Genomic DNA, 111,146 nt, shown 5'->3' on the forward strand with positions numbered 1-111,146 from the left:
CCTCGCTGGAGCAGATCCTCGCGACGCTGCGCACGCTGAAGCCGGATGAATCGCTGCTGATCCAGAGCGGCAAGCCGGTCGGCGTGTTCCGCACCCATGAAGACGCGCCGCGCGTGCTGATCGCCAACTCCAACCTGGTGCCCAAGTGGGCCACCTGGGAACACTTCCACGAGCTGGACCGCAAGGGCCTGATGATGTATGGCCAGATGACGGCCGGCAGCTGGATCTACATCGGCAGCCAGGGCATCGTTCAGGGCACTTATGAGACCTTTGTCGAGGCCGCGCGCCAGCATTTCGAAGGCAAAGCGCAAGGCAGGTGGATCTTGACGGCGGGCCTGGGCGGCATGGGTGGCGCACAGCCGCTGGCCGCAAGCTTCGCCGGCTTCTCGTCGCTGACCATCGAATGCCAGCAAAGCCGAATCGACTTCCGGCTGCGCTCGCGTTACCTCGATGAGCAGGCCACGGACATCGACGACGCGCTGGCCCGCATGCAGAAGTACGCCGCCGAGGGCGAGGCCATCTCGGTCGGCCTGCTGGGCAATGCGGCGGACGTGCTGCCCGAGTTGGTCAGGCGCGCCAAGGCCGGTGGCGTGAAGCCGGACCTGGTGACCGACCAGACCTCGGCGCACGACCTGGTCAACGGCTACCTGCCGGTGGGCTGGAGCGTTGAGCAGTGGCGCGCTGCGCAGGCCGATGCGGTCCAGCACACCAGGCTGCGCGACACCGCGGCCCAGGGCTGCGCGGTGCACGTGCAGGCCATGCTGGACTTCCAGGCCATGGGCATCCCGACCGTGGACTACGGCAACAACATCCGCCAGGTCGCCTTCGACCAGGGCGTGAAAAATGCCTTCGACTTCCCCGGCTTCGTGCCGGCCTACATCCGCCCGCTGTTCTGCCGCGGCAAGGGCCCGTTCCGCTGGGTGGCGCTCTCGGGTGACCCGGAAGACATCCGCAAGACCGACGCGAAGATGAAGGAACTGTTCCCCGAGGACCAGGGCCTGCACCGCTGGCTGGACATGGCTGGCGAGCGCATTGCCTTCCAGGGCCTGCCGGCGCGCATCTGCTGGATAGGCCTGGGCGACCGCGATCGCGCCGGCCTGGCCTTCAACGAGATGGTGCGCAATGGCGAGTTGAAGGCGCCCATCGTGATCGGCCGCGACCACCTGGACAGCGGCTCGGTCGCCTCGCCCAACCGCGAAACCGAAAGCATGCTGGACGGCTCCGATGCCGTGTCCGACTGGCCGCTGCTGAACGCGCTGCTGAGCACCGCAGGCGGCGCGACCTGGGTCAGCCTGCACCACGGCGGTGGCGTCGGCATGGGCTACTCGCAGCATGCCGGCGTGGTCATCGTTTGCGACGGCACCGAAGCGGCCGACAAGCGCATTGCCCGCGTGCTGTGGAACGACCCGGCCACCGGCGTGATGCGCCACGCCGACGCTGGCTACGAGATCGCCCGCCAATGCGCCCGCGAGCACCACCTGAACCTGCCGATGCTGGGCTGAACTGACATGACGAGCGAACTGACCCTGACCCCCGGCGCACTGACGCTGGAACAACTGCAAGCCCTGCATGCCGGTGGCGTGACGCTGAAGCTGGACGACGCTGCGCGCCCGGCCATTCGCGCCAGCGCTGCGGTGGTGCAAGCCGCTGCCGCGGGTGACGCGCCGGTCTACGGCGTGAACACCGGCTTTGGCAAGCTGGCCAACAAGCGCATCAGCAACGAAGACCTGGCGTTGCTGCAACTGAACCTGATCCGCTCGCATTCGGTGGGCGTGGGCGAGCCGTTGCAGCCTTCGGTGCTGCGACTGATGCTGGCGACCAAGGCGGCCAGCCTGGCGCGTGCGCACTCGGGCGTGCGCGAGGTGGTGATCGACACGCTGCTGGCCGTGCTCAACGCCGGCCTCGTGCCCTACGTGCCCAGCCAAGGCTCGGTGGGTGCTTCTGGCGACCTGGCCCCGCTGTCGCACATGACGCTGGCGCTGCTGGGCGAAGGCGAGTTCCTGGTGGACGGCAAGCGTGTGCATGCCGCGGGTGTGCTGACCGATGCGGGCATCGAACCGCTGGTGCTGCAAGCCAAGGAAGGCCTGGCGCTGATCAACGGCACGCAGACCTCGACCGCGCTGGCGCTGCACGGCTTGTTCGCCTTCGAGCCGGTGCTGGAAGCGGCGCTGGTCATCGGCGCATTGACGGTGGACGCCGCGCGCGGCTCCGACGGCCCGTTCGACCCGCGCATCCATGCGCTGCGCGGCCAGCCCGGCCAGATCGACGTGGCGCAGTACTACCGGGCCTTGCTGGCCGGCAGCGCGATCCGCGCGTCGCACGAAGAAGGCGACGACCGGGTGCAGGACCCGTACTGCCTGCGCTGCCAGCCGCAAGTCGTTGGCGCCTGCCTGGACCAGCTGCGCCATGCCTCGCTGGTGCTGGTGCGCGAAGCCAATGCGGTCACCGACAACCCGCTGGTGTTCCCGGAAGACGGCGCCATGATTTCCGGGGGCAACTTCCACGCGGAACCGGTGGCCCTCGCGGCCGACGCGATGGCCGTGGCCATCGCCGAAGTGGGCGCCATCGCCGAGCGCCGCATCGCGATGCTGATCGACGCCAGCGTCTCGCGCCTGCCGGCCTTCCTCAGCGCCGACGCCGGCCTGAACAGCGGCTTCATGATCGCCCATGTCACCGCCGCGGCGCTGGCCAGCGAAAACAAGTCGCTGGCCCACCCGGCCAGCGTCGACAGCCTGCCCACCAGCGCGAACCAGGAGGACCACGTTTCGATGGCCACCTTCGCCGCGCGCCGCCTGCAGCCTATGGTGGCCAACGTCTCGCACATCCTGGGCATCGAGTTGCTGGCCTCGGCCCAGGCGATCGAATTCCTGCGTCCGCTGCAAAGCTCGGTGGTGCTGGAATGGGTGCACGCGCTGCTGCGCCAGCACAGCGCTGCGATGCCCACCGACCGCTACCTCGCCCCCGAGATCGAACGTGCAACCACGCTGGTCCGCAGCGGCGAAGTGGGCAGCGTGCTGCGCACCTTGCCGGGCCTGCCGGCGTTGTGGGTGCCGGCGTAAGCGCCCGCCGCTGTCATCAAGCTGCCGCAACTCGCGGCAAGCATGGCGGGTTGTCCTTCCAGGAATGCCCGCCATGTCCAGCCTCATCCTGCCTCGTCGCCGCCTGCTGATCGCTTCTGCCGCACTGAGCGGTGGCGGCCTGAGCGGCATCCTCGCGCACGCCCAGGCGCCGGCCGCGATCACGCGGGACGCGGCGCGGCCGAACTTTCCCTCCGGCGTTCAGAGCGGTGATGTGCTGGCGGACCGCGGCATCGTCTGGGCGCGTGCCGACCGGGCGGCGCGTTTGTGGGTCGAATGGGACACCACGCCGACCTTTGCCAACGCGCGCCTGCTGCGTGGCCCGTACGCGCTGGAAGCGACCGACTTCACTGCCCGCATTGACCTGACGGGGCTGCCGGCCGGGCAGGGGATCTTCTACCGCGTGCAATGGGAAGACCTGGCTGGCGGCACGCGCTCCGAGCCCATGGTGGGCCGCTTCCGCACCGCGCCCGCCTCTCGCAGGGACATCCGTTTCCTGTGGTCCGGCGACGCCGTGGGCCAGGGCTTTGGCATCAACGGCGACCTGGGCGGCATGACGATTTACGAGGCCATGCGCAAGCGCGAGCCGGACTTCTTCATCCACAGCGGCGACACCATCTACGCCGACGGCCCGCTGCAGGCCGAGCTGAAAGCGTCTGACGGCAGCACCTGGCGCAATACCGTGCTGACCGAAGAGAAGAGCAAGGTCGCCGAGACGCTGAAGGAGTATCGCGGCGCGCACCGCTACAACCAGCTCGATGACAACCAGCGCCGCTTCGCCGCCGAGGTCATGCAGCTCTGGCAGTGGGACGACCACGAGGTGACCAACAACTGGTCGGACTCGAAGGACGTTTCGGGTGACCCGCGCTACACCGAGAAGAACGTCGCGCTGCTGACCGCGCGCGGCGCGCGCGCCTTCCTCGAAAACGCGCCGATGCGCTGGTTCGCCCAGGAGGAAGAGCAGCGCGTGTACCGCCGCATTCCCTACGGCCCGCTGCTGGACGTGTTCGTGATCGACATGCGCAGCTACCGCGGCGCCAACAGCTTCAACCTTCAGCCCACGCTGGACGCGTCCTCCGCCTTCCTCGGCCCGCAGCAAATGGCCTGGCTGCGTGACGGCTTGAAGGCCAGCCGCGCGACCTGGAAGGTGATCGCGGCCGACATGCCCATCGGCCTGCTGGTGCCGGACGGCAAGGACGCCCAGGGCCGCGACAAGTTCGAGGCCGTGGCCAATGGCGACGGCCCGGCGCTGGGCCGCGAGCTGGAGATCGCGCAGCTGCTGTCCTTCATCAAGCACCAGCGCATTCGCAACACCGTGTGGCTGACGGCCGATGTGCACTACACGGCCGCCCATCACTACGACCCGAACCGCGCGCAGTTCCGGGACTTCGACCCGTTCTGGGAATTCGTCAGCGGCCCGCTGAATGCAGGTACCTTTGGGCCGAACCCGCTGGACAACACCTTCGGTCCCGAGCTGCGCTACGTCAAGGCCCCGGCGCCCGGCCAGAGCAACCTGCCGCCCAGCGCCGGCCTGCAGTTTTTCGGCGAGGTGCAGATCGACGGCAGGAGCGCGGCGATGACGGTGCACCTGCGCGACATGCGTGGCGAGTCGCTGTGGCAGACGACGCTGGCGCCGCAGCGCATCTGAGGCTCAGTTCGGCAAGCTGGCGCTCAGGCGGCCGACCTCGATGCCGTTCCAGTTGCGCAGCGTGACGCTGCGCAGCGGCGCCAGCAGCGCGTGGTCCGCATCGTCGCGCGCGACCAGACTGGCCAGCAGCTCGGCCATCACGACTTCGGCGGCGCGCGCGGTGTTGCCGTCGTCCATCTTCAGCGCCACGCCCAGGCCCAGCTCGGGCAGCGCGGCGCAGTAGACGCCTTCGGCGCCGACCTTGCAGCACACGCGTTCGCCGAAGTGCTGCATCACGGTGGTGTCGAACCGGCCGGTGCCGGCGACCATGAAGGGCTCGCGGGCGATGGCCTGGCGCAGCCGCAGCGCGGCCGCCGCGTGGTCCGCCGACAGGCCCTGGCCGCTGGCCACGCGTGCAAAGCCCAGCGCGAGCTGGCGCAGCGGAATGCCGTGGGTGGGAATCGAGCAGCCGTCGGTGCCGACCGGCGCATCGGCCAGGTCGTAGCCGGTGGCGGCCTGCAGTGCGGCCTCGACCTCGCGCATGACCGGGTGGCTGCGCTGCACGTAGCCGCGCAGGAAGGCGCGCGGGTCGGCGCCCTGGTCCTGCGCCAGCAGGCAACCCAGGCAGACAAAACCGGCGTGTTTGCCGGAGCAGTTGTTGTGCAGCGCGCTGGGCACCTGGCCAAGCGCTGCGAGGGCGCGCGTGGCCTGGTCGAAGCCGGGCCAGTGGGCGCCGCATTCGAGGGCCGCGGCGTCCAGCCCGGCCTGGGCCAGCGTGGCGGCGGCCGTGGCCACATGGGCCGGCTGGCCGCCGTGGGAGGCGCAGGCCATCGCGAGTTGTGCGTCGCTGAGGCCGAAGCGTTCGGCGGCGCCACTGGCCACCAGTGGCAGCGCCTGCAGGATCTTCACCGCGGAGCGCGGAAAGACCGGGTGGTCGATCTCACCGAACTGCAGCCGCAGTGCGCCGGTGGCGTCCATCACCGCGACCGAGCCGCGGTGTTCGGATTCAACCGTCTCGCCGCGCCAGGCCTGCGCCAGCACCGGGTGGGCAGCGCCCTGGCTCATCGTGCCAGAAGGGTCAGGCGAAAGTGCCGACAGCGGCCAGCGACGCGGTGTGCGCGCTCTTGTGGGTCTTCTTGGCGTGCTGCGAGCTCTTGGCGGCGCTGGCCGTCTTGGTCTTCTTGCTGCCGCTCTTCTTGGCCTTGTGCGAGCTCTTGTGCGCCTTGTGCGCGGTCTTGGACTTCTTGGCCTTGGCCGGGGCGGCCTGCTCGGTCGGGGCCGCTGCCTGTGCCTGGGCGGCGCCAACGGCGCCAAACGCCATGGCGAAAGACAGCAGCAAAGGGGTCAGGTGGCGCAGGCGGGAAGGGGTGGACATGGGGTTCTCCTGAGGATTCAGAGGCCGGCGGGCGAGCCGCCAGCTGCGTTGCCATCCTATCTCGGCCCATGGGCGCCGGCCAGCGCAAAAGCGAGTGTGCACTGCGGGCAGAGGCCTGTGGGCGCCTGCTGACTCAGCGCGGTTTGCGGCCGCCGGGCTTGGTCGCCGAGGCGGGGCGCCCCGCCGGCTTCGCGGCCACAGGCCGGCTGGCCGGCTTGGCAACGCCGGGGCGGGCCGGGCGGCTGCCGTTGTCCCGCGGCGGCAGGCCGGTGTGCTGGGTCAGGATGCGGCCCGCTGTGGGCTTGGTGGCGGGCTTGGCGCCGGTCTTGGCCACCGGCGTCGAATTGCTGCGGCGCGCACTCTGGTAGCTGCCGTCGGTCGTCGGCTGCCAGGTGGGAATGAGATGGTGCTTGCCGTTGCCGATCAGGTCGGCGCGGCCCATGTCCTTCAATGCATCACGCAGCAGCGGCCAGTTGTTCGGGTCGTGGTAGCGCAGGAAGGCCTTGTGCAGGCGGCGGCGCTTGTCGCCCTTGACGATGTCCACGCGCTCGCCCTTGCGCGCGTCGCGGCTGATGCCCTTGAGCGGATTGTGGCCCGAGTGGTACATGGCCGTGGCGGTGGCCATGGGGGACGGGTAGAAGGTCTGCACCTGGTCCGCGCGGAAGCCGTTGTGCTTGAGCCAGATCGCCAGGTTCATCATGTCTTCGTCGCTGGTGCCCGGGTGGGCGGCGATGAAGTACGGGATGAGGAACTGCTTCTTGCCGGCCTCGGCGCTGAACTTCTCGAACATCGCCTTGAAGCGGTCGTAGGTGCCGATGCCCGGCTTCATCATCTTCGACAGCGGGCCGCCTTCGGTGTGCTCCGGGGCGATCTTCAGGTAGCCGCCGACGTGGTGCGTCACCAGCTCCTTCACGTACTCGGGCGACTGCACCGCCAGGTCATAGCGCAGCCCGGAGCCGATCAGGATCTTCTTGACGCCACGCAGCGCACGGGCGCGCCGGTACATCTTCACCAGCGGGCCGTGGTCGGTGTTCAGGTTGGAGCAGATGCCGGGGTAGACGCAGCTCGGCTTGCGGCAGGCGGCCTCGATCTCGGGGCTCTTGCAGCCGATGCGGTACATGTTGGCGGTGGGCCCGCCGAGGTCGGAAATGATGCCGGTGAAGCCCTTGACCTTGTCGCGGATCTCCTCGATCTCGCGGATCACCGAGTCTTCCGAGCGGCTCTGGATGATGCGGCCTTCGTGCTCGGTGATGGAGCAGAAGGTGCAGCCGCCAAAGCAGCCGCGCATGATGTTCACGCTGAAGCGGATCATCTCCCACGCGGGGATCTTGGTCTCGCCGTCATGGCTGCCGTTGGCGTCGGCGTAGCTCGGGTGTGGGCTGCGGGCGTAGGGCAGGTCGAAGACGTGGTCCATCTCCTCGGTGGACAGCGGCAGCGGCGGCGGATTGATCCACACGTCGCGTGCGGTGTGGCCCTCGCCGTGGCGCTGCACGATGGCGCGCGCGTTGCCGGGGTTGGTCTCCAGGTGCAGCACGCGGTTGGCGTGGGCGTAGAGCACGTTGTCGCTCTTGACCTGCTCGTAGGCCGGCAGGCGGATCACGGTGCGGTCGCGCGGCGTGGTGATGGCGCGGCTGCCCAGCTTTTCGACCGGGCGGCGGATCAGCAGCATGGGCTTGGCACCGTCGGCCGCGGGCGGTGTGTCGCCAGCCTTCGCCGCTTCGGCCTTGGCGCAACTGGCACCGTTGTCGTCGGCCTGTTCCTCGATCGTGAGGTAGGGGTTCAGCAGCTTGTCGACCTTGCCGGGGGTGTCGACCTCGCTGGAGTCGACTTCGTACCAGCCGTCCAGCGCCAGGTCGTCCGGCTTGCGCATGAAGGCGGTGCCGCGCACGTCGGTGATGCTCTCGATCGGCTTCTTGGCCGCCAGCCGATGGGCGATCTCGACGATGGCGCGTTCGGCATTGCCGTAGACCAGCAGGTCGGCCTTGGCGTCCACCAGGATGGAGCGGCGCACCTTGTCGCTCCAGTAGTCGTAGTGGGCAATCCGGCGCAGGCTGGCCTCGATGCCGCCGATCACCACCGGCACGTCCTTGAAGGCTTCGTTGCAGCGCTGGGTGTAGACCAGCGTGGCGCGGTCCGGCCGCTTGCCGCCGACGTTGCCGGGGGTGTAGGCGTCGTCGCTGCGGATCTTGCGGTCCGCGGTGTAGCGGTTGATCATCGAATCCATGTTCCCGGCGGCCACGCCGAAGAACAGGTTGGGCTTGCCCAGGGCGCGGAAGGCGTCGGCAGACTGCCAGTCCGGCTGCGCGATGATGCCCACGCGGAAGCCCTGCGCCTCCAGCGTGCGGCCGATCACGGCCATGCCGAAGCTCGGGTGGTCCACATAGGCGTCCCCGCTGACGATGATGATGTCGCAGCTGTCCCAGCCCAGCTTGTCCATTTCCCTGCGGCTCATCGGCAGGAAAGGCGCGGTACCGAAACGCTTGGCCCAGTACGGACGGTAAGCCGTCAACGCCTTGGGCTTGGCATTGGCCTTGGCATCGGAACGGACGGGGGCTTCGAGGGTGGCGGACACGGCAGCGGCGGGGAAGGGGACCGGAAAGACCAAAGCCGGGCGGGCCACAGGCACGTCCGGCATCAAGAGCCTGCATTGTCCCAGGTGTCGGCCTTGCTGGCGATAACCCCACGCGGCGACCGGCTCGGGCCTGCGCAGGCCCGCACACCGCCGCCGCAGCCCGGTCCGCTCAGCGCCCCAGCAGCCCCTTGAACATCTGGCCCACGCCTTCGACCACGCCGCCGACGCTGACGCCCACGCCCTCGGCCAGGCCGGCAGCAAAGCGCCTGGCCAGGCTGTCGTTGACCGAGAAGTTCGGGTCGTCCAGCCGGCCTTCCAGCGTGAAGTTGACCTCGATCCGGCCCTTGTGCGCCATGGTGTCCAGCACGGCCTGGCGGCTGGCGGTGCCCAGCCCGTCCCACCAGCTGCCGCTGTGGTTCAGCGCCAGGCCGGTCAGGGTCACGCGGCCGGGCGCATGCAGGTGGTCGGCCTTGACCTGGGCCTTCAGCTGCAGGTCCAGCTGGCCGCGCTGGATGCCGCCTTCGGCCACCTTCAGCAGGTAAGGCTGCAGCGCGCGCAGGTCCACGCCTTGCAGTTCGGCGCTGAGGTCGGCGTCATGGGTGGCGGGTGTCAGTTCGCCGTCCAGCTTGAGCTGGCCGTCATGGTTGCCGGCGCCACCCGGGCCACGAAGCAGGCCGCGCACCTTCAGCGACATGGGCCGGTCGAGCGCCGGCAGCTGCAGGTTGCCCAGCGTGGCGTTCAGCTCGCCGAGCTGCAGGTGATGCGGCCGCGCACGCAGCGGCTTCAGCGAGTCGTCGTAGAAGTCGACCTGCACATCCTTCAGCTGCACTTCGTTGATCACCAGCGTGGGCGCGCTGGCCTCGGCCTGGCTGGCAGCGCTGGCCGGTGCGGTTTTCGGCGCCGCGGGGCGGGTTGGGGCGCGGGCGGGCGTCGTGGCGCTTTCCGGCTGCAGCAACCCGGGCAGGAGCTGCAGCTTGCCATCACGGCCACGCAGCAGGCTCAGGGAGGCGCCTTCGACCTCGATGCGGTGCAGCTGCCACGGCCCCGAGAAAAGGCTGCGCAGCGCCGGTTGAACGAAAACGCGACGGGCGCTGAGTTCATCCTCGGCGGGCCAGCCCGGCGCCGCGGCCAGGCGCAGGTCCTGCACCGTCAGCCCGTTCCAGTCCACCGAGATGGCGCCGACGCTGGCGCGCGGCCCCAGGTGCTCGCGCAGCGTGCTGTCCAGCCGGTGCAGCAGCAACTGGTACAGGCCTGCGAGGCCCACCAGCATGATCAATCCAATCCCCAGCCACCATCCGGCGCGACGCGAAACACTCACCATGGGCTGGATTGTCGCCAAGCCGGCAAGGCCGGCCATGGATCATGGTCGGCGGTAGGCGGTGGGCTGCCGCGCCCAGTAACCGCTGTCCAGCCGGTCCAGGCGCACCTCGCCGCCGGTGGATGGTGCATGCACGAAGCGGCTGTCGCCCACGTAGATGCCGGCATGCGTGGGCCGGCCGCGGCCGAAGATCACCAGGTCGCCGGTGCGCAGCTCGCCGGCCTCGACTGGTTGACCAAACTGGTTCAGGTCGGCCACCGTGCGCGGCGGCGCCATGCCGGCCTGGTTGCGGTAGACGTAGCCGATCAGGCCGCTGCAGTCGAAGCCGCCCGCGGGTGTGTTGCCGCCATAGCGGTAAGGCGTGCCGACCAGGCCCATCGCGTGGATGGCGATGTCGGATGACTGTTCGGGCGTAAGGCGCGTGAAGCGCGGCGTTGTGCCGCACGCCGCCAGCAGCAGCGGCAACAACAGACAGAGTCGCCAGGCCAGGCGATGGAATGCGTGCATGGAGGCAATTCTGTTGCAACTTGGGCGGCCGGGGACAATCCGCGCATGTCTTCTGCTGCGCCGCCCGTCACATCATCGCCGCCCGCCTGGGCCCAGCTGCCGCTGCTGGGCGTGGACTTTTCGAGCGCGCCCAGCCGGCGCAAGCCGGTCATCGTGGCGCGGGGCACACGCGCCGGTGCGGCCGTGCGCCTGGACGGGCTGGACGCACACGAAACCCTGGCCGGCTTTGGCGACTGGCTGGCCGCCACGCCCGCCTGGCTGGGCGGCTTCGACCTGCCGTTTGGCCTGCCGCGCGAACTGGTGCTGCAACTGGGCTGGCCGGCGGAATGGGCCGCGCTGATGGACCACTACGCCGGCCTGACACGCGAGCAGATCCGAGCTCACTTCTCGGCCTTCTGCGACGCCCGCCCGGTCGGCGGCAAGTTCGCCCACCGCGCTTGCGACGGGCCGGCCGGCTCATCGCCCAGCATGAAGTGGGTCAACCCGCCTGTCGCCTTCATGCTGCATGCCGGCGTGCCGCTGCTGCGCGCGGCCGGCGCCTGGTTACCCGGGCTGATGCCGCAGCCACAGGCTGCGCAACGCATCGCGCTGGAGGCCTATCCCGGCCTGCTGGCGCGTGAACTGCTGGGCAACCGCTCGTACAAGGCTGACGACAAGGCTCGCCAGACGCCGGAGCGCCTGATCGCCCGCAAGGACCTGGTGGATGCCTTGGAGCAGGGCCGCACTCGGCTGGCACTGCGGCTGCGGCTCAGCCACGCCCAGCGCGACGCACTGGTGGCTGACGCCAGCGGCGACAGGCTGGACGCGGTGCTGTGCCTGCTGCAGGCCGCATGGGCGCAGCAGCAAGCGGGGCTGGGCCTGCCAGCGGGCGTGGACCCGCTGGAAGGCTGGATCACCAGCGCCGTGCTGGCGGGTTGAGGGCCGCCGGCGAAGGCGCTGCGTCGGTCAGAGCGTCGACATCGAGACGGTGGTGTTCACGCCGTTTTGCGTGTACACCGCCGAGACCTTGGCCGCGGAGCCAATGGTGCCGGACGTGTTGATCTCGAAGCAGTCCTTCTCGGTCGAGCTGAAGCTGTTGCCGGCTGCCGTCGAGGTGTAGGTGTTGGTGACGCAGAAGTACGGCGTGCTGTCTGCCTTCTCGACCGACCAGGTGGCGGCACCGGTGCCGATCTGCGGCGAGCCCGCCGAGCAGCTGCTGTATTCGGTCCACGAGGCCAGCGGGCCGCTGTTGCCCATGGCCGCCGAGGTCGGCGGCAGGCCGACGTTGCTGGGCAGCGCGCAGCTGCCGTCCGAACTCACGGTGCCGACAAACGCGTTGCTGGCGTTCAGGTAGTGGGTGACGTAGTCGCTGGACGAGCCGCCATTGGCGGTCGCGGTGGTCGTCAGCCGGCGGATCTTCGCGGCCTCACCGGTGCCGGGGAAGGTCCCGTCGGCCAGCAGGCTCAGGTCCAGCGTGGACGACACCGAGGTGTTCTGCCCGGAGCCGCTGACCGTGCCCGACAGCGACCAGCTGTGGGCGCTGGCATACAGGTTGGCCCAGGCCGCATTGGTGGCGTAGACCGTGCTGGAGCCGGATTCGTCGGCATTGCCACCGCCGCAGCCGCCCAGGATGGCGGCGGCAAGCGCCACCACCGAAATACCGCAGAAACGTTTCATGGGCCCTCCCTGGCCAAAACGAAATTCGAAGGAGGGCGATGCTAGCCGAAGCGCATGAACATCCGTGGGCGTCAGGGCAAGCTGGGTGGCGTGCCGTGGCATCTCCAAGCGGCCGGCGCCGGGCCGTCCCAAGGCGGCCGCGCAACCCGCCCGGCGGGTGGTCTCGTGTACCCGCGGGACCGGGTGCCTCATTTCCGCATCAGGGTGCTCTTGCCGAACAGGCTTTCGATCAGGTCGACGGCGATCTCTGCGGTCTTGTTGCGCACGTCCAGCGCCGGGTTCAGCTCCATCACGTCCAGGCTGCCCATGCGGCCGGTGTCGGCGATCATTTCCATGCAGAGCTGGGCTTCGCGGTAGGTCGGGCCGCCGGGGATGGTGGTGCCGACGCCGGGGGCGAGGTCCGGGTCCAGGAAGTCCACGTCGAAGCTGACGTGCAGGTGGGTGTTGGCATCCATCGTCGCCAGCGCCAGCTCCATCGTGTGGCGCATGCCCATTTCGTCGATGTAGCGCATGTCGTAGACCTCCAGGCCCACCTCGTGCACGAACTTCTTCTCGCCCGCGTCCACGCTGCGGATGCCGATCTGGCGCAGCCACTTCGGGCTGATCGCCGGCACCTGGCCGCCGATGGAGGTCAGCTCGGTCGGGCCATAGCCGCACAGGCAGGCCACCGGCATGCCGTGGATGTTGCCGCTGGGGGTCAGGTCGCTGGTGTTGAAGTCGGCATGGGCGTCCAGCCACAGCACGCGCAGCTTCTTGCCGGCGTCGCGGCAATGGCGGGCCACCGCGCTGATGGAGCCGAGTCCCAGGCAATGGTCACCGCCCAGCAGGATGGGCATGCGGCCGCCGCTCAACTCGGTGTAGACGGCATCGTGCACCAGCTGGTTCCAGGTCACCACCTCGGCCAGGTGACGGTAGCCCTGGTCCGGTGGCAGCCAGGGGTTGGGCGGGCCGTTGAGGTTGCCGCGGTCCTGCACTTCAATGCCGTGGCCTTGCAGGATCGGGCCGATGTTGGCCACGCGCAAGGCCTCCGGGCCCATGCTGGCGCCGCGAGCGCCGGCGCCGATGTCGGTCGGCGCGCCGATGAGGGTGACTTTGTTCAGCATGCCCGCGATTGTGCGACGACACGGGCCGAGAACAATGCGTCATTGACCCGCCCGCGCCGAAGGATGCTCGGCAGGGCGGGGAGGCGTCCAGGTTGCCGCCGGGCCGCCCCAAGGCAACTTGACTCCGGTTCTAGATGTCCTCTTCGAACTCGCGTGCCTGTGCGTCGCCGGCGTGCAGGCCGTAATCCTGCGCCAGGATCTGCCAGGCCTCCTCGGCGGTCTCGACGAAGCGGAACAGGTCCACGTCGCCGGCGCTGATCATGCCGGTCTCGACCAGCCAGTCGAAGTTGATCAGCCGGGTCCAGAACTCGCGGCCGAACAGCAGGATGGGCCGGCGCCGGCACTTGCCGGTCTGCATCAAGGTCATGGCCTCGAACAGCTCGTCCAGCGTGCCGAAGCCGCCGGGGAAGCACACCAATGCGACCGAGCGCATCAGGAAGTGCATCTTGCGCAGTGCGAAGTAGTGGAACTGGAAGCACAGTTCCGGCGTGATGTACGGATTCGGTGCCTGCTCGTGCGGCAGCACGATGTTCAGCCCGATGCTCCTGCCGCCGCATTCGAACGCACCGCGGTTGCCGGCTTCCATGATGCCGGGCCCGCCGCCGGTAACGACATAGATCGGCGTGGCCAGCGTCTGCGAGCGGGAGGTGACCAGGTGGGCGAAGCGGCGCGCTTCCTCGTAGAAGCGGCTCATGCGCAGCTGCATCTCGGCGCGCGCAATCTGCGCGGCGTCGCCGCTCGCCTGGGCGTTGGACAGGTGTTCGCTGGCCAGTGCTTCGGCGGGAATGCGGGCGCTGCCGAAGATCACGATCGTGCTTTCGATGCCTTGCTCCTGCTGCACCAGCTCGGGCTTCAGCAGCTCCAGTTGCATGCGCACCGGGCGCAGCTCCGGGCGCAGCAGGAAGTCGGTGTCGGTGAAAGCCAGCCGGTAGCTGCTTTCGGGGCCGTCATAGCGCGGCGCGGCCGGCAGGAGCTGGGTGGCCTCCTGGGAGGCTTCCTGCTCCGCACTGGGAAAGTTGCGGGCCGTGAGCTTGGGTTTGGCGGTATCGGCTTGGGTGGTGGCGTCCATCGAGACAAGGCTAGATCGGAAGACGTGACCGGAACCCCGGAAAAAGCGGGGTTTCGATCGCCTGGGGAAGGGAGCTTAACCCGGCGCGGTGCCCGGGCTGCAGACCGGGCAACCGGCCTGGCGCGCGAGCCGGATCTCGCTCCAGGCCATGCGCCGCGCGTCCAGCATCTGCAGCCGGCCGGCGAGGCTGGTGCCAATGCCGGCCAGCAGCTTCAAGGCTTCCGCGGCCTGCACGCTGCCGATGATGCCGACCAGCGGCGCAAACACGCCCATGGTGGCGCAGCGGGCTTCGTCGGGCGCGCTCTCGGGCGGGAACAGGCAGGCGTAGCAGGGCGAGGCGGGCAGGCGCGGGTCGTAGACCGAGACCTGGCCGTCGAAACCGATGGCGGCGCCGGACACCAGCGGCTTGGCGTGGCGCACGCAGGCGAGGTTGATCGCGTGGCGGGTCGCGAAGTTGTCGCTGCAGTCCAGCACCACGTCGGCCTCGGCGACCGCCGTGTCCAGCCAGGCGGCGTCGGCGCGCAGCGCCACCGCGGTGACCCGGGCTTCGGGGTTCAGCGCCAGCACGGCCTCGCGGGCCGATTCGACCTTCCGCTGGCCGACGCGGGCCTGGCTGTGGGCGATCTGACGCTGCAGGTTGGTGGTGTCCACCGTGTCGGCGTCGACCAGGGTCAGCCGGCCCACGCCTGCCGAGCCCAGGTAAAGCGCCACCGGCGAGCCCAGCCCGCCAGCGCCTATCACCAGCGCATGCGAAGCCAGCAGCTTGCGCTGGCCTTCTATGCCGATCTCATCCAGCAGCAGGTGGCGCGAATAGCGCAGCAGCGCGTCGTCGCTCAGACCATCATCAAGGCCGTCGTCTTGGGTCATGCGGAGAGGTCCGGCCGGGCCGGAAACAACAAAGGCGAAGCGGTGGCACAGAGCCGCCGGCTTCGCCTGGTGTGGCTTGCAGCGAGCGAGCTTATTCGGTCGCGGCTTCGGCCTTGCGCTCGGTCATGGACTTGCTGACCATGACTTGCTTGCCCTTGAGCTGGTTCAGGGCCTGCACCAGCTGGAAGTCCTCGGCGCTGCCGAATTCAGGCAGCGGCTTGGGCGGTTCCTTGGACTTGGCGACCTGCTCTTCGAGCTTCTTGCGCGCTTCCTCGCGGGCCTTTTCGCGGGCTTCGTCCTTCTCGTCGCCATTGCCCAGGTGCTTTTCCAGGTCGGCTTCGCGGGTGCGCAGCGCAGCGAACACATTGCCTTCGGCGGTTTCGTCAAGCCAGATGTCCGGCACGATGCCCTTGGCCTGGATGGAGCGGCCGCTGGGCGTGTAGTAGCGCGCGGTGGTGATCTTCAGCGCGGTGTCGGCCGTCAGCGGGCGCACGGTCTGCACCGAGCCCTTGCCGAAGGTCTGCGCACCCATCAGCGTGGCGCGCTTGTGGTCCTGCAGCGCACCGGCGACGATTTCGCTGGCCGAGGCCGAGCCTTCGTTGACCAGCACCACCATCGGTACCGTCTTGAGCGAGGCCGGCAGCTTCTTCAGCGGGTCGGCGCCGCCGCGGCGCAGGTAGTTGTCGGGCGTGGCGCGGAAGGTCGCCTTCGATTCGGCGATCTGGCCATTGGTGCTGACGACGACCGAGTCAGACGGCAGGAAGGCCGAGGCAATGGCCACCGCGCCTTCGAGCAGGCCGCCCGGGTCGTTGCGCAGGTCCAGGATCACGCCCTTGATGTTCGGGTCCTGCTTGTAGATGTCTTCCAGCTTGCGCGAGAAGTCTTCCACCGTGCGGTCCTGGAACTGCGTCACGCGGATCCAGGCGTAGCCGGGTTCGACTTCCTTCGCGCGCACGCTCTGCACGCGGATTTCCTCGCGGGTGATCGTGACCGGGAAGCTGCGGTTTTCGTTTTTGCGGAAGATGGTCAGCACGACCTTGGTGGACGGCTCGCCGCGCATGCGCTTGACCGCCTGGTCCATCGACAGGCCCTTGACGGCCGAGTCGTCGATCTTGGTGATCAGGTCACCGGACTTCAGGCCGGCGCGGAAGGCGGGGGAGCCTTCGATCGGGGAGACCACCTTGACCAGGCCGTCTTCCATGCCGATCTCGATGCCCACGCCGACGAATTTGCCGGTCGTGCCTTCACGGAATTCCTTGAAGGACTTCTTGTCGAAGTACTGGGAATGCGGGTCCAGCCCGGCCACCATGCCGGAGATGGCATCGGTGATCAGCTTCTTCTCGTCCACCGGTTCGACGTAGTCATTCTTGACCATGCCAAATACCGCGGCGAGTTGCTGCATTTCCTCCAGCGGCAGCGGGCCGTAGGTGTTGCGCGCCTCGGCCTGGAATTGAATGGTCGTCAATGCGCCGGCCAGCGCCCCCATCGTGAGGAGACCTGCCACCTTCAATTTGGCACCCATGTGATGTCCCGCTTTCAAACTAGAAGTCATTCGACCAGATGGTCAGTATAGGACTCGCCGCTCACAGCAAGACTTTGAACTGGCCGTAAAGTTGCTTGTTTTTGAAGGCTATTGGCGTGAGCCAACACTCACTGCGCTCACTTTTCAGGCCAGCCTTCGCTGCGTCACCCCGGCTCCGCGTCAATCGACGCGCGCAGCTGAGGCACAATGCGCGCCGGTCGGCTCCATGGTTCAATGGATAGAACAGCCCCCTCCTAAGGGGCAGATCCAGGTTCGATTCCTGGTGGGGCCACCATTTCGGCCGCCGACCACACAGCGCATCTGCGCTCAAACTGGCCGAAATCAAGGGCATGCCGCCCGCCAAGCGCGTCTTCTCGCGTTCAACATGTTTTCTCATTGGATCGCCCGCCGCGCAGCAGGCAGCGTTGCGCTGCGCATCTGGAGGCGGAGGCAGGCCATGTTTCGTCTGGGTTAGGATTATCGATAATCCAATTCCTGTGCTTCGGAGACCTGTCCCATGCAATACCGTGAACTCGGCCGTACCGGCTGGAAGGTGTCGACCATCAGCTTTGGCGCCTGGGCCATCGGCGGCACCTGGGGTCAGGTGAACGACGAAGAATCGATGGCCGCGCTGCACCGAGCGCTGGACCTGGGCATCAATTTCTTCGACACCGCCGATGTGTACGGCGACGGCCACAGCGAGCGGCTGATCGCCCGGCTGCGCAAGGAGCGCAGCGAACCCTTCTACGTGGCCACCAAGGCCGGCCGCCGGCTCAGCCCTCACGTGGCCGAGGGCTACAACCGGGAGAACCTGACGGCGTTTGTCGAGCGCAGCCTGCGCAACCTGAACACCGAGGTCCTCGACCTGCTGCAGCTGCACTGCCCGCCAACGCCGGTCTACTACCTGCCCGAGGTCTTTGGCGTGCTGGACGACCTGGTGCGCGCTGGCAAGCTGCGCCACTACGGCGTCAGCGTCGAGAAGGTCGAGGAGGCGCTGAAGGCAATCGAATTCCCTGGCGTGCAGACGGTGCAGATCATCTACAACATCTTCCGCCAGCGGCCGGCCGAACTGCTGTTCCGCGAGACGCTGGCGCGCCGCGTCGGCATCCTGGCGCGGGTGCCGCTGGCCTCGGGGCTGCTGTCGGGCGGCATCTCGCGCCAGACCCGGTTCGAGGCCGACGACCACCGCAGCTTCAACCGCGAAGGCGCGGCCTTCGACAAGGGCGAGACCTTCTCCGGGCTGGATTTCGAGAGCGGCCTGGCCGCGGTCGAGGCCTTGCGGCCACTGGTGCCGGCCGGGCAGACGCTGGCGCAATTTGCACTGCGCTGGATCCTGATGCAGCAGGCCGTGACCTGCGCGATTCCCGGCGGCCGCCGGCCGTCCCAGGTCGAGGACAACGTGCGCTCGGCCGATCTGCCGCCGCTGCCTGACGCGACGATGCAGGCTGTGGGCGCAATCTACGCACAATACGCCAAGCCGCTGGTGCATCACCTCTGGTGATCGGCGCCCTGCAGGTAGTCGAGCTTCGCCAGCTGCAAGTGGGCGACACACAGCTCGGCGAGTGCCACGCTGTCGCTGCCCTTGAGCAACTGGATCATCGCCAGGTGCTCCTCTGCCGCGGCTTCCGAATGGCCCGCCATCGCAGTGCGCTGGGCGCGCACCGGCAGGCTCAACCCCATGTAGTGGCGGATCGAGGCCACCAGGTACGGGTTGCCGCAGCCGCTGAACAAGGTCAGGTGGAACGCGTCGTTGACGCGATGCAGCGCGCTGAAGTCACGCTCCCGCAGATGCTGCAGGAACTGCGTGTGCAAGGCCTCCAGCGCTTCGACCAGTGCAGGCTCGGCCGGCAACGGAATGTGCAGCGCGGCCTGCCGCTGCAGCAGCTCGCGCACCTCGTAGATCTGCCGCACCTCGGTCGGCGCCAGCGCCCGCACGCTGGCGCCCTTGTTCTTCTCGCGCACCACGATGCCCAGGCGCTCCAGCTCCACCAGCGCCTGACGCACGCCATGCCGCGTGGCGCCGAAGCGCGCCATCAGCGGGTCTTCGATCAGGCGGCTGCCGGGCGGCAGGCGGCCGAAGATGATGTCCTCGCCCAGTGCCTTGGCCACGCCTTGTGCGTCACTGAACAGTGTCGACTCGGGCTTGGACACAATGTCCCCGCTAATCCCAGCGCCAGGTCCAGATGGCATCAAGGGCGCTGTCCTCTCCGGACTGCGCCCGCAGCGTGAACTTCTGGGCAACGCGGTAGATGAGCTGCCAGGTGCCGGTGGCGGCATTGACGCCGCGTTCGTAGCCCACGTACCAGCGGCGCGTGAGCTGCTTGCCGACGGTGACGACGGTGGTTTGCACGTTGTTTTCGCCGGCCGCCTGGCGCAGCGAGAAGTCGCTGAGGCCGATGTTTTCCAGCAGGTTGTCGGTGGGGCTGCCGCTGTTGCCCATCAAGAGGGCCAGCGCGGCGCGCTGCAGCAGCGCGGTGTCGGCCTGGCCCAGGCCTTCGGGGGCGCGGCCCATGACCAGCCAGCTGAGCTTGTCGGTGTCGCTCATCTCGGTGTCGCTGGCCAGGCGCACGCGTGGGTTCAGTGCGGTGCCGGTGATCAGCACGCCGACCTGCACGTCCAGGTTGGGCCGGATCGCGTAGATGTCCAGCCGCGGGTCGTCCACCGGGCCGGTGAACAGGATGCTGCCGCGCTCGATCTGCAGCTTCTGGCCATAGGCCGCGTAGTTGCCGCCGACCGTGTGCACCGTGCCGGCGACCGCCAGCTTGCCGCGCGGGTTGGTGATCTTCAGTGCGCCTTGCAGCCCGGTGTCGATGCCCTTGCCGCGCAGCCGCAGCTTCTGGCCCAGGTCCAGCTGCAGCGCCAGCTGGGTCACGCGCTGGCTCTGGCCGTTGGCCTTGTCGTCCTGCGCGGCTTCCTCGGCCTCGGTCCTGGCCATGACCACGTCTTCGGGCAGCGTGGGGCCGTCGCCGCGGCTGATGTCGATCAGCCCTTCGTCCAGCGTGACGTTGCCGTTCAGGCTCAGCGTGTCCTTGTCCAGCCCGAGCTGGGCCTGGCCGCTGGCAACAATGGTGCGGTCAATGCGGCCCAGCGCCTTGAACTTCTGGGCCTCGATGCTGACCTTGGCCGAGGGCTTGGCCCCCAACTCTGCCGTGCCGGTGGCGCTGATGCTGCCGTCGCCGCCCTTGAATGCCAGCTGCTCCAGCCGTGCGCGCTGGCCTTCCAGCAGCAGCCTGGCCTGGCCATTGGTGAGCGACACGCCCAGCAGCGGGTTCTGCACGCTCAGGCGCTGGCCGGTCAGCTCGCCGGAGATTTCCGGTGCGCCCAGCGTGCCGGCGATCTTCGCCGAGCTGGCCAGCTCGCCGCCCAGGCGCCAGCCGGCCGGCATCCACGGCGCCCAGGCGCTGAGCTTGGTGACCTGCAAGGTGAGCGTGCCCTGCATCGGCGAGCTGCTGGCAGGCAACAGCTGGTCCGGCCCGGCCTGGATGGACAGCGCGGCACCCAGTGCGCCCAGGTACTGGCCGGCCAGCGCCTGGGTGAACTGCCAGCTGCCATCGTGCGCCTTCAGGCTCAGCCGCAGGTCGGTGAGGCCCAGCGGCAACTGGCGCGTGGTGGACAGCAGGCCGTCCTCGTCCAGCGCCAGGTCGCCGCTCAGGCGCTCGATCACGGCTTCTGCTTCCAGCCTGCCGTCATAGCGCAGCTGCAGCTGGCCGCCCAGCTTCAGGTCGCCGGCCCACACGGCATCCGGCTGCAGCCGCTGCAGCAGCGGGGCGACGCTGGTTTCCTTCAGCTTGGCCTGCAGCGCCAGCAGCGGGGGCCGGTCCGCCGCGGGCTGGCTGAAGCGGGCTTCGCTCCATTGCAGCGCGGTGCCCAGCAGCGAGAGCTCGCCGGGCGACAGCTGGGCCTGGCTGAGCCGGCCGTCGGGCTCCCAGTGCAGCTGCGCGCTGAGCTCGCGTGCGGCCAGCCAGTCCTGGCCATTCGCTTGGCCATTCGCTTGGCCATTCGCCTGGCTGTTGGCCTGCACCCCGCGCAGCTGCAGCTGGCTCAGCTGGCCGGTCCAGTCGGCGCTGCCTTGCGCATTGCGGGCATAGTGGCCGGCGAGTTGCAGCTGCAGCTTCGCACCGGGTTTTTGGCCGTTGGCGGCCAGTTGCTGCAGCCAGTGAGGCGGCTGCACCGGGCTGTCCAGTGTCAGTTGCAGCTGGTGCTGCGCCAGGCCGCCGTTCAGCGAGGCCTTGAGCTGGTTCAGCTTGACCTGGCCGACGATGAGCTGGCTGCCGTCGAGCTGCAGGTCCAGTGGCCAGTCGCCGCCCACGTCGCCCTTGCCGTGCAGCTGCGCCTTGTCCAGCTTCAGCGTGCCGGCCTGCAGGGCGGAGACCGTGCCATCGGCACGCCATTGCCAGTGGCCGGCCTGGCCGGCGGTTTCCTGCAGGCCCAGCTGCAAATCCAGCCCGCCGGCGCTGGGTGCCCAGGCGCTGGTGGCCGCCTGCAGCCTGGCCAGTGGCGCCAGCGCGGCCAGGTGCGGTGCCTTCAATGACAGGCTGCCGCGGCCGTCGCTGCCGGGGTTGTCGCGCCAACTGGCCTGCAGCTGGGTGTCGTCGGCCAGCAGTTCGGCGTCGGCCTGCTGCTGCTGGTCGTCGTTCTTCAACTGCAGGCTGCCTTGCAGCGGCAGGCCGGCGAAGGTGCTGGGGGTGAGCTTGAGCGCCAACTGGCCGCGCAGCGCGCGCCACAAAACGCTGGGGTCCTGGGCGGCGGCCTCCAGCGCGCTTTCGGGCAGGCTGGCCTGGCTGTCCAGGCTGGCGTTGAGTTGCTGCGGTGCCTGTTGCCAGGCGCTGTTGGCAGCGCCCGGCCACCAGACGCGCAGGTCCAGCGCCTGCAGCTGGCCGGCGAGCTGCCAGCGCAGCCGCGCGTCCGGGCTGCGCTCGATGCGGCCTTTCAGCGATGCGGAGGCCGCGTCGGCCTTCAGCTCCAGCGTGTTGATCAAGGCCTCGTGGGTGGAGAGCTGGGTGTCGAGCTGCAGCGAGACCGGCGGCGTCGGGTCGCCACGGCCTTGTCCGGCCGGACCCTGGCGGCCTTGCAGCTGGCCGGTCAGCTTGGCGAGCACGGACAGCACCGGATCGGCGGCCGGCGGCGGCGTGGGGGCCGAGGCGGCTGAGGCTGACGCGGCGGTTGCGCCGGGTGCGGGCACCGGCGCCAGCGCAAGGTCAATCGGGCCGCTGAGCAGCAGCGCCGGCAGCCGCTTGTCCAGCGCGGCGGGTTGCCATTGCTGCAGCTTCAACGCCAGCTCTGCGCGGGCGCTGCCGGCCTTGGCATCGACCAGGTAGCGGCCGTCGCCGGACCAGCGGCCAGCAGCGGCCTGGCCGTTGGCCCACTCGATGGACAGGTTCTCCAGCCGCAGTTCGCTCAGCGGCTGCGGCGTGCCGGCGGCACGCAGGCTCAGCTCGCGCACCGGCAGGCGTTGTTCGTCCCAGCGGCCTGGCTGGTCGTTGTGCAGGCTGAGCTCGGCCTGGGCGGGCTGGTTCAGCCCGCTGCTGTGCAGCGTGGCGGTGCCGCGCAGGGCGGTGTGCGGCGCGTTGCTGACCAGCGCCGCCAGGTCCAGCGCTTCGGTCTTCAGGTTCAGCTCGCCCAGCGGCCACGGGGCAAACGGCTGCAGCCGGGTTTGCAGCCGCACGCTGGGCGCAGTCTTGCCGGCCACCGCCTGGCCTTGCAGCTCGGCTTCGGCAGCCAGGTCGGCCAGCGGGCCGTGGGCGTTCAGCTTGGCCTGCCAGGCCGGGCTGCTGCCGGGCTGGCTGTGCAGCGCCAGCTGGGACTGCAGCGTCATCGCGCCTTCGGTCAGCAGGCTGGCAGCGCCACTGAGCTGGAAGCGGTCGCTGTCGAGCTGGGCGATGGCGATCTGGTGCTGGCTGCCACCCTTGGCGCCCAGATGCAGCTTGGCCTGCAGGTTGCGCAGCAGCGGCAGGGTGTCGACCTGCAGGCTGGCCACGCGCAGCTCGTCCACCAGCAACTGCACCGGCAGCCGCAGGTTCTTGGGCGCACCGCTGGGCGGGGTGGCCGGGGTCGCGGCGGTTTTCGAGTGCCACTGGGCGCTGCGGGCGCTCAGGTGCTTCATTGCAATGCCGGCCCAGGCCTGCGCATCGGGCCGCCAGGTCCAGCGCAGGCCGTCCAGCGAAACCTGCTCCATCACCAGTTCGCCGGCGCCCAGCGTCAGCGTGAGGCGATCGGCGGTCAGCGCATCGCCGCCCAGCGCGCCGCGCCAGTTGTCCAGCTTCAGGCCGGGCACCTGGGTCAGCAGCCAGTAGGTGCCAGGTTCGCTGCGCCACAGCCAGCCCAGGCCGCTGCCCACGAGCACGACCAGTGCCACCAGCAGCCCACCCAGCGACCAGGCCAGGCGACGCAGCCAGCGGCGCTGCGCGCGCGTTGGCGCGGGGGGCGCGGTGTCGGTTTCGGTGCTGGGGGAATCGGACATGGAATGCAGGTGCTCAGAAGGCCACGCCGACGTTCAGGTGGATGCGGCCGCGGTGCAGTTCCTGGCCCCAGGCCCAGTCCAGGCTCAGCGGGCCGACGGGGCTGCGCCAGCGCACGCCCAGGCCGTAGCCCAGCGCGGGCTTGAGCTCGGGCAACTGGTCAGCGGCGCGGCCAGCGTCAATGAAGACCGCACCCCAGACCGAGGGCAGCGAGGCGAGGATGGGGTGGGCGGCTTCCACGCTGCTGGTGAACAGCAGCCGGCCGCCGGTCACGCCGCCGTCTGCGGTGGCCGGAGCCAGCGTGCGCCAGGGGTAGCCGCGCACCGAGTTGTCGCCGCCGGCGCGAAAGCGCTGCGAATCCGGCACCTGCACGCCGGCCGGCGTGAAGACCTTGCCCAGCTCCAGCCGTGCCTGGGTGTACCAGCTGCCCACCGGCCAGTAGCCGGTGGCGCGGCCGTAGGCGCGGGCGAATACGCCGCGCTTGCTGGCATTGCCATCGGCCAGGCCACCGCCGAACTCGGTGGCCAGCGTATAGCCCTCGGTGGGCAGCAGCACGTTGTCGACCTCGCGCCAGGTGTTGTGGGTGTTGGCCGACAGGGCGGCCAGTTTCTCGCAGTCGACCAGCGCGCCGTTGTCGCGCACACATTCGACCGCGCGCTCGGCTTCCAGGTAGTTCAGCCGGTCGAACTTCGGCTTTTCCAGCGAGCGGCCCACGCGCAGCCGCTGCGACAGCACCATGTCGTCGTCGGTCCACAGGCGCTCGACCGAAGCGCCGACCAGGTCGCGGCTGAAGCGCTCGTCCGGATGGGTCGAGACTTCGCCGTCGTAGGCCTGGCGGTTGCGGCCCCATTCGAGCTTGTTGCGCGAGGTCAGCGCGTAGCCGAAGACCCGGCGGTGGGTGTATTCCAGCGTGGTACGCGGCCCGCTGGTGGCGCTGATGCCGATGGCGGTCACGGCCGACTGCAGCGGCGTTTCCTTCAGGTGCACCTGCACGGTGGCATGGTCGGCCTGCGCAGGGTCCGGGTCCATGGTCACGGTGACCTGGTCGAACAGCCCGGCCTTGCTCAGCCGCTCCTGGAATTCCTGCAGCCGGTTTTCGGTCAGCGTGGCGCCGCGCGGGAAGCCGGCCATGCCGCGCACCTGCTCGGCCTGGTGGTGGACCAGGCCGGTGATCTCGAAGTCCCCGGCGCGGTAGAGCGGGCCGCTGTCGGCCACGATGAACAGGCGCACGCGGTGCTGCGTGTCGTCCACTTCGGCCGCGGTGCCGCTCCAGCTCGCCGCGGCGTAGCCGGCGGCGCGCAGCTGGGCCAGCGTGCTGTTCTTGGCGTCGCTCCAGGCGTCGGCGCTGAATTCGGCGTCGGTCGCCAGCGCCCAGTCGCGCTTGAGCGCGTCGCGCACCTGCTGTGCCTCGGCCACCCCGGCTTCGGCCTGCTCGGCCAGCGGGCCTTGCACCTCCAGCGTGACCCGGCCGACCCTGGCGCGCGGCCCGGTCTCCACCGTCAAGGTGACCTTGGGCGGCTGGCCCGCGGCTTCGGGCTCGCGTGTGACGATGGCATTGGCCGAAAAATAGCCCTCGGTCTTGGCCAGGTCCTCGGCTTGCGGCGGCAGCGCGGCGATCAGCCGCGACCATTCGATGTTGCTGATCTGCTGCGCAGTGGGCAGCGCGGCGGCGCGTTGCAGGTCCAGGTAGTTTTCCAGCAGCTGCTTCAAGGGCTGGGGTGCCTTCACGGTCAGCTTGGGCACCAGGCCGGTGACCTGGCTGGCGTCATCTTCGGCATCGCTGGCGGCGGAGGCCGGGGCGTTCGCGGCCACTGCGTCGTGCGCGGATTCGTCGGCATTGGCGGCGGCCCGCGCCGCGACCTGGCCTGACGCCGCGGCCGCCACAGGCTTGGCCACCGCCGCGGCGGCAGGCTTGGCCGGCGTGACTGGCAGCGCGCCGGGCGGCGCAGCCGAAGCTGCGGCTGCCGAGGCTTGCGCGGCCGAATCCATCGAACGCAGGTCGGCGCAGCCGGTCGCCAGCCACACACCCGTGGCCAGCACCGACAGCAGGACCGCGTGACGCAGCCGCTTCATTTGCTGAGCAGCCGCATCGCTCCTTCCAGCCCCGCCAGCGTGAGCGGGAACATGCGCTGCTGCATCAGCTGCTGCACGATGCCGATGCTTTGCCGGTACTGCCACACCCCTTGGGGTTCCGGGTTGATCCAGGCGTATTTGGGGAAGGCATGGGTGAGCCTTTGCAGCCATTCGGCACCGGGCTCCTCGTTGTTGTATTCGACGCTGCCGCCGGGCTGCAGGATTTCGTACGGGCTCATCGTCGCGTCGCCGACGAAGATCAGCCGCCAGTCCTTGTTGTACTTGCGGATCAGCTCCCAGGTCGGGCTCTTCTCGGCATAGCGGCGGCGGTTGTTCTTCCACATGAAGTCGTAGACGCAATTGTGGAAGTAGTAGAACTCCAGGTGCTTGAACTCGCTCTTGGCGGCCGAGAACAGCTCCTCGACCCGGTGGATGTGCTCGTCCATCGTGCCGCCAACGTCCATCATCAGCAGCACCTTCACCTTGTTGTGCCGCTCGGGCACCATCTTGATGTCCAGGAAGCCGGCGTTGGCCGCGGTGGCGTGGATGGTGTCGTCCAGCGCCAGTTCCAGCTCCGAGCCCTCGCGGGCGAAGCGGCGCAGCCGGCGCAGCGCGACCTTGATGTTGCGCGTGCCCAGCTCGCGGCTGTCGTCATAGTCCTGGAAGGCGCGCTGGTCCCACACCTTCACGGCGCTCTTGTTGCGCCCAGGGCCGCCAATGCGCACGCCCTGCGGGTTGTAGCCGCCGTGGCCGAACGGGCTGGTGCCGCCGGTGCCTATCCACTTGTTGCCGCCCTCGTGGCGCTCCTTCTGCTCTTCGAGGCGCTTCTTCAGCGTCTCCATCAGCTCGTCCCAGTCCATCTTCGCGATGGCGGCCTTCTGCTCGGGCGTCAGCTCCTTTTCCAGCAGCTTCTGCAGCCACTCTGCCGGAATCTCCTTGCCGAAGTCGGTCAGCATCTGCACGCCGTTGAAGTAGGCGCCGAAGGCCCTGTCGAACTTGTCGAAATGGGTTTCGTCCTTGACCAGCGTGGTGCGGGCGAGGAAGTAGAAGTCGTCCACCGACGGGCCGATCACACCCAGTTGCAAAGCTTCCAGCAGCGTCAGGTACTCCTTGACCGAGACCGGCAGTTTGGCGGCGCGCAGCGTGTAGAAGAAGTTGATCAGCATGGCGGCAAAGAAGGTCTGGGACAGCGGGGCGCAGCACTTGGCGCCATGAATCCTCGGCCGGGGCAGGCGGATGGCCGGACCATTGTGCCGAAGGCCGAGAATACCGCGCCCTTCGACCGAGAAACACCGCTGCCGGCCCGGGCGCTGGGCCGACCGGCTGGCAGGCGCTCAAGCGGGTTCGGAAAAAGGCCGATATGGCATCGAGGAACCGCCCGCATTCATGACCGCCACCATTGCCTTGCTGCTGCTGCAGGCCAGCATGCACCTCTTCTACGCTGCCAGCTGGGCGATGGCAGGCACCTTGCTGGGCCTGCAGCGCAGCGCCGCGCTGCACTGGGCCGGCTACTGCCTGCTGCTGTCGCTGGGTTCCTTCGTGTTCCTGGCGATGCCCGCAGGGCTGCCGCCGACGCTGGGCGTGCCCATGGCCAACATGAGCTTGCTGGCCGCTGCGCTGCTGGCGCGGCGCGGCGTGGCCCGCTTCGCGCAGTACCCGCCGCGTGACGGCGAGGGCCTGCTGATCCTGTCGACCGGCGCGCTGGCGCTGGTCGTCACCGGGCTGGACGCACCCAATGCGGCCATGCGCATGGTGATGCAGTCGACGCTGGTGTCCATGGTGCTGCTGCGCATGGGCGGCGAGATGCTGGGTGCGATCCAACGCGAATTCGGCCGTGTCGGCGCCTGGCTGCTGGCCGGGCCGGTGGTCGTGCTCGGCATTGGCCTGGGCGCGAGGGCGGTCGCGGTGGCACTGCGGGCCAGCCATCCGGAGCAGTCGGTGATGACGGCCGACAACCCGATCAACGTTGCGGTGCTGCTGTTGCTGGCCGCTTTCTCGACGCTGTTCCAGCTGTCGCTGGTCTACCTCGTGGTGCTGCGGCTGGTGCGCAAGCTGCACGAGCTTTCGCACCACGACGCGCTGACGGCGCTGCTGAACCGCCGCGCCTGGCACCATGCCTTGCTGCAGGAGCGCCAGCGCCTGCGCCGCACCCCACGCGACACGGCGCTGCTGGTGGTCGACATCGATCACTTCAAGCACTTGAACGACCGGCACGGCCACGCCGTGGGCGACCGCGCGCTGGCCGCAATTGCCCGCACACTGCAGGCCACCGCTCGCGCGACCGATGCAGTGGCCCGGCTGGGCGGCGAGGAATTCGGCCTGCTGCTGGGCGACACCGACCTCGAAGGCGCACGGCTGGCGGCCGAACGCCTGCGCGAGGCAGTGGCGCAAATGCAGCTGGTGCACGACGACCTGCCGCTGACGCTCACCGTCAGCATTGGCGCCGCAGTGCTGCCCGCCGCCGCCTGCCGGCTCTACAAGCTGGAGCAGCTGCAGCTCAAGGCCGACGCCGCGCTCTACCAGGCCAAGGCGGGCGGCCGCAACCGTGTCGTGCTGGGCGTGCTCGATTCAGGCGGCCTGACGCTGGTGGCCGCCAGCGCCTGAGCGCGCCCGATTTCAGCCTTTGCCGCGCTTGGCCTTGGCCTTGCCCTTTTGCTGCGTCACGTCGTGGCGGTGCAGCCAGGCGAAGAACTCCTGGTACCAGAGCTGGCTGTTGCGCGGTTTGAGCACCCAGTGGTTCTCATCCGGGAACCACAGCAGCCGGCTGTCGATGCCACGCGCCTTCAGCGTGTTGTAGTAGGCCAGGCCTTGCTGGTCCGGCACGCGGTAGTCCAGTGCGCCATGGATGACCAGCGTCGGCGTGCTGAAGTTGGCCGCAAACACGTGCGGGCTTTGCGCGCCGACCTTGGCCGGGTCTTCCCAGTACCAGGCGCCCAACTCCTTGGCATGCCAGCTCCAGGCGTCGTCGGCGAACATGGCCGTCCAGTCGAAGCAGCCGGCGTGGCAGACATAGGCGGCGTAGCGGCCGGGTTTCACATGGCCGTTCATCCAGGCCACCATGTAGCCGCCGTAGCTGCCGCCTGACGCGAACACGCGCGCCGGGTCGCACCAGCGCTGGCTCAGCAGCCAGTCGGTGCCGGCCTCGACGTCCTGCAGCTCCAGCTCGCCCCAGCGATGGGTGATGCTGTCCAGGAACGCATGGCCGAAGCCTGACGAGCCGTGATAGTTGACGCTGGCCACCACATAACCTTGCGCGGCAAACAGCTTGCTGCTCCAGCGGTAGTGCCAGTTGTCGCCCGGCCCGGTGTGCGGCCCACCGTGGATGCTGTGCAGCACCGGGTACTTCTTCTTCGCATCGAAGCCCGGTGGGAAGTGCAGCCACATCTGCACCTTGTCGCCCTCGGCGCCGGTGAACCACACCTCTTCGTGGTGGCCCAGCGTGTAGCGGGCCAGCAGCTCGTCGTTGAAGCTTTCGATGCGGCGCGGCTTTTCGCCGGGCGCATGGGCGCACAGCTGCGCCGGGTGCTGGGCGGTGTCGGCCAGGCTGACCAGCGTGCCTGAAGCCTTGTCGAAACCGGTCACGGTGCCGCCCTGCACGACGATCTCGGCGCGCCGGTCCGGCAGGTCGAAGCGCCAGACGTGGCTGCGGCCCTGCTGCTCGGCGGTGAACAGCACCGCCTGGCCATCGTCCTCCCACAGCAGAGGGGCGTTCACCGCGTGGTCCCACTGGGCACTGATCACTTCCCAGCTGCCGAATTCGTCCTCGAAGACCGCCAGTTGCGCTGGCATCGTGTGCTTGCGGCCTTGGTGGGAGGCGAGGAAGGCGATGCGATCACCGGTCGGGCTGTAGCGGGGCGCGGCGGTGTCCCAGTCCGCGTCCCGCACCAGCTCCCGGAAGCGGCGCTGGCGCAGGTCCAGCTCGACCATCGCGAAGCGGCCGTCGACCTTCTTCTCCGGCGCCGGGTCGTAGGCGAAGACGATGCGCTTGCCGTCGGGCGAGATGTCGAAGCAGGTCGCATCCGGGTCGAAGCGCGGCAGCTCATAAGGCGTGCCTTCGAACAGGTCGGTCACCTTGCCGCTGGCCAGGTCCAGCGTCAGCAAATGCGGCACGCGGCCTTGCGGCAGGTTCTGGTCCCAGAAGCGGTAGGCCGATTCGCTGGTCACGTAGCCGGTGGCCTTGCGGTCCTTGAAGGCCTTGTGCTGCTTGGCCTGGGCTTTCATGCCCTTCAGCTCGGGCCAGAGCCAGGAGATGAAGGCGATGCGCTTGCCGTCCGGGAACCACTTGAAGGCCTCGATGCCGGTGGCCACTTCGCCGACGCGCCGGGCCTCGCCGCCATCGGTGGCTATGACATAGAACTGCGGCGTTTCGTCCTTCTTGCCCTGCTGCTCGCGGCGGGCAATGAAGCCGACGGCGTGCTCATGCGGCGAGAAGCGCGGCTGGCCGTCCTTGTCGCCGCAGTGGGTCAGCGCCCGCGGCCGGCCGCCCAGCGTGGACAGCAGCCACAGCGTGGTGCTGGCCTTGTTCTCTTCCATGTCGTAGCGGCTTACCGTCGCCACGGCTTGCGCGCCGTCGGGCGACAGGCTGGGGTTGCCCAGCCTTTCCAGCTGCCACAGCGCGTCGATGGTGAAGGTCTTGTCGGAACGGGCCAAACGCATCTCCTGTAGGGTCGGCGGGATCGCCGCCGGAAGCCTTCAACGATAACGCGGCTGCGGCCCGTGACAACGGTCAGCGGTTCTGTCTTTGCATGAAGACGAGTTTCTCGAACAGGCTCACGTCCTGCTCGTTCTTCAGCAGCGCGCCGACCAGCGGCGGCAGCGAGACCTTGTCGTCCTTGCTCTGCAGCACTTCGGCCGGGATGTCCTCGGCCACCAGCAGCTTGAGCCAGTCGATCAGCTCGGAAGTCGAGGGCTTCTTCTTCAGGCCGGGCAGGTTGCGCACGTCATAGAAGCTCTTCAGCGCCGCGGCCAGCAGCTCCTGCTTCAGGCCGGGGAAGTGCACGTCGACGATCTTCTGCATCGTCGCGGCCTCCGGGAACTTGATGTAGTGGAAAAAGCAGCGGCGCAGGAAGGCGTCCGGCAGCTCTTTTTCGTTGTTCGAGGTGATGAAGACCAGCGGCCGGTGCTTGGCGCGGATGGTCTGGCGCGTTTCGTAGCAATGGAACTCCATGCGGTCGATCTCGCGCAGCAGGTCGTTCGGGAATTCGATGTCGGCCTTGTCGATCTCGTCGATCAGCAGTGCCACCGGCGTCTCCGATTCAAACGCCTGCCACAGCACGCCCTTGACGATGTAGTTCTGGATGTCCTTGACCTTGGCCGAAGTTTCGACATCGCCGAGCTGGCTGTCGCGCAGGCGGCTCACCGCGTCGTACTCGTACAGGCCCTGGTGTGCCTTGGTGGTGCTCTTGATGTGCCACTCCAGCAGCGGCAGGCCCAGCGCCTTCGAGGCTTCCTCGGCCAGCATGGTCTTGCCCGTGCCTGGCTCGCCCTTGACCAGCAGCGGGCGCTTGAGCGTCATCGACGCATTGACCGCCAGCATCAGGTCGGCGGTGGCCACGTAGTTGTCGGAACCTTGGAATTTCATGGCGTGTGGCCGGGGCGAGCCCGAGTTTTGACGACTTGGAAATGCGGTGTTGCCAGGGGTTTGGCAGGGGTCGGATCAGTATAAGGTCGTGCCTATAATCGTTGACAAATCGCAAGCCGGTGCAGCCAGGCAGGCATTTTTTGCCATGCCGTACACCGTACCGGCCCTCCTCGAAACCGTTCGCCAAGACGAATCATTCCGCGATGAAAACCAAGGCAAGCCTTTTGCTGCTGGCGCTGGCCAGCTTCTTCTTTTCAGCAGCCCAGGCCCAGGAGGTCAAGGGCGATGCGAAGGCCGGTGAAAAGAAGAATGCGATGTGCATCGGGTGCCACGGCATCGTCGGCTACCAGGCCAGCTTCCCGCAGGTCTACCACGTGCCGATGATCTCCGGCCAGAACGCCAAGTACATCGCCTCGGCGCTGGACAGCTACCGCAAGGGTGATCGCAAGCACCCGACCATGCGCGCCATTGCCGGCTCGCTGAGCGACCAGGACATTGCCGACCTCGCGGCCTACTACGCTGACCACGGCCATGCAGGTGCCACCGCGCCGCCGCCGGCCGAACTGCCGGCCGCGCTGAAGGACAAGCTGGCCGTCTGCGTGGCCTGCCATGGTGCCAACTTCAGCACCACCCCCGACCCGGCCAACCCGCGCCTGGCCGGCCAGCATGCCGACTACCTCACGCTGACCCTGAAGTCCTACCAGGCCGACGCCGGCCACCTGGTCGGTCGCAGCAACCCGACCATGAACGCCATGGCCAAGACGCTGAGCGAAACCGAGCTCCGCCAGGTGGCGGAGTTCCTGTCCACGCTGCCGGGTGAGCTGAAGACGCTGCCGCAATCGCACTTCCGCTGAGCCCCGGCGCCGCAGCGCCCGCGTTTGCGAAATCTCAGGCGGGGCCCGCCTGAAAAAGCCGCCGCCCGGCAGGGTTGGCGGCTTTTTCATGTCCGGCCAGGGAAGAGGCCCAGGCCAGCGGCCATGTCACCCGCTCAAGCGACATGGGCTTGTGGCCGATAACAGGCTGTTGCCCAGGGTCTTGGGTACGGACACATTGGCCGGACATGCTTAAAAAAATACTGGTTTCGCAGGTCAGACTGGGCATGCACATCCACGCGCTGGAGGGCGCGTGGATCGACCATCCTTTCTGGAAGACCAAGTTCGTCATCAAGGACCACAACGACCTGGCCAAGCTGCATGCGAGCGGCTTGCCCGGTGTGTGGATAGACTCGGAAAAAGGCCTGGACCTGGCCGATGCGACCGAGCGCCTGCCGGGCCTGCGGGCGCCGGCCCGTGCCGCCGAGGCGCCGGCTGCCGCGCCGGTGACGCCGCCCGCTGCGCCCGCCTCGAGAATGCCGCCCGAGCCGGACCGCGACCTGAAAACCGAGCTCTCGCAGGCTGCGGCGCTCTACAAGGAGGGCCGGGCGCGTGTCGTGTCGATGTTCACTGAAGCCCGGCTGGGCAAGGCCGTGGACGCCGAGCAGTGCCTGCCGTTGGTCAACGACATTGCCGATTCGGTGTTCCGCAACCCTGGCGCGCTGGTCAGCCTGGCCCGGCTCAAGACCCAGGACGACTACACCTACATGCATTCGGTGGCCGTCTGCGCACTGATGGTGTCGCTGGGCCGAGAACTGGGCTTGGACGAGGCTGGCTGCCGGGATGCAGGCCTGGCCGGTCTGCTGCACGACCTGGGCAAGGCGGCAATGCCGCTGGACGTGTTGAACAAGCCCGGCAAGCTGACCGACGAAGAATTCACCGTGATGAAGTCGCACCCCGACCGCGGCCATGAAATGCTGCTGGAGGCCAAGGGCGCGAGTGCCGGCGCGCTGGACGTCTGCCTGCACCACCACGAGCGCATGGACGGCACCGGCTACCCGCACAAGCTGCCAGGCGAGCAGATCAGCCTGCTGGCGCGCATGGGCTCGGTCTGCGACGTCTACGACGCCATCACCTCGAACCGCCCTTACAAGGCCGGCTGGGACCCGGCCGAGTCGATTGCCAAGATGGCTTCGTGGCAGGGCCATTTCGACCCCAAGATCTTCCAGGCCTTCGTCAAGAGCCTGGGCATCTATCCGGTGGGCTCGCTGGTCAAGCTGCAGAGCGGCAAGCTGGCGGTGGTGGTGGACCAGAACCCCAAAGCCCTGGTGACCCCGATGGTCAAGGTCTTCTTCTCGACCAAGTCCCAGATGCCACTGAACCCGCAACTGCTGGACCTGGCCCGCTCGACCGACAAGATCGTCGGCCGCGAGAACCCGGTCACCTGGGGTTTCAAGCAATTGGATGAGCTGTGGGCCGGGGACAAGTTGCCGAAACGATAGGGCTTCGGTTTGGGTTCGCCTGCGTGAACTGAACCGTTCGCCCTGAGCTCGTCGAAGGCGGCGCAAGCCACCATGCCCTATGCAGGCTTCGACAAGCTCAGCCCGAACGGAAGGTGGGATCAGCCCGAACGGGGGCCGATCAGCGCGTCGCGCGGCGCCGCACCGCATCCAGGTACGCATGCCCGTCCGGCGGCAGGCCGCTGCGTTGTGAGGCCCACAGCATCTCGCCCAGGCAGTCCATGACCTCGTGCTGCGCATCGTGCAGCGAGTTGCGCTTGGCGGCCAGCAGTTCGACCGCCTGGCGGATGCCGCGCGGCTGGTCGATCGAAACCTGTTCGCTGATGCTCAGGTGCATGGACAGGTGCAGGAAAGGGTTGGTGCGCCCCTCGTCCACGTCGTAGACGGCGGCCAGCGCCGCTTCCACGTCGGCCAGCTCGGCGTGGTACTCCGGGTGCTCGGCGATCCAGCCGGCGGCCAGGGTCTCGATGGGCGAGAGCAATTCCCCGTTGCGCTGCTTGGCCAGGGTCTGGCAGAAGAAGTTGCGTACGTCGTGCTGGGAGGGCTGGAACATCCGAGAATTGTCGCTTCTTCGCCTTCCCACCGCCGAGCACCGCATGAATGTCACCACGGAACAGCTGTTCACCGAAGCCCGCACCGCCAGCGCCTACCTGCCCACGCCGGTGCCCGAAGCCACGCTGCGCGAGCTCTATGAGCTGACCAAGTGGGGTCCGACGGCGTCCAACAGCTCGCCGATGCGGCTGATCTTCGTCACGTCTGACGAAGCAAGGGCGAAGCTGGTGCCCTGCATGGCACCGGGCGGCAACCAGGCCAAGGTCGGCCAGGCGCCGGTGACGGCCATCGTCGGCATGGACATGGCGTTCTACGAGCACTTGCCCAGGCTCTACCCGCAGGTCGACTTCCGCAAGATGTTCATCGACAACCCGGCGCGGGTGCCGGACGCCGCGCTGCGCAACAGCAGTCTGCAAGGCGGCTACCTGATGCTGGCAGCCCGCGCACTGGGCCTGGACTGTGGCCCGATGGGTGGCTTCAACGCGGCCGCGGTGGATGCCGCCTTCTGGTCCGGCACCACGGTGCGCACCAACTTCATCTGCACGCTGGGCAAGGCCGACCCGGCTGGTGTGCGCCCACGCAACCCGCGCCTGAGCTTCGAGGAAGCCTGCCAGGTGCTGTGAACGAGCTGTTCGCGCACGGTTGGTCGTTCTATGCCATCGCCATCCCTGCGGTGGTGCTGATGGGCCTGTCCAAGAGCGGCTTTGGCGCAGGCTTCGGCGCGCTCGCGGTGCCGCTGCTGGCGCTGGTGGTGCCGGTGCCGCAGGCCGCGGCCATCATGCTGCCGCTGCTGGCGGTGATGGACGTGATGGGCCTGGCCGCGCTGGTGCGCGAGTGTGACCGTGGGCTGATCAAGCTGCTGCTGCCGGCCGGCCTGCTGGGCACGGCGATCGGCACGGTGCTGTTCGGCGTGCTGTCGGCCCACACGGTGGCCGGCGTCGTCGGCGCGATCACGCTGCTGTTCCTGGCCATCCGCCTGGTCTTCCCGCCAAAGGCAGACGCACCGCCACCGCCGCGCTGGCTGGGCTTTCTGCTCGGCACAGTCAGCGGCTTCACCAGCTTCGTGGCCCACGCGGGCGGCCCGCCGGTCAGCTTCTACGTGCTGCCGCTGCGGCTCTCGCCGATCAAGTTCACGGCGACCATGGCGGTCTTCTTCGCCGCGGTGAACCTGTCGAAGTGGATTCCCTATGCCTTCCTCGGCCTGATCGACACGCGCAACCTGTGGACCTCGCTGACGCTGGCGCCGTTTGCGCCGCTGGGCGTGTGGCTGGGCCTGCACGTCGTGCGGCGCATCAACCAGGTCTGGTTCTACCGCCTGTTCAACATCGGCATGGCGCTGACCGGCGGCAAGCTACTGTGGGACGCCATCCGCTGAAGGCCCCGTCGGCGGTGGCATCACCTCAGGCGCCATGTCCGCGGGCACCGCCACGGCAACGATCCGCACCTGCAAGGTCACCGCCATGCGCAGGCCCAGGTCCTTCCCGATGTCGATGCCGAACTCGTCGCGCTGCAGCGTGCCCACTGCGCTGGCGCTGCAGGCCTCGCGTTGCAGCGTGTCGTCCGGCCCGCAGCGAAAGGACTGGATGGCAAGCCGCAGCGGGCGCGTCACGCCATGCATCTGCAGCTCGCCTTCGACTGCGCCGGGCACACCGCCGATGAAATCCACCAGCCGACCCTGATAGCGAATCTCGGGAAAGCGGGCCGCGTCGAAGGCCATCGGCCCGCGGGCCAGGTCGTTCAGCATCGACAGGCCGAAGTCAAGGCTGTCTGCCGGCAGGCACACCGCCACCTGGCCTTGCCCGGCCTCGCGGTCCAGCAGCACTTCGCCTGTGCTGCGCGCAAGCTGGCCTTCGACCATCGACAGGCCCGCATCGGCCTCGACACTGGCCTGCGTGCGGGCCGGGTCCAGCGCGTAGCGCTGCGTTGCGGCCAGGCTGCCCTGGGACAGGCTGGCCACGGCCAGTCCCCATGCCACGCCCTTCAGTGTCACGGTGCCTGGATCGCTTCGATCTGGATGCGCAGCGTCACGTCCATCTTGAAGCCGTAGTCCTTGCCCGCGGCCATGCCGAACTCGTCGCGCTGGATCACCGCCAGCGCGTCGGCACCGCACACCTCGCGCTTGAACATCGGGTGCGGCATGCACTTGAAGCTGTTGATCACCAGTGCCACCGGTCGGGCCACGCCATGCAGGCGCAGCTCGCCTTCGACCGCGGTGGGCGCGCCATTGACGAACTTCACCAGTTTGCCCACGTAGGTGATGCTGGGGTATTTGGCGGTGTCGAACAGCATGTCGCCGCGCGCTGCCTTGTTCATCGCGTCCAGCCCGAAGTCCAGGCTTTCGGCGTCCATGCGCACCGTCACAGTGCCGGTGCCGGCTTCCTTGTCCAGCGTGATCTCGCCGGCGCTGCTGTTGAGCTTGCCGCGCCAGACCGACAGGCCGTTCAGGTGATCGGCCTCGAAGCTGGGGTAGGTGTGCGAAGGGTCGATCTCATAGCGCACCGGCGCTGCGTGGGCGCCAGCGGCGAGGGACGCGGCGGCGAACGCCGCGAGCAGGGGGTGTGGGCGGATGTGCATGGCCAGCATGCTGCCACAGCCCTGCCGCTCACATCAAAGCCGCACCTGGCCCTCGATGCAGCCAGCCACGTCGCCGCCCACCCACACCGTCTCGCCCTCGCGTTGCAGGTAGACCCGCCCCATGCGGCCCATGGCCGTGCCTTGTGAAACCACGTAGCTCGCAGGCGCCGCGCCGCTGTCCATCAACCATTGCGCCAGGCTGGCGTTCAGGCTACCGGTGACCGGGTCTTCGTTCACGCCGATAGCGGCGGCGAAGGCGCGCACTTCGAAGGTGGTGTCGGTGCCGGCGGGCTGCGGGGCGATCAGGCCCGCCTTCGCCAGAGGCTTCAGGCGGGCATGGTCGGGCGTCAGCGCCAGCAGGCGTGCGGCGCTGCGGGTTTGCAGGCCCAGCCAACGCGGGCCGTTGTCCAGCCACTGCGCGGCTACCAGTTCATCGGCCGGCAGCGCCAGGGCCTGCAGCACTTCGCTGAGCAGCCCGGCGTCCACCTCGCTGCGCTTGGAAGGCGGCGCGGCAAAGGCCAGGCGCGTGCCGTCTCGGCGAATGCTCACCAGGCCCAGCGCACACTGCTGCACCACCTCGGTTGCCTGCCGGGGCTGGCCGCCGGCACGCAGCCAGGCATGGCAGCTGCCCAGCGTCGGATGGCCGGCGAAAGGCAGCTCGCCACCCGGCGTGAAGATGCGCACGCGATAGTCGGCGCCCGGCTGCGTGGGCGGCAGCAGAAAGGTGGTTTCGCTGAGATTGGTCCAGCGCGCGAAGGCTGCCATCTGTGCGTCGCTCAGTCCGTCGGCGTCGTGCACCACGGCCAGGGGGTTGCCCCGCAGCGGTGTGTCGGTGAAGACGTCGAGCTGGCTGAACTGCCTGGACTGACCCGCTTCGCTCATGGCGTTTCCTGTGCCAGGTCCTCGAACAGGTGCTTCTTCAGCACGCCGCCCAGCGTCGCCACCGCGTAGCGGATCTCGTCGGGCGTCAGCGTCACGAAGGACAGGCGCATCGTGCGCGTGTCCGGCGCATGTGCGTAGAACGGCTCGCCCGGCACGAAGGCCACGCCGGCGGCGACGGCCTTGGGCAGCAGCGCCATCGCGTTGCAGCCTGCCGGCAGGCGCAGCCAGAAGAACATGCCGCCTTGCGGCGCGGCCCATTCGGTTCCGGCCGGCATGTGTTCGGTCAGGGCCTGGGCCATGGTGTCGCGCTGGGTCTTGTAGCGGGCGCGGATGGTCGGGATGTGCTGGTCCAGGAAGCCGTTGCGGATCACCTCGAACACCATGCGCTGGTTGAAGCTCGGCGTGTGCAGGTCGGCCGCCTGCTTGGCCTGCAGCAGCTTGGGTGTGAGCGCGGCGGGCGACACCACGTAGCCCAGGCGCAGGCCGGGCGCCAGCACCTTGGAGAACGAGCCCATGTAGACCGTGCCTTCGGGCCAGCGCGCGGCCAGCGGCGCGGCAGGGGCCTGGTCGAACCACAGGTCGCCATACGGGTTGTCTTCGACCAGCGGCACGCGGGCGGCCTGCGCCGCGGCAACGACGGCCTGCCGGCGCGCCTCGCCCATCACCCGGCCGGTGGGGTTCTGGAAGTTCGGCAGCACGTACAGGAAGCGGGTGCCGGGCGCGTCGTGCGGCAGCGCGCGGATCGCATCGGGAATCGGGCCCTGGTCGTCGCTGGCCACGCTGGTGAACAGCGGCTCGAAGGGCGCAAAGGCCTGCAGCGCGCCGAGGTAGGTGGGGGTTTCGACGGCCACCGGCGCGCCAGCGTCCACCAGCACCTTGGCAATCAGGTCCAGCGCCTGCTGCGAGCCGGTGGTGATCAGCACCCGGTCCGGGGTGACCTGCTGGCCCTGCGCGTTCAGCGTGGCGGCCACCCATTCGCGCAGCGGGCCGTAGCCTTCGCTGGCGGCGTATTGCAGCGCTTCGCGCGGGCTGTCGGTCAGCACCTTGGCGCTGGCTTCGCGCATCGCTTCGATGGGGAAGGTGTCCGGCGACGGCAGGCCGCCGGCCATGGACAGAACGCCCGGTTGTTCGGTGACCTTCAGGATCTCGCGGATGATGGACGGGTTCATGCGCGCGGCGCGGTGCGCGAGCGTCCAGGGGCTTCCGGTGGTCTTGTCGGTCATGGCAGTTCCTTCGTTGTCTCAGGCGAATGGTCAGCAAGCATCCACTGCACGGCCGCCTGGGCGTGCAGGGTGGTGGTGTCGAACAAGGGCAGCGGCCAGCCGCCGGGTTCGGGGGGATTCTGCGGGTCGGTCAGCAGCGCGATCTCGGTGCAGCCGAGCACGATGGCTTCGCAGCCCTGCGCTGCCAGTTCGGCCATCATCTCGACGACCCGCTCGCGCGAGCCGCCCAGCACCTGGCCGCGGCACAGTTCTTCGTAGATCACGCGGTGCATCTCGGCGCGGCCAGCCGCATCGGGCACCACGGTTTCGATGCCATGCTGCTGCGCCAGGTGCTCGCGCAGGAAGCCGTCTTCCATCGTGAAGCGTGTGCCCAGCATGCCCACGCGGCGGTGGCCGGCGGCGCGCAGTGCGTTGCCGGTGGCGTCGCCAATGTGCAGCAGCGGCAGGCCGCCGAGTCCGGTGATGGCCGGCGCCACCTTGTGCATGGTGTTGGTGGCAATGATCAGGCCTTCGGCGCCGGCCATGCGCAGCTGCGCGGCCATGCGGCCCAGCAGTTCGCCGGCCTCGGCCCATGCGCCTGCGCGCTGCTGCGCCGCCAATTCGGCAAAGTCCACGCTGGCCAGCCGCAGGCTCGCGCTGTGCAGCCCGCCCAGGCGCGCGGCCACGCCCTGGTTCAGCAGCCGGTAATAGACCAGCGTCGACTCCCAGCTCATGCCGCCCAGCACGCCCAAGGTCTTCATGCGGCGCCTGCTTTCTTCGCCGCCACCGGCATGCGCTTGCCCAGCATCACCACGGCCAGCACCGCCAGCGCAAAGCCCAGCGTGTGCGGGCTCAAGGCCTCACCCAGCACCGGCACCGCGAGCAGCAGCGCAAGAAAGGGCTGCAGCAGCTGCACCTGGCTCACGCGCAGCGTGCCGCCCATGGCCAGCGCGCGGTACCAGGCGAAAAAGCCGACCCACATCGAGAACACTGTGACATAGGCGAAGCCACCCCAGGCTGCGGCCGACACTGCGTGCGTGGGCCAGCTCAATGCGGCCACCGGCAGCGTCACCGGCAGGCTCAGCACCAGCACCCAGCTGATGACCTGCTCGGCCTGCCAGCCGGCGCTCAGCCGTGCGCCCGAAACGTAGGCCACCGAGGCGCTGAGCACGGCCAGCAGCAGCCAGCCATCGGCCAGCACCAGTTGCCCATGGCCTTCCCAGGCGGCAAACACCAGCACCAGCGCGCAGCCGGCGCTGGCACACAGCCAGAAGCCCAGCGGCGCGCGCTGGCGCAGCATCAGCGCTGCCATCGCGGCAGTCGCCAGCGGCAGGATGCCGGTGACGACCGCGGCGTGCATCGAAGGCACCTGGCGCAGCGCCAGGCCGAGGAACAGCGGGAAGCCGACCACGCTGCCCAGCGCGGTGACCAGCAGGTCGCGCAGGTGGCGCTGCTGCGGCCGGGCTGCGCGCGTGAGCAGCAGGTAGACGGCGGCCAGCAGCCCGGCGCCGGCGGCGCGGCCGGCGGTGACGAACAGCGGCGGCAGCTGCGGCGCGTCCGCCGGGCCAACGGCCAGGCGCGTCATCGGCAGCGTCATCGCGAACATCAGCACACCCAGCGCGCCCAGCCACAGGCTGCGGTGCAGCGTGGCGGCGCTGGGTGCGGAGGAGGAGGAAAGGCTGGCGGAAGCAGAACTGCCCATGCAGCCAGTGTAGGGTGGCGCACCGGTACAGTTCCAGTACAGTTCAAGGGTGCACAGCCGGAATCTGTACCGGTTGGCCGGCAGACACAGATGAGCTTTTCATGAGCCCTGCAGACTCGTCCTTGACCTTGAACGACCGCCAGCTCGCCGGCGATGCCCCGCTGGCCGCAGGCGGCAGCGGTGGCGCCTCCGGCGCTTCGGTCGGCACACTCGCCCGCAGCGCCGGCCAGACGCTGACCGAACAGCTCGCTGCGCAGTTCGCCGAGCGCATCCGCCAGCGCCTGCTGGCGCCCGGTGCGCGACTGCCTTCGGTGCGCGACTGCGCGAGCCGGCACGGCGTGAGCGCGCACACGGTCGTCGCCGCTTATGACCAGCTGCTGGCGCAAGGACTGGTGGAGGCCCGGCGCCAGCGCGGCTTTTTCGTGCGCGAGCAGCGGGCCGCGCAAGCGGTGCGTGCGACGCTGCCGCCGGACGCGCCGCGGGTGGCGCCAGTGGACGCCACCGCGCTGATCCGCGGCATGTTCCATGGCCTGTCCGACAAGCCCGCGCCCGGGCTGGGCACGCTGCCGGCCGACTGGCTGGACCTGCCGCTGCTGTCCAGCGCGCTGCGCCGGGTGCTGGCCCAGGGCGATCCGATGATTGCGCTGCAATACGGCCACCCGGCCGGCGACCGGCGCCTGCGCGATGCGCTGTCCATCAAGCTGGCCAGCTTCGGCGTGCGCGCGGTGCCCGAGCAGATCATCACTTCCACCGGCGCTACGCACGCGCTGGACCTGATCTCGCGTACGCTGCTGTCGCCGGGCGATGCGGTGCTGGTCGACGAGCCGGCCTGGGCCGTGGAATACGCGCGGCTCAGCCAGCTCGGCATGCGGCTGCTGCCGGTGCCGCGCGGCGTGGACGGGCCGGACCTGGGCGTGATGGCCACGCTGATCCGGGAGCACCGGCCGCGCATGTACGTGACGGTGCCGGTGCTGCACAACCCGACCGGCAACTCCATCAGCCTGGCACACGCCCACCAGGTGCTGAAGCTGGCCGAGGCGCATGACTTCTGGGTGGTCGAGGACGACACCTATTCCCACCTCGCCCCCGCCCACCTGCCGCGCATGAGCGCGCTGGACGGGCTGCAGCGCACGCTCTACGTGTCCGGCTTCTCGAAGATCCTCACGCCGAGTTGGCGCGTGGGCTACATGGCCGTGCCGCCGCAGGTCGTGGAGCGGCTGGTCGACACCAAGCTGCTGTCCACGCTGACCACGCCTGCCGTGCTGGAGCAGGCGGTGGCGCTGTGCCTGGAGCAGGGCAGCCTGCGCCGCCACGCCGAGCGGGTCACGCAGCGGCTGGACGCGGCGCGTCACCGCACGGTGCAATTGGCACAGGCGCACGGCTGCCGTTTCGTCACGCCGCCCAACGGCCTGTTTGGCTGGCTGGACACGGGCGTGGACACCGAGGCGCTGGCGCAGGTGATGCTGGACCAGGGCTGGCTGCTGGCGCCCGGCCACCTGTTCCAGGCCACGCGCAAGCCCGGCACGCTGATGCGCATCAACTTCGCGACCAGCCAGGACCCGGTGTTCTGGCAAGCCTTGAGCGCGGCAAGGCGCTGAAGCTGGCGTGCGGACGCGCGGGTGCCACATGGTTTATCCCGTGTTGCAGCGGCCCCCGCCTGTCGCCCTGGGGACAAGGCAAGACCCTTGCGCTGCCTAGACTTTGGCGCTCACGAAACCCGGAGCTGCCATGTCACGCCGTCGCCAATTCCTTGTTCGAAGTTCAGCGCTCGCGCTGGCCGCAACCGGGCTGCCGGTGGCGCGGGCTGCGGACGAAGCGCTTGGCCCGCAGCAGGTGACCCTGGGCTGTTCGCTGGCCATGACGGGCCCGCTGGGCGGTGCCGGCACCGCGCATGTGGCGGGCATCAAGGCGGCCTTTCGTGCGGTCAACGAGAACGGCGGCATCAATGGCCGGAACCTGCGTCTTGCCGTGCGGGACGATGCTTACGTTGCCACCCGGACCTTGGAGAACGTCAAAGGCCTGCTGGACGGCAATGCCGCGTTCGCGCTGATGTCCTGCATGGGCACGGCCAACACCGCGGCCATCCTGCCGCTGATCGAGCAGGCCGGCGTGCCTTGCGTGGGGCCGGTGACTGGCGCAGCCTCGCTGCGGCGGCCTGACCTGAGGCAGGTCTTCCATGTGCGTGCCAGCTACAGCGACGAAGCCATCCGCGTGGTGCAGCAGCTGGTCTCGATGGGGCTGAAGGACATTGCACTGGTCTACCTGGACAACCCGTTTGGCAAGGAAGTGCTGCGTGATGCAGAGGCCGCGCTGAGTGACAAGGGGCTGAAGTCGATCGGCCAGTTTGCGCTCGCGGTGAATGGCGCGAATGCCGGTGAGCTGAGCCAGCAGGTGCTGGCCGCCAGGCCGGGCGCGGTGCTGCTGGTCACGACAGGCAGCGCCAACACCGCGCTGGTGCTGGCGCTGCGCAGCAAGGCCGGCGGGCTGCCGATGGTGGGGCTGTCGGTCTCGGTCATTGCGTCCGAGCTGCCACGGCTGGGTGCCGCCGCCAAGGGCATGGCCATGACGCAGGTCTTCCCGGATGCAGAGAAGACCAAGCTGGCCGCTGTGCGCCAGTACCAGGCCGAGATGAAGGCGCTGGGCGACGAGCACTATGACGCCAGCAGCTTCGAAGGCTGGGTCAATGCGCAGATGATGATGGAAGGCCTGCGACGCGCTGGCCGCGACCTGAGCCGCGACAAGCTGCGCCAGGCCCTGGCCAGCATCAAGCGCCTGGACCTGGGCGACTACAGCCTGGGGTACGCAGGCGCCGGGCCGTTTGTCGCGTCACGCTTCATCGAGCTGGCGGTGATGGGCGCCGACGGCCACCGCGTCGGCTAGAGAGGGTGCTTCAGCAGACGCCGGGCAGCGCGGCCTGCTCGGCCTGGCTGAGCACGCGCAGGTGCAGCTCGCCCTCGAGCGTGGCCAGGCCGTGCAGGTCGATGGACTTCTGCGTCTGCAGCAGCCGGGCCAGGTAGGCAATGATGGCCGGCTCGATCACCTGGCCCGGCACCAGCACCGGGATGCCGGGCGGGTAGGGCACGATCTGGTCGCAGCAGATGCGGCCGTTCAGCGCCGGGTTGGCGCGGCCGTTGTCGTCCAGCACCGGCAGCTTCTCGCCGGCCTCGTAGAAGGCGTCCCGCGGCAGGCAGGCCAGGCGCGTGAAGCGTGGCGCCTCGGGCATGCGTGCGTAGGTCAGCGGCGTGCGGCGGTCCTTGGCCAGGCGCAGCATCGCGTCGAACAGGCGCGAGACCTTGCTGCGCGTGGTGCCGATGGTCAGCAGCAGCGTGAGCGTGTTGTGAGTGTTCTTCTCGACCTGGATGTTGTAGCGGCCGATCAGCTCGCCGCGCAATTCGTCCGCGCTCCAGCCGCTGGCCGAGATGTCGATGGTCAGCTTGGTCGGGTCCAGGCGGATGCCGTCTGCCTTTACTTCGTCTGACAGCAGCTCGTCCAGCTCCAGGACCCGGAACGCGCCGGTGGCGTTGATCTTCTGGCGCAGCTCGTGGGCGAACTTCAGCGAGCGGTCCAGCAGCCGGTAGCCCTCCATCACAGCCTGCTTGCGCGCCACGTCCAGGCTGGCGATCAGGTTGTACTGCGGGCTGGTGCTCGCGTGCATGTTGAAGTTCTCGCGGAACAGGTGCTCGTCGAACGCCGGGTCGTTGACGTGGATCATGCTGGCTTGCGAAAAGGCCGAGAGGATCTTGTGCGTGCTCTGCGTCGCATAGTCGGCGCCGCACTCCAGCGCGGTCGGCCGCAGCTCGGGGTGGAAGCGGGCATGGCCGTACCAGGCCTCGTCGACGATGACCTTGATGCCGGCCTCGTGGGCCGTCTGGATGATGGGGCGCAGGTCGTAGCGCAGGCCGTCGTAGGTGCAACTGGTGAGGATCAGCACCTTGGCGTCCGGGTTGGCTGCGATGGCCGCGGCAATCGTCGCCTTGGGCACCGGGCCGAACAGGCCGAAATGGCGGTTGACCGACGAGTCCAGGTAGACCGGCATCGCGCCCGACAGGATCACGCCGTGGTGGACCGACTTGTGGCAGTTGCGGTCCAGCAGCAGCTTGTCGCCCGGTGCCAGCAGGGTCTGGAAGATGACCTTGTTCGAGGTGCTGGTGCCGTTGGTGGCGAAGTAGGTCTTGCGCGCGCCGAAGGCCTTGGCGGCCAGCTTCTGCGACTGGGCGATCACGCCGGTCGGATGCAGCAGCGAGTCCAACTCGGGCACGCTCACCGAAAGGTCGGCGCGCAGCATTTCCTCGCCGACGAAGTCGTAGAAGTCGCCCACCCAGGGGCTGTTCTTGAACGAGTCGCCGCCGCCGTGGCCGGGCGTGTGCCAGCTGTCCTTGGCCTGGGCCACGTAGTCGCGCAGCGCGTCGTAGAAAGGCGTGTCGGCCTTCTCGGCCAGCTCGGCCGCGAGGATGCGGAACCAGCCGTTGAAGTCCATTTCCTCGCGGAAGAAGTAGCCATCCACCGCGTCGCTGGCGAGCTGCTCGACCAGCAGCTTGTCGCTGTCGTCCTCCAGCAGCATGTAGAGCGACAGCTCGGGCCTGGCTTCGATGATGCGCTGGGCGGTGAGCACGGCCGGCGCGCCATGGTCTTCGCTGCCGCGCGCGCCGTGGTCCATCAGCACCACCTGCACGTCTGCGCCGGCGGTGGTGGCCAATGCGGCTTCCAGTGCGCCGCCGTCGCAGGCGCAGGCGATGGCCTGCAGGCCGAAGGGGTTGTCCAGCCTTGCGGCCGCGGCATTCAGGCCATGGACCACGGCGGCCCGCCAGGTCTCGTCTGCGCTGACCACCAGCACATGGGTTGCGGGCTTTGTCACTTGTCTCTCCTCATTGCACTGCCTGTCGCTGGCGGCCGGCTCGTGGCCTGCTGCCGAATCCTGTCCTGCCGCACGCGGGTGCGCGGGCAGCCTGCCAGTGTAGGAGCGCCCAAGGCGCAGAAAACTCGGTTCGAGGCCGCAGGCGGCCAGCCGGGCGCCGCTGCCTGGCCTCAGCCTAGGGGTTGCCTCGGCGGCTTGCGCGCCATGCCGGATTCATTGATTGTCAGCCGGCTGCCAAGTGGTTAGAGTCAATCGGCGACCCGTTGTTCTGTCTCATGGCCGCGAACAGGGATCAGGGGATCAAGGGATCAAGATGAACAACGAGTTCGCCTTGCAGGGCGCGCTGACGGACATTCGCAGCTACCCTGACTGGGTTCAGGATCTGGTCAGCGAATGTGAGCCCACCCGGCTGGGCGTGACGCAGCACGAACTGTTCCGCCTGATGCGGGACGCGCGCTTGGCGCCCGGGCAGACCCGCAATTTCCTCGCCGGCATCTGGCCGGTGATCGAGCAGTTCCCGCAGTACATGGCACTGAACCTGCTGAAGGTGGCGCTGGGCCGGGTGCGGGGCCACGACCAGGCGCGCAGGTACCTGATTCGCAACATCCGCGTCGAGCAGAACCATGCGGACCATTGGCAGGCCTGGGCGCTGGCGGCCGGGCTCTCGCTGGACGACCTGGTGCACGGTGCGGTGCCGCCGGCCACCGAGGCCTTGTCGCACTGGTGCTGGCACAGCTGCGAGCGGGACTCGCTGGCCGCCGGCATGGCGGCGACCAACTACGCGATCGAGGGGGCCACGGGTGAGTGGGCCGACCTGGTCTGCGCCAGCGATGCCTACGAGAACAGCCTGCCCGAACTGCATCGCACCAAGGCGATGAAGTGGCTCAAGCTGCACGCCAAATACGACGACACCCATCCCTGGGAGGCGCTGGAAATCATCAGCACGCTGGTGGGCATGACGCCCAACCGGGGCTACGTGGACCTGATCCGCTCCCGGGTGCTGACCAGCTACAACTACATGAAGATGGCGCTGGACAAGTGCCTGGACGCCCCCTTCCCCGTGCAGGTGCCGAGGTGGGATCCTTCTCGCTACGAGGCGGTCCGCGAGCGGGTTTGACGCAATGCAGGGAGTCGGCGCCGACCTCCAGCCCATCATGCAACGCCGCCCCGCCCGCCGAATCTCCTGGGTCGTCGTGGCCCTTGGCACCATCGGCCTGTTCCAGGTGCTGCTGGCCATTTTCAGCATTCAGTTGCTGGCAGCGGTGCAGTCGTACGTGATTGGCGAGAGCCTGTATTCCAAGGCCCAGAAGGACGCGCACATCCACCTGCTGGAGTACCTTCAGTCCGGCACGGAGGAGGACCACAGGCAGTTCCTGGATGCCGTCGCCATTCCGGTGGGCGACCGCATGGCCCGCGAAGAACTGGACAAGGCGGCGCCCGACTTCGAGGTGGTGAGGCGAGCCTTTCTCGCCGGCGGCAATCACCCCGATGACATCGACGGGCTGATCTGGCTCTATCGCTGGTTTCATGATTCTTCGCTGATGGCCGAGGCGATTGCGAGCTGGCGTGAGGGCGACCTTGCCGTTGCCGAGTTGCAGGCGGTGGACAAGCAGTTGCGGCTGATTCCGCCGTCCAGGCGTTTCGACGAGGCCCTGACCGCGGAGATGCGGGCCAAGGTGGCCAGCATCAATCTGCGCCTGACACGCCTGGAGCGCACGTTTTCCGATCGCCTTGCCTTCAACGCGCGCCTGCTTCGGCGAGCTGCCATTGCCATCAACGCGCTGGCGGCTGCGTTGCTCGGGTTTCTGGGCCTGGGCATCGTGCGCCGCGGGCTGCGGGACAGGGAGTTGGCGGCACACGAGATCCGGCGTCGGCAGCAACTGCTGCAGCAGTTGCTGGACTCCACGACCGAAGGCTTGCTGGGGGTCGATACCCGGGGCTTTTGCACCTTCGTGAACCGTGCCGCGCTGGATCGCCTGGGGTACCGGCAGGAATCGGAACTGGTCGGCCACGAGGTTCATTCGGTGATTCATTCCCGCTGCGAGTTGGTGGCGGGTGAACAGACCTGCCCGGTGCAGCAGACCTTCCTGAAGATGGAGCCGGCGCACCGCCAGGCCAGCCAGTTCTGGGATCGGCAGGGCAGGGCGTTTCCGGTCGAGTACTGGGCCCACCCGATGTACCAGGATGGCCGGCCCGATGGTGCGGTGGTGACCTTCTTCGACGTGAGCGAGCAACGGCGCACCAAGGCTGCGCTGGAGAAGAGCGAAGCCAAGCTCGCCAAGCTCATCGAGGCGGTGGCCGATGCCGTGATCTCGGCCGATGAGCATGGGCGGATCGTGCTGTTCAATCGTGCGGCGGAACAGGTGTTCCGGCTGCGCGCCGAGCAGGTCCTGGGTCGGCCCGTGGCCGAGCTGTTCAAGGATCTGGCCCTGCTGGACGGTGGTGCACCTGCAGCGGCGCCTGGCGGCAAACCACTGGAACTGGTAGGCCTGCGGGGCGACGTGCCATTCCCCGCCGAGGCCACGTTCTCGAGAGTGGACACCGGCCCTGGGCCGCAGACCACCATCGTGCTGCGCGATGTGAGCGAGCAACTGGCCATGCGGCGCGAGCGCGAGCAGCGCCAGACGCTGGAGGCCCACAGCCGCGCCAAGACGGAGTTCCTGTCGCGCATGAGCCATGAGTTGCGCACGCCGCTGAATGCCGTGCTCGGGTTCGCGCAGCTGATGAACATCGACCTGGCGCACCCGCTGGATCCGCTGAACCAGGGGCGGGCACGTCAGATCGAGCGCGCAGGCGCCCACCTGCTGGCGCTGGTGAACGATGTGCTGGACCTGTCGATGGTGGAATCCGGCCGGCTCTCGCTGAGCCTGCAGGCGGTGGAGGCCCGTGCCGTGGCGGAAGAGGCCAGTTCGGTGGCCGGCACGCTTTCGGAGGAAGGGCGGATCGAGCTCGACGTGAGCTTCCCCGGCCCGCTGTGGGTGCATGCAGACGAGGTGCGCCTGCGGCAGTCGCTGATCAACCTGCTGAGCAACGCCGTCAAGTACGGCGGCCGCGAGGGACCTGTCACGCTGTCCCTGGTGCCGCAGCACGATCACTGCCAGTTCAGCGTGAAGGACCAGGGACCCGGCATGACGGACAGCCAGTTGACCCACCTGTTCGAACCCTTCAATCGCCTGGGCGCCGAACACTCCGGTGTCGAAGGCACAGGCATCGGACTGGTGCTGACACGCCAGCTCGTCCAGGCGATGGGCGGCGAGCTGGCGGTGGAGAGCGCGCCTGGCCAGGGCACCCGGGCCACCATCACCTTGCCCTGGGCGGCGGCGCCGCAGGCACTGGCTGCGCCCCGCTGGCCGGTTGCCGCGTCAAGCAGCGCCGCCCGGCTGGACGTGCTCTATGCCGAGGACAACGACGTCAACATCGAGCTGATGTCGCAGCTGGTCAAGCTGCGCTCGTGGGTCACCTTCCGGGCCGCCAACAGCGGTGCGCTTGCACTGGCGATGTTCATGCAGCGGCGGCCCGACCTGGTGCTGATCGACATGAACCTTGGCGATGTCTCGGGCCTGGAGTTGGCGGCGCAATTGCGTGCCCTGCCGGGCGCGGCCACGGCTCGGCTGGTCGCCCTGTCGGCCGACGCGCTGCCGCACCAGGTCCGCATGGCACTCGACAGCGGCTTCGAGGGCTACCTGACCAAGCCGATCAACTTCGCCGAGGTCCTGGGGCTGTTTGATCGGCTGGGCGGCGCGCCGGCCCCGCAGTCCGCCAGCACGGTGGGGCACTAGCGGCCGGGTCTCAGCGGCTGGTGATGGGCGGCGGCGGGGGCGGCACGGCCGGCGGGTCGCGCGGCGAGGTGACCGGCACCGGCGCGGGATGAGGCGGCGGCGCCGGAGGGGGCGTGGGCGGGCTGGGCGCGCGGGTCGCGGCCTGGGCCGCGCGTTCCTGCAGGATCTCGTCGTTCATGTCGTCTCCTGGTGATGCCTCTTCGGGCGGTTCGTCGTCATGTGCGAAAAAGCCATGGCCGTGGCCGCGCTCGGCCTGGGTCTCGCGTTCGCGGGCAAACGCTTCTTCGAGTTGCTGGCGGCCAGCCTTGGCCATGCTCATCAGCCTGGCCTGGTCGCCATAGTGGGGTGCCATTTCCTTGAGCAGCTGCACGCTGTGGCGGCGAAAGCGCTGGGCCAGCGTGCGCGCCTGGTAAGGCCGCAGGCCCAGGCCTTCGAGCACGCTGCGGCCGCTCATCAGCGCCGAATCGAAGGTTTCGCGCTCGATGTGCGCCACGCCACGCTTGTTCAGTTCGTACCAGTGCTGCGCATTGCGCGCCCGGGCGACGAGCTGCAAGGCCGGAAAGTGCGCCTGCGCGAGGTCGACGATGGCCAAGCTTTGCACCATGTCGTCCACCGCCACCACCAGCACCTTGGCGCTGCCGGCGCCAGCGGTGCGCAGCAGGTCCAGCCGCGTGGCGTCGCCGTAGAACACGCGCCAGCCGAACTTGCGCAGGCTCTCGACCTGGTCCGGGTCGTGTTCCAGCACGGTGGCCTTCAGGCCGCTGGCGAACATCAGCCGGCCGACGATCTGGCCGTAGCGGCCGAAGCCGGCAATGATCACCGGCGCCTCCTGCGGCTCGTCGATCTCCTTCAGCTCGGTGCCGGTGGCCCGGCCGCCGCTGCGCGCGGCGCGGCGCTTGTCCAGCCTGTCGTTGAGCACCAGCAGCAAGGGTGTGAGCAGCATGGACAGCGCCACCACCGCGACCAGCAGCGACGAGGTCGCCGGCTCGATCACCTCGCCCTGCTCGGCCGCCTGGAAGACCACGAAGCCGAACTCGCCGCCCTGCGCCAGCAGCACGCCGAACACGCCGCGCTGCGCCAGCGGCAGCTTCATGGCCCGGCCCATGCCCCACAGCACCAGGGCTTTGATGGACAGGAAACCCAGCACCAGGCCGGCCACCAGCAGCGGCTGCGCGCGCAGCACCGACAGGTCCAGGCTCATGCCCACGGCGATGAAGAACAGGCCGAGGAACAGGCCCTTGAACGGTTCCAGGTCGGTTTCCAGCTCGCGCCGGTATTCGCTTTCAGCCAGCAGCACGCCGGCCAGGAAAGCGCCCAGGGCCATCGACAGGCCTACCGTCTGCATCAGCGAAGCGGTGGCCACCACCAGCAGCAGGGCCGCGGCGGTGAAGATCTCGGGTGTCTTGCTGCGGGCGATCCAGCGCAGCGCGGGCCGCAGCACCAGCCGGCCGCCCAGCACGATGATGGCGATCACCGCGACCGCCTTGGCAGCGCCCAGCCAGCCGCCGCCGTGGCGCGCTTCGCCGGCCAGCATCGGCACCAGCGCGAGGATGGGGATGGCCGCAATGTCCTGCAGCAGCGCCACGCTGAGCACGCTTTGCCCGCCGGCCGTGGCCATCAGGTTGCGCTCGGCCAGCACGCCCAGGCCGATGGCGGTGGACGACAGCGCCAGGCCCAGCGAGGCCACCAGCGCCAGCTGCCAGTCCACGCCCAAGGCCACGGCCACGCTGCACATCACCGCGGCCGAGCCCAGCAGCTGCAGGCTGCCCCAGCCGAAGATGGGCCGGCGCAGCGCCCAGAGCCGTTTGGGCTCCAGTTCCAGGCCGACCAGGAACAGCATCAGCACCACGCCGAACTCGGCGAAGTGCAGCATTTCCTGCGCATCGGTCACCAGCCGCAGGCCCCAGGGCCCGATGGCGATACCGGCTGCCAGGTAACCGATGATCGCGCCCAGCCCGGCCAGGCGCGCCAGCGGGACTGCGAAAACGGCTGCACCCAGGTAGACCAACCCCAGGTGCAGCCAACCGCTGCCGGAAGGTTCAACCGGCGTCATGGGGACTGCAAAGGTTTGAAGGGATCACGTTCAGGAAGTGCGTTTTCTCTGCATCACGCATGCTGTGTAGGCCTCGCCATCGTCATCGTCCAGGTAGACGGCGCACGGATCTTCGCCCGGATCGAGCACCAGGCTGTGGGCGCTGATGTTCATCAGCGCAAATGTCAGGGCCAGGACTGCTTTGATCGTGGTTTTCATGACAACCTCCTTTTGCGGTTTCCGACAGGGAGGAAACCTTTCCCGGACAGCTGCTGCGACTGCACCCGGCCTCGGCACGGCAGGCGGGCGCGGTGGCTTGCAGCATGTTCCAGGCCATTCTTGCCGGGGGTCATGACGACTTTGATCGTGGGCATCCTCGCGTTTTGGGATCTTTCGGCCAGTTTGGTGCATAGCACCGGTTCGGTCGTAACGGGACTAACGCTGCGGCCGGTCGCCGGGGCCGACGTCGCAGGGTTCGGTGTCGGGCAACTCGGCCAGTTCGGGCCAGTTCGGGTAGCTGGCCAGCCGGTCGGCGAACAGCGCGGTTCGCGCCGCGATCTCGCGCTGGGCCACGCGGTGTGCATCGTGCACCACCATGGGCGGCAGGAACCGCATGCCGGTCAGCATGGCGGTCTGTTCGTGCGGCGGCCAGAAGGCGTCGATGAAGTGGCGGTTGTGGCCGCTGGGGTGGTACGCCTGGGCACTGCCGCCGGTCGACACGACCATCCACAGATCCTTGCCGCGCAGCGCGTGCGCACCCGGCCCGTAGGCCCAGCCGAAGCCGAAGACTTCGTCGACCCAGAGCTTGAGCAGCGGCGGCAGCGCGTACCAGTGCAGCGGGTGCTGCCAGACCAGCAATTTGGCCTTGGCCAGCACCGCGCGCTCGGCGGCGATGTCGATCAGGTAGTCGGGGTAGAGCGCGTACAGGTCGCGCACCATCACATGCTCGGCCGGCAGCTGTTGCGCCGCCTGCATCAGCGCCAGGTTGACGCGGGAATGTTCGAGCCGGGGATGGGCGGTGAGGACAACGATGTCGGCCATGCGGACGGCGGCAGGTGATGCAGGAAATGCCGCGGCGCGTGGCACTGCGGGGGAAAGCGGGGAGCCGGTGGCTCGCGGCGCGCCGCTACCATACCGCGGTTTGCATTGTGGAGGCGCCGATGCCGGTGTTTGCAATCGCCAATCCCAAAGGCGGCGTGGGCAAGAGTACCTTGGCCACCAACCTGGCCGGTGCGCTGGCGCATCAAGGTCACGCGGTGATGCTGGGGGACCTGGACCGCCAGCAGTCCTCGCGCCAGTGGCTGGCGCTGCGGCCGGCCAGCCTGCCGGCGATCCGCGGCTGGGAGGTGCGCGAGGGCGGCAGCGTGGTGCGCCCGCCCAAGGGCACGACGCATGCGGTGATCGACACCCCCGCCGGGCTGCACGGCAAGCGGCTGGACGCGCTGATGCAGCTGGCCGATCACGTGCTGATCCCGCTGCAGCCCAGCCTGTTCGACATCCAGGCCACGCACGCCTTCCTGGCCGAGCTGCAGGCCCATCCCCGGCATGCCAAGGTGCGGCTGGGGCTGGTCGGCATGCGGGTCAAGGACCACACCCTCGCCCAGGAGCGGCTCAACGAATACCTGGCCGCCTTGCCCGCGCCCAAGCTGACGGTGCTGCGCGACACGCAGAACTACGTGCACCTGGCTGCGCACGGGCTGACGCTGTGGGACGTGGCGCCCGGCCGCGTGGCGCAGGACCTGGCGCAGTGGGCGCCGCTGCTGGCCTGGGCGGCAAAGGGCTGAGATGCTGGCTCAGGTCGCCGCGAGGCCGCGCACGGCCTGCAAGGCCAGCTCGCAGCCCTGCGCCAGCACGGCCGCCTGCCAAGCCGGTGTCTCGGTGTAGAACGCCTCGCGCATGCGCTGGTGGATGGCCGCACGCTGCTTCTCGCCGGCTTGCGGATGCAGGCGCAGCCACTGGTCGCCGCGCAAGGCGTCCAGCACTTTCAGCTTGGACTGGGTGCCCACCTCCATCACCATGGCCGTCAGCTCGGCCTGCGGGCAGGTTGCCGCTGCCGCCTGCCACATCTCGCCCATCAGCACCGCTGAACTGGAAGAGCCTTCCTGCGTGCAGGTGAGTCCAGGGCCCCACCAGGCCCGCGCGCGTTTGAGCAGCACCGGTTCAGGCCGCCCAGCCAGGATGCGCTCGGCCACGCCGTTCGGGCCCAGTCCGGTGTGAACGTCGATCCAGCCGATGCGGCGGGCGTGGCTGCCAAAGCGCGCCAGCAGCCGTTCCAGCGCCAGTCGGCTCCAGCTCGGGCCGTTGCCACCGAAAAACAGCCCTTCCGGATCCTGGTACTGGCCTTGCGAAATGGTGGTCTGCGTGGCGCGAATGCCGTGGCGCAAGGCAAAGCCGTACAGCGCCAGCCGGTTGCCCGGCGTGGGCGGCCAGCGCTCGGGCAGCAGCACAGGGGCCAGCCGCGGCAGCAGCGGGTTGTGCGGCCGCGGCTGGCTGAAGTCGACGAAATTCCGGTTCAGGTCCACGTTTTCGTGCGTCACCCGGTGGCCGAATGAAAAGCCATGCGGGTTCAGGGCATGCAGGTGCAGCAAAGCCACGCCGGCCCCGTGGGCCGCTTTGCGGAACACGGCGTCGCGCAGCAGCGCGATCTGCACGGCCGAGCCGGCATGGCCTTCAATGCCGTGGCAGCCGCTGGAGACGATCAGCAGCCGTTGCGTGTCGGGCGCGCCATCCAGCACCGCGTCCACCGCCAGCGCCTCGCCGTCCCGGCCGGGCAGCGGGTGCGGCTCGCTGTGCACGGTCAATGTCGCGGCTTGGGCGGCTTGCAGAAAGCGCCGCCTCGCCTGCGCGTAGTCGGGCGCAAAGCAGTCACCTGGGATGGAAGGCTGCGCGGGGCTCATTCGGGCCGATTGTGGCGCTGTCAGGAAGACGAAGACGACGGGCCGTTCCACAACATGTCTGACATCCGACATCACCTGCAAGGGTTTGCCATCGGTGCGAACATTGCGGCCACGCCCGCCGCTGCATCCTGCCGGCCTTCACCGGTCGCGCCGGCCGCAGCGGCCCCCATGCCTTGACCCGTGACTGTGGAGCACATCATGTCCAATCCCTCGCACCCCGCCTACAAAGACACCCAGCTGCTGATCAATGGCGAGTGGGTGGATGCCACCGGCGGCCGCACGCTGAACGTCGTCAACCCCGCCACCGGCGAAGTCATCGGCCGCGTGGCCCATGCCAGCATTGCCGACCTGGACCGTGCGCTGGCCGCCGCGCAGCGCGGCTTCGAGACCTGGCGCCGCGTGCCGGCCAACGAGCGCGCCGCCATCATGCGCAAGGCCGCCGGCCTGATGCGCGAACGCGCGCCGCAGATCGCCGCGCTGATGACCCAGGAACAAGGCAAGCCGCTGGCAGAAGCCAAGGTGGAAGCCCTGTCCTCGGCCGACATCATCGAATGGTTCGCCGACGAAGGCCGCCGGGTCTACGGCCGCGTCGTGCCATCGCGCAACATTGCCGCGCAGCAGCTGGTGCTCAAGGAGCCGGTCGGCCCCGTCGCCGCGTTCACGCCATGGAATTTCCCGATCAACCAGGTGGTGCGCAAGCTCTCGGCCGCGCTGACCACCGGCTGCTCCATCATCGTCAAGGCACCGGAGGAAACCCCCGCCTCGCCGGCCGCGCTGCTGCAGGCCTTCGTGGACGCAGGCGTGCCGGCCGGCGTGATCGGCCTGGTCTATGGCGACCCGGCCGAGATTTCCAGCTACCTGATCCCGCACCCGGTGATCCGCAAGATCACCTTCACCGGCTCCACCCCGGTCGGCAAGCAGCTGGCCTCGCTGGCCGGCCTGCACATGAAGCGCGCGACGATGGAGCTGGGCGGCCACGCGCCTGTCATCGTGGCCGAAGACGCGGACGTGATGCTGGCCGTCAAGTCGGCCGGTGCCGCCAAGTTCCGCAACGCCGGCCAGGTCTGCATCTCGCCCACGCGTTTCCTGGTGCACAACAGCATCCGCGCCGAGTTCGCGCAAGCGCTGGCCGCCCACGCGTCCAGCCTGAAGGTGGGCGACGGCCTGGCCGATGGCACGACCATGGGCCCGCTGGCCAACCCGCGTCGCCTGGCCGCGATGGCCAAGATCACCGAAGACGCGCTGAGCAAGGGCGCGAAGGTCGCCGCCGGTGGCGAGCGTGTCGGCAGCAAGGGCAACTTCTACGCCGCCACGGTGCTGGACGAGGTGCCGCTGGAAGCCGACATCTTCAACGAAGAGCCGTTTGGCCCGATCGCCGGCATCCGCGGCTTCAACACGCTGGACGAGGCCATCGCCGAATCCAACCGCCTGCCGTTCGGCCTGGCCAGCTATGCCTTCACCAGGTCGCTGAAGACGCTGCATGAGCTGTCGCAGCGGCTGGAAGTCGGCATGCTGTGGGTCAACCAGCCGGCTGCCCCGGTGCCCGAGCTGCCGTTCGGTGGCGTGAAGGACTCGGGCTACGGGTCCGAAGGTGGCCCGGAAGCGCTGGACGCCTACCTGGTGACCAAGACGGTCAGCGTGATGAACGTCTGAGGTTCACGAGAGAAGTTTCGTCAGCGTGTCCGGGTGCACGGCCCAGCCGAGCAGCCCAGACAGGCCCATCAGCACGCCCGCGCCGATGGGCAGCCACGAGACCCAGTACATCCACCACAGCCGGGTCAGCGCGGTGACCGCGAGCAGCGAGATGGCGATGGCCAGCGCGGCGTCGGACAGATCGAACTGGTCGTCGCGGTAGTTCAGGCTGTCGTAGGTCTTCTGGTCCTCCGCGGCGGCGGCGCTCAGCGTCTGCTTCTTCTGCGCTTCCTGCGCCGCCTTGGCCTCATAGCGCTGGATCGCCTCGTCATAGCCGGCCGCCTTGTCGGCTGGCGCGGAGGCCTTGGCCAGTTTCAGCTGCGTGACGCTGGCCTCGGCCACGTCCTGGCGGATGTTGCGCGCCTGGTAGAAGTTCCAGTGGTCCAGCTTGTCGGCCTGGGCCTGCTGCATGGCCTGCACGATGTTGTCGTCCTTGACCTTGCAGATGCCCATGAACGTGGCCAGCAGCGCAACGGTGATGGCGACAAAGGTGTTGAGCCTTGCGCTCTTGCGGTCCGAGCGGCGCTCGGCCGCATCGTCCTCGTCGTCGGTCTTGATCAGGTCTTGTGGGTCGATGTCCATGGGGCGGTGCTGGGCTGGGAAACTCTGGCCGGTGAGCCGGTCTTGCAGGTGAGTGAACGCGCCCGGCCGTGGTGCGGAAGACCAGCAACCTGTCAGCTCGCTGTCGGCCCGCGCCGCGTCAGCACCACGTGCGTCGCATGCGGGCTGCAGACCCGCTCGGTGCATTCGAAGCCCAGCGCCGGCAGGTCGATGCCGGCCAGCAGGGCTTCGCCTGAACCGAGCAGCGCATTGCCCAGTGCCAGGTGCATCTCGTCGACCAGGCCGGCCTGCAGGTACTGGCGGATGGTGGCGACGCCGCCGCCAACGCGCACGTTCTTGCCGCCTGCTGCAGCCTTCGCGCGTTCGAGGGCGGCGTGGATGCCGTCGGTGACGAAGTGGAAGCTGGTGCCGCCTTCCATCTCGATGGACTCGCGCGGGTAGTGCGTCAGCACGAAGACCGGCACGTGGTAGGGCGGGTTGGTGCCCCACCAGCCCTTCCATTCGTCGTCGGGCCACTCGCCGCGCACCGGGCCGAACATGTTGCGGCCGAGGATCCAGGCACCGATGTTGGCGAAGCCGCGGGCGGCGAAGTCTTCGTCTGGGCCGGTGTCGCCGCCGTTGCCGCCGTGCATGGCCTGGAAGGTGCGCGTGGTGAAGGCCCATGTCATCAAGGCCAGGCCGCCAACGCCCAAGGGGTTGTCGAGGCTTTGGTTCGGGCCGGCGCTGTAGCTGTCAATCGAGACGCCGATGCTGCTGACGATGAGCTTGGACATGGGTGAAGTTCTCCTGGTGGTGTTTTCGCCAATGCCGTCTTGTCGCGCTTGAGACAGGTTCGGCCTGGGTTCCCGCCTAGGCTTGGCGGCGAGGCCGCATGGTAAGTTTTTGCAGGCCCGAACGGCCTCCCAGATCCTCCCGATTGCATTGCCCCATGAGCCCTGAACCCGCAGTTTCCGCGACGCCGCCGACCCGCATCGCCCACCTCGCCGACCTGGCAAGCCGCGTCGGCGAAACGCTGGGCAACAGCGGCTGGATCACCATCGACCAGGCGCGCATCGACCGCTTCGCCGAAGCGACCGGCGACCACCAGTGGATTCATGTCGACCGTGAGCGGGCGGCGCAAGGGCCGTTCAAGACGACGATTGCCCATGGCTTCCTGACGCTGTCGCTGCTGCCGTGGATGTTCGAGCACGGCTTCGAGGTCGACGACGTGCGCATGGGCGTCAACTACGGGCTGAACCGGGTGCGGTTTCCGGCCCCGGTACCGGTCGACAGCCGGTTGCGCGGGCATTTCAAGTTGCTGGGCTACGAGCCGCTGGAAGGTGGGGCGCAACTCCTGGTCGAGGTCACCATCGAGGCCGAAGGCGGTGCCAAGCCGGTCTGCGTGGCAGAGTCCATCACCCGGCGTTACATCTGACCTGGTATCGACTGATGATGTAAGGGGACAAACGGCGGGCAAACACGGGATGAGACAGCCGAAAAAACGTGCTGTCACGGTACGATGTGCTTGTGCTCACCCTGCCGTACCGTGCCTTCCGATGAAAGTCCTGCTGGTCGATGATCATCCGCTGATCCTGTCCGCCCTGAAGGCGATGATGGAAAGCATCAAACCGGGCGTGCAGGTCACCGCGCTGTCCAGTGGCAGCGCCACCCGCCGTTCGCTGGCGGTGGACCATGACTACGACCTGGTGCTGCTGGACCTGCAGCTTGGCGATGCGCTGGGTTTCGAACTGCTGGGCGAACTGCGCCGCAGCTACCCTGACATGCCGGTGGTCGTGATCTCGGCCTCCGACCGTTCCAGCGACGTGATCCAGGCCATCGACCTCGGTGCGATGGGCTTCCTGCCCAAGCGCATGAGCACCGAGGGCCTGTCCGACGCGCTGCGCCTGGTGATGGACGGCGGCATCTTCGTGCCCACGATGTCGCTCGGCAGCACGCCGGCGGCCGAGACGCCGGCGGCCGAGCCGTCTGACGACGATTCTGCCTACCAGACGTTGCCTTCCTTCGAACGCCTGGGCCTCACGCCGCGCCAGGCCGATGTGCTGAGCATGCTGCTGCAGGGCAAGCCGAACAAGGACATTGCACGCCGCCTGGGCCTGTCGGTCGAGACGGTGAAGGACCATGTGCAGGCGGTGCTGCGCGCGCTGGGCGTCAGCTCCCGCACCCAGGCCGTGTTGGCCGTCGGCCAGATGACCCGCCAGCGCCGCGCTCCGGCGGCCGAGTGAGAGCCGAAGGAAACGCCGGGCCGCCCCAAGTTTCCGTGACCCCCGCGGGGGGCGGGTCGGGCATGGCCCGGCCCTGGGGGCATGCTGAATCGGACGCCCTGCTCGCGGAGCAGGTGGACTCGCTGTTTTCGTTTGCGCCTGCGGCCGCCTTTGGCAGTGCGCTGGGCATCATCGTGATGCTGATGCTGTTCCACAGCGTGGCCCCGCCCGAATGGCTGTGGCCCTGGGGTGCGTTGACGCTGCTGCTGTGGAGCGCGCGCGCGGGCCAGGCGTTGCTGTGGCACCGCTTGCCGATCTCGCCGCAGACCAATGTCGAGCTGCTGCGCTGGCGCCTGGGTTGCTACCTGATGACGCTGGGCTCGGGCGCGCTGTGGGGCGTTTCCACCTGGCTGTTCTTCGACCATGCGGACCCACTGTCGCAGGCGGTGCTGGTCATCATCATCTTCAGCTTCTGCATTGCCGCGGTGCCCATCCTGGCGCACAAGCCGCCGGTCTTCTACGGCTATCTGGCGCTGGCCTTCGGGCCGCTGGTGCTGCGGGTGGCCATGTCGGGCCAGGATAGGGCGGCCGTGCTGACGGGCGTGCTGCTGCTGATCCTCGGCTCGATGATGGTGCTGGGCCGCAGCACGCGGCGCGAGTTCGAGCGTGGCGTGGCGCTGAAGCAGGAAACCCAGGCCTTGCTGGCCCAGCTGCGCGAGGAAAAGCAGGCAGCAGATGCCGCACGCCAGGCCGCCGAGCTGGCCAACAAGGCCAAGACCCGCTTCTTCGCCGCCGCCAGCCATGACCTGCGCCAGCCGCTGCACGCGATGGGCCTGTTCGCCGAAGCGCTGCGCGGCCGCGTCGGGCCCGACCCGGAAGTGCAGCGCCTGGCCGCCAGCATCAACAGCGCGGTCGATGCGCTGGAGGGCCTGTTCTCCGAGCTGATGGACATCACCCGCATCGACAGTGGCGGCGTGCAGGTGCGGCCCGAGCACGTCAACGTCGGCGAACTGTTCCAGCGCCTGAAGCTGCACTTCGAGCCGGTGGCTTTCGACAAGGGCCTGTCGCTGCATTTCCGCGGCGGCCAGCACCATGTGCATGCCGACCCGGTGCTGCTGGAGCGCGTGGTGCGCAACCTGCTGTCCAACGCGATCCGCTACACCGAGGACGGCGGCGTGCTGGTGGCTGCGCGGCGCCGCGGCAGGCAGCTGCGGCTGGAGGTCTGGGACAGCGGGCGCGGCATCGCGCCAGCCGAGCAGCAGCGCATCTTCGAGGAGTTCTACCAGGTGGGCGAGGCCCCAGGGGCGGTGCACGGCCAGGGCCTGGGCTTGGGCCTGGCCATCGTGCGCCGGCTGGCCGGGCTGATGGACGCGCCGCTGGTGCTGCGCTCCGCACCTGGTCGCGGCAGCCTGTTCATGCTCAGCCTGCCGCCCGGTGAGGCCAGCCGCAGCCTGCCGCCGGTGCTGCCGCAGGCGCAAGGCATGCTGTCGCTGGCGCAGCGGCTGATCGTGGTGGTGGAAGACGACACGGCAGTGCGCGAAGGCCTGTTGCTGCTGCTGGGCGGCTGGGGTGCCAGCGTGGTCGCGTTCGACAGCTTCCGCGCCTGCCAGGACTGGACCCGTGCGGTCGAACCTTCCATGCTCACGCCGGACCTGCTGCTGGCGGACCATCGCCTCGAAGATGGCCACACCGGGCTGGAGGCGGTGCAACTGATGCGCAACGTCTTCGGTGCCAAGGTGCCCGCGGTGCTGGTCACAGGCACGCTGGGTGCCGAACTCGAAGCCACCGCCCGCCAGCAGGACTGCCACCTGCTGCTCAAGCCCGTGCTGCCGCACAAGCTGCGGGCGATGCTGGCGGCCAAGCTGCGACGCCTGGCATGACGACGGTGATTCAGCGAGTGGTTCGCGGCACCCTGCGAACCGGGTGCACCATCCACGGGGCCAGCGCCGGGCCGCCCCAAGCGGCCCCGCCAACCCGCTCGGCGGGTGGTTCGCGGTACCCCCCGCGAACCGGGTGCCCCATCCAGCGGGGCCAGCGCCGGGCCGCCCCAAGCGGCCCCGCCAACCCGCTCGGCGAGTGGTTCGCGGTACCCCGCGAACCGGGTGCACCATCCAGCGGGGCCAGCGCCGGGCCGCCCCAAGCGGCCCCGCCAACCCGCTCGGCGGGTGGTTCGCGGTACCCCGCGAACCGGGTGCTCCATCTAAGCAGGCTGGTAGGCCAGGCGCACGTAGATCGGCGCGAAGGCTTCTGCCTGCGTGAGTTCCAGCAGGCGTTCGCGGGCCAGCTCCAGCATCGCGATGAAGGTCACCACCATCACCTGCTGGCCGCGAGTGATGTCGAACAAGTCCTGGAACTCGACGAAACGTTCGCCCTGCAGGCGGCGCAGCATCTGGCTCATGAATTCGCGCACCGACAGCTGCTCGCGCGAGATCTTGTGGTGCTGGGTCAGCTTGGCGCGGCGCAGGATGTCGGCCCAGGCGCTGCGGATGTCGTCCACCGCCACGTCCGGGAAACGCGGCTGCGTGGCCTGTTCGACGAAGACCTGGGCGCGCAGGAAGTCGCGGCCCAGCACCGGCAGCGCGTCCAGCCGCGCGGCGGCCAGCTTCATCTGCTCGTATTCCAGCAGCCGGCGCACCAGCTCGGCACGCGGGTCCTCGGCTTCCTGGCCGTTTTCGCTGGGCTTGGGCGGCAGCAGCATGCGCGACTTGATCTCGATCAGCATCGCGGCCATCAGCAGATAGTCCGCCGCCAACTCCAGGTTGTGCTGGCGGATCTGGTCGACGTAGCGCAGGTACTGGCGCGTGACATCCGCCATCGGGATGTCGAGGATGTTGAAGTTCTGCTTGCGGATCAGGTAGAGCAGCAGGTCCAACGGGCCCTGGAAAGCTTCCAGGAAGACCTCCAGCGCATCCGGCGGGATGTAGAGGTCGGTCGGCATCGCGAACAAGGGCTCACCGTAGAGCCGCGCCACGGCAATGCCGTCGACTTCGCGGGGGCCTTCGGTCTCGGGGGCCACGGCGGCAGGCAACTCGGCGGGCGCGGTGCCGCGGCTCGGCAGGGAGGTGCTCACGGCGCGGCCGGCGGGCGCGTCAGGCCGGGCGCTTACAGGCTGCTGCCGGTCTGGTAGACGTAGGGTTGCTGCGCCACGTGGGCGGCATCGAACTCGGCCGCGTCGTCACGGCTTTGCGGGCGGTCCCACAGCAGGGCGCGGCCGGCGCGTTGTTCTGCCTCCAGCGTCGGCTTCTTGGCCTTCAGCTCTTCGATGAACTGGGTGACTTCGGACTTGTAGGGCTTCCAGAACAGCGGCATGAGGGATCCACGTGAGAGTGCACAACCATGCATTTTAGCCGGCAGGCGGCGCCAGCCAAGCCGTCCCGATCAATGCCCGCCGCGGCAGGCCGCGCGCCGGGCTCGGCGTTTGAGCTGAGACAACTGCCGGCGCGAATTTAGGGGGATAGCGATGGGGTGCCGTGCATGGATTGGTGAAAACCCTGATAATCGAACTAATGGTTTTCCCTTGGTGCTGCACAGCAAGCGCATCAGGCGCATCGGATTTTTTGAAGGAGCTTTCCATGATTCGCACCCCCATCCTCGCTGTCACCCTGACCTTGCTCGGTAGCGTGGCCGCTCATGCCGCCGAAGAAGGCAAGCAAGTCGCAGCCCACAGCAACTACGACCATCCGGCCGTTGCCGTGGCCCGCATGGCCAAGGTCCGCAGCATCGACCCGAACACCGCGCTGGTCCAGCCGCCCGCATCGGTCACCTGGACCGTGCAGCCGGAAGCCAAGGTGATCGCCAGCGCCGGGCAGCCGGAACTGAAGTAAAGCCAGTCGCTTTGGCGGCACACCCCGCCGCCAGCCCGGGAGGGCGCAGGGGCGGGGCGCTTCAGCGCACGCGCATGCCAGGCTGGGCGCCAGGGAAGGGCTCGAGCACGAAGATGCCCGGGTTGGCCTTCTCGTCCGCATGGCTGGCGGCCAGCACCATGCCTTCGCTGAGGCCGAATTTCATCTTGCGCGGCGCCAGGTTGGCCACCATCACGGTCAGCTTGCCTTCCAGGTCTTCCGGCTTGTAGGCGCTCTTGATGCCGGAGAACACGTTGCGCGTCTTTCCTTCGCCCACGTCCAGCGTCAGCCGCAGCAGCTTGTCCGAGCCTTCCACGGCTTCGGCCTTGACGATCCTGGCGATGCGCAGGTCGACCTTGCTGAAGTCGTCGATCTTGATCTCGGGCGCCAGGTCTTCGCCGCCCGGTACGACCGCCGTTGGGGCCGGAGGCGTCAGCAGTTCGTCGACCAGCTTCGGGTCCACGCGCTGCATCAGGTGCTTGTATTCGCCGATCTTGTGCGCGCCCAAGGCGGTGGCCGCGTCCGCGAACTGCAGCGGCGCCACGCCCAGGAATGCCTCGACCTGCGCGGTCAGCGCCGGCAGCACGGGTTTGAGGTAGATCGTCAGCAGCCGGAAGGCTTCGATGCAGGTGCTGCAGACGTCTTGCAAAGCCTGCTCGGCGCCTTCCTTCCTGGCCAGTTCCCAGGGCTTGTGCGCGTCCACGTATTCGTTGACCTTGTCGGCCAGCGCCATGATCTCGCGCAGCGCCTTGCCGAACTCGCGTTCCTCGTAAAGCTCCTCGATGACGGCGCGGTGCGCGCGCAGCGTTTCCAGCAGCGCATTGCCTTCCACGCCCAGATCGCCGGAGAGCTGGCCGCCAAAGCGCTTGCTGAGGAAGCCGGCGGCACGTGACGCGATGTTGATGTACTTGCCGACCAGGTCCGAGTTGACGCGGGCGCTGAAGTCCTCTGGGTTGAAGTCGATGTCCTCGACCTTGCTGTTGAGCTTGGCGGCGATGTAGTAGCGCAGCCATTCCGGGTGCAGGCCCAGGTCCAGGTACTTCAGTGGGCTGATGCCGGTGCCGCGGCTCTTGCTCATCTTCTCGCCGCCGTTCACCGTGATGAAGCCGTGCACGAAGATGTGGTCCGGTGTCTTGCGGCCGCTGAATTGCAGCATCGCGGGCCAGAACAGGGTGTGGAAGTAGGTGATGTCCTTGCCGATGAAGTGCACCTGTTCGACCTCGGGGTCGGCAAAGAAGGCGTCGAAGTCGCGGCCGGTCTTGTCGAAGTAGTTCTTCAGCGAAGCCAGGTAGCCCACCGGCGCGTCCAGCCAGACGTAGAAGTACTTGCCCGGCGCGTCCGGGATCTCGATGCCGAAGTAGGGCGCGTCGCGGCTGATGTCCCAGTCGCCGAGGCCGCCGTTGCCTTCCTCGTCCTTGTTGAACCACTCCTTGATCTTGTTCAGCACCTCGGGCTGCAGCCGGCCCGGCGTGTGGGTCCATTCCTGCAGGAATTCCACGCAGCGCGGGTCCGAGAGCTTGAAGAAGTAGTGGTCCGAGGTCTTCAGCACCGGCACCGCGCCCGAGAGGGCCGAGTACGGGTTCTTCAGCTCGGTGGGCGCGTAGACCGCGCCACAGACCTCGCAGGAGTCGCCGTACTGGTCCTTGGCGCCGCACTTCGGACATTCGCCCTTGATGAAGCGGTCCGGCAAGAACATCGCCTTTTGCGGATCGAAGAACTGTTCGATGGTCTTGACCTCGATCAGCTCGTTCTTGCGCAGCGCCAGGTACAGCGCCTGGGCCAGCGCGTGGTTCTCGGGGCCGTCGGTCGAGTGCCAGTTGTCGAAGGCAATGTGGAACCCGTCCAGGTACTTGGCCCGGCCGGCGGCCACCGCGCCCACGAAGGCCTGCGGCGTCTGACCGGCCTTCTCGGCAGCGATCATGATGGGTGCGCCGTGGGCATCGTCTGCGCAGACGAAGTGCACTTCGGCGCCCTTCATGCGCTGGGCCCGCACCCAGATGTCGGCCTGGATGTACTCCATCATGTGCCCGATGTGGAAAGGCGCGTTGGCGTAGGGCAGGGCGGTGGTGACGAAGAGTTTGCGGGTCATGGTGGTCGATCGCGAAATGCAGGTGGCGGGCGCGATGAATCAAGCGCGGAACCCATCATTTTAGGCGGGCTGCCTCACCGCTGCCGCGGCGGGTTTCCGGCCTGCCGGCGCAATGGTTTAATGGCCGCCCAACGGGGCATTGCGACCCCGCACCAGAGGAGCCCCATGCACGCCGCCCGACTGTTCGCCCGCTTCTTCCTTCTGTTGGCGCTGCTGGCGGGTCTGGCGCCTGTCTTCGCCGCAGAAGCCGGCCAGGACGCGCTGGTGCAGCAGCTGACCGCGCAGTCCGCGGCCTGGGACCTGGCCATCGTGCGCAAGGACAAGGCCGCGATCGAAGCCAACATGGCCGAAGACTTCCGCCAGATCGACGGCGACGGCGACCTGGAAACCAAGGCCTCGTTTGTCGCCGGCCTGCTGTCGCCCAAGCTGGTGCTGGACCCGTACACGGTGCAGGAATTCGAGCTGCGCCTCTATGGCAGCACCGCGCTGCTCAGCGGTCGTATCCACATGACCGGCAGCTACGACGGCAAGCGCATCGGCAGCCACTACCGCTACATCGACGTCTACGTGCGCCAGCCCGACGGCCAGTGGCGCATCGTCAGCGTGCAGCTCACGCGCCTGCCACCCGCGCCCGTCTGAGCTGCGCACGGGAGTCCTGATGGCAATCGAGATTGAACGCAAGTTCCTGGTGGTGGGCGAGGGCTGGCGCCAGCCGGACGCGATGCACCTGAGCCAGGGTTACCTGAATCGGGACCCTGCGCGCACGGTGCGGGTGCGCATCGCGGGCGAAGAGGCTTTTCTGACCATCAAGGGCCGCAGCGAAGGCTTGAGCCGGGCCGAGTTCGAATACCCGCTGCCGCTGGCGGACGCGCAGGCGCTGCTGGCGCTGTGCGACGGGCCGTTGGTCGAGAAGCACCGCCACCGGGTGATGGTGGACGGGCTGCTGTGGGAGGTCGACGAATTCCACGGCGCGAATGCGGGCCTGGTCGTCGCGGAGCTGGAGCTGCAGTCGGAGGACCAGCCGTTTACGCGGCCGGCATGGTTGGGCGAGGAGGTGAGCGACGATGCGCGCTACTTCAACAGCCAGCTGGCGAGCCGGCCGTTCAATACTTGGCCGTGACCAAGTCGCGGCGGGTGGGCTTGCGTACCCGCAGACCGGGTGCCCCATCGCCTAGCCGAGGGTGGGCGCAGCGAGGTCGCGCAGGCGCGTCGGGCCGGCCTTTTCCTCGATGGTCTGCTTGAGCCGGCCCAGCAGGCCGGTTGAAAAAAGCGCCTCGGCAACGACAAATTCCGGGCCGACCAGCAGGCCGACCAGATCGTCTGCAAACGCCGGCTTGCGGCCTTCGTAGTAGTGGCCGATGAACTGGAACACCCAGCCGACGACGAAGGTGCCCACGCCCCAGCCCAGCCAGTGGCCGACGCTGCCAGCCGCCAGCGGCGCTGCCAGCGCGATCAGCAAACCATTGACCAGGCTGGTGGCCAACCCCAGCGCGAACTGGCCGCGGGTCAGGTACCACAGCGTGGACGCGAGCCACAGCAGCAGGGCAGGGCTCAGCGCCAAGGTACCCAGTGGCGTGTCCAGTTCGGCCCAGACCGGCCGCGCTGCCAGCACGCCAATGGCAAACACGATCATCGGGATGCCGATGAAGTGCGTGGTGATGTTGCGCGGGTCGCGGTGATAGCGGGCGTACTGCACCAGCAACTCGGTGGCGGGGCGAAACGGCGAGGGCATGGCGGGCGGCCTCCTGAAGAATGGGTACTGCGCAAACATCCTAGCCCTGCGGCCGCTTGGCGGCCAATGGGGATGAGCCCGCAGGCTGCGACATTTGGCCGTTCACGCGACAGTTTTGGCCTGCGCGGTCAGCCGCGGCCAGCCACCGCGCGCTGCAATTCCGCAGCCGGCCAGGGCTTGCGACGCTGCGGCCAGGCTTCGACCAGCGCCAGCATGCGGGCATTCAACGGCGCAGCCACCTGGTGCCGGGCCGCCAGCCGGCAGACCTCGCCGCACAGCGCGTCGATTTCGGTGGCGCGGCCCAGGGCCAGGTCGTCGGCCATGCTGGAGCGGGCTTTTTCGTCGATGTTCAGCATGCGCCCGGCCAGCCGCGTGAAGATCCAGTTCGGCAGCTGCATCAGCCGCGCCAGCCGGTGGGGCGGCAGGCTGGCCACCTGGGCGGGCTGGATGCCGGCGGCGCGCAGCACCTTCAGCGCTTCGAGCTGCAGCGCGGCGAACAGCCTGCGATAGCCGACGTCCAGCAGCTCGGCGCGCAGCGGCAGGCCGGACATTGCGTTGACCGGGTTGTTCAGGTTCAGCAGCAGCTTGCCCCACTGCACCGGCGCCAGGTCGGCATGCAGCTTCAGGCCCAGCCCGGCGCGCTCGCAGGCCGGCTGCAGCCGGCGCAGCACAGGGTGGTCCTGCGCGGCCAGCCTGCCGCCGGTGCCGCGGTGCAGCCGGCCCGGGCCAAGCTCGGCAATGTTGTACGGCACCATGCCTGGCAACCAGCAAAGGCCGGGCGCCAGCTGCGCGCCCAGCGCCGCGTTGCCAATGCCGTTTTGCAGCGACAGCACTGGTGTGCCGGGCGCCAAGGCCGCTGCGAGCTGGGCGGCGGCCTCGGCGGTGGCGCCACTCTTCACCGCCAGCAGCACCAGCTCGGGTGGCGGGCCGCTGGCCGGCAGCCTGTCAAGCACCTGCAGCTCGGCCGCCGGCAGCGTGAGCCGTTGACCTTGCAGGTCGGTCAGCACCAAGCCGTGTTCGCGCAGCGCCAGCGCCATGCGCGGCCGCGCGACGAACTGCACCGGCACGCCGACCGCCTGCAGCGAGCCGCCGACAAAGCCGCCGACGCTGCCGGTGCCCATCACCAACACCCGCGGGAGGTTGGCGCTCGCGGCGGTTATCGGGGAAGAGGCGAGCGGCGCGACGGCAGGCATGGACGGCGGGTTCCTCAAGCTGGAAGAGACGCTCCCGACGAGCGGCCGAGGGCCTGGCGATGATGCCTTTGGCCGGCGCGGTTTTCGGCCCCATGGCGCTACGAGGAAACCCGCTCCGCACATCAGCTGCTGTTCCGCAAAACCCACAGCAGCGGCGGATTCATGCATACAACTGAGAATGATTCGTATTAGCTTGTAAACTGCCGGGTTGATGTTGGAGATGCAGATGAAGCAAGAATTCCTGATGACGACCTGTGCCATCGCGGCCTGCCTGGCGTTGGGCGATGCCCGCGCGCAGGAAGCCGCCGCTCCCGCGCAGGACGTCGCGCAGCAGCAAACGGTGATGGTGAAGGGCAAACGGGCCAACCGCGTGTCCAAGGGCGCGACCGGCCTGCCGATGGAGGTGAAGGACACCCCGCAGACCATCAGCACCATCGACAAGGACGAGATGGCCGACTTCGGCCTGACCGGCAGCAACGAAGCGCTGGCCCTGGCCACCGGCATCAACGTCGAGCAGTACGAAACCAACCGCGCGACCTTCAATGCGCGCGGCTTCGAGATCCAGCTGACCCAGGTCGACGGCCTGGGCATGACCAATTCCTGGGGCACGGTGGTCGGCCGCGAAGACACCTTCCTGTTCGAGCGCATCGAGTTGATCCGCGGCGCCAACGGCTTGCTGACCGGCGTGGGCAATGCCTCCGGCACGATCAACTACATCCGCAAGCGCCCGACCAACCAGGACGGCGGCGAAGTCACGGTGACCGGCGGCTCCCATGGCCTCAAGCGCGTGGGCCTGGACTACAACAAGGTCCTGACCGAAGACGGCGCGTGGGCCGCGCGTGTGGTCGTGGCCCACGAGGACAAGGATTCCTACCTGCGCGACCTGCATGACAAACGCACATCGCTCTATGGCGTGGTCGACGGCCAGATCGGCGACAACGGCACGCTGACCATCGGCGTCACAGGCGTGAATGCCAAGCAGGACTCGCCGATGTGGGGCTCGCTGACGCTGCTGCGCTCGGACGGCACGCAGGCCGACTTCGCGGTCGGTTCTTCCACCGCGCCGGACTGGGCCTACTGGAACACCAAGTCGGTGACCAGCTTCGCCGAGTATTCGCATCGCCTGTCGCCGGACTGGGAAGCCAAGTTCACCGTCAACCGGCGCCATGGCGACGAGGCGACCAAGCTGCTCTACGCCTACTCGAACACCGGCATGCTGAACCCGGACGACACCGGCCTGATTGGCTGGCCGTACCACAGCATCAGCCACACGGACAGCCGGGTGCTGGACGCCAACCTCAGCGGTCAGTTTTCCGCCTTCGGCCGCAGCCACAGCCTGCTGGTCGGTGTGAGCAACTCCAAGGAAACCACGGCCACCGACATCTACGCGGCGACGAGCAACAACTTCCTGCCGCTGCCCGCCTTCCCGTATGGCGGCGACGCCTATCCGGAACCGGAGTGGGGCGCGCGCGAACCCAGCACCAGCGGCGAACAGACGCTGACCCGCGTCTACGCCGCCTCGCGCATCGCGTTGACCGATTCGCTCAAGACCATCGTCGGCGTGAACGCGGTGCGCCATTGGCGCGCCGGCGAGTCCCGCTATGGCAGCGGCGGCCAGTTGCTGGACCCGACCACCAAGAAGCTCAGCCCCTACCTGGGCTTCACCTACGACTTCACGCCGAACGTGCTCGGCTACGCCTCGTACTCCGACATCTTCCTGCCGCAGGAGCAGGCCGACGTGAAGGGTGACCTGCTGGCACCGGTGAAGGGCACGAATGCCGAAGTGGGCGTGAAGGCGGATTGGCTGGACAAGCGCCTGTTGACCACTTTCGCAGTCTTCACTTCAAAGGAACAAGGCCTGGCGACCTACGCCGGCATTGATGCGAACCAGCAGTACTACTACGAAGCCAAGGACGTGAAGTCCAAGGGCTTCGAGACCGAAGTCACCGGCCGCATCAACAAGGACGCCAAGCTAACGCTGGGCTACACCCACCTGACGCTGACCGGCCCGGACGGCCACGGCATCTACGAATGGGTGCCGCGCAACACGCTGAACTTCCGCGTCGACAGCCGCATGCCTTTCCTGCCGGCGCTGCGCATGGGCCTGGGTGGCCGCTGGCAGTCCGACGTCAGCAAGATCGGCAGCGCCGAGCAGCCCGCCTACATGGTGGCCAACGCCTTTGCCGCCTACGAGCTGACCAAGGACGCCACGCTGCGGCTGAACATCAACAACCTGTTCGACAAGAAGTACATCGGTGGCCTGGCCTACGGCGCGATCTACGGCGCACCGCGCAACGGGGCCGTGACGCTGGAATACAAGCTCTGAAGCGGGGGCCTCCGCTCGCTACACTGCGGCGATTGCCTTGTCCACGGCCGTTCCACGCATGCAAAACACCCCGCTGATCCCCTGGCATTCCATGTTCATGGGCGTGGCGCTGCTTGCCGCGGCGCGCTCCAAGGACAGCCGCAAGCGCAACGGGGCCTGCATTGCCAGCCCGGACAACAAGATCATGGGCGTGGGCTACAACGGCCTGCCGCGGGGCTGTGACGACAACGACGAAACCTACTGGAGCGACGTCGACGAGGACCCGCTGCGCTCGCGGCACAGCTACATCGTGCACGCCGAGGTCAACGCGATCCTCAACTGCGTGGTGTTGCCGCTGACCGGCAGCACCATCTACGCGACCCAGTTTCCCTGCCCGCGCTGCGCCCAGTCCATCATCCAGGTGGGCATCCGCAGGGTGGTGTTCCTGGAGCAGAAGGCGCACCAGGCCGCGTCCATCCAGGCCGCGAACAAGATGCTGGCCGATGCAGGGGTGCAGGTGCTGAGCCTGGACGAACTGGAACAACCCTCGGCCGAGTGGTGCGGCAAGCTCGACGAGTTCATCCGCCAGACCGGCCCGGTGGTGCACGGCACGCCGCCGGCTTGAACCGAACAGCGTCAAACAGCGGCGCTTTCAGGCCTGTTTTTGCCGCTTCCTGTCGGTGGGCTGTCGCGCACCATGCGGTCATGGCGCCGGACCTTCGTCCGCGCGGCCAGCAACCAGGAGGCCGCCATGTCGTCGCAACACACCACTCCCCCCGTCCAGAACCCGCCGGCTTCGCCTGCGGTGACGCGGCTGTTGTCCGGCCTGGGCCTTGCTGCGGTGCCGGTCGCGGCCATGGTCGCACCCGAGACCGGGCAACTCGACGATGCCGAACTCTCGCGGTCGGTGGTGGCCGACGTGGGCATGGGCACGCTGCTGCGCTTCAAGTCGCTGATGGCGATCGAGGGGCAGACGGTGCATGTCGCCCGGATGTGCTACGACCGGCAATACGCCTTCGAGCGCATTGCCAATGCCCACACCAGTGCCTTCGACCCGCTTCGGCGCGTCGCGCTGGAGCTGTTCCAGGCCTACCACCGCCGGGAAGAGGGCAGGCTCTGACGCTGGGCCAGCGGCTTCACCACTGTCGGCGGTGAGGTTGTCGTCCTAGCCAAGCCTGGGCAAAGTGCCCACAATGGCTTCAGTTCCGCTGCGCCCCAACCGGCCGGCGGCCGACGGACGATGCGCCCCGTCGAGGGGCGTGCCTGATGCAAGGCCGTTCCGATGAGAACTGCAGCCCGCCCCAAAGCCTTGGTGGCCGCCTGGTTCGACTTCCTGACCGAGCCGCAACGCGGACTGGCCGAGCAGTTGCAGGCCGCCGTGCGCCAGGCCGTGCCCGAAGCCACCGAAACCGTCAAATGGGGCAACCTGGTCTTTGGCGTGGACGACACGCTGCTGATGGCCATCGTCCCATTCAAAGGCCATGTGAATCTGCAGCTGTTCAACGGCAGCCAACTGCCGCCCGGCATTGCGCCGCTGGATGGCAGCGGCCGGGGTTCGCGCAGCCTGCGCTGCCGGCTGGGCCTGCCGATCGACAGTGTGCAGGTGCAGATGCTGGTGCTGGCCAGCGTGACCCTGGCGCGGCGCCAGGCCGCCGAGCGCCAGCAGGACGAACTGGCCGCATTGCCCGACGCCGACCTGCCGCGCGGCTGAGCCGCCGCCGGCCTCAGCGCAGATCCAGCGCCTGTGGGTTTGGCGCTGGCGCAGGCGTGGCTGCGTCGCCCAGCTGCATCACGACCTGGTTGCGGCCGTTGCGCTTGGCGCGGTAGAGCGCCTCGTCGGTCGCCTTCAGCAGCACCGCCAGGTCTTCCGGCGTGCGCGGCACCAGGCTGCAGACGCCAATGCTGACGGTGATGCCGACCGCGCCGACCGAGGTCGGCACCGCCAGCGCCTGCACCGCCTGGCGCATGCGCTCGGCCACGGTCAGCGCGCCATCCGGTCCGGCATGCGGCATCACGATGCAGAACTCCTCGCCGCCAAAGCGTGCCACCAGGTCCTCGGTGCGGTGGGCCTGGCGCTGCAGCTCCAGCGCCACGACCTGCAGGCACTGGTCGCCCGCGAGATGGCCGTGGGTGTCGTTGAACTGCTTGAAATGGTCGACGTCGATCAGCGCCAGAGACAGCGAGCGTTTGCTGCCGATGGCTTCGCCGATCAGGTGCTCCAGCGCCTGGTCCAGGAAGCGGCGGTTCGGAATCGCGGTCAGCCCGTCGGTCATGCTCAGCTCGGCCAGCCGGCGGTTGGCCTGCTCCAACGCGCTCGTTCGTTCGTTGACCCTGGCTTCGAGCAACTCTTGGGCTTCCCGCTGGGCCTTGAGCGCCTCGATCTGGCTCTTCACGCGCAGCTCGCGCTCTTCGTTGAGCCGGCTGGCCAGGCCCAGCGAAATCATCAGCACTTCCATCGCGCTGCCCAGTTGCAGCGCGTTTTCAGTGAACACGCTGCGCGCTACCAGGCCGAACTTGTCCAGCGCCAGCAGCACGCCGCCCAGCAGCACCGAGCCGAAGGCCAGCAGGAAGATGCGGGCCGGCGCGTAGCCTTCGCGCGCCCGCAGCAGCGCCAGTACCGTCAGGATGAAGATGGCGACGACCGAACTGGAGATCGCCGTGCGGATCGCCACGCTGTACGGCAGCACCAGCGCGGCCGCAGCCACCAGCAGGGAGGCCCCGGTCGTGCAGTGGATGGCCCAGCGGCGCCAGCGCGGCCCGGGGACGATGCGGATGAAATCGGCGGCGAAGGCCGAGCCGGAGGCGCCGGTCAGCGCCAGCAGCACGACGATGGCGGTGTCGTTCCACTGCGTGGCATGCGGCCACAGGTACTGGAAGCTCAAGCCCTTGAGCGAGGTGATGCAGCCGGCAATCGAGATCACCCACAGCCCGTAAAGCAGGTAGCCTCGCTCGCGCACCGAGGCCCACAGGATCAGGTTGTAGGCCAGCAGGCCGAACATCAGCCCGAGGTAGCCCCCCAGCAGCAGGTTGGTGTCCTCTGCGTGTGGATGGAAGGTGGCCGGTGTCCACAGCAGCAGCGGGAATTGCACCGCGCTGCTGGTCGTCACGCGGGCCAGCACCTCCAGCTCGGCGCCCAGCGGAATGTCCACCGGCACGACGAAGTTGGCATGCCGCACTGGGCGCAGCTCGAAGGCCTGCTTGTCGCCCAGCACCAGCTCCTTGTGCCAGGACGGCGGCTGGCCGGCCGGCGTGACCTGCAGGTGCAGCTCGATGCGGTCCAGCACCGGGTAGGCAATCTCCAGCAGGCGCCGGAGCTCGGTTGGGTCGCGCTGCAGCACGCGGGCGCGGAACCAGTGGGTCTTGTCGGAATAGCCCAGGCTGGCGCCACCGGCAGGCGCGTGCTGCCAGGCCGATTCGGGCAGGGCGCGCACGGCGGCCAGGCTCAGTGGCTGCGCGCCCGCGGCGCCGGGCTCGGCCAGGTAGTCCAGCGCCAGGGTTTCCTGGGCCCATGCGGGCTGCAGCGCAGCCAGGCCGGCCAGCAGGCACAGCAGCATGAACAGCCGGCGCAGCAGCGCGGCAGCCAGCACTGCGGGTGTGCGTGGGCAGGACGACGGCGCGGCGGGGCAGGGGGGCAGGGCGGGCAAGGACATGGGCAGGCGGGTGGCAGCCGGCCGCACTGCGCGGTCGGCTTGCACCCACACGGCTTATCGGCTTGCCGCCGGTCCGGATGAAGCGCCGAAGCCCGGTTCAAACCGGGAAAGAGCCCGGCAAAAGAATGTCTTTTCCGACGTTCTGCAAGCGCGTGTGGCCGCAGAAGGCCATCGTCAGTTCCAGCTCGCGCTGGATGATTTCCAGCGAACGCGTCACGCCGGCTTCGCCCATCGCGCCCAGCCCGTAGAGGAAGGCACGGCCAATCATCGTGCCGCGCGCGCCCAGCGCCCAGGCCTTCAGCACGTCCTGGCCTGAGCGGATGCCGCCGTCCATCCAGACCTCGATGCGCGGGCCCACCGCGGCGACGATGGCAGGCAGCGCCTCGATGGACGATTGCGCGCCGTCCAGTTGTCGGCCGCCGTGGTTGCTGACGATCAGCGCATCGGCGCCGGAGTCAGCCGCCAGGCGGGCATCTTCCACGTCCATGATGCCCTTGAGGATCAGCTTGCCGCCCCAGCGCTGTTTGATCCACTCGACGTCGCCCCAGTTCAGCTTCGGGTCGAACTGCTTGGCCGTCCATTCCGACAGCGAGCCCATGTTCTCGACCCCGCTGACGTGGCCGACGATGTTGCCGAACTGGCGGCGTTTGGTGCCCAACATGCCCAGGCACCAGCGAGGCTTGGTGGCCAGGTTGATGAGGTTGGGAATCGTCAGCCTGGGCGGCGCGGTCAGGCCGTTTTTCAGGTCCTTGTGGCGCTGGCCGAGGATCTGCAGGTCCAGCGTCAGCACCAGCGCCGAGCAGTTGGCGGCCTTGGCCCGGTCGATCAGGCGCTCGATGAAGCCGCGGTCCTTCATCACATAGAGCTGGAACCAGAACGGCGCCTGCGTGGCCGCGGCAATGTCCTCGATCGAGCAGATGCTCATCGTGGACAGCGTGAACGGGATGCCAAAGCGCTTGGCGGCCAGTGCGCCCAGGATCTCGCCGTCGGCATGCTGCATGCCGGTCAGCCCGGTCGGTGCGATGGCCACCGGCATGGCCGCGTCAATGCCGATCATCTTCACCGCGGTGCTGCGCTTGTCCATGTCGACCGCCACGCGCTGGCGCAGCTTGATCTTCTGGAAGTCTGCCTCGTTGGCGCGGTAGGTGCCTTCTGTCCACGAGCCGGAGTCGGCGTAGTCGTAGAACATGCGGGGCACGCGGCGCCGGGCCAGGACCCGGAGGTCTTCGATGTTGGTGATGGTGGTCATGCGGTGGTGGTCATGCGGTCTCCTGCCGGGCGATGCTAGCCGCGGGGCCTTCCGTCACCATGCGGGTTGGACCGGAAAAGATTTCAGGCCGGACCGGAAATCAGCGCCAGCCCTTCGGTGGCCGCCTGCGCGCAGGCCCGCCGCAGCCAGCTTGCGCCGCTCGCCGCCAAGCCTTCGGCCGGCAGCGGCGACTGCAGCTGGTAGGCCCAGCGCGCCGCCACCCACGGCGTGCGGCCCAGGCCCAGCGCTGGCAGCAGCCGGCCGCTGCGCAGCGCCTCACGCGCCAGGCTGGGCCGCGCCAGCACCACGCCTTGGCCTTGCAGCGCAGCCTCCAGCGTCAGGCCCAGGTCGACCAGCCGCGGCCCGCGGTCCGGTTCCGGCCAGCCCAGGCCCACGGCTTCGAACCAGGTCGCCCAGGGTTCGATCGGCGTGCGCAGCAGCGGCAGCCGCGCCAGGTCGGCCGGCTCGGCCAGCGGCCCGGCCTCGGCCAGCAGCGCAGGGCTGGCCAGCGGCAGCAGCACGTCGTGCATCAGCACCGCGGGGTCGTTGGCCGTGGCGGCGGCATGGCGCACGTCGAGTTCGGCGTCGCTGCCGCCAGCGTCGATGAACGGGGCCGACAGCACGATCTCCAGCTCCACGCTCGGCTGCTCGGCGGCAAAGCCGGGCAGGGCCGGCACCAGGACCTGGCGAGCGAAGGTGGGTGGCGCGCACAGCCGCAGCCGCGGCCGCTGCTGCGCCGCGCGCTGGTGCAGCGGCACGGCGGCCAGCAGCTCCAGCGCGCTGCGCACCGAACCCAGGTATTCGCGCCCGGCGGCGCTCAGCAGCAGGGCCTTGCCGCCGCGCTGGAACAGCGCCACGCCCAGCAGTTCTTCCAGCGCCGCGATGCGCTTGCCGATGGCGCTGGCCGTGATGTGCAGCGAATCCGCAGCGCGTTCGAAGGTGCCCAGCCGGGCGGCAGCGTCGAACGCGCGCAGGGCGTCCAGCGAAGGCAGGCGCATGCCGGCCTCTGTCGAGAGTGGGGAGGGCGAAGCATCGTGCGGCGCGGCCATGCGCCGGACTTTAGCGGGTCAGGCCCGGGCGGCTCAGGCGGTGGCGGGCTGCGGCGCGGGCGTGCACTGGTTGCCGCCGCAGCCGCTCATCGGGACATGGTCGGGCGCGGGCGGATGGGCCATGGTGCTGGTGCTGGGGTCGAAGCCGAGTTGCTGCAGGTGGGCGGCGAGGGCGGCGTCCATGCTCTGGACATGCCCGACAAACCACTGCGCCAGCCCGGGCAGGCAGTCGCTCATCGGCCGGAAGTCACCGATGTCTGCTGCCAGGCGGCCCACCTCTTCCAGCACCGTCAGCACCTGTGCATGCTGGCGGCTGTGGCAGTTGTCCGGCGCGAAGCCGGTGGCCAGCATCCAGCGGTCTTCCTGGCCGAAGTGGCCCACGGTGTGCAACACGAGTTCGGCCCAGTAGGCCAGTGCGCTGGGGCCTGCACCTTGTGCCAGTGCGCGTTCGGTCTGGCCCAGCAGCGTGATGAAGGCCTGGTGGGTCTGGTCCATTTCCGGGTGGTCCAGCTGCAGCGAGGGGGACCAGTCGAGCAAGGGCATGGTGGGTCGTGGCAGTGCAAGCGGTGCGGTCGATTGTGGGCAGCGCTGGCGCGGCCGGTCTTGCGTTGGCGCAAGAAGCCCGCGATGACGGGCCGAGGTGACAATGCCGCGATGCCGCCGCCTGTTGTGTCGCCCCTGCCCACGCGCCGCCTGGCCTGGCTGAGGCCGCTGTGGCTGCTGGCGGGCGGGCTGTCGCTGCTGCTGGGCGTGATCGGCATCTTCCTGCCGCTGCTGCCGACCACCCCGTTTGTGTTGCTGGCCGCCTGGTGCTTCTCCAAGGGCAGCGAGCGCTGGGAGCACTGGCTGGTGACGCACCGGCACCTGGGCCCCATCGTGCGCGACTGGCGGGCCACCCGCGCGGTGCCGCTGCGCGCCAAGCAACTGGCCACGGTGATGATGAGCGCCAGCTCGCTGTGGGCCTGGTGGACGATTCCATCGCCGATCTGGCGCTGGACGCCGGGCATCACCTGCGCGTTGGTGGCGCTGTGGCTTTGGCACTTGCCGACCCGGCCGCCGCGCGCGGATTGAGCCGCTTCAGTTCGCCGTTTCGTCCGGCAGGTCGTCGAACAATCCTGGCTCGCGGGCGACCAGCATCGTGGTGGCCGCGGGTTTCGGCATTGGACGGCCAGGGCGGGCCGGCGCGCGCGTGCTGCGGCGCGAAGGCAGCTCCGGCAGATCCGCGCGATGCAGGTTGCCCACGCGCACGCCCAGCAGGCGCAGCCGGCGGCGCAGGTCCACGCGCTTCAGGCACTGGCCCGCGGCCTGGCGGATGCTCGCGAAGTCGGCGGTGTTGGCCGGCAGCGTCAGGTCGCGGGTCACGATCTTGAAGTCGTCAAAGCGCAGCTTGATGCCCACGGTGCGGCCGACGTAGCCCTTGCGCTGCAGGTCCTCGGCCACGCGCCGGCACAGCTCGGTGAAGATGGCCGAGAGCTGGCTGCGGTCGCGCACCGCGTGCAGGTCGCGGTCGAAGGTGGTCTCGCGGCTCATCGAAACGGGCTCGCTGTCGGTCACCAGCGGGCGCTCGTCGCGGCCCCAGGCGGCACGGTGCAGCCAGGCGCCGTAGCTCTGGCCGAAGCGCTCGATCAGCCACTCGGGCTCGCACTGCGCCAGCTGGCCCAGCGTCTCCAGCCCCAGCCCCGCCAGCTTGGCACCGGCCTTGGGGCCGATGCCGTTGAGCTTGCGCACCGGCAGCGGCCAGATGCGGGTCGGGATCTCGTCCAGCGTCAGCACTGTCAGCCCGTCGGGCTTGTCCAGCTCCGAGGCCAGCTTGGACAGCAGCTTGTTTGGCGTCACGCCGATGGAGCAGGTCAGGCCGGTGGCGCGCTGCACGTTGTTCTTGATCTCGCGGGCCAGCGCGCGGGCACCGCCCAGCGGGTCGTGGCCGATGGTGTCCTGCGCGCCGGGCACCTCGGTGAGGTCGATGTAGATCTCGTCGATGCCGCGGTCCTCGATCACCGGCGCCAGCTCGGCCACGGCAGCCTTGAAAGCGCGCGAGCAGCGCTTGTAGAGATCGAAATCGGTGGGCAGCAAAACAGCCTGTGGCGCCAGCGCGGCGGCCTTCATCAGGCCCATGGCCGAGTGCACGCCGAAGGCCCGGGCGGCGTAGGTGGCGGTGGTGACCACGCCGCGGCCGGCGTAGTCGGCCAGCCTGGCGTAGCGCCGCGTGCCGTCGGGCTGCGGTTCGGGCTGGTGGCGCCGGCCGCCGCCGATCACCACCGGCTCGCCGCGCAGGTCCGGGTAACGCAGCAGCTCGCAGGAGGCGTAGAACGCGTCCATGTCGAGGTGGGCGATGAGCCGGCGTGGCGGTGTCGGGTTGGCAGGCATGGTGGGCAACAACTGGATGGATTATCAGTCTTTTGACTGCGCCCCGACACCCCGCCGCCGCCTGCCGGCATCGCTGCCGGCGGCTTGCGAAGCGGTGTCGTCTGACGTGGGGTCGCCAGCTTGTTGCGGTATGGTCCCGGGCAGGCATCCGGCGCGCGGGACGGCACGACTGCCGCGCCACCGGACCTCGTTCACATCTGCATGCCGCGGGACACGCGGCCCTGGGAGACGCCATTGGCTGGCCAGCTTGACCCGGGCGCACAGGCGCCAGCCTTTGACTTCCTGCCGGGCGGCGGCCAGATGGGCGCCCTGGTGCGCGGCTTCGACTGGGCCGCCACGCCGCTGGGCCCGGCTGCCGGCTGGCCGCAGTCGCTGAAGACGGTGCTGGGCGTGCTGCTGGCCGCCCGCCAGCCCATGTTCCTGGCCTGGGGGCCGCAGCAGACCTGGCTCTACAACGACGCCTTTGCACTCATCCTTGGCCGCAAGCATCCGGCTGCGCTGGGCCGGCCCAGTGCGCAGGTCTGGCAAGAAGCCTGGGGCGACCTGGCGCCGCTGTTCGAACAGGTGTTTGCCGGCGAGGCGGTGCACATGGACGGCTTCACCGTCGGGCTGGACCGGGACGGTGTGGTCAGGGACGCCAGCTTCGACTTCTCGTACACGCCCATGCGGGACGAAGCGGCGCAGGTGGCCGGCTTGTTCGGCGTGTGCATCGAAACCACGGACCGGCTGCAGGCGGTGAGCGCGCTGCGCAGCGGCGACACGCGGCAGAACGTGCTGGTGGCGCTGGCCGAGCGCTTTCGTGAGCTGGACGACCCTTCGGACCTGTCGTTTGCCGCGGCTGAGATCCTGGGCCGCGCGCTGGGAGTGAGCCGCGCCGGCTACGGCACGGTCAGCAAGGCCGACGAGACCATCAGCATCGAGCGCGACTGGAATGCGCCCGGCATCCGCAGCCTGGCCGGCGTGCTGCACTTCCGGGACTATGGCTCCTACATCGAGGACCTGAAGGCCGGCCGCACCGTGGTGGTCAGCAACGCCGACCTGGACCCGCGAACCGCCGCCACCGCTGGCGCGCTGAAGGCGATCAGCGCGCACGCGCTGGTCAACATGCCGGTGACCGAGCAGGGCGGGCTGGTGGCGCTGCTGTACCTGAACCATGCGCAGCCCCGCGAGTGGCCCCAGGAGGAGCTGGCGTTGATTCGCGAGGTGGCCGAGCGCACGCGCAGCGCGGTGGAGCGGCGGCGGGCCGAGGAAGACCTGCGGCAATTGGCCGCCTCGCTGGAGCAGCAGGTGGTGGCCCGCACCGAGGAGCGCGACCGGGTGTGGCGCAATTCGCGCGACCTGCTTGTGGTGATCGGGGCCGACGGCGTCTTCCGCGACGTCAATCCCGCATGGACGGCGATCCTGGGCTACCGGCCGGAAGAGGTGATAGGCCGCAGCTTCGTGGCCTTCGTCTGGCCCGGGGACGCTGGCTTGACCCAGACCGGACTGGATGCCGCGCTCAGCAAGCGCAACCTGACCGGCTTCGAGAACCGCTACCTTCACAAGGACGGCTCGCTGCGCTGGATTTCCTGGCACACCGCCACCGAGGGCGAGCTGGTGTTTGCCTATGGTCGTGACGTCACGGTCGAGAAACAGGCGCAAGCCGAACTCGCCGCGGCGCACGAGGCCTTGCGGCAGTCGCAGAAGATGGAGGCGGTGGGCCAGTTGACCGGCGGCATCGCGCACGACTTCAACAACCTGCTGGCCGCCATCAGCGGCAGCCTGGAACTGCTGAGCCGGCGGCTGGCGGAAGGGCGCACCGCCGGGGTGGAGCGCTTCATCGGCACCGCGCAGGGGGCGACCCGGCGCGCCGCGGCATTGACGCACCGTCTGCTGGCCTTCTCGCGCCAGCAGACGCTGGACCCGCGGCCGGTCGACGCCAACCGCCTGATCGCCGGCATGGAAGACCTGGTGCGGCGCAGCGTCGGCCCGAATGTCGAGCTGGAAGTGGTCGGTGCTGGCGGCGTGTGGACCATCAAGGTCGACCCGTCGCAGCTGGAAAACGCCTTGTTGAACCTGTGCATCAACGCCCGCGACGCGATGGCGCCGCAGGGCGGGCGGCTGACCATCGAGACCGCCAACAAGTGGCTGGACGAGCGCGCGGCCAAGGAGCGCGAGCTGCCGCCGGGCCAGTACGTGTCGATCTGCGTGACCGACACCGGCACCGGCATGGCGCCCGAGGTGATCGCCCGCGCCTTCGATCCGTTTTTCACCACCAAGCCACTCGGCGAGGGCACCGGGCTGGGCCTGTCCATGGTCTACGGCTTCGTGCGCCAGTCCGGCGGCCAGGTGCGCATCTATTCCGAGCTTGGCAAGGGCACGACGATGTGCCTTTACCTGCCGCGGCACACCGGCGAGGACCTGCCTGCGCCAGAGCCCGAAGCCGAGCACCACGGCCTGGGCGCTGGCGAAACGGTGCTGGTGATCGACGACGAGCCCGCCATCCGCATGTTGATCACCAGCGTGCTGCAGGAGGCTGGCTACAGCACGCTGGAGGCAGGCGAGGGCGCCAGCGGGCTGCGCATCCTGCAGTCGGACACGCCCATCGACCTGCTGATCACCGACGTTGGCCTGCCCGGCGGCATGAATGGCCGCCAGGTGGCTGACCAGGCGCGCGTGGCCCGGCCGGCGCTGAAGGTGCTGTTCATCACCGGCTTCGCGGAGAACGCGGTGGTCGGCAACGGGCACCTGGCCCACGGCATGGAAGTGCTGACCAAGCCCTTCGACATCGAAGCGTTGGAAAACAAGGTCCGTGACCTGATCGACCGCACGAACTGAGGCGGCCGGCCGTCAGCACAAATTTTTGTGCACCGATTGCCGCCGCCTGCGCGATCAATGGGCACCGACTCACCAACACGGGCCTGTGAAAAGGCTGTGTCGGAATCACTCTGGGGCTTGTAAATGTGCAATTCACACATTTATCATCAGTCTGTGAGTTCGGTGGCCCGTGCGCCTGCGGTATTCGACTGCGCGCCTATGCTTCCGGCCTCGCTCTCAGGCCTGTTGCCATGTCCGATCCCTCCACAGCCCTTTCTTTGCCATCGCCGGAGCACAAAGCCTTGCTGGAAGCCATGCAGTCACTGCTGGCCCCGCTGGGCCGCCTGGCCGTGGCGCAGGGCTTGCACTTCGACTCGCTGGAAGCGCTGTTGAAGCTGGCCATGGTGCAGGCCGCGCGCGAAGCCGCTCTGAAGGCCAAGCCCGAGGCGCTGCCGCACCGTCTGGTCAGCCGCATTGCCACGGCCACCGGCATCAACCGGCGCGAGGTTACGCGGCTGGTTGGCGAATCGCTGGAAGCGCCGCGGCCACGCCCGTCGATGGCGCTGCGCCTGTTCTTCCGCTGGTCCACCGACCCAGCGCTGCCGCAGGATGAGGCTGGCCTGCCGCGCCAGGGCCCGGCGCCCAGTTTCGACGCGCTGGCCGCGCTGGTGACACGCGACGTGCATCCCCGCAGCCTGCTGGACGACATGCTGCGGCTGAAGCTGGTCACCTGGCAGCAGGACAGCGACCGCGTCAGCCTGAACCGTGCCGCGCTGGTGCCCGACCGGGACCAGGCCCGCTTGCTGGGCCTGCTCGGTGGCAATGTGGGCGACCACCTCAGCGCCGCCGTCGACAACGTCGCAGGCGAGCAGCCGCGCCACTTCGAGCAAGCGATCTGGGCCAACGGCCTGTCGCTGGACTCTGCACAAGGCGTGCGAGGCTTGGTCGAAAGCCATTGGCAGCAACTGACGCAGCAGTTGGTGCCCGAATTGCAGCGCCGCATCGACCGCGACGAAGCCGACGGTGCGCCCACTGACGCGGTGGTGCGCGTTGGCATGTTCATGTACTCGCAGCGCAGGCCGGCACCGACGGCCGAGCCCGCGCGCGATGAGGAGGATTTTCCCGATGGCGCGAATGACTGAACGGCCCGGCCGCTGCTGGCGAACGCCGTTTGCCCTGGCCTGCAGCCTGGCGGCGCTGCTGCTGGCCGCCTGCGGTGGCGTGGAAGGCGGCGGCACCGGGGCCAGCCCTCAGGGCTACACCGAAGGCTCGGCGACCGGCCTGGGCGGCCTGATCGTCAACGGCGTGAACTACGGGCAGCGCAGTGCCCGCATTGCCGACGACCAGGGCCACCTGCTGGGCGCCGACGCGCTGCGGCTGGGCATGGTGGTGCGCATCGACAGCGCTGCGGTGGGTGGCGACGAGCCGTCCGCCGAGGCCTTGCAGGTCACGGTGGCCAGCGCGCTGGCCGGCCCGGTCAGCGCCAGCGACCTGATGGCGCGTTCGCTCACGGTGCTGGGCCAGACGGTGCTGATCGACGGCAACACGGCCTTCGACCCTGCTATCGCTGGCGGCCAGGCCGGCATTGCGCTGGGGGACGTGGTGGAGGTCCATGCGATCTATGACGCAGCGACCGGCCGCTACCTGGCGCGGCGCATCGAGCCGCTCCTCAGCCCGGCGTCCTACGGGCTGCAGGGCCGCGTGCAGGCGCTGGACCTGGCCACGCGCACGCTGCAGATGGGCGGCCAGCCGTTCCAGTTGTCCACGCGCATGTCGCTGCCAGGCGAGCTGACCGACGGCGTCTTCGTCAAGCTGCTGTTCGACACCCAGCCCGATGCGCGGGGCCGCTGGCTGGTGCGCAGCGTGCTGGTGCCGGCGCAGCGGGACGCGGCCACCGGCCCGGTGGCGCTGCAGGGCCTGATCGAACAGCTCGACGGCAGCAGCCTGCGCGTGGGCGGCCTGCGCGTGGACCTGCGCCAGGCCCAGGTGCTGCCGGCCGGCAGCGTGCTGCAGACGGGCCTGCGCGTGCGGGTTGAAGGCAGCGCCAGCGGCGGCGTGGTGCAGGCCAATACGCTGACGGTGAGGCCGGTGGCCGAGGATGGCGACCGGGTCAACAAGCAGAACTTCAGCCTGGTGGGCCAGCTCTCGGCGCTGGACCTGGCAGCGCAGCGCTTCACGCTGCTGGGCACGCCGGTTTCGTTTGCCGACACGGTGCTCAGCCAGGGCACCGAATCGGCGCTGGCCAACGGCGTGCGCATCGAGGTGCGCGGCACCTTGTCGCTGGACGGCACCAGCCTGGTCGCCCAGGGCCTGAAGTTCGACCCATGACACCCGGCGCGCCGGGCCTGGCGACAGCCCAGGCCTGAAGCGCGCGCCGCTTCCCCCTGTTCCCTTTCTTCGCCTCGGGCGCCCGGTTTTCAGAATCGGACAGCGCCGCAGGCGGAGCCATGTCCGCGCGGCAGACGGCCGGCTGCCTCGCGCTTTCTTCAACCCCTCAACCGGAGGGCCCCGCATCGATGCACTGACGCCTCTTCAACCCGGCATCCGGTGAATGGATGCGCGCTTCCTTCCCTCTCTTCGTTTCTTTCCTGTTCCTCTTTTCGAAAGTCATTCGCATGTCTCTCTCTTTCTGGAAAAAGGCCGCGCTGGCGGCTGCCATGGGCTTCTGGGCCGCTGGCTCGGCCCTGGCGGCCGACACCGTGGAAGTCTTCTATCACCCGTATGTGGACAAGGCCCTGGACTACGGCCAGATGGGCTACACCAACAAGAAGGGCAAGTTCATCCCGCTGACCGGCCAGCAGATCCTCGGCACGCGGGTGGAAATCACCTTCAAGCCCGAGGCCCAGCACGACCTGAAGGTCTTCCATGTGGACATGGTGGTCCCGGTGTCCGGCTCGGTGAGCCAGTACATCTCGGTCGAAGGTTCGCAGCTGACCAAGATCGGCTCGCACAAGTACCAGTTCGAGCTGCCGTCCTCGACCGACTACAACGGCGAAATCGTCGCCGGCCGCTTCTCGGTCGACTGCTATGGGCTGAACGAAAACGGCGAAGTCGTGCCGATGGCCGGCACGCTGTCGGCCAAGTCCGGCTTCTACTTCACCGTGACCAAGCCTTGAGCATCTGGGAATGAGTGGCCAGGTTCGGCGGAGCCAGGGCCACTCTCCCTTTTTGTCACCGACCCAGGCGGGCCTGGTGACGCGCAATCTGCGCCAGCGCCTGCACCGGCGCGGTGCCGCCCAGCACATTGCGGGCATTCAGCGAGCCGCGCAGCGTCAGCACCGAGAACACATCGTCGGTGATGCGGGCATCAAAGCCCTGCAGCGTGGCCAGTGGCAACTCGGCCAGGTCCACACCCTGCTTCAGGCCTTCCTTCACGGCATGCGCCACGACCTCGTGTGCGTCGCGGAACGGCAAGCCCTTCTTGACCAGGTAGTCGGCCAGGTCGGTCGCCGTGGCATAGCCGCGCAGCGCGGCGCGCTCCATCGCATCGGCCTTGACCTTCAGGCCGCCACTGCGTGAACCGTCGGCCGCCACTTCGCCGCCCACCATCTCGGCCATGATGCGCAGCGTGTCCTTGACCGTGTCCACGGTGTCGAACAGCGGCTCCTTGTCTTCCTGGTTGTCCTTGTTGTAGGTCAGCGGCTGGCCCTTCATCAAGGTGATCAGGCCCATCAGGTGGCCGACCACGCGGCCGCTCTTGCCACGCGCCAGCTCGGCCACGTCCGGGTTGCGCTTCTGCGGCATGATGGACGAGCCGGTGCAATACCGGTCCGACAGGTCGATGAAGCCGAAGTTCTGGCTCATCCACAGCACGATCTCCTCGGCCATGCGCGAGACGTGGATCATCACCAGCGCGGCAAAGCCGCTGAACTCGATCGCGAAGTCACGGTCGCTCACGGCGTCCAGGCTGTTCTGGCAGACACCGTCAAAGCCCAACGACTTCGCCACTGCCTCACGGTCCAGCGGGTAGCTGGTGCCCGCCAGCGCGGCGGCGCCCAGCGGCAGGCGGTTCACGCGCTTGCGCAAGTCCGTCAGGCGTTCGGCATCGCGGGCGAACATTTCCACATAGGCCAGCAGGTGGTGCGCAAAGCTCACCGGCTGCGCCACCTGCATGTGCGTGAAGCCTGGCATCACGGTTTCGGTGTGGTCGGCCGCCACGCTGACCAGCGCGCGCTGCATGTCGGCCAGCAGCTCGCCAATCTGGTCGATCTCGCTGCGCAGCCAGAGGCGCACGTCAGTGGCGACCTGATCGTTGCGCGAGCGGCCGGTGTGCAGGCGCTTGCCGGCGTCGCCCACCAACTGGGTCAGGCGGGCCTCGATGTTGAGGTGCACGTCTTCCAGCTCCAGCTTCCACTCGAACTGGCCGGCCTCGATCTCGCCTTTGATCTGCGCCATGCCGCGCTGGATGTCGGCCAGGTCCTGCGCGCCTATGATGCCTTGCGCGGCCAGCATGCCGGCATGGGCCAGGCTGCCTTCGATGTCGGCCGCCCACAGGCGCTTGTCGAAGAAGACGCTGGAGGTGTAGCGCTTCACCAGCTCGCTCATCGGCTCTGAGAAGAGCGCGGACCAGGCCTGGGATTTCTTGTCGAGTTGGTTGGAGCTCATCGGGCAGCAGGCCGCCGCGGCCGAGAGGGCGCCGCTGCGGCAGAGTGGGGAGGGAAGCCGAGCATTTTAGGCGGTGCCCTGGCGCGGACGAGCGGGCATGGCCCCGGGGGCGACTTGGCCGAGAATGACCGCCGTGGCAAAACGCTCTGAAACCGGCACCAGCACGCTGTTCGACGACCTGCGCGAGGTCGTCACCGCACCCGACGCGGTGCGCGCCGCTGCCTTGCCCGGCTGCGGCAGCGGCATGCTGCTGCGCGCGCTGGTGGGCGTGCACGGCGTGCTGGGCGTGGGCTTGCTGTTCGCGGCGCGCAACCTGGTCAACTGGCTGGCGATGATGAGCGAAGCCGCCACCGTCGCGGTGCCCGCAACGTTGGCCTGGCTGCTGCTGGTCTGCCTGGGGCGGCCGCTGCTGGTGAAGCTGGCGCCCGCGCTGCAGACGGGCGCCGTGGCGCTGGTGGGCGCGCTGACCACGTTGGCCGCCTGGGTGCCGTTCAGCCGCATTGGCCTGATGAGCAACCCCGGCGCGAATGACGACTGGCCCTGGCTGGCCCCGGCGCTGGCCGGCGCGCTGCTGGCGGCGCTGCTGCAGCAGTCCGAACGCTGGCGCCAGCGCGCGCGGCTGCCGGCCGCCGCGGCGGCCCGGCTGGCCGACCTGCAGACCCGCATCCGCCCGCACTTCCTGTTCAACACGCTGAACACCGCGATCGCGCTGGTCCAGGTCGACCCGAAGCGTGCCGAAGAAGTGCTGGAAGACCTGGCCGAGCTGTTCCGCGCGGCGCTGGGCGGGCTGGACGAGGCGACCACGCTGGCGGCCGAGGTCGAGCTGAGCCGGCGCTACCTGGACATTGAGCAGCTGCGCTTTGGCGCCCGGCTGCGCGTGGACTGGCGGCTGGACCCGGCCGCGGACGACACCCGGCTGCCACCGCTGCTGCTGCAGCCGCTGATCGAAAATGCGGTGCGCCACGGCGTGGAGCCCAGCGACCGCGGCGGCCGCATCGAGATCGTCACCCGCCGCCGGCGCGACCGGGTGCTGATCTCGGTCACCAACTCGGTGCCGCTGGGGCCTTCGAAGCGTGGCCATGGCATCGGCCTGGCCAGCGTGCGCGAGCGGCTGCGGCTGATGCACGACCTGGACGCCGACTTTCGCAGCGGCATCATCGAAGATGGCCGCTGGCGCGTCAGCGTCGGCGTGCCGGTTTAGGGACCTGGACCATGGACACCGACAACGAACGCCTGCGCCTGCTGATCGTCGACGACGAGCCACTGGCGCGCATGCGGCTGCGCAGCCTGCTGGCCGATTGCGCAGCGCCTTCGGTCGAGGTCGTCGGCGAAGCCGGCAGTGCCTCCGAGGCGCTGCACCTGCTGGCCCGCCAGCCGGCCGACGCGGTGCTGCTGGACATCCACATGCCTGGCATTGATGGGCTGGAACTGGCGCGGCGGCTGCGCTCGTCGGCGCCAGGCCAGTCGCTGCAGGCTTCGCCGGTGGTGGTGTTTGTCACCGCCCATGCCGAGCATGCGCTGCAGGCCTTCGAGATCGAGGCGGTGGACTACCTGACCAAGCCGGTGCGCCGCGCGCGCCTGCAGGAGGCCCTGGGCCGCATTGCGCAACGGCTGGGCCGCGCGCGCGTGGGCTTGGCGGCGGTGAGCAAGCCGGCGGTGGACGAGCCGGTGCTGGTCGTCAGCGACCGTGGGCGGGTGCTGCGCATCCCGGTGGGGGACGTGGTCTACCTGCGGGCCGAGATGAAGTACGTGACGCTGCGCACCCGCGAGCATCAGTATGTGCTGGACGATGCGCTGGCCGACCTGGAGCAGCGCCTGGGCGCGCGGGTGGTGCGCATCCACCGCAATGCCGTGGTCGCCAAGGCGGCGGTGCGGGCGCTGGAGCGCCGCGTGCTGCATGGCGACGAACAGGAAGAAGGCGGCGGCGAGGCCTGGGCGGTGCGGCTGGCGCCGCACGACGAATGGCTGGCGGTCTCGCGCCGGCAGTTGGCCGGCGTGCGCGAAGCGCTGGTCGGCGAAGGGCTGTGAGCGCGTGAGTTCGACCCGGGTCTCACGGCCACTGGCCATTTCGGTCATCGGCGTGGCGCTGGCTGCGCTGGTGCTGCTGGCCTGGCGCGCCTGGGCGCCGGCCGCGCCGCAGGTGCAGGTCGCGGGCCACGCCGCATCGGCCAGCGAGTCTTCTGCTGCAGCGCCCCAGGCTTTGTCGGCCTCGGCCGAGGCGGCGCCCGCTTCCCAGCCGGCCAGCGAGGCCGAGGCCGGCAATGCGATGGCGGCCAATTGCGGCATCGGCCCGCTGCCGGATGTCAACGGCCGCCGCCCGTCGAACGCCCGTTTGCAGCAGGCCGCGCAGGACGCGGCGCTGCTGGCCCAGCGCGAGCTGGTGAACAGGCTGCGCAACTCGCCCGACGAGGTGGCGCGCGCGGTCGGCCTGATGCTGGCGGCCAGCGACTTCACGCTGCCGCCGCCCGACCTGGACGCCTGCCTGTCCGGCAGCCCGGCCAATCGCAACAGCGCACCCGACCCGGCGGCAGAGGCTGCCTGCATGGCCGAAGGCGAAAAGCGCCAGCGCGAGGTGGACCAGCAGCGGCGCACCGCAGCGGTGGACCTGGAAGCGCTGATCGACCAGGCGCAGATGACACAGTCGCCGGCCGTCTATGCGCTGGCGCTGCAGGCCTGCAGCGGTGGCAAGGCCGCCACCGGCCGCTGCGCCGGGCTCAGCAATGCCCACTGGGCCGAGCTGGACCCCGACAACGCCGCGCCTTGGCTGGCGCTGGCACAGGACCTGGCCAACGACCCTGCCGCGCAGGACCAGGCGATGCTGCGCGCAGCCCAGGCCAGCCGGCACGACGGCGACCTGAGCTGGGTCTCGCAGCAGGTGATGCAGGCCTTGCCGCCGACGGTGCAGGGCCAGGTGCGGTTGCAGGTTGAAGTGGCGGCGATGGGGGTGAGCACCACGCATGTCTACGGTGGCTACCAGGCGCTGGGCCGCTGGTGCTCGGCCGAGGTCATGGCCGACCCTGCGCGGCGCGACACCTGCGGCCACTTCGGCGAACTGCTGTCCCAGCATGGCCGCTCGATGCTGGACCTGGGCATGGGCATGCGCCTGGGCGAACGGACAGGGCAGTCGCCCGAGCGGCTGCAGGCGCTGGCCGCGCGCCGCCAGACCTACACCGATGCGCTCTCGCGCATCGCCACCCAGGAGTGGCCCACGGTTTCTGGACAGAACACCGCCTCGCAGGACCGCCAATGCGCCGCTGCGCTGCGCATGAGCGCCTACCTCAGCGAGGTCGCGCGAGACGGCGAACTGGCCACGATCTCGCGTTTCCTGAAGCAGGAAGCGCGCAGGTAGATTCGCCGCTGTCCGAGAGATTGAGGTTTCCCAATCGTTGGCGCTGTGGACCGTTCGGGCTGAGCCTGTCGAAGCCAGCGCGTCACGGCGACGCGGGCACTTCGACAGGCTCAGTGCGAACGGATCAAGATCAACCCGTGTTTCGGAGGCCTGCTGCAACCCCGTTGATCGAGATGTGGATGCCGCGCTGCAGCCGCTCGTTGGCCGGATCGCCTTCGCGGCGCTTGCGGTAGCGGCGCATCAGTTCCACCTGCAAATGGTTCAGCGGGTCCAGGTAGGGGAAGCGGTGTTCGATCGAGCGGGCCAGGCTGGGGTTGGACTGCAGCGGCTGCCCGTCACCGGTGATGGTGGCCAGCGCTTGGCAGGTCAGGTCCCACTCGGCGCGGATGGCCGCGAAGATGCGCTTGCCCAGCCGCTTGTCTTCGACCAGCTCGACATAGCGCGAGGCAATGCGCAGGTCGCTCTTGGCCAGCACCATGTCCAGGTTGGACAGCAGCGTGCGGAAGAACGGCCACTGGCGGTGCATGCGCTGCAGCAGCTCCAGCCGCGCGGCCCGCTGCTTCTTGTCTTCGCCCAGGAACTGCTCGACAGCCGAGCCGAAGCCGCACCAGCCCGGCAGCGCCACGCGGCACTGGCCCCAGGAGAAGCCCCAGGGAATGGCGCGCAGGTCCTCGATGGCGCGGGATGCCTTGCGCGAGGCCGGGCGCGAGCCGATGTTCAGCTCGGCGATCTCGCGGATGGGCGTGGCGGAGAAGAAGTAGTCGGTGAAGCCTGGTGTCTCGTAGACCAGCGCGCGATAGGCCGCCATGCTGCCCTGGCTGAGCTGCTCGGCGGCCTCCAGGAAGGCCTTGGGGGCGGCCTTGGTCGGGTGCAGCAGCGTGGCTTCCAGTGTCGCGGCGACCAGGGTTTCCAGGTTGCGCCGGCCGATCTCGGGGTTGGCGTACTTGGAGTTGATGACCTCGCCCTGCTCGGTCAGGCGGATCTGCCCGCCCACGGTGCCGGGCGGCTGGGCCAGGATGGCCTGGTAGCTCGGGCCACCGCCCCGGCCGACCGTGCCGCCGCGCCCATGGAACAACCGCAGCTGGATGCCGTGCTCGGCCTCCAAGGGGGCGAACATCTCGACCAGCGCAATCTCGGCGCGGTAAAGCTCCCAGTTGCTGGTGAAGAAGCCGCCGTCCTTGTTGCTGTCCGAATAGCCCAGCATCACATCCTGTTCGCCACCGCCCCTGGCGACCAGCGCGGCAATGCCGGGCAACGCGTAGAACTGCTGCATGATGGTGCCGGCATTGCGCAGGTCGCCAATCGTCTCGAACAGCGGCGAGACGATCAGGTCGGCATGCGCCTCTTCGCTGAGCAGGCCGCGCATCAGCCCGCATTCCTTCTGCAGCAGCAGCACTTCCAGCAGGTCGGACACGTCCTCGGTGTGCGAGATGATGTAGTGGCGGATGGCCAGCTTGCCGTAGCGGCGCCGGCCTTCGACCGCGGCCTCGAAGATGGCCAGCTCGCGCTGCGCCCATTCGCTGTAGTCCACGCCGCGCACGCGCAGGCTGCGGGCTTCGTTCAGCAGGCGCAGCAGCAACTCGCGGCGGGCGGTTTCGTCGAGCGCGCTGTAGTCGGGTTCGATGCGCGCCACGCGCAGCAGCTCGCCAATCACCGCTTCGTGCTGGTCCGAGCTCTGGCGCAGGTCCACGGTGGCCAGGTGGAAACCGAAGACCTGCACCGCGCGCATCAGCGGCGCCAGGCGCGGGCCGATCAGCGCACCGGCGTGATGGGAGCGCAGCGAGCGCTCGATCACCCGCAGGTCGGCCAGGAAGTCTTCCGGCGCGCGGTACGGGTCCTGCGGTGCCACGGCATGGCGCAGCGCCTCGGTGCCGGTCAGCTCGTGCAGCGTGGCGGCCAGCCGGGCGTAGATGCCGGTCAGCGCGCGGCGGTAGGGCTCGTCCTCGCGGTGCGGGCTCTTGTCGGGCGAGCTGTCGGCCAGCGCGATCATCTCGGCCGAGACCGGCGCCAGCATCTGCGAGATCGACAGCTCGGCGCCCAGCGTGTGCACTTCGGTCAGGTAGTGGCGCAGCGCGGTTTCGGACTGGCGCGAGAGCGCCAGGCGCAGCGTCTCGGCGCTGACGTTCGGGTTGCCATCGCGGTCGCCGCCAATCCAGTTGCCCATGCGGAAGAAGGGCGCCACTTCATGGCCGGGCAGCGCTTCCTCGACCTCGGCATACATGCGCGGGATCTGGCGCAGGAAGGTGGCGTGGTAGTACGACAGCGCGTTCTCGATCTCGTCGGCCACCGTCAGCTTGGCGTAGCGCAGCATGCGCGTCTGCCAGAGCTGGGTCACGCGGGCCGTCAGCAGTGCTTCGTTGATCCGGCGCTCGCTGTCGGTGCGCAGTTCGTCGCGCTGGCTGATCAGCTCGGCAATGGCGCGCTCGGCGTCCAGGATGCTCTTGCGCTGCACTTCGGTCGGGTGGGCCGTCAGCACAGGTGAGATGTAGGCCTTGGCCAGCGTGCCGGCAATGTCGGCGGCGCGGTGGTCGGCACGGGCGAGCTTCTCGAAGCAGTGGGCCAGCGAGCCTTCCTGGTGGGTGCCTGCCGCCTCGTGGTACATGCGCCGGCGCACGTGGTGGCGGTCCTCGGCAATGTTGGCCAGGTGCGAGAAGTAGCTGAAGGCGCGGATCACGCTGACCGTCTGGTCGGCCGACAGGTTCTTCAACAGCCGGTCCAGCACGCGCCCGGCGCTGGCGTCCTTCTTGATCCGGTAGGCCACCGAGAGCTGGCGCACCCGTTCGATCAGGTCGAAGGCCGGCCGGCCTTCCTGCTCGCGGATCACATCCCCCAGGATTCGGCCAAGTAACCGAATATCCTCCACCAAAGGCTTGTTCTTCTCGGTGGCATCACTGGAAGATGGCTTCGCCACCTTGGAAGATGCGGCGCGCGGCGGGCGCACGATGGGGGTCTTGGCGGGGGCGGCAGCACGCGGCATCGAAAGTCTCCGGATGGTGTAACCGAATTACCAATTCGCAATCCTATCAGTTGCCCGTGGCGGCGCGATAATTTCGGCATGAATCACACGCCTGCCTCGCCCACCTTTCCGCCGGTGTCGGCACCGATCCCTTCGCCGGTGGTCATCGCCACCCGCGAAAGCCGGCTGGCGATGTGGCAGGCCGAGCATGTGCGGGATCGCCTGGCCACCGAGCTGGGTCTGCCGGCCAGCCTGCTGGGCATGACCACGCGCGGCGACCAGATCCTGGACCGCAGCCTGTCCAAGGTTGGCGGCAAGGGCTTGTTCGTCAAGGAACTGGAGCTGGCCATGGCACGCGGCGAGGCGCACCTGGCGGTGCATTCGCTGAAGGACCTGCCGATGGAGCTGCCCGAGGGCTTTGTGCTGGCGGCCGTGCTGGCGCGCGAGGATCCGCGTGATGCCTTCGTGTCGAATCACTTTGCCGACCTGCAGGCCTTGCCGCAGGGGGCTTGTGTCGGCACCTCCAGCCTGCGCCGCGTGGTGCAACTGCTGGCCTTGCGGCCGGACCTGCGCATCGAACCGCTGCGCGGCAACCTGGACACCCGGCTGCGCAAGCTGGATGACGGCGGCTACGACGCCATCGTGCTGGCTGCAGCCGGCCTGAAACGCCTGGGCCTGGGCGAGCGCATCCGCTCGTTCTTCAGCGTCGAGCAAATGATTCCCTGTGCCGGCCAGGGCGCGCTGGGCCTGGAACTGCGCGAGAGTGCGGACGCGCTGGTCGGCGCCGTGGCGCAGCTGGGCCACGGGCCGACCTGGCTGGCGGCGCATGCCGAGCGGGCCGTGTCGCGTGCACTCGGCGGCAGCTGCAGCGTGCCGCTGGCCGCGCATGCAGTGGTCAGCGCCGGGCGGCTGGCGATGAGTGTGGCGCTGGGCCATGCAGTCGACCCGCTGCAGCCGCTGCTGAAGGCGGCGGTGGATGGCGCGGTGCCCGACGTGGCCGCAGCCGAAGCGTTGGGGCAGCAGGCGGCGCAGCTGCTGCGCGACGCGGGGGGCGAGGCCTACCTGGCGATGCCGGCGTGAGCCCGACGCGACCTGCCGTTTGCCGGGTGCTGGTCACCCGTCCCGAGCCACAGGCCTCGGAATGGGTGGCGCGGCTGCGCAGCCATCAGGTCGAGGCCGAAGCCTTGCCCTTGATGGGCATTGCCGGCGCGCCAGCGCCAGCGCGGGTGCGTGAGGTGTTTGCCGGCTTGTCTGCGGGCGCCTTGCTGATGTTTGTCAGCCCCAACGCAGCGCTGCAGTTTTTCGCCTGCCTGCCGCCCGGTGCGAGCTGGCCGGCTGGCGTGCAGGCCGCGGCCACCGGGCCCGGCACGGTGGCCGCGCTGTGCGCAGCCGGCGTGCCGGTGGACTGCATCACCGCGCCGGACGAGTCCGCGGCGCAGTTCGATTCCGAAGCGCTGTGGGAACAGCTCCGCGCGCAGGACTGGCAGGGCCGGCCGGTCTGGGTCGTGCGCGGCGATGGCGGGCGCGACTGGTTCGCCACCACGCTGGCGCAGGCTGGCGCCGTGGTGGACTTCGTGCAGTCCTATGCCAGGCTGGTGCCCGACTGGAACCCGGCCCAGCTGGCGATTGCGCATCGGGCGCTGGCCGAGCCGGCGCAGGCGCGCTGGCTGCTCAGCAGCTCCGAGGGCATCGAGCATCTGTCTCGCCTGTTGCCGCAGGCGGATTGGGCCAAGGCCATCGCCCTGGCCTCGCATCCCCGCATCGAGGCGCGGGCGCGGGCGCTGGGCTTTGGCACGGTGTTGCCGGTGCGGCCGGGCTGGCGGGCGGTGGTCGAGCAGGTGCTGGCCTGAGCGGCGTGGTCCCTTCAGTCATGGGATGCCGCGGGGCTTTCCACGGTGTTGGCTGTGGCGCCGCTGCGTCGCCGGCTCAGGGCACGCAGGGTGCGTCTATACAATGATCTTCACATGGTGAACATGCCTGACACCCCCCCTTCCGAGGCGTCCGACGCGGCCAGCGTCGTGTTGCCGGCGCTTTCGCCTGCAGCGGGACCCGTGCCCCTGGCCCGCACGCCCGGCTGGTTGCCGTGGCTGGTGCTGATCCTTGGTGGCACCGCCGCTGTTGGCCTGGGCTTGGCCTGGAACACCCAGCAACGCCTGAAGGCGCTGGAGCCCGAACTGGTCAAGCGCCAGCAGGCCAGCCAGGAGCAGGTGACCGAGGCCAGGCTGCTGTCCAAGCAGGCGCATGACACGGCGGTGGAAACCGCCAGCAAGCTCTCGCTGCTGGAGGCGCGCGTGGCCGAGTCCGCGCTGCAGCGCAGCCAGGTCGAGGAGCTGATTTCTTCGCTGTCGCGCTCGCGCGACGAAAGCGTGGTCGCCGACGTGGAAGCCGCGCTGCGCGTGGCCCAGCAGCAGGCCGCCATCACCGGCAGCGCCGAGCCGCTGGTCGCCGTGCTGAAGCAGGCTGACGAGCGGCTGGCGCGCTACAACCAGCCGCGGCTGGAGCGGGTGCGGCGCGCAGTCGCGCGCGACCTGGACCGGGTGCGCTCGGTGGCGCTGGTCGACCTGCCTTCGCTGTCGATCCGCCTGGACGAAGCGGTGCGCCTGGTCGACGAGCTGCCGCTGCTGTCAACCCCGGAACGCCGCTCGGCGACTCGCTCGGTCGCGCCCGCTGCGGGCGCTTCGGCCGTCGCCGCCGGATCGGCGCCGGCGTCCGCCAGCGCCACTGGCTTCACGCTGCCCTGGGGCAACGCGCCATGGTGGCAGGCCTGGACCCGCGTCGGTGGAGACATCTGGGGCGAGGTGCGCGGACTGGTGCGGGTCACGCAGATCAAGCAGCCCGAGGCAATGCTGATCGCACCCGAGCAGGCTTTTTTCCTGCGCGAGAACCTGAAGCTGCGGCTGCTGAATGCGCGGCTGGCACTGCTGTCGCGCCAGTTCGACCAGGCGCAGACCGACCTGAACCAGGCCCAGCAGTCGCTGGACCGCTATTTCGACAGCAGCTCGCGCCGTGTGAATTCTGCGCAGGAACTGGTGCGCCAGGTGGCCAGCCAGAGCCATCAGGTCGTGCTGCCGCGGCCTGACGACACGCTGGCCGCACTTGCAGCCGCGGCCGCGGGCCGCTGAGCGCCGAACGGAAACGGAAGCTGCATGCGTTCGGTGATCTGGCTGGTGTTGTTGTTTGTCGCGGCGGTGGTCGCAGCGGCAGCGTTGGGGCGCAATGACGCGCTGGTCTCGCTGTTCTACGGTGAGTGGCGGCTGGACATGTCGCTCAACCTGTTCCTGCTGGGCATGGCGGCGACGGTGTTCGTGCTGTTCGGCAGCCTGCAGGCGATCCAGTCGCTGCTCAGCCTGCCTTTGCGGGCTCGCGAATGGCGCGCACTGAAGCGCGAACGGGCCGCGCAGGCGGCGCTGCGCGAGGCTCAGGCCGAGCTGTTTGCCGCACGCTACGCCCGCGCCCACCGTGCGGCCCAGCGCGCGCTGGACCTGCAGGTCGACGTGCCTTCGCTGAAGGACGACCGCGAGTTCACCATCCTGGCGCACCTGTTGGCCGCCACCGGGCAGCACCATCTGCAGGACAAGAAGGGCCGCGACGACCGTGTGACCGCCGCGCAGGCCCGTGCCAGTTCGGGCAGCGCATCCGAAGGCATCCTGCTGCTGGCGGCCGAATGGGCGCTGGACGATCGCGACGCTGGCCGCGGCATGGCCTTGCTCGGTGAGCTGCCACCTGGCGTGGCGCGCCGCACCCAGGCCTTGCGCCTGAAGCTGCAGGCTGCGCGCCAGCGCCGCAAGCCGCTGGAGGCGCTGCAGACCGCGCGCCTGCTGGCCAAACACCAGGGCTTCTCGTCGGTCGCCGCCCAGTCGCTGCTGCGCTCTTTGGCTTTCGAGGCGCTGGACCAGGCCTTCGACGAGGGTCAGCTGAAGCGCGTCTGGCAGGGCCTGGACGACGCCGACCGGCGCGACGCCTGGGTGGTCGCCCGCGCCGCGCAGCGCGCCGCGAAGCTCGGCCACCTGACCTTGGCCCAGTCCTGGCTGATGCCGGCCTGGGAGCAGGCGCACAAGCTGGACGTCGAAGCCCGCGAACAACTGGCGCTGGCCCTGGTGTTCTGCGCCGACGGCCTGGGCAGCCAGTGGTTGCCGACGGTGGAAGCCGTGCTGGCCCAGCATGGTCGCGAGCCAGCCGTGGTGGCCGCAGCCGGCATGGCCTTTGCGCAACGCCAGCTGTGGGGCAAGGCGCGCCGGCTGCTGGAACAGACCGCCAGCGCCGAAAGCCTCAGCACGCCGGTGCGCCGGCTGGGCCTGCGCACGCTGGCCCGCATCGCGCGCCAGGAAGGTGACGAACTGGTCGCCAGCAACTGCGACCAGCGCGCCGCGGCACTGGATTGATGACCGGATATGTCATAATTCACCGAACTATCAGCGGCTGTAGCTCAGTTGGATAGAGTACTTGGCTACGAACCAAGGGGTCGTGGGTTCGAATCCTGCCAGCCGCACCAAAGTCGACGAGGGTCAGTGGGTTAGCGCCTGCTGACCCTTTAGTCTTTCTGGACTGCTAGCAGGTTGCTGAAATACCGCGTACCGGCACTCGCCCCGACCCTGTTGCTGACCGAATTTTGGTGATCCAGGTCACCGATTCGGTCCGATGAACTGTTTCCGGCTCGATTCGGGTCCTTTTCGGGCTCATTTGCGTCTCTTTTCCACTCATCCGGCTACCTGCAGACGGACGTGTCCCAGCGTGCGCATGCGCACCAGGTTGTAGGCCGCCACGATGCAGCCAGCATCGGCTGATGCGGGGTAGTCGCCGAACGCCGCCTTGGCGCGCCTGTCGCGGTGTGAGCTTCCAGCAGTCACGACGCTGTATCCGACGACCGGACTGCAACGCAGAGCAAGTGCGATCACCGCCGGGGGGTTCCGCTCCCCCACGGTCGGTCCCGACCATGGGCGGTTCGAGTCAGCCTTCTCTCAGCGATGCCCATTTGAGCAGCGCATCAAGCGCGGGGCAGAGTGCCTGGCCCCAATCGGTCAGTCCGTATTCGACCTTCGGCGGCACCTGGTGATGGACGATCCGCCGCACGACTCCATCCAGTTCCATCTGGCGCAACTGCTGGATCAGCATCTTCTGAGTGATGGCCGGGATGGCCCTTTCGAGCTCGGAGAAGCGCAGCAATTTGCCGCCGAACAGGTGGAACAGGATCACGAGCTTCCACTTGCCCTCAAGCACCTTCAGCGCCTGCTCGACGCCATCGGCGGCCGTTGTGGGTGTCCATTCTTTACTCATACAGTTGGTATGTACCTTACTTTTATGTATGTACTTGCTATTTTATAGCCCACCCCTATTCTTGCAGCCCATCAATTCGGATTGCCCACGGTGATCCGCCCACGTACACAGGAGCTGGCTGCATGTCTCTGGATCTACCGAAACCCATCACCGATTACTTCTCGTCCGATCGCGTTGACCCCGACGCCGCGGTCCAGTGCTTCACCGACAACGCCGTTGTCAAAGACGAAGGCCGCACCTACATGGGTTCGGCGGCCATCAAGGAATGGAAGGGCGGCTCATCGAAGAAGTACACCTACACCATCGAGCCTCTTGCTGCTGAGGAAGTGGCTGGCAAGACCGTCGTCACGGGCCACGTCACGGGCAACTTTCCTGGCAGTCCCGTTGATCTGCGGTTTTCCTTCGGCCTCGATGGCGCCAAGATTGCGTCACTGGAGATCACGCTGTGAGCTTCGACCTGGAACTCTCCGGGCGCACAGCGCTCGTCACTGGCGGCACCAAGGGTGTTGGCGCGGCCCTCGTAGAGTCCTTGCGCAATGCCGGCATGACCGTCGTGGCCACGGCGCGATCGGTTCCGGACTCGGCTCCCGACCGCGTGATCTATCTGGCCGCCGATCTGATGACGGCTGAGGGATGCCAGGCGGTCGCCAAGGCTGCGCTTGAGCGTCTCGGTGGCATCGACGTCATCGTCAACGTCCTTGGCGGTTCGAGCGCGCCGGGCGGCGGGTTCGCAGCTTTGACCGATGCCGAGTGGGACACCGCGATCACGCAGAACCTGATGGCTGCCGTGCGCATCGACAGGGCGTTGCTTCCATCCATGATCAAGCGGGGATCCGGCGTCGTGATCCACGTCACCTCCATCCAGCACGAGCTGCCGTTGCCGGAGTCCACCACCGCCTACGCGGCGGCCAAGGCGGCGCTGTCGACCTACAGCAAGAGCCTGTCGAAGGAAGTCTCGCCCAAGGGCATCCGTGTGGTGCGCGTGTCGCCAGGCTGGATCGAAACCGAGGCGGCCGTTCGTGCCGCCCAGCGTCTGGCGGATCATGCCGGGACCGACTACGAGGGCGGGAAGAAGATCATCATGGATTCCCTGGGAGGCATCCCGCTCGGACGCCCCGCGCAGCCTCAGGAGGTTTCCGACCTGATCACGTTCCTGGTCTCGCCGCGCGCCGCATCGATCACCGGCGCGGAGTATGTGATCGACGGCGGTACCGTTCCCACGGCCTAGTGCGCGCAGCGCTCGAAGCTGCCGCACCTGTCCGAGGGCACCGCGTGGGCGCCCTCGAAGACGGGTTCCAACGAAGCGCCGTGTTGGGTCAAAGTTCGGTCGGCGCGAACAAGTTCCTGAGCTCCAGAGAAGATTGCGGCGGTCGGAACGGGCCGAAGGCCGTGGCGCTGGCGATCAAGGCCAAGGTCCTGAAGGCGCTCGAACTGCAGGACAGAGCTTGTCATCTTCGAGAAGAAGGCGGTAGGTGCCGCCTCGGATGGCCAGAACGGGTACCCCGACGGCGAGCAGCGACATGCCGGCGCAAGCCTCCAAAGCATCAGGCGTGTTCGACCAGCGTCTGGATCAACCAAGCGCCGGCAGGGCCGGGCGGCGTGTCGGGGCGGTACATGGCTTGAAACAGGTAGAAGCCCCCGAGGGATTCGGGAACCTTCAGACGAACCAATCGCCCGTCGACGATATCCTGGCGAACCGCGGGCTCGGGCATGTATCCCCAGCCCAATCCCGCCAACAGCAACGCATGCTTGGCACCCAGATCCGACATTGACCACGTGTCCGCCGCGTAGACGGCAACGTCGGGTCCCGGTTGAAACGCTTCGCGCACGCGCAAGACCAGCTGACGGTGTCGCTTCGCCGCGCCGACAACGTTGCTGTCCACGCCTGCCAAGGCATGCGTCGGCGTCGCGACGGGAATCATCTCGACCTGGCCCACTGAAACGACTTCGAAGCCCGTGGTGTCGGAGTGATGGATTCCGCCGATCCCCAGCCGCGCGACGCCACGCTGCACCAACTGGGAGACTGCGCCCAATGCTTCCAGATTCAGGTGCAGCGTCACGGTCGGGAATTTCTCTTCAAAAGCTCGCACGGCATCAACCAATCTCTGCGTGGGGAACATCACGTCGACCACCATTGAGATCTCAGCTTCCAGACCCTGCCGGATGCTTGCCACGCGCGCTTTGATATCGCTCACACCACTGCTTACCGATCGGGCCTTGGCGAGCACTGTCTCGCCGGCGCTGGTCAACTTCGGGCGGCGCGCGTTGGTTCGATCAAAGAGTTCCAGTCCGAGCTGCGTCTCCAGCGAGGATATTGAATAGCTGATCGCAGATGTCGCGCGGTGAAGCCTGCGCCCCGCGGCCGCGAAGCTGCCTTCGCGCACAACGGCGATGAGCACTTGCAACTGATCAAGCGAGGGTGTTCCAACGACTGGCATGTTCGATTCATTTGAACAATTTGGCTGGCATTTTGCGGCTTTCTCGAACAGAGCGTGTGAAGCAAACTCAACGCCGTCGAGCCATCAAGGGGCCGACGAACGGATTTCAAAGCCAATCCAGACCAACCGACGTGGTCGATGGTCTCCACCGAAACGGAAGTCAATCGCGATGCACAAGAAAGTATTCACGCCCGAGAACTCCGCCATGCTGCTGATCGACCATCAGGTCGGCACGATGGCCTGGACCCACTCCCACGACATCAACCTGGTCCTGCAGAATGCCCTCAAACTGGCGCGGATCGGCAAGGCCGCGGGAATTCCGATCGTGCTGACGTCCAGCATGGAAGACCAGGTCCAGGGCCCGCTGGTTTCGGAACTGCAGGCCATCCTGCCGGAAGAGTATGCCGTGCGCATCAAGCGCCCCGGCATCGTCAATGCCATGCATCACGATGGGTTCAACAAGGCCGTCAAAGCCACCGGTCGCAAGAAGCTGTTCGTCGCCGGTGTCACCACCGAGATCTGCATTACCTTCCCGGTCCTGCAGATGCTCGATGAGGGTTACGAAGTACAGGTGTCGGCTGACGCTTCGGCTTCCTACACGAAGTACGGCGATGACATCTCCCTGCGCCGCATGGAGCAGGCCGGCGCCATCATCACGACCGTGGACATGATCGTCTCCGAACTGGCGGTGGATTGGACAAGCCCGCTTGGTGCAAAGCTGGTGCCGATCCTCGGGTACCGCTAGTCGCGAGGTCTGACCTCACAGGTCGCCTCCAGGGCGACTTCTTGTCACTGTGGGGGAGGAACCGTCGCAGTAAAGCTCGACATGCAGGCCTTGGCTGTGCAGCTTCGGGGTGAGCTTTCGGCCTCCCATGCGATCGCCGAGAACTAGCATCGGGATCCGTGGTTACTCCCTGCAGCAGTTCAGCGATCCCAAGACTATGGCGCTCGCATCCCCGACTCGCCCCGAAGCATCTTTGGTGTCGGCCCATCGGCCAGGTGGGGTCACGGCAGAACGATGGTGATAGCAAGCGCCTACGAGTTCGAAGCCGAGACCGCGATGCAGGCTGCCTGGGCGGTCTGCGCTTGATGCGGATCTTTGAACTCCGAAGAAACGGATTGCGGTGGCTCGCGACTTGTATTCACCAACGGACCGCCCGCGAAACAGTGCCGAACGGCTGGCGTAAACACGTGTCCTAGGACATCTTCACATGAGCATCAAGATCAGTGCTGCTGTCGCCGAAGCCAAGGGCGAGCCGTTCCAGATTCAGGACCTGGAACTGGACGAGCCTCGCGCCGATGAGGTGCTCGTTCGTATTGTCGCCTGCGGCGTCTGCCAGACCGACGCGCATGTCTGGCATCAGCGGCTGCCAACTGCGCTGCCCATCGTGCTCGGCCACGAGGGTTCCGGTATCGTCGAACGAGTGGGGGTTGCCGTCACGTCGCTCAAGCCTGGCGATCACGTCGTGCTTTCCTATCAGGCGTGCGGCCACTGCCAACCGTGCCTGAAGGCGCACTCTCCCTACTGCGATCACCAAGCCGAGGTGAACTTCTCGGGCGCGCGGCTGGACGGCACGATCGGTGTGCATCGCCCGGCCGGCTCGCAGGCCCCGGCTGTGCGTGGCCACTTCTTCGGACAGTCCTCCTTCGCGACCTATGCGCTGACCACCGAGCGCAATACTGTGAAGGTTCCCGTGGATATGCCTCTGGAATTGCTCGCTCCGCTGGGCTGCGGATTGCAGACCGGTGCCGGCGCGGTGCTCAACACCTTCAAGATGACGGCGGGCGAAACCCTCGCCGTGTTCGGGGTCGGAGCTGTGGGCCTGGCCGCGATCATGGCGGCCAACGCCATCGCGGCTAGGGCGATCATCGCGGTCGACGTCAACGAGGCCCGACTCACGCTAGCCCGTGAACTCGGTGCCACGCACACGATCAATCCGATGGAGCAGGATGTGGGCGAAGCGCTGCGTGCGATCACCGGCAGAGGCGTGAATTATGTATTCGAGACCAGTGGCCGCAGCGAGATGCTGGCGCATGCGTTGAAAGGTCTGGCCACGCTCGGTCAGATCGGGTTTGTCGCTCCAGGTCCACATGGTGTCGTCGAGCTACTAAAGCTGAGCCCTGGAGCGCTCGTTCGCTTCATCATTCAAGGCGACGCCGTGCCGCAGCTGTTCATTCCAGAATTGATCCGGCTGTATCGGTCGGGGCGCTTTCCGTTTGATCGGCTTGTTCGCTACTACCCGTTCGAGAAGATCAACGAAGCCTTCGCCGACAGCGCTCGAGGCGAGGTCATCAAGCCAATCCTTCGCATGACTTCATAGGGCACCCAACAGTTCCACCCGCCTTGGGTACAACTTGCTGCGAGCTGATGGGCTTGCCTTCGACGACACCTCGTCACCGTTCACTACCCGTGCGACCGGAGAGAACCTGACCGACGAGGTGGCGACGAAGCATCGGGCGATGCTTCACGAGAGGTTGTCTGCCTCACGTCTGAAGGCAGGCCATCCGGCAAGGTGTGCCCTCATGGGGCACAAGCTCTCCATACGTTGCGAGTGCTCGACGGGACCGGGTCCTGCAGGCCGCCCGGTCTGCATGATCCATCCCGTAGCTGGTTCAAAGAGCGGGCGCCTTTTGCGGCCACGCATGCCCGGGCTCGCACCGGGACAGCGGTCTAGGCCCTTGAACTGCTCCGCAGCTGCCTTGACGTGCTGCAAAGCCGCACTGATGTTGGCGATCAGCCGTTTCGTCGAAGGCGTTCTCCGCGTCGGCGCGGTCGCGGTACAACTGACCGACCGACTCCAGCGGGTAGGCCACGTCTGTGACCAGCAGCGCGTACTCCCACAGCCGGTTGCCCTCGTGCACGCTCGGGCCGGCCAGGTCCAGCCGCAGTTGCTTGCCGTCCAGGCGCCTCTCCCGGGCAATGCCGCCGCGAATGCGCTGGCGCACGATGACCACGCGGCGGTTTCGGGATCCGTCATTCGGATTCCTAGGATCGATATCCTGTTTTGTGCTGAAGGCATGGCGGCAGGCTCGCGATACTTGCGCGTTTATTCAGGGGCCGCTGTCCCGCTGCCTGATGCCCATGAAGATCCTGATTCCCGAAGCCATGCACGCCGAGTCGGTGGCGCGCCTGCAAGCTGCGCATGACGTGCGCTATGAACCCGGCCTGGTCGACCGCCCGGCCGACCTGCTGGCCGCAGCGCCAGAAGCCGATGCGCTCATCGTGCGCAACCGCACGCAGGTGCGCGGCCCGCTGCTGGCGACGCTGTCGCGTTGCCGCGTGGTCGGCCGCCTGGGTGTGGGGCTGGACAACATTGACCTCGACACCTGCCGCGCGCGTGGCATCGAGGTCATACCGGCGGTAGGCGCGAATGCGCGCTCGGTCGCCGAATACGTGCTGACCACCGCGATGGTGCTGCGCCGCCTGGGCAGCTACACCGCGACCGCGGATGTGGCGGCCGGGCGCTGGCCGCGCGGCCCTGCCAGCCAGGGCCGCGAGATTGCCGGTGCGGTGATCGGCATCATCGGTTTCGGCTCCATCGGCCAGCTCACCGCGAGCCTGGCGCAAGGCATCGGCATGCGGGTGATCGCCTCGGCGACGGGCGCGCCGGACGAGCACCTGCCCGAGTTGGCCGGCGTGCCCTTGCTGTCGCTGGACGAGATGCTGGCGCAGAGCGACGTGCTGAGCCTGCACCTGCCTTTGACACCCGAGACCCGCGGCCTGATCGGCGCCGAGCAGTTGGCCCGCATGAAGCCCGACGCGGTGCTGATCAACACCGCGCGCGGTGGCGTGGTGGACACCACCGCGCTGCTGGACGCGCTGCGCGCCGGCCGGCTGCACGGCGCGGCACTGGACGTTTTCGACACCGAACCCTTGCCCGCCGGCTCCACCTTCGCCGAGCCGCCGCCGAACCTGTTGCTCACGCCGCACATCGCCGGGCTGACCGCGGATTCGGAGCGCCGCGTCTGCGAGCTGGTCACCGGCAAAGTGCTGGCACTGCTGGCCGGGCCGCGGTAAGTCTCCCGGAGCTTGGTCGCGCAATTTTGTCGGCGCATCATCATGCGCAACCCGCATGATGATGGCGATAAATATCAGTTCCCACGAAAGTTTGGCGCCCGTAACGTGGCTCCGATTCCGCAGCGTTGGCCTGCGGCCGGAGCTGTTGCGTGACTGCTGTTTTCCCCCGTTCCCTTGTTGATGCCGTCTTGTTGTTGAACCCGCCGCAGAAGGCGCCAGGCTTTGCGCTGCGGCGAATGGGCCGGCTGGCCCTGGCCGGCGCGCTGGCGCTGCTGGCGTTCGGCATCCAGCCTGCCGCGGCGCAACCGGACACCTGGCCCGCCCGCCCGCTGCGCCTGATCGTGCCATTCCCGCCTGGCGGCGCGGCCGACGTCATTGCCCGCGCGGTGGCCGCCAAGCTGGGTGAGCGCCTGGGGCAGTCGGTGGTGGTCGAGAACCGGCCGGGCGCCGGCACCATCGTCGCGGCGCAGGCCGCTGCACAGGCGGCGCCGGACGGCTACACCTTGTCGCTGGCAACCAATGGCCAGCTCGCGATCAACCCCGCGCTGCATGCCAAGCTGCCCTATGACCCGGTCAAGAGCTTCGCGCCGGTGGGGTTGGTGGCGTCGACTGCGTTCATCATCGCGGTCAATGCCGCGTCGCCCATCCAGACCTTGCCGCAGCTGATCGCCGAAGCCAAGCGCCAACCCGGCGCGCTGGCCTTCACCTCCTGCGGCAATGGCACGACCTGCCACCTGACCGGCGAGTTGCTGAAAGCACAGGCCGGCGTGGACATGCTGCACGTGCCGTTTGCCGGCAGCGTGCAGGCCGTCACCGCCTTGCTGGGCAACCAGGTGCAGGTGGCGTCCGACACCGTGGCCATCCTGGCGCCGCAGATCCGCGCGGGCAAGCTGCGCGGGCTGGTGGTCACCAGTGCGCAGCGCTCCCCTGTGACACCGGACGTGCCTTCGGCCACCGAGGTGGGCCTGCCGGACTTGCTGGCCGAGTCCTGGTTCGGCATCGTGGTGCCGGCAGCCACGCCGCCCGAACTGGTGCTGCGGCTCAACCGTGAGCTCGCCGCCATCACCCAGGGCAGCGATGTGCGCGATCAGTTCGCCAGGCTGGGCGTGGAGCCCTTGCAGAGCACGCCAGAGCAGTTCGCGAAGCTGATCGATTCGGACATCGTGAAATGGGGCCGCGTGGTGCGCACCGCCAAGGTCACGGCGCAGTGAGGTTTCGTGGGCGCTGCCTCCGTCTGGCCAGCGTCGCGGCAGTACGCTCCGGGGCGTCAGAGGGGCGCCCAGCCGAGGTGCCCAAATTTTTCGGCCGAACACTTGCGCGGCAAGTTTAATCCGGCATATACTGCTAGCTTCAGCGAACAGCAAGCGGCTGTAGCTCAGTTGGATAGAGTACTTGGCTACGAACCAAGGGGTCGTGGGTTCGAATCCTGCCAGCCGCACCAGAACTTCGGTTCTAGATCAACGGGTTAGATGCAAAGGCATCTAACCCGTTTTTCTTTCCTGGGGGACTTTTGGGGGAGTCGCCCCTCCCAGACCCTCTCGTTGTTCCCTCTTCAGCATGGCCAGACTGCGGTTCCAGCGACCGCTGTCTTCCTTGACCTTCTCCGGCGCCGCATGTATTTCGACGATCTGCGCCACGCTGTAGTGCTGGGTCATGGTTTGCTTGCTGTGCCACAGGATGTCCGCGATCGTGCCCTCCGGCACACCGGCTTCACGCAATCGCATGCCGACGGTGTGCCGCAGGTCGTGCACATGCAGGTCCCCCTGCCCGGCCTTCTTGCGCGCGTTCTGCCACGCAGTGTTGTTCATCGCCCGCACAGGCTGGTAGACCATCACCGGTTCTTTGTCCAGCCTCTTCACTCGTTCACGACGCCACACGAAGACGAATTCCTTGTGTTGCCCTTGCACGGACTCGAGGATCGACTGAGCCACACTGTTGCAGACCAGCACCCGTGAGCGCCTGCGGCCTTTGACGTGCTCACGTGGCACCTCAAAAACCGACACGCCCAGCTCCGGCACACGGATCTCCCATTCCCAGCGCAGGCTGCACACCACGTCGTCTCGAACGCCGGTATTCAGCTTGAACAGTGCCATTCGAGCCAGATGTGCCGGCAGCAACGGGAGCAGCGCTCTTTGCTTCGCCCACGTGATCGGCCTCGGCTCGCGTTGATGCCCGGTCAGGGGCAGCAGCGTGATCGCCGGTGCATGCTCCAGCCAGGTCCTGCCATCCTGATCACGCCAGCTCTTGCTGGCCAGATTCAGGATGTGTCGGACCAGTCCCAACGCCAAGTTCACAGTCTTGTGCTTTCGCCCGGCTTCCAGCCTTGCAGACACGATCAAGGTTGGCCGGACAGAAGTTGGTGTCGAACTCGGGGCCTTGAGCCAGCGCTGTGTTGAGCCAATGCTTCAATGTCGCAACCCGCAACCCGAGGGGAACATCCTCAAACTTAAGGAAACTTGCCAAGTGCCCCTGCTGTAAAGTGCTTCTGGACCGAGGTATCCAGCAATCAAACAAGAAGAGTCTTCGCAGGGAGGAGACTGAGCGATCCAGTACATCGAAGCGATGCTTCGATGATCAAGCACGCGAGCTTGACTTGCGTAGTTGGTCCACGGGCTGTTCGGTGCAATCTGCCATGGCTCTGGGAAGAGCCATGAATGAGAGATTTTCAGAGATGCGGTCCCCTTGCGAGCCTCGCAGCACGCAAGAGAGAACGGCCAGCCGCCCCCTCGCCCTGCTGCCCAGCGGCAGCACCGAGAGCCGGGAGTACCACCTGCGCGGCTGGTGGACCAAGCTCACCCCGACCCCGGCCGGCGGCGGCACCGGGCTGGTCACCAGCTACGACTACTACGCCACCGGCTTGCTCAAGCAAGTCACGCAGCCTGATGGCAGCTGGGTGCTCAACACCTATGACGACGCCCACCGACTCACCGACGTGAGCAGCTCGGACGGCAACAGCGAGCACTACGAACTCGACAACGCCGGCAACCGGCTCACCGAGAGCTACTACAAGGGCACCGACCCGGCCACCAAGGTCTTGGTCAAGACGGTCACGCGCACCTATGACGCATTGGGACGCATGCAAAGCGTCTCAGGGATGCAATGAGTGACGCCCATTGAAGGTTTCTAATGATCGACTAACTGACGAATGTGCAACAGAGGTGCCACGTGAATGGCCATCACTAGCATAGAGGCGATAGCAGGGAGGGAAATGATGAAACATGAAGATGTCAGCTTGCAGAATTCGAAATTCTCGAATGCAATGAAGGCCAGTGTTTGCAAAAAAGAAATTTTCTATGGCCATATATTTTTGCTAGGGATTTCGGCGGCATTGTTTTGTCCCGCCGCCGAGGCGCAATTCTGGAGCTACAGCTTTAACGGAGAAGCGATGAATGGCAATTGGGGCGAAGTTCGCGCCTTCTCTGAGCAGAAAGTCAATGCATATCTATCGGCAACGCAGGGCTTGAACGCGAGCTGTTTTTGGAGTGGCTCGGAGCCAAATCCGCCTGTATCAACTACCGGACCGTGGGGTGGGGGCTATACGCGAAACAATGATCCTAATATATATCCATGCACTGGTTCATATGCGGTCTCGTGGATTTCGTGTCCCGTAGACACGCGGCTTGTAGGGCAAGATCATGTCTGTGTGCCAATTAAGGACATTCAACGTGGCAACAAGCCACCTGCTTGTGGTGACGGAGCCGGTAATCCAATATATCCTCTCACTGGCTCCAAGCGAGAGTCGGTGGATATGGGTCTGGAACTTGGGCATCAATCGCTCAAACTTACTTACGACAGTTCAAGACAGATGGTTGCGCAGGCCGACGGTAAAACTGCTCAGTCATTTGGTGATGCTCCGGGGTTTGGTGCACTATGGTTTAGCACCTCGCACCGAAAAATCGTGGCCAGTCCGAATCAGGTGATTGTGCAGGCATATCGAGGGGATGGTCGAATTGTAAGCTTTCAAGTCGATGGCACCTCTATCAGCAGCGATGCCGATGTCACCGATCGGCTGAGCCTCGTCTCTGGCCTCTATCGTTATACCGATATGAGCTCAGGGGCGGTCGAGAGCTATGATGGCCTCGGCAGACTTTCAGTTATCAACTATGCTGATGGTAGAAATATAACTTTCTCGTACAGCGATACCACAACACCTGCATCAATAGCGCCGGCCTCTGGGTACCTAATTCTGGTTTCTGATAGTTTTGGGAGAAATTTCAGCTTCTCATACACGTTGTCGCCGGGAGGTGCTGCTGCCACAGACGGACGTGTGACCCAAATCACTGACTCTGCTGATCAAACGACGCTCGTTAACTACGATGCCGGCGGTAACCTTTCGTTGGTCACTTGGGCCGATACCGGTGTGCGTCAATTTGTGTACGAGCTGCCTGCGCTGCCCTGGGCCTTGACCGGGGTTATCGACGAGCAGGGGAGGCGGTACTCCACATTTGGATATGACGCGCAGGGGCGAGCAGTTTCCACGGAGCATGCCGGCTCAGTGAACCGCTACAGCGTTGCCTATGACACTGCTCCGCAACCAATCGTGACGGAGGTTTATGATTCGGCGGCGAAGATGATCTATCGCTACCACGAGTGGCAAGCTCCCATCAGCCCGACGTTGACTGACCCAAAAGGATCGGCGATCGGGCTCGGTTCGTCCACGGTGTTTGGCTACCCACATGTTCAAACGAGAACCCAGCCAGCTGGGTCAGGCTGTGCTGCGTCGACGAGTAGTGTCATTTTGGACGTCCAAGGCAACGTCACCAGCAAAGTCGACTTCGCTGGCAACCGAAGCTGCATGGCCTACGACAGCAGCAACCGGGAGACGGTGCGGGTGGAAGGCCTCAAGTCAGCCGACACCTGCCCGGCGGACGTGGCCAGCTACACCGCGACCATCGTCGGCCCGGCCAAGCCCCAGCGCAAGATCAGCACCCAGTGGCACCCGCAGTGGAACCTGCAGACCCAGGTGGTCGAGCCCAACCTGATCACCACCACGGTCTACAACGACCAGACCGACCTGGTGGACCCGGCGCACCCCAAACTGAACTGCGCCCCCAGCGCGCCAGCACTGCCTGACGGCAGCAAGATCGCCGTGGTCTGCAAGCGCTACGAGCAGGCCACCACCGACACGCTGGGCAACCTGAGTGCGGCCAACGCCACCGTGACCGACACCCGCAGCTGGAGCTACAGCTACAACCAGTACGGCCAGGTCCTCACCGAGACCGACCCGCGCGGCAAGGCCACCACCTACGAATACTGGACCGAACCCACCAGCTTCACCGGAGAAGGCGCAGCCGCCCGCGGCCACACCCTGGGGGACCTCAAGACCGTGACCCAGGGCCCCAGCACCGCCAACCCCCTCAAGACCCAGTACACCGAGTACAACAAGCTCGGCCAAGTGCTCACCACCGTGCTGCCCAACGGCAGCACGGAGAGCCGGGAGTACCACGTGCGAGGCTGGCTGAGCAAGCTCACCCAGACCCCGGCAGGCGGCGGCACCGGGCTGGTCACCAGCTACGACTACTACGCCACCGGCCTGCTCAAGCAAGTCACGCAGCCAGACGGCAGCTGGACCCTCAACACCTACGACGACGCGCACCGCCTCACCGACGTGAGCAGCTCGGACGGCAACAGCGAGCACTACGAGCTCGACAACGCCGGCAACCGGCTCACCGAGAGCTACTTCAAGGGCACCGACGTGGCCACCCGCACGCTGGTGCGCACGGTCACCCGGACCTATGACGCACTCGGACGCATGCAAAGCGTCTCCGGCTTGCAATGAGCCGCCCCAACAATCACACGCGGAGGAAACCCATGACAAGCAAAACGATCATGCCGGCGAATGGTCGGAAGATTGATCAGATGACCGGTCCTTTCACTCACGCCGTGCGCCCTGCTCGCGCAGGGCGAATCGTGGTCGCTCCGGCGTGATATGCATGGGGCTTTGGGCAGAGCCATTGCGGTTTTGGATCGTGCGCGCGTAGCGATTATGGATATATCCATGCATGAGATCTACCCTATCTATAGGCCGTAACCGGCATATACAAGTAATTTTTCAAAATCTCAACCACCCTGGAGGGCGTGATGAAAAAAACAAATAGAATTCTTTTCTTTATGGCATTTTTTGCTTTCTGTCCACAAGTGCTCGCCTATTCTCGGATGGAGATTTTGAAGGCAAATGTGTGGTATAAGGATTACACGGGCAGCACCAATTTCTTCGACAGAGAGAAGGCGGAGCAAAGCTCTGTTTCTTTGATAAGCCAATTTGGCAATGGGCGTTATGTCGTTAACGTACTAGGATCCACTCCTTGTGACGGTGGCGATGGGGGAAACATTTGGGGAGAGCCGGTACGCAAGTGTGTAATGGATCATTGGTATGATACTTGGACTGACTCCAGCCATGATCAAATTGATACGAGTTCGACGCTCACTGGATGGTATTGTCCGGAAGGCTATCGTACTGGCGCCACTACCGACGGCCAGCCAATATGCACACGAGAAATACAAACGCAAGCTTGCCAGCGTTGTGCATCGGATAGGTTTGGCAATCCAATATCTGCGGGCGATGCCTCCAAAATTCAAACGGAGATCGACTTCGACGATCCTAAGGGGTTATTGACAATAAGTAGGGACTATTCAAGTAAAACCGGTCAGTTTCAGTTTAATTTCGAACATACGTTCGTTGCGCCAGGAGTGTCCGGGCGATGGTCCTATTGGCAGCCGCGTGGCTGTAAACGGGGGGTGGTAGATAACCCTGCTGCGGAGGATTGCTTTAAATATCTTTCCGAAGATCCATCGTACGCGAGCCCAGTTGGTGCAGGCGGAGTAGGGATTTCATTTGTTAAGGTAAATGATGGCTGGCAATCGGTTCATGGTGAATGGTTTCAACGGTTGCTCGGACCTCGCGCTGACGGATCGTGGGTGCTGACTGACCTTGGCACAAATCTTCAAAAAGTATTCGATGCATCTTCTCGCTTGGTCGAAGTCGCACCCGCTGGTGGCGGGCGGATTTATCCTAAATATATGTCAAGCGATTCCGGCTTGGCGAGCAGTATTGAAGACATTTATGGCCGGCAATTGTTCATCGGTCGCAATGATTTAAATCAAGTGCAAAACATTGTGCTACCGAATGGGGCTGTCGTCAATTACTCGCACCGAAGTACCCCATCCTCTGGTGTGATTGATCCGACGACGGGATCCTCTGGCGTTGTGCCTTCTTCTGTAATTTATCCCGATCTAAATACAAAAAATTATTACTGGAACGAACCGGAGCATGTTTCTGGGGACTGGTATCGTGCTCCGAGCGCTAACTTGTTGACCGGGGTTGTCGATGAGGACGGTAAGCGCTTTGCTACCTACAAGTATATCGATTCCAGGGCTGCTGACACGTTTCATGGTGACGGCGTCGAGCGGTGGAAAATTGACGATCCTAGAAATTTGGACATGGGTTTGTCTGGTGTCGTACATGTCAACAGTCCATTGAATTCCAATATTGACATTACGTTCAATAATGACGGTTTGCCGGTCAGCAGAACTCAGCCGGGGGGCAGTGGCTGCGCTGCGGCTGATAGTCAGCTGGTCTATGACGCAAACTCAAATATCGTTAACCGTCTTGACTTCTCAGGCAAGCGGAGCTGCATGGCGTACGACACCAGTCGGAATTTGGAGACGGTAAGGGTAGAGGGGCTAGGAACATCCGACACCTGTCCGACGGATGTCGCAGCGTATTCCGTCCCAGTTGGGCTGCCTGCTGATATGCCGCAGCGGAAGATTACTACCCAATGGCACCCATTGTGGAATCTAAAAACACGAATGGCGGAACCCGGCAAGATCACAACCCTGGTTTACAACGGCGTTCAAGATCCGATCCTGGGCGGAACGCCTGTGTGTGCGCCGGACGCGCCCCTGCTTCCGGATGGCAGCAAGATTGCCGTCGTATGCCGACGCTATGAACACACGACGGCCGACGCCCTGGGCAACCTGGGCTTCAACGCAGCGCTCGGCGAGAAGCGCAAGTGGAGCTATACGTATAACCAGTACGGCCAAGCGCTGACCGAGACCGACCCGCGCGGCAAAGCGACCACCTACGAATACTGGGATGCCACCAGCTTCACCGGCGAAGGCGCAGCCGCCCGCGGCCACACCCTGGGGGACCTCAAGACCGTGACCCA

General features: G+C 67.7%; 92 protein-coding genes, 3 tRNA genes and 1 pseudogene (1 of these 96 only partly in view). 50 read left to right on the forward strand and 46 right to left on the reverse strand.

All coding sequences use genetic code 11. The features are described 5' to 3' along the window. The 3 genes from hutU to LRH25_RS15415 form a co-directional block, all read left to right on the forward strand. Window positions 1-1,502, forward strand: partial view of a urocanate hydratase gene (gene hutU / locus LRH25_RS15405; protein ID WP_141288542.1) — the 3' portion only. The gene continues 205 nt to the left of window position 1, outside the view; 1,502 of the gene's 1,707 nt are visible here — the last part of the coding sequence; its start codon lies off the left edge, out of view; it ends in the stop codon at window positions 1,500-1,502. 6 nt (window positions 1,503-1,508) lie between these two features. Then, window positions 1,509-3,059 carry a histidine ammonia-lyase gene (gene hutH / locus LRH25_RS15410; RefSeq protein ID WP_141288541.1) on the forward strand — a complete coding sequence of 517 codons (1,551 nt, stop codon included), beginning with the start codon at window positions 1,509-1,511 and terminating at the stop codon, window positions 3,057-3,059. 73 nt (window positions 3,060-3,132) lie between these two features. Beyond that, entirely contained in the window at window positions 3,133-4,725 is a 1,593-nt protein-coding gene (locus tag LRH25_RS15415) for an alkaline phosphatase D family protein (RefSeq protein WP_141288540.1), read from the forward strand. 3 nt (window positions 4,726-4,728) lie between these two features. On the opposite strand, the gene LRH25_RS15420 is transcribed toward LRH25_RS15415, so the two are convergent. The 5 genes from LRH25_RS15420 to LRH25_RS15440 form a co-directional block, all read right to left on the reverse strand. Continuing rightward, window positions 4,729-5,769, reverse strand: coding sequence for an asparaginase (locus tag LRH25_RS15420; RefSeq protein ID WP_231011529.1), 1,041 nt, complete (start codon window positions 5,767-5,769; stop codon window positions 4,729-4,731). A gap of 13 nt (window positions 5,770-5,782) precedes the next feature. After that, on the reverse strand, window positions 5,783-6,079 hold the full coding sequence (locus LRH25_RS15425; RefSeq protein WP_231011531.1) for a hypothetical protein: 297 nt from the start codon (window positions 6,077-6,079) through the stop codon (window positions 5,783-5,785). 133 nt (window positions 6,080-6,212) lie between these two features. After that, window positions 6,213-8,651, reverse strand: coding sequence for a YgiQ family radical SAM protein (locus tag LRH25_RS15430; protein ID WP_375142173.1), 2,439 nt, complete (start codon window positions 8,649-8,651; stop codon window positions 6,213-6,215). Window positions 8,652-8,820: 169 nt separating this feature from the next. After that, window positions 8,821-9,921 (reverse strand): DUF748 domain-containing protein, encoded by a 1,101-nt coding sequence (locus LRH25_RS15435; RefSeq protein ID WP_170201024.1) that lies wholly within the window; start codon window positions 9,919-9,921, stop codon window positions 8,821-8,823. Window positions 9,922-10,011: 90 nt separating this feature from the next. Further along, complete coding sequence (locus tag LRH25_RS15440) at window positions 10,012-10,476, reverse strand: C40 family peptidase (RefSeq protein WP_141289961.1); 465 nt, start codon at window positions 10,474-10,476, stop codon at window positions 10,012-10,014. A gap of 45 nt (window positions 10,477-10,521) precedes the next feature. Between LRH25_RS15440 and LRH25_RS15445 the strand changes: the two genes are divergently transcribed. Continuing rightward, window positions 10,522-11,394 carry a DUF429 domain-containing protein gene (locus tag LRH25_RS15445; protein WP_231011532.1) on the forward strand — a complete coding sequence of 291 codons (873 nt, stop codon included), beginning with the start codon at window positions 10,522-10,524 and terminating at the stop codon, window positions 11,392-11,394. Between the two features lie 27 nt (window positions 11,395-11,421). Here the strand turns inward: LRH25_RS15445 and LRH25_RS15450 are convergent, their stop codons facing one another. The 5 genes from LRH25_RS15450 to LRH25_RS15470 all read right to left on the reverse strand — a co-directional run bounded on the left by LRH25_RS15450 (window position 11,422) and on the right by LRH25_RS15470 (window position 16,693). Continuing rightward, window positions 11,422-12,132 carry a hypothetical protein gene (locus tag LRH25_RS15450; protein WP_141290097.1) on the reverse strand — a complete coding sequence of 237 codons (711 nt, stop codon included), beginning with the start codon at window positions 12,130-12,132 and terminating at the stop codon, window positions 11,422-11,424. Between the two features lie 188 nt (window positions 12,133-12,320). After that, entirely contained in the window at window positions 12,321-13,235 is a 915-nt protein-coding gene (rocF, locus tag LRH25_RS15455; protein WP_211361544.1) for an arginase, read from the reverse strand. A 130-nt stretch (window positions 13,236-13,365) separates the two neighbouring features. Beyond that, complete coding sequence (locus tag LRH25_RS15460; protein WP_141290095.1) at window positions 13,366-14,304, reverse strand: LOG family protein; 939 nt, start codon at window positions 14,302-14,304, stop codon at window positions 13,366-13,368. A gap of 75 nt (window positions 14,305-14,379) precedes the next feature. Continuing rightward, on the reverse strand, window positions 14,380-15,141 hold the full coding sequence (locus LRH25_RS15465; protein WP_231011609.1) for a HesA/MoeB/ThiF family protein: 762 nt from the start codon (window positions 15,139-15,141) through the stop codon (window positions 14,380-14,382). A 121-nt stretch (window positions 15,142-15,262) separates the two neighbouring features. Beyond that, the gene (locus LRH25_RS15470) at window positions 15,263-16,693 is read right to left on the reverse strand and encodes a S41 family peptidase (protein ID WP_141289333.1); all 1,431 of its coding nucleotides are present in this window, start codon (window positions 16,691-16,693) and stop codon (window positions 15,263-15,265) included. Window positions 16,694-16,913: 220 nt separating this feature from the next. Between LRH25_RS15470 and LRH25_RS15475 the strand changes: the two genes are divergently transcribed. After that, a tRNA-Arg gene (locus LRH25_RS15475) sits at window positions 16,914-16,988 on the forward strand. A 222-nt stretch (window positions 16,989-17,210) separates the two neighbouring features. After that, complete coding sequence (locus LRH25_RS15480) at window positions 17,211-18,194, forward strand: aldo/keto reductase (RefSeq protein WP_141289332.1); 984 nt, start codon at window positions 17,211-17,213, stop codon at window positions 18,192-18,194. Here LRH25_RS15480 and LRH25_RS15485 read toward each other — a convergent pair. Genes LRH25_RS15485 through LRH25_RS15500 form a run of 4 tightly spaced genes read right to left on the reverse strand, consistent with a single transcriptional unit; the run spans window position 18,182 to window position 26,390 of the window. After that, complete coding sequence (locus LRH25_RS15485) at window positions 18,182-18,844, reverse strand: GntR family transcriptional regulator (RefSeq protein WP_211361472.1); 663 nt, start codon at window positions 18,842-18,844, stop codon at window positions 18,182-18,184. The genes LRH25_RS15480 and LRH25_RS15485 overlap by 13 nt on opposite strands. Before the next feature lie 10 nt (window positions 18,845-18,854). Then, window positions 18,855-23,153: a translocation/assembly module TamB domain-containing protein gene (locus LRH25_RS15490; RefSeq protein ID WP_231011536.1), complete on the reverse strand. Its 4,299-nt coding sequence runs from the start codon at window positions 23,151-23,153 to the stop codon at window positions 18,855-18,857. Window positions 23,154-23,166: 13 nt separating this feature from the next. Next, window positions 23,167-25,224, reverse strand: coding sequence for an autotransporter assembly complex protein TamA (locus LRH25_RS15495; protein WP_231011537.1), 2,058 nt, complete (start codon window positions 25,222-25,224; stop codon window positions 23,167-23,169). Next, the gene (locus LRH25_RS15500; RefSeq protein ID WP_141288551.1) at window positions 25,221-26,390 is read right to left on the reverse strand and encodes a vWA domain-containing protein; all 1,170 of its coding nucleotides are present in this window, start codon (window positions 26,388-26,390) and stop codon (window positions 25,221-25,223) included. The genes LRH25_RS15495 and LRH25_RS15500 overlap by 4 nt, the downstream gene beginning before the upstream one ends. Before the next feature lie 220 nt (window positions 26,391-26,610). Here LRH25_RS15500 and LRH25_RS15505 point away from each other — a divergent pair, with 220 nt between their 5' ends. Next, window positions 26,611-27,828, forward strand: coding sequence for a GGDEF domain-containing protein (locus LRH25_RS15505; protein ID WP_231011538.1), 1,218 nt, complete (start codon window positions 26,611-26,613; stop codon window positions 27,826-27,828). 12 nt (window positions 27,829-27,840) lie between these two features. Here LRH25_RS15505 and LRH25_RS15510 read toward each other — a convergent pair whose 3' ends face one another. Then, window positions 27,841-29,874 carry a S9 family peptidase gene (locus tag LRH25_RS15510; protein ID WP_231011539.1) on the reverse strand — a complete coding sequence of 678 codons (2,034 nt, stop codon included), beginning with the start codon at window positions 29,872-29,874 and terminating at the stop codon, window positions 27,841-27,843. 76 nt (window positions 29,875-29,950) lie between these two features. Then, window positions 29,951-30,805 carry an AAA family ATPase gene (locus LRH25_RS15515; RefSeq protein WP_141288554.1) on the reverse strand — a complete coding sequence of 285 codons (855 nt, stop codon included), beginning with the start codon at window positions 30,803-30,805 and terminating at the stop codon, window positions 29,951-29,953. 203 nt (window positions 30,806-31,008) lie between these two features. On the opposite strand from LRH25_RS15515, the gene LRH25_RS15520 reads away from it, so the two are divergent. Beyond that, window positions 31,009-31,659, forward strand: coding sequence for a c-type cytochrome (locus tag LRH25_RS15520; RefSeq protein ID WP_141288555.1), 651 nt, complete (start codon window positions 31,009-31,011; stop codon window positions 31,657-31,659). A 206-nt stretch (window positions 31,660-31,865) separates the two neighbouring features. Continuing rightward, on the forward strand, window positions 31,866-33,119 hold the full coding sequence (locus LRH25_RS15525; RefSeq protein WP_231011540.1) for an HD-GYP domain-containing protein: 1,254 nt from the start codon (window positions 31,866-31,868) through the stop codon (window positions 33,117-33,119). 139 nt (window positions 33,120-33,258) lie between these two features. Here the strand turns inward: LRH25_RS15525 and LRH25_RS15530 are convergent, their stop codons facing one another. Then, on the reverse strand, window positions 33,259-33,690 hold the full coding sequence (locus tag LRH25_RS15530) for a DUF1841 family protein (protein WP_141289351.1): 432 nt from the start codon (window positions 33,688-33,690) through the stop codon (window positions 33,259-33,261). A 43-nt stretch (window positions 33,691-33,733) separates the two neighbouring features. Here LRH25_RS15530 and LRH25_RS15535 point away from each other — a divergent pair, with 43 nt between their 5' ends. Then, entirely contained in the window at window positions 33,734-34,312 is a 579-nt protein-coding gene (locus LRH25_RS15535; protein ID WP_141289352.1) for a malonic semialdehyde reductase, read from the forward strand. Next, entirely contained in the window at window positions 34,309-35,064 is a 756-nt protein-coding gene (locus LRH25_RS15540) for a sulfite exporter TauE/SafE family protein (RefSeq protein WP_259372453.1), read from the forward strand. The genes LRH25_RS15535 and LRH25_RS15540 overlap by 4 nt, the downstream gene beginning before the upstream one ends. Here the strand turns inward: LRH25_RS15540 and LRH25_RS15545 are convergent. From LRH25_RS15545 to LRH25_RS15570, 6 genes are read right to left on the reverse strand one after another with little or no spacing between them, the layout of a single operon-like run. Next, window positions 35,041-35,679, reverse strand: coding sequence for a YceI family protein (locus LRH25_RS15545; RefSeq protein ID WP_170200967.1), 639 nt, complete (start codon window positions 35,677-35,679; stop codon window positions 35,041-35,043). The genes LRH25_RS15540 and LRH25_RS15545 overlap by 24 nt on opposite strands. Beyond that, window positions 35,676-36,257: a YceI family protein gene (locus tag LRH25_RS15550; protein WP_141289357.1), complete on the reverse strand. Its 582-nt coding sequence runs from the start codon at window positions 36,255-36,257 to the stop codon at window positions 35,676-35,678. The genes LRH25_RS15545 and LRH25_RS15550 overlap by 4 nt, the downstream gene beginning before the upstream one ends. 39 nt (window positions 36,258-36,296) lie before the next feature. Next, window positions 36,297-37,145: a PhzF family protein gene (locus LRH25_RS15555; RefSeq protein ID WP_141289354.1), complete on the reverse strand. Its 849-nt coding sequence runs from the start codon at window positions 37,143-37,145 to the stop codon at window positions 36,297-36,299. Beyond that, window positions 37,142-38,368, reverse strand: coding sequence for an aminotransferase-like domain-containing protein (locus LRH25_RS15560; RefSeq protein ID WP_231011541.1), 1,227 nt, complete (start codon window positions 38,366-38,368; stop codon window positions 37,142-37,144). Before LRH25_RS15560 ends, LRH25_RS15555 begins: the two co-directional genes overlap by 4 nt. Further along, complete coding sequence (locus LRH25_RS15565) at window positions 38,365-39,108, reverse strand: aspartate/glutamate racemase family protein (RefSeq protein ID WP_141291685.1); 744 nt, start codon at window positions 39,106-39,108, stop codon at window positions 38,365-38,367. Before LRH25_RS15565 ends, LRH25_RS15560 begins: the two co-directional genes overlap by 4 nt. Further along, window positions 39,105-40,049: a DMT family transporter gene (locus LRH25_RS15570; RefSeq protein ID WP_231011542.1), complete on the reverse strand. Its 945-nt coding sequence runs from the start codon at window positions 40,047-40,049 to the stop codon at window positions 39,105-39,107. The genes LRH25_RS15565 and LRH25_RS15570 overlap by 4 nt, the downstream gene beginning before the upstream one ends. A gap of 101 nt (window positions 40,050-40,150) precedes the next feature. Between LRH25_RS15570 and LRH25_RS15575 the strand changes: the two genes are divergently transcribed. Further along, entirely contained in the window at window positions 40,151-41,647 is a 1,497-nt protein-coding gene (locus tag LRH25_RS15575; RefSeq protein ID WP_231011543.1) for an aminotransferase-like domain-containing protein, read from the forward strand. Between the two features lie 130 nt (window positions 41,648-41,777). Further along, window positions 41,778-42,929, forward strand: coding sequence for an ABC transporter substrate-binding protein (locus LRH25_RS15580; RefSeq protein ID WP_141288257.1), 1,152 nt, complete (start codon window positions 41,778-41,780; stop codon window positions 42,927-42,929). A 10-nt stretch (window positions 42,930-42,939) separates the two neighbouring features. Here the strand turns inward: LRH25_RS15580 and LRH25_RS15585 are convergent, their stop codons facing one another. Further along, window positions 42,940-44,904, reverse strand: coding sequence for an aminotransferase class I/II-fold pyridoxal phosphate-dependent enzyme (locus tag LRH25_RS15585; protein ID WP_141288256.1), 1,965 nt, complete (start codon window positions 44,902-44,904; stop codon window positions 42,940-42,942). A gap of 313 nt (window positions 44,905-45,217) precedes the next feature. On the opposite strand from LRH25_RS15585, the gene LRH25_RS15590 reads away from it, so the two are divergent. Continuing rightward, window positions 45,218-46,021: an iron-containing redox enzyme family protein gene (locus LRH25_RS15590; protein WP_141288255.1), complete on the forward strand. Its 804-nt coding sequence runs from the start codon at window positions 45,218-45,220 to the stop codon at window positions 46,019-46,021. A 37-nt stretch (window positions 46,022-46,058) separates the two neighbouring features. After that, window positions 46,059-48,683, forward strand: coding sequence for a PAS domain-containing hybrid sensor histidine kinase/response regulator (locus LRH25_RS15595; protein WP_231011545.1), 2,625 nt, complete (start codon window positions 46,059-46,061; stop codon window positions 48,681-48,683). 10 nt (window positions 48,684-48,693) lie between these two features. Here the strand turns inward: LRH25_RS15595 and kefC are convergent, their stop codons facing one another. The 3 genes from kefC to kefF all read right to left on the reverse strand — a co-directional run bounded on the left by kefC (window position 48,694) and on the right by kefF (window position 51,756). Next, a complete protein-coding gene (kefC, locus tag LRH25_RS15600; protein ID WP_231011547.1) occupies window positions 48,694-50,736 on the reverse strand; it encodes a glutathione-regulated potassium-efflux system protein KefC in 2,043 nt (680 codons plus the stop codon). Between the two features lie 30 nt (window positions 50,737-50,766). Continuing rightward, window positions 50,767-50,934 carry a hypothetical protein gene (locus LRH25_RS15605; RefSeq protein ID WP_170201159.1) on the reverse strand — a complete coding sequence of 56 codons (168 nt, stop codon included), beginning with the start codon at window positions 50,932-50,934 and terminating at the stop codon, window positions 50,767-50,769. Window positions 50,935-51,150: 216 nt separating this feature from the next. Continuing rightward, entirely contained in the window at window positions 51,151-51,756 is a 606-nt protein-coding gene (kefF, locus tag LRH25_RS15610) for a glutathione-regulated potassium-efflux system oxidoreductase KefF (RefSeq protein WP_141291545.1), read from the reverse strand. A gap of 119 nt (window positions 51,757-51,875) precedes the next feature. Between kefF and LRH25_RS15615 the strand changes: the two genes are divergently transcribed. Continuing rightward, a complete protein-coding gene (locus tag LRH25_RS15615) occupies window positions 51,876-52,499 on the forward strand; it encodes a ParA family protein (RefSeq protein WP_231011549.1) in 624 nt (207 codons plus the stop codon). A gap of 9 nt (window positions 52,500-52,508) precedes the next feature. Here the strand turns inward: LRH25_RS15615 and LRH25_RS15620 are convergent, their stop codons facing one another. After that, complete coding sequence (locus LRH25_RS15620; protein WP_141291874.1) at window positions 52,509-53,612, reverse strand: M14 family metallopeptidase; 1,104 nt, start codon at window positions 53,610-53,612, stop codon at window positions 52,509-52,511. Window positions 53,613-53,810: 198 nt separating this feature from the next. Here LRH25_RS15620 and LRH25_RS15625 point away from each other — a divergent pair, with 198 nt between their 5' ends. Beyond that, complete coding sequence (locus LRH25_RS15625) at window positions 53,811-55,265, forward strand: NAD-dependent succinate-semialdehyde dehydrogenase (protein ID WP_231011550.1); 1,455 nt, start codon at window positions 53,811-53,813, stop codon at window positions 55,263-55,265. A gap of 3 nt (window positions 55,266-55,268) precedes the next feature. Here the strand turns inward: LRH25_RS15625 and LRH25_RS15630 are convergent, their stop codons facing one another. Both LRH25_RS15630 and LRH25_RS15635 read right to left on the reverse strand, forming a co-directional pair. Next, a complete protein-coding gene (locus LRH25_RS15630; protein ID WP_141289532.1) occupies window positions 55,269-55,886 on the reverse strand; it encodes a DUF4337 domain-containing protein in 618 nt (205 codons plus the stop codon). Window positions 55,887-55,978: 92 nt separating this feature from the next. Then, a complete protein-coding gene (locus tag LRH25_RS15635) occupies window positions 55,979-56,638 on the reverse strand; it encodes a dihydrofolate reductase family protein (protein ID WP_141289533.1) in 660 nt (219 codons plus the stop codon). Window positions 56,639-56,793: 155 nt separating this feature from the next. On the opposite strand from LRH25_RS15635, the gene LRH25_RS15640 reads away from it, so the two are divergent. From LRH25_RS15640 to LRH25_RS15650, 3 genes are all read left to right on the forward strand, one after another. Continuing rightward, window positions 56,794-57,279, forward strand: a complete 486-nt coding sequence (locus tag LRH25_RS15640; RefSeq protein ID WP_141289534.1) for a MaoC family dehydratase — start codon at window positions 56,794-56,796, stop codon at window positions 57,277-57,279. A gap of 121 nt (window positions 57,280-57,400) precedes the next feature. After that, a complete protein-coding gene (locus LRH25_RS15645) occupies window positions 57,401-58,087 on the forward strand; it encodes a response regulator (protein WP_141289535.1) in 687 nt (228 codons plus the stop codon). A gap of 62 nt (window positions 58,088-58,149) precedes the next feature. Further along, entirely contained in the window at window positions 58,150-59,946 is a 1,797-nt protein-coding gene (locus LRH25_RS15650; protein ID WP_231011556.1) for an ATP-binding protein, read from the forward strand. A gap of 320 nt (window positions 59,947-60,266) precedes the next feature. On the opposite strand, the gene LRH25_RS15655 is transcribed toward LRH25_RS15650, so the two are convergent. Both LRH25_RS15655 and LRH25_RS15660 read right to left on the reverse strand, forming a co-directional pair. Further along, a complete protein-coding gene (locus LRH25_RS15655; protein WP_231011610.1) occupies window positions 60,267-61,094 on the reverse strand; it encodes a segregation and condensation protein A in 828 nt (275 codons plus the stop codon). Between the two features lie 74 nt (window positions 61,095-61,168). After that, entirely contained in the window at window positions 61,169-61,375 is a 207-nt protein-coding gene (locus LRH25_RS15660) for a DUF3460 family protein (RefSeq protein ID WP_141288805.1), read from the reverse strand. Window positions 61,376-61,638: 263 nt separating this feature from the next. Here LRH25_RS15660 and LRH25_RS15665 point away from each other — a divergent pair, with 263 nt between their 5' ends. Continuing rightward, window positions 61,639-61,890 carry a hypothetical protein gene (locus LRH25_RS15665; RefSeq protein WP_141288803.1) on the forward strand — a complete coding sequence of 84 codons (252 nt, stop codon included), beginning with the start codon at window positions 61,639-61,641 and terminating at the stop codon, window positions 61,888-61,890. 61 nt (window positions 61,891-61,951) lie between these two features. Here LRH25_RS15665 and metG read toward each other — a convergent pair whose 3' ends face one another. After that, complete coding sequence (gene metG / locus LRH25_RS15670; protein WP_141288801.1) at window positions 61,952-63,997, reverse strand: methionine--tRNA ligase; 2,046 nt, start codon at window positions 63,995-63,997, stop codon at window positions 61,952-61,954. Between the two features lie 165 nt (window positions 63,998-64,162). Between metG and LRH25_RS15675 the strand changes: the two genes are divergently transcribed. Next, window positions 64,163-64,636: a nuclear transport factor 2 family protein gene (locus LRH25_RS15675; RefSeq protein WP_170200942.1), complete on the forward strand. Its 474-nt coding sequence runs from the start codon at window positions 64,163-64,165 to the stop codon at window positions 64,634-64,636. Between the two features lie 19 nt (window positions 64,637-64,655). Beyond that, window positions 64,656-65,117, forward strand: coding sequence for a CYTH domain-containing protein (locus tag LRH25_RS15680; protein ID WP_141288797.1), 462 nt, complete (start codon window positions 64,656-64,658; stop codon window positions 65,115-65,117). A 51-nt stretch (window positions 65,118-65,168) separates the two neighbouring features. Here the strand turns inward: LRH25_RS15680 and LRH25_RS15685 are convergent, their stop codons facing one another. After that, window positions 65,169-65,729 (reverse strand): Mpo1 family 2-hydroxy fatty acid dioxygenase, encoded by a 561-nt coding sequence (locus LRH25_RS15685; protein WP_141288795.1) that lies wholly within the window; start codon window positions 65,727-65,729, stop codon window positions 65,169-65,171. A gap of 128 nt (window positions 65,730-65,857) precedes the next feature. Beyond that, window positions 65,858-66,850: a 2-dehydropantoate 2-reductase gene (locus LRH25_RS15690; RefSeq protein ID WP_231011612.1), complete on the reverse strand. Its 993-nt coding sequence runs from the start codon at window positions 66,848-66,850 to the stop codon at window positions 65,858-65,860. 298 nt (window positions 66,851-67,148) lie between these two features. Here LRH25_RS15690 and LRH25_RS15695 point away from each other — a divergent pair, with 298 nt between their 5' ends. The 4 genes from LRH25_RS15695 (at window position 67,149) to LRH25_RS15710 (ending at window position 70,938) form a co-directional block, all read left to right on the forward strand. Then, window positions 67,149-69,248 carry a TonB-dependent siderophore receptor gene (locus LRH25_RS15695; RefSeq protein WP_141290045.1) on the forward strand — a complete coding sequence of 700 codons (2,100 nt, stop codon included), beginning with the start codon at window positions 67,149-67,151 and terminating at the stop codon, window positions 69,246-69,248. 58 nt (window positions 69,249-69,306) lie between these two features. After that, a complete protein-coding gene (locus LRH25_RS15700; RefSeq protein WP_141290044.1) occupies window positions 69,307-69,852 on the forward strand; it encodes a deoxycytidylate deaminase in 546 nt (181 codons plus the stop codon). 126 nt (window positions 69,853-69,978) lie between these two features. Beyond that, a complete protein-coding gene (locus LRH25_RS15705; RefSeq protein WP_141290043.1) occupies window positions 69,979-70,347 on the forward strand; it encodes a hypothetical protein in 369 nt (122 codons plus the stop codon). Between the two features lie 162 nt (window positions 70,348-70,509). Beyond that, window positions 70,510-70,938, forward strand: a complete 429-nt coding sequence (locus LRH25_RS15710; protein WP_231011557.1) for a DUF1801 domain-containing protein — start codon at window positions 70,510-70,512, stop codon at window positions 70,936-70,938. A 13-nt stretch (window positions 70,939-70,951) separates the two neighbouring features. On the opposite strand, the gene LRH25_RS15715 is transcribed toward LRH25_RS15710, so the two are convergent. The 4 genes from LRH25_RS15715 to LRH25_RS15730 all read right to left on the reverse strand — a co-directional run bounded on the left by LRH25_RS15715 (window position 70,952) and on the right by LRH25_RS15730 (window position 75,718). Further along, window positions 70,952-72,877: a sensor domain-containing diguanylate cyclase gene (locus LRH25_RS15715; RefSeq protein ID WP_231011558.1), complete on the reverse strand. Its 1,926-nt coding sequence runs from the start codon at window positions 72,875-72,877 to the stop codon at window positions 70,952-70,954. 97 nt (window positions 72,878-72,974) lie between these two features. Then, window positions 72,975-74,126, reverse strand: coding sequence for an alpha-hydroxy acid oxidase (locus tag LRH25_RS15720; RefSeq protein WP_141291942.1), 1,152 nt, complete (start codon window positions 74,124-74,126; stop codon window positions 72,975-72,977). Window positions 74,127-74,209: 83 nt separating this feature from the next. Further along, window positions 74,210-75,124 (reverse strand): LysR family transcriptional regulator, encoded by a 915-nt coding sequence (locus LRH25_RS15725; protein WP_231011559.1) that lies wholly within the window; start codon window positions 75,122-75,124, stop codon window positions 74,210-74,212. An 84-nt stretch (window positions 75,125-75,208) separates the two neighbouring features. Further along, a complete protein-coding gene (locus LRH25_RS15730; RefSeq protein ID WP_231011563.1) occupies window positions 75,209-75,718 on the reverse strand; it encodes a hemerythrin domain-containing protein in 510 nt (169 codons plus the stop codon). A 111-nt stretch (window positions 75,719-75,829) separates the two neighbouring features. Between LRH25_RS15730 and LRH25_RS15735 the strand changes: the two genes are divergently transcribed. Beyond that, the gene (locus LRH25_RS15735; RefSeq protein ID WP_141292041.1) at window positions 75,830-76,246 is read left to right on the forward strand and encodes a YbaN family protein; all 417 of its coding nucleotides are present in this window, start codon (window positions 75,830-75,832) and stop codon (window positions 76,244-76,246) included. Between the two features lie 6 nt (window positions 76,247-76,252). Here the strand turns inward: LRH25_RS15735 and dinB are convergent, their stop codons facing one another. Further along, window positions 76,253-77,542: a DNA polymerase IV gene (gene dinB / locus LRH25_RS15740; RefSeq protein ID WP_231011565.1), complete on the reverse strand. Its 1,290-nt coding sequence runs from the start codon at window positions 77,540-77,542 to the stop codon at window positions 76,253-76,255. Between the two features lie 234 nt (window positions 77,543-77,776). Here dinB and LRH25_RS15745 point away from each other — a divergent pair, with 234 nt between their 5' ends. From LRH25_RS15745 to LRH25_RS15760, 4 genes are all read left to right on the forward strand, one after another. Continuing rightward, the gene (locus tag LRH25_RS15745; RefSeq protein WP_231011566.1) at window positions 77,777-80,359 is read left to right on the forward strand and encodes a GAF domain-containing hybrid sensor histidine kinase/response regulator; all 2,583 of its coding nucleotides are present in this window, start codon (window positions 77,777-77,779) and stop codon (window positions 80,357-80,359) included. A gap of 230 nt (window positions 80,360-80,589) precedes the next feature. Next, window positions 80,590-81,480 (forward strand): DUF6502 family protein, encoded by an 891-nt coding sequence (locus LRH25_RS15750; protein ID WP_141290210.1) that lies wholly within the window; start codon window positions 80,590-80,592, stop codon window positions 81,478-81,480. After that, the gene (locus LRH25_RS15755; RefSeq protein ID WP_231011568.1) at window positions 81,464-82,666 is read left to right on the forward strand and encodes a DUF5666 domain-containing protein; all 1,203 of its coding nucleotides are present in this window, start codon (window positions 81,464-81,466) and stop codon (window positions 82,664-82,666) included. Before LRH25_RS15750 ends, LRH25_RS15755 begins: the two co-directional genes overlap by 17 nt. A 287-nt stretch (window positions 82,667-82,953) precedes the next feature. After that, entirely contained in the window at window positions 82,954-83,454 is a 501-nt protein-coding gene (locus tag LRH25_RS15760) for a hypothetical protein (RefSeq protein WP_141290853.1), read from the forward strand. A gap of 55 nt (window positions 83,455-83,509) precedes the next feature. Here the strand turns inward: LRH25_RS15760 and argH are convergent, their stop codons facing one another. Then, window positions 83,510-84,943: an argininosuccinate lyase gene (gene argH / locus LRH25_RS15765; RefSeq protein ID WP_141290855.1), complete on the reverse strand. Its 1,434-nt coding sequence runs from the start codon at window positions 84,941-84,943 to the stop codon at window positions 83,510-83,512. Window positions 84,944-85,067: 124 nt separating this feature from the next. Between argH and LRH25_RS33110 the strand changes: the two genes are divergently transcribed. From LRH25_RS33110 to LRH25_RS15780, 3 genes are read left to right on the forward strand one after another with little or no spacing between them, the layout of a single operon-like run. Beyond that, complete coding sequence (locus LRH25_RS33110) at window positions 85,068-86,144, forward strand: sensor histidine kinase (RefSeq protein WP_375142175.1); 1,077 nt, start codon at window positions 85,068-85,070, stop codon at window positions 86,142-86,144. Window positions 86,145-86,155: 11 nt separating this feature from the next. Continuing rightward, window positions 86,156-86,971, forward strand: a complete 816-nt coding sequence (locus LRH25_RS15775) for a LytR/AlgR family response regulator transcription factor (protein WP_231011570.1) — start codon at window positions 86,156-86,158, stop codon at window positions 86,969-86,971. A gap of 4 nt (window positions 86,972-86,975) precedes the next feature. After that, window positions 86,976-88,292, forward strand: coding sequence for a hypothetical protein (locus tag LRH25_RS15780; RefSeq protein WP_231011572.1), 1,317 nt, complete (start codon window positions 86,976-86,978; stop codon window positions 88,290-88,292). Between the two features lie 130 nt (window positions 88,293-88,422). Here the strand turns inward: LRH25_RS15780 and ppc are convergent, their stop codons facing one another. Next, on the reverse strand, window positions 88,423-91,269 hold the full coding sequence (ppc, locus tag LRH25_RS15785; protein WP_141289929.1) for a phosphoenolpyruvate carboxylase: 2,847 nt from the start codon (window positions 91,267-91,269) through the stop codon (window positions 88,423-88,425). A 78-nt stretch (window positions 91,270-91,347) separates the two neighbouring features. Between ppc and hemC the strand changes: the two genes are divergently transcribed. From hemC to LRH25_RS15815, 5 genes are all read left to right on the forward strand, one after another. Then, window positions 91,348-92,328 carry a hydroxymethylbilane synthase gene (gene hemC, locus LRH25_RS15790; RefSeq protein WP_231011576.1) on the forward strand — a complete coding sequence of 327 codons (981 nt, stop codon included), beginning with the start codon at window positions 91,348-91,350 and terminating at the stop codon, window positions 92,326-92,328. 26 nt (window positions 92,329-92,354) lie between these two features. After that, complete coding sequence (locus LRH25_RS15795; RefSeq protein WP_310742428.1) at window positions 92,355-93,098, forward strand: uroporphyrinogen-III synthase; 744 nt, start codon at window positions 92,355-92,357, stop codon at window positions 93,096-93,098. Between the two features lie 123 nt (window positions 93,099-93,221). After that, window positions 93,222-94,370, forward strand: coding sequence for a uroporphyrinogen-III C-methyltransferase (locus tag LRH25_RS15805; RefSeq protein WP_231011578.1), 1,149 nt, complete (start codon window positions 93,222-93,224; stop codon window positions 94,368-94,370). A 24-nt stretch (window positions 94,371-94,394) separates the two neighbouring features. Further along, on the forward strand, window positions 94,395-95,630 hold the full coding sequence (locus tag LRH25_RS15810) for a heme biosynthesis HemY N-terminal domain-containing protein (RefSeq protein ID WP_231011580.1): 1,236 nt from the start codon (window positions 94,395-94,397) through the stop codon (window positions 95,628-95,630). A 33-nt stretch (window positions 95,631-95,663) separates the two neighbouring features. After that, a tRNA-Arg gene (locus LRH25_RS15815) sits at window positions 95,664-95,740 on the forward strand. Between the two features lie 455 nt (window positions 95,741-96,195). Here LRH25_RS15815 and LRH25_RS15820 read toward each other — a convergent pair. After that, on the reverse strand, window positions 96,196-96,522 hold the full coding sequence (locus tag LRH25_RS15820; RefSeq protein ID WP_141288570.1) for a winged helix-turn-helix transcriptional regulator: 327 nt from the start codon (window positions 96,520-96,522) through the stop codon (window positions 96,196-96,198). 122 nt (window positions 96,523-96,644) lie between these two features. Here LRH25_RS15820 and LRH25_RS15825 point away from each other — a divergent pair, with 122 nt between their 5' ends. Both LRH25_RS15825 and LRH25_RS15830 read left to right on the forward strand, forming a co-directional pair. Next, window positions 96,645-96,971, forward strand: coding sequence for a nuclear transport factor 2 family protein (locus LRH25_RS15825; protein ID WP_141288569.1), 327 nt, complete (start codon window positions 96,645-96,647; stop codon window positions 96,969-96,971). Further along, the gene (locus tag LRH25_RS15830) at window positions 96,968-97,750 is read left to right on the forward strand and encodes an SDR family oxidoreductase (protein WP_141288568.1); all 783 of its coding nucleotides are present in this window, start codon (window positions 96,968-96,970) and stop codon (window positions 97,748-97,750) included. The genes LRH25_RS15825 and LRH25_RS15830 overlap by 4 nt, the downstream gene beginning before the upstream one ends. 316 nt (window positions 97,751-98,066) lie before the next feature. Here LRH25_RS15830 and LRH25_RS15835 read toward each other — a convergent pair whose 3' ends face one another. Then, the gene (locus LRH25_RS15835; protein ID WP_141288567.1) at window positions 98,067-98,960 is read right to left on the reverse strand and encodes a LysR family transcriptional regulator; all 894 of its coding nucleotides are present in this window, start codon (window positions 98,958-98,960) and stop codon (window positions 98,067-98,069) included. Window positions 98,961-99,165: 205 nt separating this feature from the next. Between LRH25_RS15835 and LRH25_RS15840 the strand changes: the two genes are divergently transcribed. Both LRH25_RS15840 and LRH25_RS15845 read left to right on the forward strand, forming a co-directional pair. After that, window positions 99,166-99,705: an isochorismatase family protein gene (locus tag LRH25_RS15840; protein ID WP_231011583.1), complete on the forward strand. Its 540-nt coding sequence runs from the start codon at window positions 99,166-99,168 to the stop codon at window positions 99,703-99,705. 466 nt (window positions 99,706-100,171) lie between these two features. Further along, window positions 100,172-101,281, forward strand: coding sequence for an NAD(P)-dependent alcohol dehydrogenase (locus tag LRH25_RS15845; protein ID WP_141288565.1), 1,110 nt, complete (start codon window positions 100,172-100,174; stop codon window positions 101,279-101,281). Between the two features lie 292 nt (window positions 101,282-101,573). On the opposite strand, the gene LRH25_RS15850 is transcribed toward LRH25_RS15845, so the two are convergent. Next, window positions 101,574-101,915 carry a hypothetical protein gene (locus tag LRH25_RS15850; RefSeq protein ID WP_141288564.1) on the reverse strand — a complete coding sequence of 114 codons (342 nt, stop codon included), beginning with the start codon at window positions 101,913-101,915 and terminating at the stop codon, window positions 101,574-101,576. 127 nt (window positions 101,916-102,042) lie between these two features. Here LRH25_RS15850 and LRH25_RS15855 point away from each other — a divergent pair, with 127 nt between their 5' ends. The 3 genes from LRH25_RS15855 (at window position 102,043) to LRH25_RS15865 (ending at window position 104,419) form a co-directional block, all read left to right on the forward strand. Further along, window positions 102,043-102,978: an NAD(P)-dependent oxidoreductase gene (locus LRH25_RS15855; RefSeq protein WP_231011586.1), complete on the forward strand. Its 936-nt coding sequence runs from the start codon at window positions 102,043-102,045 to the stop codon at window positions 102,976-102,978. Window positions 102,979-103,166: 188 nt separating this feature from the next. Continuing rightward, window positions 103,167-104,189 (forward strand): Bug family tripartite tricarboxylate transporter substrate binding protein, encoded by a 1,023-nt coding sequence (locus LRH25_RS15860; RefSeq protein ID WP_231011587.1) that lies wholly within the window; start codon window positions 103,167-103,169, stop codon window positions 104,187-104,189. A 153-nt stretch (window positions 104,190-104,342) separates the two neighbouring features. Further along, window positions 104,343-104,419, forward strand: a tRNA-Arg gene (locus LRH25_RS15865). 40 nt (window positions 104,420-104,459) lie between these two features. Here LRH25_RS15865 and LRH25_RS15870 read toward each other — a convergent pair. After that, window positions 104,460-105,266 (reverse strand): tyrosine-type recombinase/integrase, encoded by an 807-nt coding sequence (locus LRH25_RS15870; RefSeq protein WP_141288330.1) that lies wholly within the window; start codon window positions 105,264-105,266, stop codon window positions 104,460-104,462. 362 nt (window positions 105,267-105,628) lie between these two features. On the opposite strand from LRH25_RS15870, the gene LRH25_RS15875 reads away from it, so the two are divergent. The 3 genes and pseudogenes from LRH25_RS15875 to LRH25_RS15885 form a co-directional block, all read left to right on the forward strand. Continuing rightward, window positions 105,629-106,081 (forward strand): RHS repeat domain-containing protein, encoded by a 453-nt coding sequence (locus LRH25_RS15875; protein WP_231011588.1) that lies wholly within the window; start codon window positions 105,629-105,631, stop codon window positions 106,079-106,081. A gap of 1,692 nt (window positions 106,082-107,773) precedes the next feature. Then, window positions 107,774-108,757 (forward strand): RHS repeat domain-containing protein, encoded by a 984-nt coding sequence (locus LRH25_RS15880; protein ID WP_231011589.1) that lies wholly within the window; start codon window positions 107,774-107,776, stop codon window positions 108,755-108,757. A 302-nt stretch (window positions 108,758-109,059) separates the two neighbouring features. Then, a pseudogene (locus LRH25_RS15885) lies at window positions 109,060-111,146 on the forward strand (hypothetical protein); the annotation flags it as partial.

The sequence above is a fragment of the Ideonella azotifigens genome, assembly GCF_021043325.1.
GTDB classification, from domain to species: Bacteria; Pseudomonadota; Gammaproteobacteria; order Burkholderiales; family Burkholderiaceae_C; genus Ideonella; species Ideonella azotifigens.

Excerpts from the sequence above, each read along its gene's own strand:
- LRH25_RS15560 (WP_231011541.1), bottom strand. The coding sequence starts at position 38,368 with ATGACCGACAAGACCACCGGAAGCCCCTGGACGCTCGCGCACCGCGCC.
- LRH25_RS15695 (WP_141290045.1), top strand. The coding sequence starts at position 67,149 with ATGAAGCAAGAATTCCTGATGACGACCTGTGCCATCGCGGCCTGCCTG.
- LRH25_RS15805 (WP_231011578.1), top strand. The coding sequence starts at position 93,222 with ATGCCTGACACCCCCCCTTCCGAGGCGTCCGACGCGGCCAGCGTCGTG.
- LRH25_RS15640 (WP_141289534.1), top strand. The coding sequence starts at position 56,794 with ATGAGCCCTGAACCCGCAGTTTCCGCGACGCCGCCGACCCGCATCGCC.
- LRH25_RS15755 (WP_231011568.1), top strand. The coding sequence starts at position 81,464 with ATGGCGCGAATGACTGAACGGCCCGGCCGCTGCTGGCGAACGCCGTTT.
- LRH25_RS15595 (WP_231011545.1), top strand. The coding sequence starts at position 46,059 with ATGCAACGCCGCCCCGCCCGCCGAATCTCCTGGGTCGTCGTGGCCCTT.
- LRH25_RS15495 (WP_231011537.1), bottom strand. The coding sequence starts at position 25,224 with ATGAAGCGGCTGCGTCACGCGGTCCTGCTGTCGGTGCTGGCCACGGGT.
- LRH25_RS15645 (WP_141289535.1), top strand. The coding sequence starts at position 57,401 with ATGAAAGTCCTGCTGGTCGATGATCATCCGCTGATCCTGTCCGCCCTG.
- LRH25_RS15530 (WP_141289351.1), bottom strand. The coding sequence starts at position 33,690 with ATGTTCCAGCCCTCCCAGCACGACGTACGCAACTTCTTCTGCCAGACC.
- LRH25_RS15710 (WP_231011557.1), top strand. The coding sequence starts at position 70,510 with ATGAGAACTGCAGCCCGCCCCAAAGCCTTGGTGGCCGCCTGGTTCGAC.
- LRH25_RS15500 (WP_141288551.1), bottom strand. The coding sequence starts at position 26,390 with ATGCTGATCAACTTCTTCTACACGCTGCGCGCCGCCAAACTGCCGGTC.
- LRH25_RS15615 (WP_231011549.1), top strand. The coding sequence starts at position 51,876 with ATGCCGGTGTTTGCAATCGCCAATCCCAAAGGCGGCGTGGGCAAGAGT.
- LRH25_RS15605 (WP_170201159.1), bottom strand. The coding sequence starts at position 50,934 with ATGAAAACCACGATCAAAGCAGTCCTGGCCCTGACATTTGCGCTGATG.
- LRH25_RS15845 (WP_141288565.1), top strand. The coding sequence starts at position 100,172 with ATGAGCATCAAGATCAGTGCTGCTGTCGCCGAAGCCAAGGGCGAGCCG.
- LRH25_RS15750 (WP_141290210.1), top strand. The coding sequence starts at position 80,590 with ATGTCCGATCCCTCCACAGCCCTTTCTTTGCCATCGCCGGAGCACAAA.
- LRH25_RS15440 (WP_141289961.1), bottom strand. The coding sequence starts at position 10,476 with ATGCACGCATTCCATCGCCTGGCCTGGCGACTCTGTCTGTTGTTGCCG.
- dinB (WP_231011565.1), bottom strand. The coding sequence starts at position 77,542 with ATGCCTGCCAACCCGACACCGCCACGCCGGCTCATCGCCCACCTCGAC.
- LRH25_RS15720 (WP_141291942.1), bottom strand. The coding sequence starts at position 74,126 with ATGACCACCATCACCAACATCGAAGACCTCCGGGTCCTGGCCCGGCGC.
- LRH25_RS15435 (WP_170201024.1), bottom strand. The coding sequence starts at position 9,921 with ATGCTGGTGGGCCTCGCAGGCCTGTACCAGTTGCTGCTGCACCGGCTG.
- LRH25_RS15520 (WP_141288555.1), top strand. The coding sequence starts at position 31,009 with ATGAAAACCAAGGCAAGCCTTTTGCTGCTGGCGCTGGCCAGCTTCTTC.
- LRH25_RS15825 (WP_141288569.1), top strand. The coding sequence starts at position 96,645 with ATGTCTCTGGATCTACCGAAACCCATCACCGATTACTTCTCGTCCGAT.
- rocF (WP_211361544.1), bottom strand. The coding sequence starts at position 13,235 with ATGCTGAACAAAGTCACCCTCATCGGCGCGCCGACCGACATCGGCGCC.
- LRH25_RS15665 (WP_141288803.1), top strand. The coding sequence starts at position 61,639 with ATGATTCGCACCCCCATCCTCGCTGTCACCCTGACCTTGCTCGGTAGC.
- LRH25_RS15450 (WP_141290097.1), bottom strand. The coding sequence starts at position 12,132 with ATGAAACGTTTCTGCGGTATTTCGGTGGTGGCGCTTGCCGCCGCCATC.
- LRH25_RS15810 (WP_231011580.1), top strand. The coding sequence starts at position 94,395 with ATGCGTTCGGTGATCTGGCTGGTGTTGTTGTTTGTCGCGGCGGTGGTC.
- LRH25_RS15535 (WP_141289352.1), top strand. The coding sequence starts at position 33,734 with ATGAATGTCACCACGGAACAGCTGTTCACCGAAGCCCGCACCGCCAGC.
- LRH25_RS15625 (WP_231011550.1), top strand. The coding sequence starts at position 53,811 with ATGTCCAATCCCTCGCACCCCGCCTACAAAGACACCCAGCTGCTGATC.
- hemC (WP_231011576.1), top strand. The coding sequence starts at position 91,348 with ATGAATCACACGCCTGCCTCGCCCACCTTTCCGCCGGTGTCGGCACCG.
- kefC (WP_231011547.1), bottom strand. The coding sequence starts at position 50,736 with ATGACGCCGGTTGAACCTTCCGGCAGCGGTTGGCTGCACCTGGGGTTG.
- LRH25_RS15725 (WP_231011559.1), bottom strand. The coding sequence starts at position 75,124 with ATGCGCCTGCCTTCGCTGGACGCCCTGCGCGCGTTCGACGCTGCCGCC.
- LRH25_RS15425 (WP_231011531.1), bottom strand. The coding sequence starts at position 6,079 with ATGTCCACCCCTTCCCGCCTGCGCCACCTGACCCCTTTGCTGCTGTCT.
- LRH25_RS15760 (WP_141290853.1), top strand. The coding sequence starts at position 82,954 with ATGTCTCTCTCTTTCTGGAAAAAGGCCGCGCTGGCGGCTGCCATGGGC.
- LRH25_RS15875 (WP_231011588.1), top strand. The coding sequence starts at position 105,629 with ATGAATGAGAGATTTTCAGAGATGCGGTCCCCTTGCGAGCCTCGCAGC.
- LRH25_RS15700 (WP_141290044.1), top strand. The coding sequence starts at position 69,307 with ATGCAAAACACCCCGCTGATCCCCTGGCATTCCATGTTCATGGGCGTG.
- LRH25_RS15675 (WP_170200942.1), top strand. The coding sequence starts at position 64,163 with ATGCACGCCGCCCGACTGTTCGCCCGCTTCTTCCTTCTGTTGGCGCTG.
- hutH (WP_141288541.1), top strand. The coding sequence starts at position 1,509 with ATGACGAGCGAACTGACCCTGACCCCCGGCGCACTGACGCTGGAACAA.
- LRH25_RS15590 (WP_141288255.1), top strand. The coding sequence starts at position 45,218 with ATGAACAACGAGTTCGCCTTGCAGGGCGCGCTGACGGACATTCGCAGC.
- ppc (WP_141289929.1), bottom strand. The coding sequence starts at position 91,269 with ATGCCGCGTGCTGCCGCCCCCGCCAAGACCCCCATCGTGCGCCCGCCG.
- LRH25_RS15415 (WP_141288540.1), top strand. The coding sequence starts at position 3,133 with ATGTCCAGCCTCATCCTGCCTCGTCGCCGCCTGCTGATCGCTTCTGCC.
- LRH25_RS15715 (WP_231011558.1), bottom strand. The coding sequence starts at position 72,877 with ATGTCCTTGCCCGCCCTGCCCCCCTGCCCCGCCGCGCCGTCGTCCTGC.
- LRH25_RS15555 (WP_141289354.1), bottom strand. The coding sequence starts at position 37,145 with ATGAGCGAAGCGGGTCAGTCCAGGCAGTTCAGCCAGCTCGACGTCTTC.
- LRH25_RS33110 (WP_375142175.1), top strand. The coding sequence starts at position 85,068 with ATGACCGCCGTGGCAAAACGCTCTGAAACCGGCACCAGCACGCTGTTC.
- LRH25_RS15630 (WP_141289532.1), bottom strand. The coding sequence starts at position 55,886 with ATGGACATCGACCCACAAGACCTGATCAAGACCGACGACGAGGACGAT.
- metG (WP_141288801.1), bottom strand. The coding sequence starts at position 63,997 with ATGACCCGCAAACTCTTCGTCACCACCGCCCTGCCCTACGCCAACGCG.
- LRH25_RS15480 (WP_141289332.1), top strand. The coding sequence starts at position 17,211 with ATGCAATACCGTGAACTCGGCCGTACCGGCTGGAAGGTGTCGACCATC.
- argH (WP_141290855.1), bottom strand. The coding sequence starts at position 84,943 with ATGAGCTCCAACCAACTCGACAAGAAATCCCAGGCCTGGTCCGCGCTC.
- LRH25_RS15730 (WP_231011563.1), bottom strand. The coding sequence starts at position 75,718 with ATGCCCTTGCTCGACTGGTCCCCCTCGCTGCAGCTGGACCACCCGGAA.
- LRH25_RS15515 (WP_141288554.1), bottom strand. The coding sequence starts at position 30,805 with ATGAAATTCCAAGGTTCCGACAACTACGTGGCCACCGCCGACCTGATG.
- LRH25_RS15580 (WP_141288257.1), top strand. The coding sequence starts at position 41,778 with ATGTCACGCCGTCGCCAATTCCTTGTTCGAAGTTCAGCGCTCGCGCTG.
- LRH25_RS15635 (WP_141289533.1), bottom strand. The coding sequence starts at position 56,638 with ATGTCCAAGCTCATCGTCAGCAGCATCGGCGTCTCGATTGACAGCTAC.
- LRH25_RS15575 (WP_231011543.1), top strand. The coding sequence starts at position 40,151 with ATGAGCCCTGCAGACTCGTCCTTGACCTTGAACGACCGCCAGCTCGCC.
- LRH25_RS15855 (WP_231011586.1), top strand. The coding sequence starts at position 102,043 with ATGAAGATCCTGATTCCCGAAGCCATGCACGCCGAGTCGGTGGCGCGC.
- LRH25_RS15570 (WP_231011542.1), bottom strand. The coding sequence starts at position 40,049 with ATGGGCAGTTCTGCTTCCGCCAGCCTTTCCTCCTCCTCCGCACCCAGC.
- LRH25_RS15680 (WP_141288797.1), top strand. The coding sequence starts at position 64,656 with ATGGCAATCGAGATTGAACGCAAGTTCCTGGTGGTGGGCGAGGGCTGG.
- LRH25_RS15705 (WP_141290043.1), top strand. The coding sequence starts at position 69,979 with ATGTCGTCGCAACACACCACTCCCCCCGTCCAGAACCCGCCGGCTTCG.
- LRH25_RS15650 (WP_231011556.1), top strand. The coding sequence starts at position 58,150 with ATGGCCCGGCCCTGGGGGCATGCTGAATCGGACGCCCTGCTCGCGGAG.
- LRH25_RS15420 (WP_231011529.1), bottom strand. The coding sequence starts at position 5,769 with ATGAGCCAGGGCGCTGCCCACCCGGTGCTGGCGCAGGCCTGGCGCGGC.
- LRH25_RS15660 (WP_141288805.1), bottom strand. The coding sequence starts at position 61,375 with ATGCCGCTGTTCTGGAAGCCCTACAAGTCCGAAGTCACCCAGTTCATC.
- LRH25_RS15835 (WP_141288567.1), bottom strand. The coding sequence starts at position 98,960 with ATGCCAGTCGTTGGAACACCCTCGCTTGATCAGTTGCAAGTGCTCATC.
- LRH25_RS15505 (WP_231011538.1), top strand. The coding sequence starts at position 26,611 with ATGACCGCCACCATTGCCTTGCTGCTGCTGCAGGCCAGCATGCACCTC.
- kefF (WP_141291545.1), bottom strand. The coding sequence starts at position 51,756 with ATGGCCGACATCGTTGTCCTCACCGCCCATCCCCGGCTCGAACATTCC.
- LRH25_RS15460 (WP_141290095.1), bottom strand. The coding sequence starts at position 14,304 with ATGGACGCCACCACCCAAGCCGATACCGCCAAACCCAAGCTCACGGCC.
- LRH25_RS15490 (WP_231011536.1), bottom strand. The coding sequence starts at position 23,153 with ATGTCCGATTCCCCCAGCACCGAAACCGACACCGCGCCCCCCGCGCCA.
- LRH25_RS15820 (WP_141288570.1), bottom strand. The coding sequence starts at position 96,522 with ATGAGTAAAGAATGGACACCCACAACGGCCGCCGATGGCGTCGAGCAG.
- LRH25_RS15445 (WP_231011532.1), top strand. The coding sequence starts at position 10,522 with ATGTCTTCTGCTGCGCCGCCCGTCACATCATCGCCGCCCGCCTGGGCC.
- LRH25_RS15470 (WP_141289333.1), bottom strand. The coding sequence starts at position 16,693 with ATGGGTGCCAAATTGAAGGTGGCAGGTCTCCTCACGATGGGGGCGCTG.
- LRH25_RS15735 (WP_141292041.1), top strand. The coding sequence starts at position 75,830 with ATGCCGCCGCCTGTTGTGTCGCCCCTGCCCACGCGCCGCCTGGCCTGG.
- LRH25_RS15525 (WP_231011540.1), top strand. The coding sequence starts at position 31,866 with ATGCTTAAAAAAATACTGGTTTCGCAGGTCAGACTGGGCATGCACATC.
- LRH25_RS15565 (WP_141291685.1), bottom strand. The coding sequence starts at position 39,108 with ATGAAGACCTTGGGCGTGCTGGGCGGCATGAGCTGGGAGTCGACGCTG.
- LRH25_RS15690 (WP_231011612.1), bottom strand. The coding sequence starts at position 66,850 with ATGGGCACCGGCAGCGTCGGCGGCTTTGTCGGCGGCTCGCTGCAGGCG.
- LRH25_RS15840 (WP_231011583.1), top strand. The coding sequence starts at position 99,166 with ATGCTGCTGATCGACCATCAGGTCGGCACGATGGCCTGGACCCACTCC.
- LRH25_RS15685 (WP_141288795.1), bottom strand. The coding sequence starts at position 65,729 with ATGCCCTCGCCGTTTCGCCCCGCCACCGAGTTGCTGGTGCAGTACGCC.
- LRH25_RS15775 (WP_231011570.1), top strand. The coding sequence starts at position 86,156 with ATGGACACCGACAACGAACGCCTGCGCCTGCTGATCGTCGACGACGAG.
- LRH25_RS15620 (WP_141291874.1), bottom strand. The coding sequence starts at position 53,612 with ATGAGCCCCGCGCAGCCTTCCATCCCAGGTGACTGCTTTGCGCCCGAC.
- LRH25_RS15880 (WP_231011589.1), top strand. The coding sequence starts at position 107,774 with ATGGCCTACGACAGCAGCAACCGGGAGACGGTGCGGGTGGAAGGCCTC.